Annotated in this window: 113 protein-coding genes, 1 tRNA gene and 1 other RNA gene (2 of these 115 cut by a window edge); 59 read left to right on the forward strand and 56 right to left on the reverse strand. The window is 68.8% G+C overall.

Annotated elements, in window-relative coordinates; translation table 11 throughout:
- The 3 genes in view from DOE79_RS19045 to DOE79_RS19055 are tightly spaced (each overlapping or abutting the next) and all read left to right on the forward strand, a layout consistent with a single transcriptional unit that may run on beyond the window.
- On the forward strand, positions 1–153 hold the 3' end of the coding sequence (locus DOE79_RS19045; RefSeq protein ID WP_120339847.1) for an alanine racemase. It extends 1,092 nt beyond the left edge of the window; only the last 153 of its 1,245 coding nucleotides appear in the window; the start codon falls outside the window, past its left edge; its stop codon occupies positions 151–153.
- Positions 150–1,460: a D-arabinono-1,4-lactone oxidase gene (locus DOE79_RS19050; protein WP_120339848.1), complete on the forward strand. Its 1,311-nt coding sequence runs from the start codon at positions 150–152 to the stop codon at positions 1,458–1,460. Before DOE79_RS19045 ends, DOE79_RS19050 begins: the two co-directional genes overlap by 4 nt.
- Positions 1,457–2,893, forward strand: a complete 1,437-nt coding sequence (locus tag DOE79_RS19055; protein ID WP_120339849.1) for a glycoside hydrolase family 1 protein — start codon at positions 1,457–1,459, stop codon at positions 2,891–2,893. The genes DOE79_RS19050 and DOE79_RS19055 overlap by 4 nt, the downstream gene beginning before the upstream one ends.
- 27 nt (positions 2,894–2,920) lie before the next feature.
- On the opposite strand, the gene DOE79_RS19060 is transcribed toward DOE79_RS19055, so the two are convergent.
- Positions 2,921–3,655 carry an ABC transporter permease gene (locus DOE79_RS19060; RefSeq protein ID WP_120339850.1) on the reverse strand — a complete coding sequence of 245 codons (735 nt, stop codon included), beginning with the start codon at positions 3,653–3,655 and terminating at the stop codon, positions 2,921–2,923.
- A complete protein-coding gene (locus DOE79_RS19065) occupies positions 3,652–4,383 on the reverse strand; it encodes an ABC transporter ATP-binding protein (RefSeq protein WP_120339851.1) in 732 nt (243 codons plus the stop codon). Before DOE79_RS19065 ends, DOE79_RS19060 begins: the two co-directional genes overlap by 4 nt.
- Positions 4,384–4,532: 149 nt before the next feature.
- On the opposite strand from DOE79_RS19065, the gene DOE79_RS19070 reads away from it, so the two are divergent.
- Complete coding sequence (locus DOE79_RS19070; RefSeq protein ID WP_066596588.1) at positions 4,533–5,099, forward strand: LemA family protein; 567 nt, start codon at positions 4,533–4,535, stop codon at positions 5,097–5,099.
- A 21-nt stretch (positions 5,100–5,120) separates the two neighbouring features.
- Entirely contained in the window at positions 5,121–6,005 is an 885-nt protein-coding gene (locus DOE79_RS19075) for a M48 family metalloprotease (protein WP_120339852.1), read from the forward strand.
- Between the two features lie 4 nt (positions 6,006–6,009).
- Here the strand turns inward: DOE79_RS19075 and DOE79_RS19080 are convergent, their stop codons facing one another.
- Positions 6,010–7,215 carry a winged helix-turn-helix domain-containing protein gene (locus tag DOE79_RS19080; protein ID WP_120339853.1) on the reverse strand — a complete coding sequence of 402 codons (1,206 nt, stop codon included), beginning with the start codon at positions 7,213–7,215 and terminating at the stop codon, positions 6,010–6,012.
- A gap of 131 nt (positions 7,216–7,346) precedes the next feature.
- On the opposite strand from DOE79_RS19080, the gene DOE79_RS19085 reads away from it, so the two are divergent.
- Genes DOE79_RS19085 through ilvA form a run of 6 tightly spaced genes read left to right on the forward strand, consistent with a single transcriptional unit; the run spans position 7,347 to position 13,862 of the window.
- On the forward strand, positions 7,347–8,486 hold the full coding sequence (locus DOE79_RS19085) for an ABC transporter substrate-binding protein (RefSeq protein ID WP_120339854.1): 1,140 nt from the start codon (positions 7,347–7,349) through the stop codon (positions 8,484–8,486).
- A complete protein-coding gene (locus DOE79_RS19090; protein WP_120340439.1) occupies positions 8,476–9,336 on the forward strand; it encodes an ABC transporter permease in 861 nt (286 codons plus the stop codon). Before DOE79_RS19085 ends, DOE79_RS19090 begins: the two co-directional genes overlap by 11 nt.
- Complete coding sequence (locus DOE79_RS19095; RefSeq protein WP_120339855.1) at positions 9,333–10,214, forward strand: ABC transporter permease; 882 nt, start codon at positions 9,333–9,335, stop codon at positions 10,212–10,214. The genes DOE79_RS19090 and DOE79_RS19095 overlap by 4 nt, the downstream gene beginning before the upstream one ends.
- Positions 10,192–11,304, forward strand: a complete 1,113-nt coding sequence (locus DOE79_RS19100; RefSeq protein WP_120339856.1) for an ABC transporter ATP-binding protein — start codon at positions 10,192–10,194, stop codon at positions 11,302–11,304. The genes DOE79_RS19095 and DOE79_RS19100 overlap by 23 nt, the downstream gene beginning before the upstream one ends.
- Before the next feature lie 9 nt (positions 11,305–11,313).
- Positions 11,314–12,621, forward strand: a complete 1,308-nt coding sequence (locus DOE79_RS19105) for an AI-2E family transporter (protein WP_245977018.1) — start codon at positions 11,314–11,316, stop codon at positions 12,619–12,621.
- On the forward strand, positions 12,618–13,862 hold the full coding sequence (gene ilvA / locus DOE79_RS19110) for a threonine ammonia-lyase (protein WP_120339857.1): 1,245 nt from the start codon (positions 12,618–12,620) through the stop codon (positions 13,860–13,862). Before DOE79_RS19105 ends, ilvA begins: the two co-directional genes overlap by 4 nt.
- A 63-nt stretch (positions 13,863–13,925) precedes the next feature.
- On the opposite strand, the gene greA is transcribed toward ilvA, so the two are convergent.
- The gene (gene greA, locus DOE79_RS19115; protein WP_120339858.1) at positions 13,926–14,414 is read right to left on the reverse strand and encodes a transcription elongation factor GreA; all 489 of its coding nucleotides are present in this window, start codon (positions 14,412–14,414) and stop codon (positions 13,926–13,928) included.
- A gap of 170 nt (positions 14,415–14,584) precedes the next feature.
- Entirely contained in the window at positions 14,585–14,980 is a 396-nt protein-coding gene (locus tag DOE79_RS19120; RefSeq protein ID WP_162942855.1) for a DUF4307 domain-containing protein, read from the reverse strand.
- Positions 14,981–15,056: 76 nt separating this feature from the next.
- Between DOE79_RS19120 and mca the strand changes: the two genes are divergently transcribed.
- Entirely contained in the window at positions 15,057–15,926 is an 870-nt protein-coding gene (gene mca, locus DOE79_RS19125) for a mycothiol conjugate amidase Mca (protein ID WP_181445837.1), read from the forward strand.
- Positions 15,923–16,198: a hypothetical protein gene (locus DOE79_RS19130; protein ID WP_120339860.1), complete on the forward strand. Its 276-nt coding sequence runs from the start codon at positions 15,923–15,925 to the stop codon at positions 16,196–16,198. The genes mca and DOE79_RS19130 overlap by 4 nt, the downstream gene beginning before the upstream one ends.
- A gap of 4 nt (positions 16,199–16,202) precedes the next feature.
- Here the strand turns inward: DOE79_RS19130 and trhA are convergent, their stop codons facing one another.
- The gene (trhA, locus tag DOE79_RS19135) at positions 16,203–16,919 is read right to left on the reverse strand and encodes a PAQR family membrane homeostasis protein TrhA (RefSeq protein ID WP_120339861.1); all 717 of its coding nucleotides are present in this window, start codon (positions 16,917–16,919) and stop codon (positions 16,203–16,205) included.
- A gap of 76 nt (positions 16,920–16,995) precedes the next feature.
- Here trhA and DOE79_RS19140 point away from each other — a divergent pair, with 76 nt between their 5' ends.
- The 3 genes from DOE79_RS19140 (at position 16,996) to phoH2 (ending at position 20,495) form a co-directional block, all read left to right on the forward strand.
- Positions 16,996–17,775, forward strand: a complete 780-nt coding sequence (locus DOE79_RS19140; RefSeq protein WP_120339862.1) for an isoprenyl transferase — start codon at positions 16,996–16,998, stop codon at positions 17,773–17,775.
- The gene (locus DOE79_RS19145) at positions 17,772–18,932 is read left to right on the forward strand and encodes an aminotransferase class V-fold PLP-dependent enzyme (RefSeq protein ID WP_120339863.1); all 1,161 of its coding nucleotides are present in this window, start codon (positions 17,772–17,774) and stop codon (positions 18,930–18,932) included. The genes DOE79_RS19140 and DOE79_RS19145 overlap by 4 nt, the downstream gene beginning before the upstream one ends.
- A gap of 222 nt (positions 18,933–19,154) precedes the next feature.
- Positions 19,155–20,495 carry an RNA 5'-3' helicase PhoH2 gene (gene phoH2, locus DOE79_RS19150; RefSeq protein ID WP_245977344.1) on the forward strand — a complete coding sequence of 447 codons (1,341 nt, stop codon included), beginning with the start codon at positions 19,155–19,157 and terminating at the stop codon, positions 20,493–20,495.
- Between the two features lie 63 nt (positions 20,496–20,558).
- Here phoH2 and DOE79_RS19155 read toward each other — a convergent pair whose 3' ends face one another.
- The 5 genes from DOE79_RS19155 to xseA all read right to left on the reverse strand — a co-directional run bounded on the left by DOE79_RS19155 (position 20,559) and on the right by xseA (position 24,834).
- Positions 20,559–21,920, reverse strand: coding sequence for a class II fumarate hydratase (locus DOE79_RS19155; protein ID WP_245977345.1), 1,362 nt, complete (start codon positions 21,918–21,920; stop codon positions 20,559–20,561).
- 98 nt (positions 21,921–22,018) lie between these two features.
- The gene (locus tag DOE79_RS19160) at positions 22,019–22,663 is read right to left on the reverse strand and encodes a carbonic anhydrase (protein WP_120339865.1); all 645 of its coding nucleotides are present in this window, start codon (positions 22,661–22,663) and stop codon (positions 22,019–22,021) included.
- The gene (locus DOE79_RS19165) at positions 22,660–23,352 is read right to left on the reverse strand and encodes a DUF4245 domain-containing protein (RefSeq protein WP_120339866.1); all 693 of its coding nucleotides are present in this window, start codon (positions 23,350–23,352) and stop codon (positions 22,660–22,662) included. Before DOE79_RS19165 ends, DOE79_RS19160 begins: the two co-directional genes overlap by 4 nt.
- On the reverse strand, positions 23,349–23,597 hold the full coding sequence (locus DOE79_RS19170) for an exodeoxyribonuclease VII small subunit (RefSeq protein ID WP_066596557.1): 249 nt from the start codon (positions 23,595–23,597) through the stop codon (positions 23,349–23,351). Before DOE79_RS19170 ends, DOE79_RS19165 begins: the two co-directional genes overlap by 4 nt.
- A gap of 10 nt (positions 23,598–23,607) precedes the next feature.
- Positions 23,608–24,834: an exodeoxyribonuclease VII large subunit gene (xseA, locus tag DOE79_RS19175; RefSeq protein WP_120339867.1), complete on the reverse strand. Its 1,227-nt coding sequence runs from the start codon at positions 24,832–24,834 to the stop codon at positions 23,608–23,610.
- 112 nt (positions 24,835–24,946) lie between these two features.
- On the opposite strand from xseA, the gene DOE79_RS19180 reads away from it, so the two are divergent.
- Positions 24,947–25,987 carry a 4-hydroxy-3-methylbut-2-enyl diphosphate reductase gene (locus DOE79_RS19180; protein WP_120340442.1) on the forward strand — a complete coding sequence of 347 codons (1,041 nt, stop codon included), beginning with the start codon at positions 24,947–24,949 and terminating at the stop codon, positions 25,985–25,987.
- A 22-nt stretch (positions 25,988–26,009) separates the two neighbouring features.
- Here the strand turns inward: DOE79_RS19180 and DOE79_RS19185 are convergent, their stop codons facing one another.
- Positions 26,010–26,597: a DUF6264 family protein gene (locus DOE79_RS19185; protein WP_162942856.1), complete on the reverse strand. Its 588-nt coding sequence runs from the start codon at positions 26,595–26,597 to the stop codon at positions 26,010–26,012.
- A 21-nt stretch (positions 26,598–26,618) separates the two neighbouring features.
- Complete coding sequence (gene fbaA, locus DOE79_RS19190; RefSeq protein WP_120339869.1) at positions 26,619–27,644, reverse strand: class II fructose-bisphosphate aldolase; 1,026 nt, start codon at positions 27,642–27,644, stop codon at positions 26,619–26,621.
- A gap of 234 nt (positions 27,645–27,878) precedes the next feature.
- Between fbaA and glpX the strand changes: the two genes are divergently transcribed.
- Positions 27,879–28,865 carry a class II fructose-bisphosphatase gene (gene glpX / locus DOE79_RS19195; RefSeq protein ID WP_120339870.1) on the forward strand — a complete coding sequence of 329 codons (987 nt, stop codon included), beginning with the start codon at positions 27,879–27,881 and terminating at the stop codon, positions 28,863–28,865.
- 4 nt (positions 28,866–28,869) lie between these two features.
- On the opposite strand, the gene DOE79_RS19200 is transcribed toward glpX, so the two are convergent.
- Genes DOE79_RS19200 through DOE79_RS19210 form a run of 3 tightly spaced genes read right to left on the reverse strand, consistent with a single transcriptional unit; the run spans position 28,870 to position 31,265 of the window.
- Positions 28,870–29,526, reverse strand: coding sequence for a pentapeptide repeat-containing protein (locus tag DOE79_RS19200; RefSeq protein WP_120339871.1), 657 nt, complete (start codon positions 29,524–29,526; stop codon positions 28,870–28,872).
- On the reverse strand, positions 29,526–29,963 hold the full coding sequence (locus tag DOE79_RS19205; protein WP_120339872.1) for a nitroreductase family deazaflavin-dependent oxidoreductase: 438 nt from the start codon (positions 29,961–29,963) through the stop codon (positions 29,526–29,528). Before DOE79_RS19205 ends, DOE79_RS19200 begins: the two co-directional genes overlap by 1 nt.
- A 27-nt stretch (positions 29,964–29,990) precedes the next feature.
- Complete coding sequence (locus tag DOE79_RS19210) at positions 29,991–31,265, reverse strand: MFS transporter (protein WP_120339873.1); 1,275 nt, start codon at positions 31,263–31,265, stop codon at positions 29,991–29,993.
- Between the two features lie 41 nt (positions 31,266–31,306).
- Between DOE79_RS19210 and prfB the strand changes: the two genes are divergently transcribed.
- From prfB to smpB, 4 genes are all read left to right on the forward strand, one after another.
- A complete protein-coding gene (gene prfB / locus DOE79_RS19215; RefSeq protein WP_120339874.1) occupies positions 31,307–32,413 on the forward strand; it encodes a peptide chain release factor 2 in 1,107 nt (368 codons plus the stop codon).
- Between the two features lie 83 nt (positions 32,414–32,496).
- On the forward strand, positions 32,497–33,705 hold the full coding sequence (ftsE, locus tag DOE79_RS19220) for a cell division ATP-binding protein FtsE (protein ID WP_120339875.1): 1,209 nt from the start codon (positions 32,497–32,499) through the stop codon (positions 33,703–33,705).
- Positions 33,702–34,616 carry a permease-like cell division protein FtsX gene (ftsX, locus tag DOE79_RS19225; protein ID WP_120339876.1) on the forward strand — a complete coding sequence of 305 codons (915 nt, stop codon included), beginning with the start codon at positions 33,702–33,704 and terminating at the stop codon, positions 34,614–34,616. Before ftsE ends, ftsX begins: the two co-directional genes overlap by 4 nt.
- A 67-nt stretch (positions 34,617–34,683) precedes the next feature.
- Positions 34,684–35,160, forward strand: coding sequence for an SsrA-binding protein SmpB (smpB, locus tag DOE79_RS19230; RefSeq protein ID WP_066599783.1), 477 nt, complete (start codon positions 34,684–34,686; stop codon positions 35,158–35,160).
- A 76-nt stretch (positions 35,161–35,236) separates the two neighbouring features.
- On the opposite strand, the gene DOE79_RS19235 is transcribed toward smpB, so the two are convergent.
- Both DOE79_RS19235 and DOE79_RS19240 read right to left on the reverse strand, forming a co-directional pair.
- Positions 35,237–36,652 (reverse strand): HNH endonuclease signature motif containing protein, encoded by a 1,416-nt coding sequence (locus DOE79_RS19235; protein WP_162942857.1) that lies wholly within the window; start codon positions 36,650–36,652, stop codon positions 35,237–35,239.
- Positions 36,653–37,119: 467 nt separating this feature from the next.
- Positions 37,120–38,187 (reverse strand): IS110 family RNA-guided transposase, encoded by a 1,068-nt coding sequence (locus DOE79_RS19240; protein WP_120339878.1) that lies wholly within the window; start codon positions 38,185–38,187, stop codon positions 37,120–37,122.
- Between the two features lie 441 nt (positions 38,188–38,628).
- On the opposite strand from DOE79_RS19240, the gene ssrA reads away from it, so the two are divergent.
- Positions 38,629–39,014: a transfer-messenger RNA gene (gene ssrA, locus DOE79_RS19245) on the forward strand.
- 98 nt (positions 39,015–39,112) lie between these two features.
- Here ssrA and DOE79_RS19250 read toward each other — a convergent pair.
- The 8 genes from DOE79_RS19250 to DOE79_RS19285 form a co-directional block, all read right to left on the reverse strand.
- Positions 39,113–39,949: a class II glutamine amidotransferase gene (locus DOE79_RS19250; protein ID WP_120339879.1), complete on the reverse strand. Its 837-nt coding sequence runs from the start codon at positions 39,947–39,949 to the stop codon at positions 39,113–39,115.
- A gap of 66 nt (positions 39,950–40,015) precedes the next feature.
- Positions 40,016–40,876, reverse strand: coding sequence for an ABC transporter ATP-binding protein (locus DOE79_RS19255; RefSeq protein WP_120339880.1), 861 nt, complete (start codon positions 40,874–40,876; stop codon positions 40,016–40,018).
- Positions 40,873–41,868, reverse strand: a complete 996-nt coding sequence (locus DOE79_RS19260) for a FecCD family ABC transporter permease (RefSeq protein WP_120339881.1) — start codon at positions 41,866–41,868, stop codon at positions 40,873–40,875. The genes DOE79_RS19255 and DOE79_RS19260 overlap by 4 nt, the downstream gene beginning before the upstream one ends.
- Before the next feature lie 20 nt (positions 41,869–41,888).
- Positions 41,889–42,923, reverse strand: coding sequence for an iron chelate uptake ABC transporter family permease subunit (locus tag DOE79_RS19265; protein WP_245977019.1), 1,035 nt, complete (start codon positions 42,921–42,923; stop codon positions 41,889–41,891).
- Between the two features lie 11 nt (positions 42,924–42,934).
- Positions 42,935–43,894: an ABC transporter substrate-binding protein gene (locus DOE79_RS19270; protein WP_120339882.1), complete on the reverse strand. Its 960-nt coding sequence runs from the start codon at positions 43,892–43,894 to the stop codon at positions 42,935–42,937.
- Positions 43,895–43,968: 74 nt separating this feature from the next.
- A complete protein-coding gene (locus DOE79_RS19275) occupies positions 43,969–44,817 on the reverse strand; it encodes a siderophore-interacting protein (RefSeq protein ID WP_120339883.1) in 849 nt (282 codons plus the stop codon).
- On the reverse strand, positions 44,817–45,566 hold the full coding sequence (locus DOE79_RS19280; protein ID WP_245977020.1) for a PIG-L family deacetylase: 750 nt from the start codon (positions 45,564–45,566) through the stop codon (positions 44,817–44,819). Before DOE79_RS19280 ends, DOE79_RS19275 begins: the two co-directional genes overlap by 1 nt.
- On the reverse strand, positions 45,563–46,786 hold the full coding sequence (locus DOE79_RS19285; protein WP_245977021.1) for a glycosyltransferase: 1,224 nt from the start codon (positions 46,784–46,786) through the stop codon (positions 45,563–45,565). The genes DOE79_RS19280 and DOE79_RS19285 overlap by 4 nt, the downstream gene beginning before the upstream one ends.
- Positions 46,787–46,888: 102 nt before the next feature.
- On the opposite strand from DOE79_RS19285, the gene DOE79_RS19290 reads away from it, so the two are divergent.
- Positions 46,889–48,151: a GAF domain-containing protein gene (locus DOE79_RS19290; RefSeq protein WP_162942858.1), complete on the forward strand. Its 1,263-nt coding sequence runs from the start codon at positions 46,889–46,891 to the stop codon at positions 48,149–48,151.
- A 37-nt stretch (positions 48,152–48,188) separates the two neighbouring features.
- On the opposite strand, the gene DOE79_RS19295 is transcribed toward DOE79_RS19290, so the two are convergent.
- Both DOE79_RS19295 and DOE79_RS19300 read right to left on the reverse strand, forming a co-directional pair.
- Positions 48,189–48,719, reverse strand: coding sequence for a septum formation family protein (locus DOE79_RS19295; RefSeq protein ID WP_245977022.1), 531 nt, complete (start codon positions 48,717–48,719; stop codon positions 48,189–48,191).
- 47 nt (positions 48,720–48,766) lie between these two features.
- Entirely contained in the window at positions 48,767–49,582 is an 816-nt protein-coding gene (locus DOE79_RS19300; protein ID WP_245977023.1) for an inositol monophosphatase family protein, read from the reverse strand.
- 118 nt (positions 49,583–49,700) lie between these two features.
- On the opposite strand from DOE79_RS19300, the gene DOE79_RS19305 reads away from it, so the two are divergent.
- From DOE79_RS19305 to DOE79_RS19320, 4 genes are all read left to right on the forward strand, one after another.
- A tRNA-Lys gene (locus DOE79_RS19305) sits at positions 49,701–49,776 on the forward strand.
- 184 nt (positions 49,777–49,960) lie between these two features.
- Positions 49,961–50,479 (forward strand): peptide-methionine (S)-S-oxide reductase MsrA, encoded by a 519-nt coding sequence (gene msrA / locus DOE79_RS19310; protein WP_066596517.1) that lies wholly within the window; start codon positions 49,961–49,963, stop codon positions 50,477–50,479.
- Positions 50,480–50,545: 66 nt separating this feature from the next.
- Entirely contained in the window at positions 50,546–51,286 is a 741-nt protein-coding gene (locus DOE79_RS19315) for a M23 family metallopeptidase (RefSeq protein WP_120339886.1), read from the forward strand.
- A gap of 102 nt (positions 51,287–51,388) precedes the next feature.
- Positions 51,389–52,891 (forward strand): DUF2252 domain-containing protein, encoded by a 1,503-nt coding sequence (locus tag DOE79_RS19320; protein ID WP_120339887.1) that lies wholly within the window; start codon positions 51,389–51,391, stop codon positions 52,889–52,891.
- Between the two features lie 59 nt (positions 52,892–52,950).
- On the opposite strand, the gene DOE79_RS19325 is transcribed toward DOE79_RS19320, so the two are convergent.
- Positions 52,951–53,937, reverse strand: a complete 987-nt coding sequence (locus DOE79_RS19325) for a DDE-type integrase/transposase/recombinase (RefSeq protein ID WP_120337736.1) — start codon at positions 53,935–53,937, stop codon at positions 52,951–52,953.
- 35 nt (positions 53,938–53,972) lie between these two features.
- The gene (locus tag DOE79_RS19330; protein WP_120337737.1) at positions 53,973–54,422 is read right to left on the reverse strand and encodes a hypothetical protein; all 450 of its coding nucleotides are present in this window, start codon (positions 54,420–54,422) and stop codon (positions 53,973–53,975) included.
- A 197-nt stretch (positions 54,423–54,619) separates the two neighbouring features.
- Here DOE79_RS19330 and DOE79_RS19335 point away from each other — a divergent pair, with 197 nt between their 5' ends.
- From DOE79_RS19335 to DOE79_RS19365, 7 genes are all read left to right on the forward strand, one after another.
- The gene (locus DOE79_RS19335; protein WP_120339888.1) at positions 54,620–55,705 is read left to right on the forward strand and encodes a LacI family DNA-binding transcriptional regulator; all 1,086 of its coding nucleotides are present in this window, start codon (positions 54,620–54,622) and stop codon (positions 55,703–55,705) included.
- 128 nt (positions 55,706–55,833) lie between these two features.
- The gene (locus DOE79_RS19340) at positions 55,834–57,513 is read left to right on the forward strand and encodes an ABC transporter substrate-binding protein (protein WP_245977024.1); all 1,680 of its coding nucleotides are present in this window, start codon (positions 55,834–55,836) and stop codon (positions 57,511–57,513) included.
- A complete protein-coding gene (locus DOE79_RS19345) occupies positions 57,503–58,588 on the forward strand; it encodes an ABC transporter permease (RefSeq protein ID WP_245977025.1) in 1,086 nt (361 codons plus the stop codon). Before DOE79_RS19340 ends, DOE79_RS19345 begins: the two co-directional genes overlap by 11 nt.
- Positions 58,585–59,517 carry an ABC transporter permease gene (locus tag DOE79_RS19350; protein ID WP_120339890.1) on the forward strand — a complete coding sequence of 311 codons (933 nt, stop codon included), beginning with the start codon at positions 58,585–58,587 and terminating at the stop codon, positions 59,515–59,517. The genes DOE79_RS19345 and DOE79_RS19350 overlap by 4 nt, the downstream gene beginning before the upstream one ends.
- Complete coding sequence (locus DOE79_RS19355; RefSeq protein ID WP_120339891.1) at positions 59,514–61,244, forward strand: ABC transporter ATP-binding protein; 1,731 nt, start codon at positions 59,514–59,516, stop codon at positions 61,242–61,244. The genes DOE79_RS19350 and DOE79_RS19355 overlap by 4 nt, the downstream gene beginning before the upstream one ends.
- Positions 61,241–62,071, forward strand: coding sequence for an alpha/beta fold hydrolase (locus DOE79_RS19360; RefSeq protein ID WP_120339892.1), 831 nt, complete (start codon positions 61,241–61,243; stop codon positions 62,069–62,071). Before DOE79_RS19355 ends, DOE79_RS19360 begins: the two co-directional genes overlap by 4 nt.
- A 62-nt stretch (positions 62,072–62,133) precedes the next feature.
- On the forward strand, positions 62,134–63,330 hold the full coding sequence (locus DOE79_RS19365) for a glycoside hydrolase family 1 protein (RefSeq protein WP_120339893.1): 1,197 nt from the start codon (positions 62,134–62,136) through the stop codon (positions 63,328–63,330).
- Positions 63,331–63,411: 81 nt separating this feature from the next.
- Here the strand turns inward: DOE79_RS19365 and DOE79_RS19370 are convergent, their stop codons facing one another.
- Positions 63,412–64,074: a DUF7002 family protein gene (locus tag DOE79_RS19370; protein ID WP_120339894.1), complete on the reverse strand. Its 663-nt coding sequence runs from the start codon at positions 64,072–64,074 to the stop codon at positions 63,412–63,414.
- A gap of 17 nt (positions 64,075–64,091) precedes the next feature.
- Positions 64,092–64,910 carry a ferritin-like domain-containing protein gene (locus DOE79_RS19375; RefSeq protein ID WP_120339895.1) on the reverse strand — a complete coding sequence of 273 codons (819 nt, stop codon included), beginning with the start codon at positions 64,908–64,910 and terminating at the stop codon, positions 64,092–64,094.
- Between the two features lie 125 nt (positions 64,911–65,035).
- Between DOE79_RS19375 and DOE79_RS19380 the strand changes: the two genes are divergently transcribed.
- Both DOE79_RS19380 and DOE79_RS19385 read left to right on the forward strand, forming a co-directional pair.
- Entirely contained in the window at positions 65,036–65,506 is a 471-nt protein-coding gene (locus DOE79_RS19380; protein ID WP_162942859.1) for a DUF2975 domain-containing protein, read from the forward strand.
- Positions 65,506–65,763, forward strand: coding sequence for a helix-turn-helix domain-containing protein (locus tag DOE79_RS19385; RefSeq protein WP_120339897.1), 258 nt, complete (start codon positions 65,506–65,508; stop codon positions 65,761–65,763). The genes DOE79_RS19380 and DOE79_RS19385 overlap by 1 nt, the downstream gene beginning before the upstream one ends.
- Before the next feature lie 22 nt (positions 65,764–65,785).
- On the opposite strand, the gene DOE79_RS19390 is transcribed toward DOE79_RS19385, so the two are convergent.
- Complete coding sequence (locus tag DOE79_RS19390; RefSeq protein WP_120339898.1) at positions 65,786–66,415, reverse strand: LysE/ArgO family amino acid transporter; 630 nt, start codon at positions 66,413–66,415, stop codon at positions 65,786–65,788.
- A gap of 69 nt (positions 66,416–66,484) precedes the next feature.
- Between DOE79_RS19390 and DOE79_RS19395 the strand changes: the two genes are divergently transcribed.
- Positions 66,485–67,378: a LysR family transcriptional regulator ArgP gene (locus DOE79_RS19395; protein ID WP_120339899.1), complete on the forward strand. Its 894-nt coding sequence runs from the start codon at positions 66,485–66,487 to the stop codon at positions 67,376–67,378.
- 20 nt (positions 67,379–67,398) lie between these two features.
- Here DOE79_RS19395 and DOE79_RS19400 read toward each other — a convergent pair whose 3' ends face one another.
- The 6 genes from DOE79_RS19400 to DOE79_RS19425 all read right to left on the reverse strand — a co-directional run bounded on the left by DOE79_RS19400 (position 67,399) and on the right by DOE79_RS19425 (position 71,853).
- Complete coding sequence (locus DOE79_RS19400) at positions 67,399–68,253, reverse strand: NAD(P)H-binding protein (protein WP_120340448.1); 855 nt, start codon at positions 68,251–68,253, stop codon at positions 67,399–67,401.
- A gap of 23 nt (positions 68,254–68,276) precedes the next feature.
- The gene (locus DOE79_RS19405) at positions 68,277–69,065 is read right to left on the reverse strand and encodes an anti-sigma factor family protein (RefSeq protein WP_120339900.1); all 789 of its coding nucleotides are present in this window, start codon (positions 69,063–69,065) and stop codon (positions 68,277–68,279) included.
- Positions 69,062–69,568, reverse strand: a complete 507-nt coding sequence (locus DOE79_RS19410) for a sigma-70 family RNA polymerase sigma factor (protein WP_120339901.1) — start codon at positions 69,566–69,568, stop codon at positions 69,062–69,064. Before DOE79_RS19410 ends, DOE79_RS19405 begins: the two co-directional genes overlap by 4 nt.
- A gap of 45 nt (positions 69,569–69,613) precedes the next feature.
- Complete coding sequence (locus DOE79_RS19415; protein WP_120339902.1) at positions 69,614–70,321, reverse strand: YceI family protein; 708 nt, start codon at positions 70,319–70,321, stop codon at positions 69,614–69,616.
- A gap of 167 nt (positions 70,322–70,488) precedes the next feature.
- Positions 70,489–71,382 carry an IclR family transcriptional regulator gene (locus DOE79_RS19420; protein ID WP_120339903.1) on the reverse strand — a complete coding sequence of 298 codons (894 nt, stop codon included), beginning with the start codon at positions 71,380–71,382 and terminating at the stop codon, positions 70,489–70,491.
- Positions 71,383–71,418: 36 nt separating this feature from the next.
- A complete protein-coding gene (locus tag DOE79_RS19425; RefSeq protein ID WP_120339904.1) occupies positions 71,419–71,853 on the reverse strand; it encodes a MarR family winged helix-turn-helix transcriptional regulator in 435 nt (144 codons plus the stop codon).
- Positions 71,854–71,955: 102 nt separating this feature from the next.
- On the opposite strand from DOE79_RS19425, the gene DOE79_RS19430 reads away from it, so the two are divergent.
- Positions 71,956–72,642 carry a sigma-70 family RNA polymerase sigma factor gene (locus DOE79_RS19430; protein ID WP_120339905.1) on the forward strand — a complete coding sequence of 229 codons (687 nt, stop codon included), beginning with the start codon at positions 71,956–71,958 and terminating at the stop codon, positions 72,640–72,642.
- Here the strand turns inward: DOE79_RS19430 and DOE79_RS19435 are convergent.
- From DOE79_RS19435 to DOE79_RS19460, 6 genes are all read right to left on the reverse strand, one after another.
- Entirely contained in the window at positions 72,589–73,020 is a 432-nt protein-coding gene (locus DOE79_RS19435) for a GntR family transcriptional regulator (protein WP_120339906.1), read from the reverse strand. The genes DOE79_RS19430 and DOE79_RS19435 overlap by 54 nt on opposite strands.
- Positions 73,017–74,060, reverse strand: a complete 1,044-nt coding sequence (locus DOE79_RS19440) for a hypothetical protein (protein ID WP_120339907.1) — start codon at positions 74,058–74,060, stop codon at positions 73,017–73,019. The genes DOE79_RS19435 and DOE79_RS19440 overlap by 4 nt, the downstream gene beginning before the upstream one ends.
- An 82-nt stretch (positions 74,061–74,142) precedes the next feature.
- Entirely contained in the window at positions 74,143–74,544 is a 402-nt protein-coding gene (locus DOE79_RS19445) for a hypothetical protein (RefSeq protein ID WP_120339908.1), read from the reverse strand.
- Positions 74,528–74,725 (reverse strand): helix-turn-helix transcriptional regulator, encoded by a 198-nt coding sequence (locus DOE79_RS19450; RefSeq protein WP_120339909.1) that lies wholly within the window; start codon positions 74,723–74,725, stop codon positions 74,528–74,530. The genes DOE79_RS19445 and DOE79_RS19450 overlap by 17 nt, the downstream gene beginning before the upstream one ends.
- Positions 74,726–74,816: 91 nt before the next feature.
- On the reverse strand, positions 74,817–75,557 hold the full coding sequence (locus tag DOE79_RS19455) for a response regulator (protein ID WP_120339910.1): 741 nt from the start codon (positions 75,555–75,557) through the stop codon (positions 74,817–74,819).
- Complete coding sequence (locus DOE79_RS19460) at positions 75,550–77,247, reverse strand: sensor histidine kinase (protein WP_245977026.1); 1,698 nt, start codon at positions 77,245–77,247, stop codon at positions 75,550–75,552. The genes DOE79_RS19455 and DOE79_RS19460 overlap by 8 nt, the downstream gene beginning before the upstream one ends.
- A gap of 148 nt (positions 77,248–77,395) precedes the next feature.
- Here DOE79_RS19460 and DOE79_RS19465 point away from each other — a divergent pair, with 148 nt between their 5' ends.
- The 4 genes from DOE79_RS19465 (at position 77,396) to DOE79_RS19480 (ending at position 82,446) form a co-directional block, all read left to right on the forward strand.
- Complete coding sequence (locus DOE79_RS19465; protein WP_120339911.1) at positions 77,396–78,808, forward strand: cation:dicarboxylate symporter family transporter; 1,413 nt, start codon at positions 77,396–77,398, stop codon at positions 78,806–78,808.
- Between the two features lie 407 nt (positions 78,809–79,215).
- Positions 79,216–80,487 carry a quaternary amine ABC transporter ATP-binding protein gene (locus DOE79_RS19470; RefSeq protein ID WP_245977347.1) on the forward strand — a complete coding sequence of 424 codons (1,272 nt, stop codon included), beginning with the start codon at positions 79,216–79,218 and terminating at the stop codon, positions 80,485–80,487.
- The gene (locus DOE79_RS19475; RefSeq protein ID WP_120339913.1) at positions 80,484–81,479 is read left to right on the forward strand and encodes an ABC transporter permease; all 996 of its coding nucleotides are present in this window, start codon (positions 80,484–80,486) and stop codon (positions 81,477–81,479) included. Before DOE79_RS19470 ends, DOE79_RS19475 begins: the two co-directional genes overlap by 4 nt.
- A gap of 73 nt (positions 81,480–81,552) precedes the next feature.
- On the forward strand, positions 81,553–82,446 hold the full coding sequence (locus DOE79_RS19480; protein ID WP_120339914.1) for a glycine betaine ABC transporter substrate-binding protein: 894 nt from the start codon (positions 81,553–81,555) through the stop codon (positions 82,444–82,446).
- A gap of 111 nt (positions 82,447–82,557) precedes the next feature.
- On the opposite strand, the gene DOE79_RS19485 is transcribed toward DOE79_RS19480, so the two are convergent.
- From DOE79_RS19485 to DOE79_RS19505, 5 genes are all read right to left on the reverse strand, one after another.
- Entirely contained in the window at positions 82,558–83,007 is a 450-nt protein-coding gene (locus DOE79_RS19485; protein ID WP_120339915.1) for a flavodoxin family protein, read from the reverse strand.
- Positions 83,008–83,107: 100 nt separating this feature from the next.
- The gene (locus tag DOE79_RS19490) at positions 83,108–83,884 is read right to left on the reverse strand and encodes an alpha/beta hydrolase (RefSeq protein WP_245977027.1); all 777 of its coding nucleotides are present in this window, start codon (positions 83,882–83,884) and stop codon (positions 83,108–83,110) included.
- A gap of 1 nt (position 83,885) precedes the next feature.
- The gene (locus tag DOE79_RS19495) at positions 83,886–84,494 is read right to left on the reverse strand and encodes an energy-coupling factor transporter transmembrane component T family protein (RefSeq protein ID WP_120339916.1); all 609 of its coding nucleotides are present in this window, start codon (positions 84,492–84,494) and stop codon (positions 83,886–83,888) included.
- Positions 84,491–85,177: an energy-coupling factor ABC transporter ATP-binding protein gene (locus DOE79_RS19500; RefSeq protein WP_120339917.1), complete on the reverse strand. Its 687-nt coding sequence runs from the start codon at positions 85,175–85,177 to the stop codon at positions 84,491–84,493. The genes DOE79_RS19495 and DOE79_RS19500 overlap by 4 nt, the downstream gene beginning before the upstream one ends.
- Positions 85,174–85,785 (reverse strand): biotin transporter BioY, encoded by a 612-nt coding sequence (locus DOE79_RS19505; RefSeq protein WP_120339918.1) that lies wholly within the window; start codon positions 85,783–85,785, stop codon positions 85,174–85,176. Before DOE79_RS19505 ends, DOE79_RS19500 begins: the two co-directional genes overlap by 4 nt.
- Positions 85,786–85,973: 188 nt before the next feature.
- On the opposite strand from DOE79_RS19505, the gene DOE79_RS19510 reads away from it, so the two are divergent.
- A complete protein-coding gene (locus tag DOE79_RS19510) occupies positions 85,974–86,243 on the forward strand; it encodes a GlsB/YeaQ/YmgE family stress response membrane protein (protein WP_066596451.1) in 270 nt (89 codons plus the stop codon).
- A 43-nt stretch (positions 86,244–86,286) separates the two neighbouring features.
- On the opposite strand, the gene DOE79_RS19515 is transcribed toward DOE79_RS19510, so the two are convergent.
- From DOE79_RS19515 to DOE79_RS19525, 3 genes are all read right to left on the reverse strand, one after another.
- Positions 86,287–88,092, reverse strand: a complete 1,806-nt coding sequence (locus DOE79_RS19515; RefSeq protein WP_120339919.1) for a glycoside hydrolase family 15 protein — start codon at positions 88,090–88,092, stop codon at positions 86,287–86,289.
- Between the two features lie 55 nt (positions 88,093–88,147).
- Positions 88,148–88,606: a hypothetical protein gene (locus DOE79_RS19520; protein WP_120339920.1), complete on the reverse strand. Its 459-nt coding sequence runs from the start codon at positions 88,604–88,606 to the stop codon at positions 88,148–88,150.
- Between the two features lie 106 nt (positions 88,607–88,712).
- Positions 88,713–88,925, reverse strand: coding sequence for a hypothetical protein (locus DOE79_RS19525; protein WP_120339921.1), 213 nt, complete (start codon positions 88,923–88,925; stop codon positions 88,713–88,715).
- 97 nt (positions 88,926–89,022) lie between these two features.
- On the opposite strand from DOE79_RS19525, the gene DOE79_RS19530 reads away from it, so the two are divergent.
- The 4 genes from DOE79_RS19530 to DOE79_RS19545 all read left to right on the forward strand — a co-directional run bounded on the left by DOE79_RS19530 (position 89,023) and on the right by DOE79_RS19545 (position 95,827).
- Positions 89,023–90,192: an SLC13 family permease gene (locus DOE79_RS19530; RefSeq protein WP_120339922.1), complete on the forward strand. Its 1,170-nt coding sequence runs from the start codon at positions 89,023–89,025 to the stop codon at positions 90,190–90,192.
- Between the two features lie 106 nt (positions 90,193–90,298).
- The gene (locus tag DOE79_RS19535; RefSeq protein ID WP_245977028.1) at positions 90,299–90,934 is read left to right on the forward strand and encodes a TetR/AcrR family transcriptional regulator; all 636 of its coding nucleotides are present in this window, start codon (positions 90,299–90,301) and stop codon (positions 90,932–90,934) included.
- A 4-nt stretch (positions 90,935–90,938) separates the two neighbouring features.
- A complete protein-coding gene (locus DOE79_RS19540) occupies positions 90,939–93,875 on the forward strand; it encodes an MMPL family transporter (RefSeq protein ID WP_120339923.1) in 2,937 nt (978 codons plus the stop codon).
- Positions 93,872–95,827 carry a YhgE/Pip family protein gene (locus DOE79_RS19545; RefSeq protein WP_120339924.1) on the forward strand — a complete coding sequence of 652 codons (1,956 nt, stop codon included), beginning with the start codon at positions 93,872–93,874 and terminating at the stop codon, positions 95,825–95,827. Before DOE79_RS19540 ends, DOE79_RS19545 begins: the two co-directional genes overlap by 4 nt.
- 82 nt (positions 95,828–95,909) lie before the next feature.
- Here DOE79_RS19545 and DOE79_RS19550 read toward each other — a convergent pair whose 3' ends face one another.
- Positions 95,910–96,701 carry a sugar phosphate isomerase/epimerase family protein gene (locus DOE79_RS19550; protein ID WP_120340452.1) on the reverse strand — a complete coding sequence of 264 codons (792 nt, stop codon included), beginning with the start codon at positions 96,699–96,701 and terminating at the stop codon, positions 95,910–95,912.
- Positions 96,702–96,849: 148 nt separating this feature from the next.
- Here DOE79_RS19550 and DOE79_RS19555 point away from each other — a divergent pair, with 148 nt between their 5' ends.
- From DOE79_RS19555 to DOE79_RS19595, 9 genes are all read left to right on the forward strand, one after another.
- Positions 96,850–99,090, forward strand: coding sequence for a bifunctional alpha,alpha-trehalose-phosphate synthase (UDP-forming)/trehalose-phosphatase (locus tag DOE79_RS19555; RefSeq protein WP_120339925.1), 2,241 nt, complete (start codon positions 96,850–96,852; stop codon positions 99,088–99,090).
- A gap of 64 nt (positions 99,091–99,154) precedes the next feature.
- The gene (gene ilvD / locus DOE79_RS19560) at positions 99,155–100,849 is read left to right on the forward strand and encodes a dihydroxy-acid dehydratase (protein WP_120339926.1); all 1,695 of its coding nucleotides are present in this window, start codon (positions 99,155–99,157) and stop codon (positions 100,847–100,849) included.
- 38 nt (positions 100,850–100,887) lie between these two features.
- On the forward strand, positions 100,888–102,729 hold the full coding sequence (locus tag DOE79_RS19565) for an acetolactate synthase large subunit (RefSeq protein WP_120339927.1): 1,842 nt from the start codon (positions 100,888–100,890) through the stop codon (positions 102,727–102,729).
- A gap of 2 nt (positions 102,730–102,731) precedes the next feature.
- Positions 102,732–103,241, forward strand: coding sequence for an acetolactate synthase small subunit (gene ilvN, locus DOE79_RS19570; protein ID WP_066596435.1), 510 nt, complete (start codon positions 102,732–102,734; stop codon positions 103,239–103,241).
- Positions 103,242–103,282: 41 nt separating this feature from the next.
- Positions 103,283–104,311: a ketol-acid reductoisomerase gene (gene ilvC / locus DOE79_RS19575; RefSeq protein WP_120339928.1), complete on the forward strand. Its 1,029-nt coding sequence runs from the start codon at positions 103,283–103,285 to the stop codon at positions 104,309–104,311.
- A 314-nt stretch (positions 104,312–104,625) separates the two neighbouring features.
- Positions 104,626–105,351, forward strand: a complete 726-nt coding sequence (locus tag DOE79_RS19580) for a DUF998 domain-containing protein (RefSeq protein WP_120339929.1) — start codon at positions 104,626–104,628, stop codon at positions 105,349–105,351.
- A gap of 269 nt (positions 105,352–105,620) precedes the next feature.
- Positions 105,621–106,676, forward strand: a complete 1,056-nt coding sequence (locus DOE79_RS19585) for a zinc-dependent alcohol dehydrogenase family protein (RefSeq protein WP_120339930.1) — start codon at positions 105,621–105,623, stop codon at positions 106,674–106,676.
- Between the two features lie 101 nt (positions 106,677–106,777).
- Positions 106,778–107,314 carry a DNA polymerase III subunit gamma/tau gene (locus DOE79_RS19590; protein WP_120339931.1) on the forward strand — a complete coding sequence of 179 codons (537 nt, stop codon included), beginning with the start codon at positions 106,778–106,780 and terminating at the stop codon, positions 107,312–107,314.
- On the forward strand, positions 107,314–107,679 hold the full coding sequence (locus DOE79_RS19595; RefSeq protein WP_120339932.1) for a bacitracin resistance protein: 366 nt from the start codon (positions 107,314–107,316) through the stop codon (positions 107,677–107,679). Before DOE79_RS19590 ends, DOE79_RS19595 begins: the two co-directional genes overlap by 1 nt.
- 20 nt (positions 107,680–107,699) lie before the next feature.
- Here the strand turns inward: DOE79_RS19595 and DOE79_RS19600 are convergent, their stop codons facing one another.
- Positions 107,700–108,101: a DoxX family protein gene (locus DOE79_RS19600; RefSeq protein ID WP_245977029.1), complete on the reverse strand. Its 402-nt coding sequence runs from the start codon at positions 108,099–108,101 to the stop codon at positions 107,700–107,702.
- 97 nt (positions 108,102–108,198) lie between these two features.
- On the opposite strand from DOE79_RS19600, the gene serA reads away from it, so the two are divergent.
- Entirely contained in the window at positions 108,199–109,791 is a 1,593-nt protein-coding gene (gene serA, locus DOE79_RS19605) for a phosphoglycerate dehydrogenase (protein WP_120339934.1), read from the forward strand.
- Positions 109,792–109,880: 89 nt separating this feature from the next.
- Here serA and DOE79_RS19610 read toward each other — a convergent pair whose 3' ends face one another.
- Positions 109,881–110,132: a DUF6458 family protein gene (locus tag DOE79_RS19610; RefSeq protein ID WP_066596422.1), complete on the reverse strand. Its 252-nt coding sequence runs from the start codon at positions 110,130–110,132 to the stop codon at positions 109,881–109,883.
- Positions 110,133–110,304: 172 nt separating this feature from the next.
- On the opposite strand from DOE79_RS19610, the gene DOE79_RS19615 reads away from it, so the two are divergent.
- Positions 110,305–110,949 carry the 5' portion of a 3-isopropylmalate dehydrogenase gene (locus DOE79_RS19615; protein WP_120339935.1) on the forward strand. Its footprint extends 456 nt past the window's final position, so 645 of the gene's 1,101 nt are visible here — the first part of the coding sequence; its start codon is at positions 110,305–110,307; its stop codon lies off the right edge, out of view.

Genomic DNA, 110,949 nt, shown 5'->3' on the forward strand with positions numbered 1-110,949 from the left:
GCCGGCCGGCTGCGGGTGGGCGAGAGGGTCTGGCTGCGCCACACCAAGTCCGGCGAACTCAGTGAACACGTCAACGAGTTCGCGCTCGTCGACGACGGTATCGTGATCGACATGCTGCCCACCTACCGCGGCGAAGGCAAGGCCTTCCTATGACCGCCACGGGCGCCACCTGGCGCAACTGGTCGCGCAGTCAGGCCGTGGTGCCGGCCAGGGTCGAACGGCCCACCAGCACCGGCGCCGTGCAACGCGCCGTGCTCGCCGCCGCCCGGACGGGCACCCGGATCAAGGCCGTGGGCGCCGGGCACAGCTTCTCGGGCATCGCCGTGGCGCCCGGGGTGCAACTCGACCTGGCCTTCTCCGGGGTGCTGCACGTCGACGAGGCGGCCGGTCGGGTGACGCTGGCCGCCGGCACCCATCTGCACGAGCTGCCCGCCCTGCTGAAACCCTATGGACTCGCGTTGGAGAATATGGGCGACGTCGACCGGCAGACCCTCGCCGGCGCCACCTCCACAGGCACGCATGGCACCGGCGCCCGGTTTCGCGGCCTGACCGGCCAGATCGTGGCCGTGACCCTCGTCGTCGCCGACGGGTCGCTGCTGCACGTCAGCGAAACCGAGAACCCAGAGCTGCTCCCGGCGGTGCGGCTGGGCCTTGGCGCCCTCGGCATCCTCGTCGACCTCACCCTGCAGTGCGTTCCGGCCTACCTGCTGCACGCCGTCGAGACCCCCGAACCCTTCGAAGCGGTGGTGGATGCCTTCGCCGAACGCAGCGACGCAGCCGATCATTTCGAGTTCTACTGGTTTCCGCACACCGAGACCGTGCTCACCAAGACCAACACCCGGCTGCCGCTGTCCGCAGGCCGGGCACCGCTCGGCCGGGTGAGCCGCTGGATCGACGACGAACTGATCGCCAACGGCGTGTACCGCGCCACCTGCGCGGCGGGCGTCATCGTGCCGCCCCTGGTGCCCCGTGTCAACCGGCTCGCGGACCGGCTCACCGGTCGCCGGGATTTCACCGACCTCTCGCACCGGGTATTCATCACGCACCGGTCGGTGCGGTTCCACGAGATGGAGTACGCACTGCCGGTGGAGCAGGTGCCGGAGGCACTGCGTGAGGTGCGCGCTCTCATCCAGAAGCGGGGCTGGCGCATCTCGTTCCCCCTCGAGGTGCGCACCGCCGCGGCCGACGACATCTGGCTCTCCACCGCTCACGGCCGGGCCACCGGCTACATCGCGGTGCACCGGTACTTCCGGGAGAACCCCCGGAAATACTTCGCCGACGTCGAGGCGATTATGCAGGCGCACGGCGGGCGTCCACACTGGGGGAAGATGCACGACCTGGACGCGGACATCCTCCGCGCGGTCTATCCCCGCTTCGACGACTTCCTCGCCGTGCGGGACCGGCTCGATCCGGAGCGTCGATTCAGCAACCGCTACCTGGAAAGAGTCCTCGGCCGATGAGCAGCAACACCCCAGCGTCCCGCGCCTGGCAACACCGGGCGGGGGAGCTGGGAGACCGGCTGCCCACCGGATTCCAGATCGGCGCGTCGTCCTCCGCCTTCCAGATCGAGGGCGGCGCCCGCGCCGGTGGCCGGGGCGAGTCCAGCTGGGACGCCTTCACCAGGCAGGGCGGGCGCATCCTCGACGGTCAGAACGCGTCGGTGTCGGCCGACCACATCGGCACGCTCAGCGCCGACGTCACTCTGCTCAGCGAACTCGGCGCCGACCTGTACAGGTTCTCCTTCGCCTGGCCGCGCCTGCAGCCCGACGGCCGCGGTTCGCTGCACCGCGCCGGGGTGGCCTTCTACGACCGGCTGCTGGACGAGCTGCTCGGCACCGGCATCAGCCCGATGGCCGCACTGTCGCACTGGGACATCCCGGTGGCCCTGGCCGGCGGGTGGTTGAACCGGGACACCGCCTGGCGGTTCGGCGATTACGCCCACCAGATGGGCGAGCTGTTCGGCGATCGGATCGACGCCTGGGTCACCGTCACCGAGCCGGCGACAGTGATGTTCAACGGGTATGCGATCGGCGTGCACGCGCCGGGGGAGACTCTGCTCTTCGACGCACTGCCGGCCGCCCACCACCAGCTCCTCGGCCACGGCCTCGCCGTGCAGGGCCTGCGCGCCGCCGACGTGCGCGGCCGCATCGGCATTGTCAACGCGCACACCCCCGTGCAGAGCGCCACCGACCGGGAGGCCGACCGTACGGCAGCGACGCTCTATGACCTGCTGCAGAACCGGCTCGTCGCCGACCCCGTGCTACTCGGCCGCTACCCCGACCCGGCCGGCGAGTTCGAGACCGAACTGCGGATGCTGCACGAGATCGAACCGGACGACCTCCGCACCATCCACCAGCCGCTGGACTTCTACGGCGTGAGTTACTCCCAGCCCACCCGGATCGCCGCGGGAGCGCGCGGCCCCGTCGGCCCGGACGGCACCGGCCCCGCCCTGAACCGGCTCCCGTTCCACACCGAGGCCTTCCGCGAGCATCCGGTCACCGGTTTCGGCTGGCCGATCGCGCCGGAATACCTCGCGGTGGCCCTGGCGGAACTGCGGGACCGCTACACCGAGGCGCTGCCGCCTGTGTACGTCACCGCGGGCGCGGGCTTCCCCGACCGTACCGACGTGCGCGGCGGGGTCACCGACCTGGCCCGCGTCGACTACCTGGCCGAGCACCTGCTCGCGGCCGTGGAAGCCGTGGCGCCCGGGGGACCGGCAGAGGGCGTCGACCTGCGCGGCTTCCTGGTGCGGTCGCTGCTGGACGGCTTCGAATGGGAGGCCGGCTACACCCAGCGCTTCGGCCTGGTGTACGTGGACTTCACCGACCCCGCCCGCCCTCGCACCCCCAAGCTCTCCTACACCTGGCTGCAGCATGTCCTCAGCTCCCGCTAGGTCCCCGCTAGGTCCCCGCGGACGGGACTAAGGGGTGCGGCGGCGCAGGGTGACAGAGCCCAGCACCACCGCGCCGAGGATCCAGGCCAGGATGACGAGCAGTTCGCCGAGCACATAGCCCGTGTCCCGGTTGCCGGTGGCCACGGCCTCGAGGGCGTCGATGGCGTGCGAGAGCGGCAGGGCGTCGCCGATCGCCTGGAGTACATCCGGCAGTTGGTCGCGCGGCAGGAAGATGCCGCCGAGCAGGATCTGCGGGAACACCAGCACCGGCATGAACTGCACCACCTGGAACTCGGTGCGCGCGAACGCGCTGGCCAAGAGGCCCAGGGTGGTGCCCAGCACGGCATCCGCCACGGCGACGAGCAGCAGCAGCCAGATCGGGCCTGAGATGGTCAGCCCGCATACCAGCACGGCGTAGAGCCCCGCGATGCTCGACTGCAGCACGGCGAGGAGCCCGAAGGCGAGCGCGTACCCCACGATGAAGTCGCCGCGGCCGAGCGGCATCGACAGCAGCCGCTCCAGCGTGCCCGTGCGCCGCTCGCGCAGGGTGGTGATGCTGGTGACCAGGAACATGACGATGAACGGGAACAGCGCGATCATGGCCGGCCCGACGGACTCGAACACCGGGGTGTCCGAGAAGATCCAGGCCACCAGGCCGATCAGCAGGCTCGGCACCACCAGCAGTAGCACGATGGTGCGCGGGTCGTGCCGGATCTGGGTGAGCACCCGGCCGGCGGTCGCGAGGGTGCGGGACGGCGTCACGACCGTTCCCCGCGCTTGATCAGGGCCAGGAAGGCCGCCTCGATGTCGGTGGTCGCCGTGGCCGTGAGCAGCCCGGCCGGGGTGTCGTCGGCCAGGAGAGCGCCGTCCCGCATCAGCAGCAGCCGGTCGCACCGGGCGGCCTCGTCCATGACGTGGCTGGACACCAGCAGGCTCGTGCCCGCGGCGGCGAGCCGGTGGAACAGCTCCCACAGGTCGCGGCGGAGCACCGGGTCCAGGCCCACCGTGGGCTCGTCGAGCACCAGGAGTTCGGGCGAGCCGAGCAGCGCCACCGCGAGGGACACCCGGCTGCGCTGTCCGCCGGAGAGCGACCCGGCCAGTTGGCCGGAGTTCGCGCCCAGGTCCGTCGCTTCGATGACCCGGGCCACGTCGGTGCGGCCTGCGCCCAGCACGGCCCGGAAGTAGTCCAGGTTCTGCCGCACCGTGAGATCGTCGTAGACACTGGCGTCCTGGGTGACGTAGCCCACCCGGCGGCGCAGGGTCGCGGTGCCGGCGGGCCGGCCGAGCACCGTCACGGTGCCGGACTGCACGATCTGCACCCCCACGATGGCCCGCATCAGCGTGGTCTTGCCCGACCCGCTCGGGCCGATCAGACCCACGACGAGGCCGGCCGGGATGGTGACATCCAGGCCCCGCAGAACCTGCTGCGAGCCCCGTCGGGTGCGAAGGTCGCGCACCTCGATCGCCGCTGGGCGTTCCGACTGCTCCATACCTGGATTATTCGCCGGTCAGGGCATTAAGTCACGTGCGGGCGGTGGGATTCCTTGGAGTGTCATGGGAAGCACATGGGAGCCCCAGGGAGCTTCGTTATGATTGTGCTGCATCGCACACGCACGTTCAATCGCAAGGAGACGCTGCCATGGAATGGCTCATTCCGGTCCTCATCGTTGTCGTACTCGTGGTCATCGCGGGTATCTACCTGTGGGCCACCTACAACTCGCTCATCACGCTCAAGGTGCGGGTGGACGAAGCGTGGAGCGACATCACCGTGCAGCTCAAGCGTCGTGCCGACCTGATCCCCAACCTGATCGAAACGGTCAAGGGCTACGCGGCGCACGAGAAGTCCGTCTTCGAGAACGTGACCAAGGCCCGCGCCGAGACTCTGTCCGCGCAGGGCCCTGTCGACGCCGCCGCAGCCGAGAACCACATGCAGACCGCCCTGAAGAGCATCTTCGCGGTCGCCGAGGCATACCCGCAGCTGCAGGCCAGCCAGAACTATCTGCAGCTGCAGGGCGAGCTGGTCGACACCGAGGACAAGATCCAGGCCTCCCGCCGGTTCTACAACGGCGGCGTGCGCGAGCTGAACACGAAGATCCAGGTCTTCCCGAACCACCTGTTCGCGAAGAACCTCGGCTTCACCCAGCGCGAGTTCTTCGAGGTCAGCGACTCGGCGGCCATCGCCGAGCCGCCCCGCGTGCAGTTCTGACCCTGAGCTCGAAGAGGATCCATGTATAGCGCGATCGCGCGGAACAAGCGCAACACCGTCTTCATCATCGTGCTCTTCCTGGTGATCATCTCGGGGCTCGGCTGGCTTGCCGGCGCTGCCTACGGGGTGCAGGGCCCCGGTGTGCTCATCCTGACTCTGGTCATCGCGGGCGGTTACGCGCTGATCCAGTACTTCGCGGCCGGGCGGCAGTCGATCGCCATGAGCGGCGGCATCCGGGTGAACAGCGTCACCGACCACCCCCGGCTCTGGCGCATCGTGGAGAACCTGTCGATCACCACCGGCACTCCGATGCCCGAGGTGTACATCATCAACGACCCGGCGCCCAACGCCTTCGCCACCGGGCGGGACCCCAAGCACGCCATCGTGGCCGCGACCACTGGCCTCCTCGACATCATGGACGACGCCGAACTCGAGGGCGTCATGGCCCACGAGATCGGGCACGTGCGCAACTACGACATCCGTGTGTCGATGATCGTGTTCGGCCTGGTCGTTGCGGTGGGATTCATCTCCGACATCTTCCTGCGGATGGCCTTCTTCGGCCGCGGCAACAACAACAACGGCAACCCGATCGTGCTGGTCTTCGGACTGGTCGCCATGATCGTGGCACCACTGATCGCCTCCGTGGTGCAGCTGGCGGTCTCCCGGCAGCGCGAGTACCTGGCGGATGCCACGGGAGCGCTCACCACCCGGCAGCCGGATGCGCTCGCCAGCGCCCTGGCCAAACTCGGCGAGTACGGCCGGCCGATGCGCAAGCAGAACACCTCGATGGCGCACTTGTGGATCGCGGACCCGCTCAAGCCCGGCGTGATGGACAAGCTCTTCGCCACCCACCCGCCGCTGAACGAGCGCATCGAGCGCCTGCACGCGATGGGCAGCAAGTTCTAAGGAACTAGGCCAGCTCGGCGGCCAGGCCGGCCGCCAGGGTGCCGCGCGGCACCACCTCGATGGCGGCCAGGCCCTGCCAGGCCGCGGTGCTCCGCAGCACCTCGGCCAGGCGGGCGGCGGTGTCGGCCGGAGCGCCCGGTTCGGCCCAGCTGGCCTGCACGCGCAGTACCCCGGCCTGCCGGTCGTTCTTGAGGTCCACCCGGCCCACCACGGTGTCGCCCAGCAGCACCGGCAGCACGTAGTAGCCGAACTTCCGCTGCTCCTTGGGCGTGTAGATCTCGATCCGGTAGTGGAAGCCGAACAGCCGCAGGGCCCTCGCGCGCTCCCACACCACGGGGTCGAACGGGCTCAGCACGGCCGCGGCGTCCATCCGGCGCGGCAGCCGGGCGTCCCGGTGCAGCCAGGCGGCGCCCGGGGCTCCGCCGCGGCCCCAGCCGGGCACCTGAACGGCAATCAGTTCTCCGGCGTCCTCGAGCTCGGCGATGGCCGCACGGGTGGGTTCGGTGCGCAGCCGGAAGTAGTCGGCCAGGTCGGTCACCGTACCGATGCCGTGCGCCCGGGCGGCCTGCGCCACGAGGGAGCGGTGCGCGTCGGCTGCGGAGACCTCACGGTCCAGCAGGGCCGTGCTGAAGACCTGCTCGGGCAGCGCGTAGACCCGCTCGAAGCGCTCCCGGCCGCCGCTGACGACGTCACCCCAGCGGAACAGCGTCTCGAGGCCGATCTTCACATCGGACCAGCCCCACCAGGGCCCTGTGCGGGTGTTGGCGTCGTGCTCGATGGCGCTCGCGCGCATGGGGCCGTTCGCCGCCAGCTCGCCCAGCAGCCAGGCCAGCATCGGGGCGTTGTCCCGCGACCAGTGCGCGTCGTCGGCGGCCGCCTTCTCCCGGTAGGCCTGCATCCGCCAACGGAACAGCGGCCAATCGTCGACCGGGATGAGTGACGCCTCGTGCACCCAGTACTCGGTGAGCCGCGGCGCGGCGCCGGCGCTCAGCCTGTCGAGCTGAGCCTTGTCGTACGGGCCGAGCCGGCTGAACGCGGGCACGTAATGGCTGCGCTCGAAGACGTTGACCGAGTCGATCTGCAGGAGGCCGAGGCGCTCAACGAGGGCGCCGAGCTGACGGATGCCGACGGAGGCGGGAGCCGGCTTGCCGAAGCCCTGGGCGGCGAGGGCCACACGGCGGGCGAGAGCGGGGGAGATCGTCGGGAGCACGCCTCGACACTACCGGCGGCCGCCGACATCCGACGTTCACGCTGTGTTCAGCACCAGGGGGCCGGAGCGCCATGCACCGGTTCTAGCCTCACAGCGACCGGTTATCCGGCACCCACGACTACGGAGGACACGTGCTTACCACCCGAACCCTGGCCGCCACCATCGCGGCGACCGCCATCGTCGCCCTCACCCTCACCGGCTGTGCGAGCGGCACGGCGGATGCGACCGGCACCGCCGGCTCCGTCGACGCGGCCACCGCGACGAGCGTGTCCGCCTTCGGCGACCTGGCCGCCCTCGAGGCCGCCGCCAATGCCGAGGGCGCGCTGAACGTCATCGCCCTGCCGCGGGACTGGGCCAACTACGGCGCGGTCCTCGACCTCTTCGCCGAGAAGTACCCCGACATCACCATCACCGAGTCCGCCCCCGACGGCTCCAGCGCCGAAGAGATCCAGGCGGCCCAGAACCTGGCCGGCCAGGACACCGCCCCCGACGTCTTCGACCTGGGCCTGGCCGTGGCCCTGGCGAACACCGACCAGTTCGCGCCGTACCAGGTGGCCACCTGGTCCGACATCCCCGACGCCCTCAAGGAGGAAAGCGGCCTGTACGTGGGCGACTACGGCGGATACATGGCCGTCGGCTACGACCCCGACTCCGTTCCGGCGCCCACCACGCTCAGCGACCTGCTCGGCGCGGACTACAAGGGCAAGGTCGCCATCAACGGCGACCCCACCCAGGCCGGTGCTGCCTTCGCCGCCGTCGGCATGGCCGCTGTGCAGAACAAGGGCTCGGTGGATGACTTCCAGGCCGGCATCGACTTCTTCGGCGACCTCAACGCGGCCGGCAACCTCGTGAAGATCGACCCGACCCCCGCCACCATCGCGTCGGGCGAAACCCCCGTCGTCTTCGACTGGGACTACCTCAACGTGGGCTACGGGACCCAGCTGGCCGGTGAGCGCAACTGGGAGGTCGTGGTCTTCCCCGGCACCGGTTACGCCGGCTACTACAACCAGGCCATCAACAAGGATGCACCGCACCCGGCGGCCGCGCGTCTCTGGCAGGAGTTCCTCTACAGCGACGACGCCCAGAACCTCTGGCTCGCCGGCGGCGCCCGACCGGCCCGCGCCGATGCGATGGCCGACGCCGGGACCATCGACACGAAGCTCTTCGACGCGCTCCCGACCGTTCCGGACACCACCGTGGTGCCCACGGCCGCCCAGAGCGAGGCCGCGGCCACGCTGCTCGGCGAGAAGTGGGCAGCGGCTGTCCAGTAGGTTCCGTGCACCGGCAGCAGCCCTCGGGCTGCTGCCGTTCGCGGTGTATGTGCTGCTCTTCCTCGCGCTGCCGACCCTGATCGCGGTCGGCACCGGATTCATCGGCGCCGACGGCGGCTTCACGCTCGAGACCCTCGCGGCGCTCGGCAACCCCGTCGTGCTCAACGCCTTCGGCAGCTCGGTCTGGTTGTCCGCGCTCACCGCCGTGATCGGGGCCGTCCTGGGCGCGCTGGTCTGTTACGCGCTGCTCGGCGCCCGCCCGGACGGCGCGCTGCGCTCCACCGTCGATTCGCTCAGCAGCGTGATAGCCCAGTTCGGTGGCGCGATGCTGGCCTTCGCGTTCACCGCGACCATCGGCATCCAGGGAATGGTCACCGTGCTGCTGCGCGACACGGTCGGCGTCGACATCTTCGCGGATGGCGTGTGGCTCTACGAGCTGCCCGGCCTGGTGCTGCCCTACATCTACTTCCAGGTGCCCCTCATGGTGATCACGTTCATGCCCGCGCTCGCGTCGCTCAAGGTGACCTGGGCGGAGGCCAACGCCACGCTCGGCGGGACGGCCCGCAGCTACTGGCTGCGGATCGCACTGCCGGTGCTTGCACCGTCGTTCCTGGGCAGCCTGTTGCTCCTGTTCGCCAACGCGTTCTCGTCGTACGCGACGGCGGCCACCCTGATCAGCCAGGGCGCCCAGATCGTGCCGCTGCAGATCCGCTCGGCGTTGACGAGCGAAACGATGCTCGGCAGGGAGAACCTGGCGGGGGCCCTCGCCCTCGGAATGATCATCGTCATGAGCGTCGTCATGACCGGCTACGCGCGGCTGGCGTCCCGCGCCGCCCGGTGGCAGCGATGAGCGGCCAGGTGGCGCACGCGCCCACCCGGCTCGTGCGCACCGTGATCCTCGTCGCCGTCGGCCTGGTCTTCGTGATTCCCATCCTCGCCATGATCGAGTTCACGCTCCGCCGCGGCCTGGCGGGCGGTTATGACCTGCACCGCTGGACGGACCTGCTCCAGGGGGGCCTGACCGGCGCGTACCGTCCCGTGCTGGCCGGGCTCGGCAACTCCCTCGGCCTGGCCCTTGGCACCGTGGCGATCGTGCTCGTGTTGCTGGTGCCGACCATGCTGCTCGTGCACATCCGGTTCCCGCAGCTGCGCAGGGTGCTGGAGATCATCTGCATCCTGCCGATCTCCATCCCGGCCATCGTGCTCGTCGTGGGCCTCGCCCCGGTCTTCTCGGTCGTGGCCCGGCTCGCCGGCAGCGGCGTCTGGACGCTGGCGTTCGCCTACGGCATCACGGTGCTGCCGTTCGCGTACCGGGCCATCCAGGCCAACCTCGACGGCGTCGACGTGCGCACGCTCAGCGAAGCGGCGCGCACCCTCGGCGCCGGCTGGGGCAGCGTGCTGCTGCGGGTCCTCGTGCCCAACCTGCGCCGCGGCATCCTGGCCGGGTCGTTCATCGCCGTGGCCGTGGTGCTGGGCGAGTTCACCATCGCGTCGCTGCTCAGCCGGGTGAACCTGCAGACCGCCCTCGTGGTGGTGGGCAAGAACGATCCGTACAGCGCCGTGATCCTCTCACTCCTGGCGCTGCTGGCGGCGTTCGTGTTGCTGCTGGCAATCGGCCGGCTCGGCAGCGAGCGACGCCGCGCCACCACGGCGGCCGCCCCGACAACACCGACCCGACAACACCGACCCGAAGCGGAGACACCCCATGACCACATCGAGCTTGAGTAGAGGGCAGACCCGCACCGGTTCGGTCGTCGAGTTCGCCGGGGTGACCAAACGCTACGGCACCCACCTCGCCCTGACTGATTTCGACCTCACCCTGGCGGCCGGCGAACTCGTCGCGCTGCTCGGCCCCAGCGGCAGCGGCAAGACGACGGCCCTGCGCGTGCTGGCCGGGCTGGAGTCGACCGACGCCGGACGCATCCTGATCAACGGCGGCGACGTCTCCGGCGTGGCCACCAGCCGGCGCGACATGGGCATGGTGTTCCAGTCCTACTCGCTGTTCCCGCACCTGAGCGCGGGCGAGAACGTCGAGTTCGGCCTGCGGATGCGCCGTGTGCCGGCCGCCGAGCGCCGCGAGCGAGCCCGCGCCGCGCTTGCTCTGGTGGGCCTGGACGCCCACTACGACAGGTTCGCCCACCAGCTCTCCGGCGGCCAGCAGCAGCGGGTCGCCCTGGCCAGGGCCCTCGTGACGCAGCCCCGGGTGCTGCTGCTGGACGAACCGCTGTCGGCCCTGGACGCCAAGGTGCGGGTGGGGCTGCGCGAGCAGATCCGCCGGATCCAGACCGAGCTGGGCATCACGACGCTCTTCGTGACCCACGACCAGGATGAGGCCCTCGCTGTGGCCGACCGGGTCGCGGTCATGCGCGATGGACGGCTGGAGCAGGTGGGCACGCCGGAGGAGCTCTACACCCGGCCCGCGACGCCGTTCATCGCCGACTTCGTGGGTCTGAGCAATCGGCTGCCCGGCGTGGTGCGCCACGGTTTCGCCGAGGTGCACGGCATCACCCTGCCTCTGCTCGACCCGTCCCACGCGGACGGCCCTGTGCAGGTCTTCGTGCGGCCGGAAGACCTCACTCTGGCCGCGGCCGGGCTGCCCGGCGACAGCCTCGCCGGCACCGTGCTGCTCTCCAGCTTCCTCGGGTCGTTGCGCCGCACGAGCGTGCTGTTGGAGCAGGGCGGCACCGTCGTCGTGCAGCATGACGTGCGGGAGCGCCCGGAGCCTGGAGAGCGGGTGGTCGTGCGCTTCTCCGGGGCCCCGGTGCCGATCGAGCCGGACCGTGCCGACACGACCAGCGCAGTGCCGACACCGTCTTAGACTGTTTCGGTGAACACATCCTCGGGAAAGACCGGCTGGTTCGGGCGTCGGAGCCGACGCCCACAAGGGGCCGAACGGGGAGTCGTTCCCGCCGTTCTGGCACCCGTGCGCGAGGCGCAGCTCCACCCAGCTCCCAACGGGGTCGACGAGAACATCCCCACGGGCCTCCGCCTCGCGGGCGCCTGGTCCTGGCGGTTGCTCGTGATCGCCGGGGCGATCGCGGTGCTGCTCTTTCTGGTGGTGCAGCTGCGCTTCATCGTGATCCCGCTCCTGGTGGCCGTACTGGTCTCGGCCCTGCTCGTTCCCCTGGTGTCCTTCCTCACCCGGCACCGTTGGCCCAAGGGAATCGCCGTGGCCGTCGCCCTGGTCGGCACCCTCGCCGTGATCGCGGGTCTGGTCACCCTGGCCGTGACGCAGATCGCCTCGGGGTCGGCGGGCCTGAGCGACCGTTTCGCCGCCTCCTACGCGAACCTCACCCAGGCGCTGGCGACGTCGCCGCTGCAGCTCAGCAACGCCGAGATCACCGGGTATCTCAACCAGGCCGTCACCGCCCTCCAGGCGGACAGCCAGATCTTCATCAGTGGCGCCCTCTCGCTCGGTTCCTCGCTGGGGCACCTGGCCACCGGCCTGCTGTTGACCCTGTTCAGCCTGCTCTTCATCCTCATCGACGGTGCCGGCATCTGGAACTGGATCGTGCGGATCTTCCCGCGCCGGGCGCGGGCCGCCGTGGCCGGCGCCGGCGCCGCCGGCTGGACGACGCTGGGCAACTTCGCCCGGGTGCAGATCCTGGTGGCCACGATCGACGCCATCGGCATCGGCGCGGGCGCCGCGATCCTCGGTGTGCCCATGGCCATCCCGATCGGCGTGCTGGTCTTCCTCGGCTCGTTCATCCCGATCGTCGGCGCCGTCGCGACGGGCGCCGTCGCGGTGCTGATCGCGCTGGTGTTCAACGACTGGTTCGTCGCGCTGCTCATGCTCGGCGTGGTGCTGCTCGTGCAGCAGATCGAGGGGCATGTGCTGCAGCCGCTCATCATGGGCACGGCCGTGAAGGTGCATCCGCTGGGCGTCGTTCTCGTCGTCGCTGCCGGCGCGCTGCTGGCCGGCATCCCCGGCGCCCTGTTCGCGGTGCCCGTGGCGGCCGTGCTGAACGTTATGATCAGCTACATCCATAGCGGCGCCTGGCGCGGGGGAGTGCCCCAGGCTGGCGCACCAGCCGGGTCGGTGCTGTGGCAGACCGTTCCGCAGCGGCCGGGTTTCCGGCAGTCTCGGGCGCTGCCCGCCGCGTCGAACAACCGAGGACGAGAGACCCGTTCATGACAGACACCCCCACTGACCTGCTGATCGGTCCGACCCTGGCCGACTTCGAGGCCGCCCGCATCGTGGTGGCCCGCGTCGCCGACGTCACCCCGATGGAAAGCTCCCGGTACCTCTCCACGATTCTGGGCTCAGCGGTGTACCTCAAGTGCGAGAACCTGCAGCGCACCGGGTCGTACAAGATCCGCGGCGCCTACAACCGGCTCTCCAAGCTCACCGACGAGGAGAAGGCCCGCGGCGTCGTCGCCGCCTCCGCCGGCAACCACGCCCAGGGCGTGGCCTTCGCCGCCAGGGAACTCGGCATCGAGGCCACCATCTTCATGCCCGTCGGCGTGGCACTGCCCAAGCTGCAGGCCACCCGCGACTACGGCGCCCAGGTGATCCTGCGCGGCCACACCGTGACGGAACCGCTCCTGGCCGCCGCCGAATACGCCCGGGAGACCGGCGCGATCCTGATCCCGCCGTTCGACCACCCGGATGTCGTCGCCGGCGCCGGCACACTGGGCCTGGAGATCCTCGACCAGGTGCCAGACCTCGAGACCGTCATCGTGCCGATCGGTGGCGGTGGCCTGACGGCCGGGATGGCCAGCGTGCTCAAACAGTACGCGGCCCGGCACGGCCGCAAGATCCGCGTGATCGGGGTGCAGTCGGAGAACGCGGCCGCCTACCCGCCCTCCCTCGCCGCTGGTGAGGCCCTCGCGATCGACATCAGCCCCACCATGGCCGACGGCATCGCCGTGGCCAAGCCGGGGCTGCTGAACTTCGACATCATCCGCGACGCCGTCGACGAGATCGTCACCGTGAGCGAGGACGACATGGCCAGGGCGCTGCTGGTGCTGCTCGAGCGGGCCAAGCTCGTCGTCGAACCGGCCGGCGCGGTCTCGGTGGCCGCCATCCTGGCCGGCAAGATCACCGGCACAGGTCCGACCGTGGCGATGCTCTCCGGCGGCAACATCGACCCGCTGCTCATGCAGCGCGTGATCAGTCACGGGCTGAGCGCCTCCGGCCGGTACCTCACCCTGCGCATCATGCTGCCCGACCGTCCGGGGCAGCTCGCGCGCATCTCCGAGCTGCTGGCCGAAGCACGGGCCAATGTCATCGAGGTGCTGCACACCCGCCACGGCGTGGGCATCCAGATCAGCGAGGTCGAGATCGACATCAGCGTGGAGACCCGCGGTCCGGAGCACCGCCAGCACGTCGTCGACACGCTGCGCGCGGCCGGGTACGACCCGCGCACGGACTAGGAACGCACAAAGAACGGCCGGCTGCTCATGCAGCCGGCCGTTTCACGTTCGTGTGCGCAGGAGTTAGCCGGTGAAGGTCTCCACGAGGCGGATCTCGACGGCGATCTGCTTGCCGTTGGGGGTCTCGTAGCTCGTCTTCGCGCCGACCTTGAGGCCGATGATGGCCTCGCCCAGTGGACTCTTCTCGCTGTACACGTCGAGGTCGCTGTCTCCGGCGATCTCGCGGCTGCCGATGAGGAAGCGGCTCTCGTCACCGGCGATGGTGGCGGTGATGATGGTGCCGGGCTCGACGACGCCCTTGCTCTCGGGGGCGTGGCCCACCTCTGCGGTACGAAGCAGCAGCGTCAGCGTGCGGATGCGGGCCTCCATCTTGCCCTGCTCCTCCTTGGCCGCGTGATAGCCGGCGTTCTCCTTGAGGTCGCCCTCCGACCGGGCGGACTCGATCTTGTTGGCGATGTCCACCCGCGCGACGGTGCTGAGAGTATCCAGCTCCGCAGCGAGGCGGTCGTAGGCCTCCTGGGTCAGCCAGGTGACCGAAGTTTCGGTAGTCATGGTTCTCTCCTTCTCGTGCGGATCGGTGAAGCGCCGGCAGATAGTGCGCCGATGGTGCCGCCGCACAGCGACAGCAGTCGGTGTGGCGGCCCTGGGCTGTGGCGGCCGTTGGCCGGGTTCAGCTGGAATACAACTGACGCCCCGACTTCTGTCAGGGCGAATACATCAGTCTAGGTCAACCAGCAGCGGTAAATCAATCCGGTATTGCTCAGCTCCGTGGTGTGCAGCACCTCGGTTAACGACCGGTTGTACTGGTCCGACGGCGGCAGGTCGATGACCTTCCACCCCACCACGGTGAAGCTCTCGTTGAGGGCCTGTACGGCGCAGCTGGACGGCGTGCCGGTGGGCAGCGACACCTCGAAGGTGACACTGATGCTGTTCTCGTCGATGATGCTGTGCCGGGTGTCCCTGGCCTCGATCGAGGGCCCGGCGCCGTCCAGTCCGGCCCAGACCACCCAGGCCGTGAGGACCACCGCGAACGCGCCCGCGACGATCCAGAGCACCCGCCGCTCACGCAGTCGGGTGCCGGGGGTTCGCCCATAGCGTTTGTCGAGATTGCTGCTCACGGCCACTCAGACTCCACACTCACTCTTCAACGATTAGGCTTGTACCCAAGGTTAGCTGGCATTTCTGAGGAGTTTCATGACGCTGCGGCTCTTGGCAGTGCACGCCCATCCCGACGACGAGTCGAGCAAGGGCGCCGCAACATACGCGTACTACCGAAGCCTCGGAGCCGAGGTGCTCGTGGTGAGTTGCACCGGTGGCGAGCGGGGCAGCATCCTCAACGAGGACCTGACCCATCTGGCCATGGCCGAACGGGACCTGTCCGGTCTCCGACGCCTCGAGATGGCGGCCGCGCAGAAGGCGCTGGGCATCCAGCACAAATGGCTCGGCTACCAGGACTCCGGAATGCAAGACGACGGCGGCGTTCCCAAGAACTCCTTCGCCGACGTGCCGCTGGAGATCTCGGCTGAGCCGCTGGTGCGCATCATGCGCGAGTTCCGCCCGCAGGTGCTGATCACCTACGACGAGAACGGCGGCTACCCGCACCCCGACCACATCCGCACCCACGAGGTGTCGCTCGAGGCCTTCCGCGCCGCCGCGGACCCCGACCGGTACCCGGCCGCCGGTCCGGCCTGGCAGATCGAGAAGCTCTACTACGACCGCATCTTCAACCTCGAACGCATGGACGCCATGTACCTCGAGCTGAGCATCACCGAACCGGATTCCGACCTGCTCGAGCCGCTGGCCAGCGCCAGGGAGCGGATGAGCGAGTACCCGAACCTGGCGACCACGCACGTGCCCATCGGCGATTTCCTGGAGGTGCGCGACGAGGCCCTCAGAGCCCACGCCAGCCAGGTCTCGCCCACCAGCAGCTTCTTCTTCTGGCCCAACGACATGGTGCGCAAGGCCTGGCCGTACGAGGACTTCCAGCTCATCGAATCGAAAGTTGACACCGTCATGCCCGAATCCGATCTCTTCGCGGGCGTCACCGACACGGTCGACGCATGAGCCTCCTGCTCGCGCCCGCCCTGTCCCCGGTGGTCGGCTTCATCCTCTCGAACACCCCGCCGCCCGAGTTCAACCCCGACACCGTCACGCCGGGCCCGTGGGGCTTCTTCGCGATCTTCTTCGTCGCCGCCGTGACGCTGCTGCTGGGCATGGACCTGGCCCGGCGCATCCGCCGCACCAACTATCGTGCCGAGATGCAGGAGCGCTTGGCGGCCGAGGTGGCCGAGCGTGACGCCGCCGCGGGCGACGAGAACAAGGCCGACGACCGCTAGAGCCCTACGGGTAGAGCGGATGGGTCGCGATGATCAGGATCGCGACCCAGTGGCAGAGGAACGCCACGACGGTCAGTGCGTGGAAGATCTCGTGGAAACCGAAGACCCCGGGGATCGGGTTGGGCTTCTTGAGGCCGTAGACGACGGCGCCGACCGAGTAGCAGAGCCCGCCGATCATGATCAGCGTCATCATGAGGGCATCGGCCTGGAAGAAGTCGACGATGAACATGAGCGCGCCCCAGCCCAACGCCAGGTACAGCGGCACGTAGAGCCAGCGTGGAGCGTTGATCCAGAACACCCGGAAGGCGATGCCGAGCAGCGCGCCGCCCCACACCAGCGACAAGAGCAGCACGGCCTTGTCCGGCGGCAGCGCCAGCACCGTGATGGGCGTGTAGGAGCCGGCGATCAGCAGGAAGATGTTGGCGTGGTCGATGCGTTTGAGCAGCAGGCGGGTGCGCGGCTGCCAGGTGAACCGGTGGTACAGCGCCGAGTTGCCGAAGAGCAGCATCGAACTGGCGACGAAGACCGCCGAGCTCCACCTGGCCGCCGGGCCGTCGGCCGCCAGCAACAGAATGATGCCGGCCACGATGGTGACCGGGAACGTGCCCGCGTGGATCCAGCCACGCCAGGTGGGCTTCTCGGGGACCGGGTGCTCGATCTCGTCCTCGAGCAGGGGGAGATTCGGGATGTCGTCCGAGGAGGCCGAGCGGTCAGGAGCCATGCTGTCAGGATACGGCAGCACCGCGGGGTGCGCGGCGCGGACGTGGGCCGGATTGGGTTAGCGTAACTGTGTGCACATGCGGCAAATCACCCTCGGACGCGGACTCCTCTACCGGGTCTACCAGCGGCGGCTTCGCCGCGGGCTGACGTCGGCGGTCCTGCCCCGCCACGTCGCCATGATCATCGACGGCAACCGGCGCTGGGCCAAGCAGCTCGGCTACGACTCCGCCGCGCACGGGCACCGTGCCGGTGCCGCGAAGATGCGGGAATTCCTCGAGTGGTGCGACGACCTGGGCATCTCCGTGGTCACGCTGTACCTGCTCTCGGCCGACAACCTCACCCAGCGGCCCACCGAGGAGCTCGACGCCCTGTTCGAGATCATCGCCGACCTCGCCGAGGACCTCTCGCACTACCGGGACTGGCGGGTGCAGCAGGTCGGGTCCAAGAAATGCCTGCCCGGGCCGCTCGAGGCCGCCCTGAGCGCCGCTGAGGCCCGCACGAGCGCTCATCGGGGCCTGCACGTCAACCTGGCCGTGGGGTACGGCGGCCGCACCGAGATCACCGACGCCATGCGCAGCATCGTCGCGACCCACCATGCCCACGGTGGCACCCTCGAGGACCTCGCCGAGACCCTCACCCCCGAGCTGATCGGCCAACACCTGTACACGGGCGGCCAGCCCGACCCCGACCTGGTGATCCGCACCTCCGGCGAGCAGCGGCTGAGCGACTTCATGCTCTGGCAGAGCGCGCACAGCGAGTTCTACTTCGTCGAGGCGCTCGGCCCGGACCTGCGCCAGGTCGACTTCCTGCGCGCCCTGCGCGACTTCGCCAAACGGCACCGCAGGTTCGGAGGATGAGGCCGGTAGCGCCGGCCCTCACCGCCTATCTCGACGGCTTCACGGAAGACCCCGGCTACCTGGACTACGGGCGGATCGGACCGCTCTCCAGCGCCGTCCTGGCCGAGAGTCTTGGGCAGGGCGAGATCCTCGCGCGTGCCCGCTACGGGAGCCTCGACCACTTCGGCGAGCAGGACCGGCGGATGCGCTCGGCCGTCGCCGCGCTCACCAGGTTCCGCGCCGACCAGATCGTGGCGCAGCCGAACACCAGCATGGGCCTCATGCACGCCATGTTCGGACTGACCGGCGATGTGCTGCTCTCGCCGGCCGATTTCCCCAGTCTGCCGTTCGCCGCCATGCGCGCCGCGGAGGCCCTGCACGTCGCCACGCCGCTCTGGCTCGAGGCCGGGACCACGTCGGAGCGCGCCGGCCAGGTCACGCCAGGGCAGCTGCGCGACCAGCTCACGCCCGGCACCGTCGCGGTAGCCGTGAGCCTGGTCGACTCCCGCACGGGCTTCCGCACCGACCTCGAGGGCATCCGGCAGGTCATCGGCGACAGGCTGCTCATCGTCGACGCCATCCAGGGTTTCGGGGTGGTCGACGCCGCCTACGAGGTGGCGGATGTGGTCGCCTCCGGCGGACAGAAATGGGCCAGGGCCGGATGGGGCACCGGCTTCCTCGCTCTGAGCGACCGGGCCGTCGAGCGCCTCACCCCGGTGATGAGCGGCTTCACCGGAACCCGGCCGGCCGGCTCGGACGAGCTGCCCTGGGACGACGTGCCGCCGCCCGTGCGCGCCGCCGCGGCGTTCGGGGTGACCAACGCCGACGGGATCGCGCAGGCCCGGTTCGCGAGCGCGCTCGAGGAGATCCAGGCCGTGGGCGTCACCGTCATCGAGCGCGCCGTCGCGGAGAACACCGAACGCCTGATCGACCTGGCCGATGAATTCGGCATCGGCGTGTCCAGCTCCCGCGATGCGCGGGAACGCGCCGGCATGGTCGTGCTGCAGCCGCCCGCCGAACGCCTGACCGCGCTGGGCGCCGCCCTGCACAACCACGGCCTCACGACCACGGTGCGGTCCGGCAGCGTGCGGCTGAGCGCCCACGCCCGACTCACCGAGGCGACAGTGGACATGCTGCGCGCGGCCTTCGTCGCGTACACCGCTGCCGCCCGGTACTGAGCAGACCCACCGGTTCCACCCGGATTAACGTCTGATGTCGTTGGGCGTGTCGCCTTCCCAAATACGGACGAGTCGACGTAGCTTCGACTCATCAGGTACGGCACCTGATCGAGACGGCCACATAAGTACGGCTCGAGAAAAAAGCTTGTGGTCGCTCGCCAACAAATCCGCACCTCACGGTGCGGGGTGGGAGTGGTTGTGACCGCTAATCGAACCGACTACCTGAACGCAGATCTCCGGAATGCGGAGCAGACGCCGTCAGGGGTCGACCAAACCGAGCGCACCTTCGTGCTGGACACCTCGGTTCTCCTGTCCGATCCCAAGGCCATCTTCCGTTTCGCCGAGCATGCCGTGGTGCTGCCCGTCGTGGTCATCACGGAGCTGGAGTCCAAGCGCAACGACCCGGAGATCGGGTACTTCGCCCGGCAGGCACTGCGGTACCTCGACGAACTCCGGGTGAAACACGAACGCCTCGACTTCGCCATCCCGGTCGGGGACGGCGGCAGCCTCAGGGTCGAACTCAACCACTCGAACATGTCGGTGCTGCCCAGCGGCCTGCAACTGGGCGACAACGACTCGCGTATCCTCGCCGTGGCCATGAACCTGGCCAACGACGGTCTTGCCGTCACGGTGGTGTCCAAGGACCTGCCGCTGCGGGTGAAGGCCGCGTCGATCGGCCTGGCCGCGGATGAGTACCGGCACGAGCTGGCCGTGGACTCCGGCTGGACCGGCATGGACGAGATCACCCTGAGCGCCGAGCAGGTGAACGACCTCTATGACACCGAGTCGCTGCAGACCCGGCTGGTGCAGGACATGCCGGTCAACACGGGCCTGGTCATCCACTCCGACCGCGGCTCGGCGCTCGGCCGGGTCACCGGGAGGGGCGAGCTGCGGCTGGTGCGCGGCGACCGCGACCTGTTCGGCCTGCACGGCCGCTCGGCCGAGCAGCGTCTGGCGATCGACCTGCTGCTCGACCCGGAGATCGGCATCCTGTCGTTGGGAGGGCGAGCGGGAACGGGGAAGTCCGCGCTGGCCCTCTGCGCCGGCCTCGAGGCGGTGCTGGAGCGCCAGCAGCACCGCAAGATCATGGTGTTCCGGCCGCTCTACGCCGTGGGCGGCCAGGAGCTCGGCTACCTGCCCGGCGACGCGCAGGAGAAGATGGGCCCGTGGGGCCAGGCCGTGTTCGACACCCTCGGCGCCCTGGTGAGCGAGAACGTGCTCGAGGAGGTCGTCGAACGCGGCATCCTCGAGGTGCTGCCGCTCACCCACATCCGCGGTCGCAGCCTGCACGACGCCTTCGTGATCGTCGACGAGGCCCAGTCCCTGGAGCGGAACGTCTTGCTGACGGTGCTCAGCCGCATCGGGCAGAACTCCCGGGTGGTGCTCACCCACGATGTGGCGCAGCGCGACAACCTGCGGGTGGGCCGCTTCGACGGTGTCGCGAGTGTGATCGAGACGCTCAAGGGCCACCCGTTGTTCGCCCACATGACCCTCACCCGGTCGGAGCGGAGCGCGATCGCCGCCCTGGTCACGGAAATGCTGGAGGGCAACGAGCTGGCCTGAATGGCGAAAGGGGCGAACCGGATGCGTCAGCATCCGTTTCGCCCCTTTCCCCAGCGACTGCTACTACCGCGGCGGCCGCGTCATGCTCAGCACGTCGAGAGCCACATCGAGCTGCTCGAGGGTGACCTCGCCGCGCTCGACGAACCCGAGGTCGATCACGGACTCCCGCACGGTGAGGCCCTGGGCCACGGAGTGCTTGGCCACCTTGGCCGCGGCCTCGTAGCCGATCACCCGGTTGAGCGGCGTCACGATCGACGGCGACGACTCGGCCAGCGCGCGGGCCCGCTCCAGGTTGGCCTCGAGGCCGTCGACGGTCTTGTCGGCGAGCACCCGGGCGCCGTTGGCGAGCAGCCGGATCGACTCGAGCAGCGCCGTGCCCATCACGGGGATGGCGACGTTGAGCTCGAAGGCGCCCGAGGCACCCGACCAGGCGATGGTGGCGTCGTTGCCGATCACGCGGGAGCAGACCATGAGCACGGCCTCGGGGATGACCGGGTTGACCTTGCCCGGCATGATCGAGGAGCCCGGCTGCAGGTCGGGGATGCTCAGCTCGCCGATGCCGGTGTTGGGGCCGGAGCCCATCCAGCGCAGGTCGTTGCAGATCTTGGTCAGGCCCACCGCGATCGTGCGGAGCGCGCCGGAGGCGTCGACGAGGCCGTCGCGGTTGGCCTGCGCCTCGAAGTGGTCGATCGCCTCGGTGATCGGCAGCTCGGTCTCGAGGGTGAGCAGCTCGATCACGAGCTGCGGGAAGCCGGCCGGGGTGTTGATGCCGGTGCCGACGGCGGTGCCGCCCAGCGGCACCTCGGCGACGCGGGGGAGCGCGGTGCGCACCCGCTCGATGCCGAGGCGCATCTGGCGGGCGTAGCCGCCGAATTCCTGGCCGAGCGTCACGGGCGTCGCATCCATCAGGTGGGTGCGACCGGCCTTGACGGCCGTGGCCCACAGCTCGGCCTTGGTCTCGAACGCCACGGCGAGGTGGTCGAGCGCCGGGATCAGGTCGTCGATGAGCGCGCTCGTGACGGCGATGTGCACCGAGGTGGGGAACACGTCGTTCGAGGACTGCGACGCGTTGACGTGGTCGTTGGGGTGCACCGGGCTGCCGAGACTGCGGGTGGCGAGGGTCGCGAGGACCTCGTTCATGTTCATGTTCGAGGAGGTGCCGCTACCGGTCTGGTACACGTCGATCGGGAACTCGGAGTCGTACCGGCCGCTGATGACCTCGTCGGCGGCCTGGGCGATGGCATCGGCGATGGCCGCGTCGAGCACACCCAGACGGGCGTTGGCCAGGGCCGCGGACTTCTTGATGCGCGCAAGGGCCGCGATTTGGGCCGACTCGAGCACGGAGCCCGAGATCGGGAAGTTCTCCACCGCGCGCTGGGTCTGCGCGCCGTAGAGCGCTGCGGCCGGCACCCGCACCTCGCCCATCGTGTCGTGTTCGATCCGGTAGCTGGATGTCCCGGCCTGAGTTGAAGTGTCCACCACGGTGTGTCTTACCTTTCGATTGGAGAAGAAGCTCGCAGCGCCTAGACGACGCCGACGACGATGTCGGGTTCGGCGCGGCCCTCGAGGAGCCGGTAGTTCGCGCCGACGATAGCCAATGTACCTTCCGCGATGGCGGCGCTGATCATCTCGGAGCGCTGCACCAGCTCGGCGACGGTGTCGCGCAGGTGCTCACGGCCCACCAGTGACGCGTCGACGCTCTCCGGGTCGAGCGGCCCGGTCGTGGGCCCGCCCACCCGGCGCACGGCCGGCACGATCTTCTGGATGATGCCGTCGATGTGCGGGGGAAGCGGATCGGCGTCAGGGCCCTGCGAGTCGATGGCGGCCAGCACGGCGCCGCAGCGGTCGTGGCCGAGAACCAGGATGAGGGGAACCTTGAGCACGGCCACGGCGTATTCCAGCGAGCCGAGCACGGAATCGGAGATGACCTGACCGGCGTTCCGGACGACGAACAGGTCGCCCAGGCCCTTGTCGAAGATGATCTCGGCGGCCAAGCGGGAGTCGCTGCAGCCGAACAGGGCGGCCATCGGGGTCTGGGCGAAGGCGGTCTCCGCGCGCCGGTCGACGTCCTGGCGCGGATGCTGCGGGTCGCCGTTCACGAACCGCTCGTTTCCGCTGGCGAGATCGTTCCAGACGGTGGCCGGGCTGAGGGCGGGAGGAGTGGTCATTGGCTGGCCCCTGACTGGTCGGCGGTTTGGTTGGCGGTGATCTGCCCGGACAGTGCCCCGGCGACGACGGCGAGTTCCTCGTCGTCGGCGGTGCCGATGAGCAGGTAGGTGCTGTCGCCGGCCTCGGTGACGAGGGCCGACTCGAAGTTGCCCTGGTCGGCGGCCGGAGCGGGGTTGCGGTACACGTCCCACTGCACGCCGTCGACGGTGATGGTGTCGGAGGAGCTGACCTTCTTGAGCTGCTCGGCGAGCCAGGTGGAGTTCGCGTTGACGGCCTGGGTGAGCCCGATGAACTCGTTCCGGGGAGTGATCAGGCCGATGTACCAGCTGGACACGCCGTCGCTGCCGCCGGCGCGCCACTCGGCGGCGTTGGCGCTCCAGCCCGGCGGCAGGGCGGGGGAGACGAGTGGCTCGTCGACACCCCGTTGCACCTGCTCGGCCACCGCGGTGTAGTCCACCGCGCGGTCGAGCGGGGTGTCGCTGCGCGGCACGATGAGCACGAGCACAATGACGGCGCCCACGGTCGCCAGCAGTGAGAAGACCAGGTTGTTGATGGTCTTCCGTGACCGGTAGTTGCGGGAATTCGTGGCGAGGCGCGTGGCGCGCTCCTCGGCGGTCTCCGGACGGCCAAGCTCCGCGACGACCCGCGGGGCGCGTGCCGGACGGGGGGTTCGGGGGGTGCGGCTCATTCCGCGGCGGCCGCTCCGCGGGCGGCGTCCAGGCGAGCCTTGGCCCCGATCAACCATTCCTCGCAGCGGGTGGCGAGGGCCTCTCCGCGTTCCCAGAGCGCGAGGGACTCCTCGAGGGTGGTTCCGCCCTGTTCGAGCACCGAGACCACCCGGATCAGCTCATCCCTGGCCTGCTCGTAGCTGAGCGAATCGACCGTGGGGATGTCGCCGGGGGCGGAGGTGGGGGTGGAAGCGGGCGAAGTCATGTCAGCCATTCTATTTCGCCACCGCGTCCACGGTTCCGACGCCCGCCGTGATGTGCAGATCGGTGCCGGTCGGCGCCTGGTCGCTCGTACGCAGCACCTGGCCGCCGGGAAGCTGCACGATGGCGTAGCCGCGGTCGAGGGTTCCCTGCGGAGAGAGAGCGCGCAACTGGGAGCGGAGCTCCACGACGCCGGCGCCGGCCCGCTCGAGGGTGCGGTGCATGAGCTCGGCTCCACGGGCGACATACCGGGTGAGGTCCTGTGACCGGGTGTCGACGATCCAGTCGGCGCCGGCGAGCACCGGGCGGCTGCGCAGCTGGCCGAGCCTGTCGACCTCGGTGGACAGGATGCCGGTGAGCCGGCTGCTCAGGCGCGCCCGGGCCTGCTGCACCCGGTTCAGCTCGTCGGAGACGTCCGGAACGACGCGCTTGGCAGCGTCGGTGGGGGTGGAGGCGCGGAGGTCCGCAACGTCGTCGAGCAGCGGCCGGTCGGCCTCGTGCCCGATGGCGCTCACCACGGGCGTGCTGCAGCCCGCGACGGCGCGAACGAGCCCCTCGTCGCTGAAACCGAGCAGGTTCTGGAAGTCGCCGCCGCCGCGCGCGACGATGATGACGTCGACCTCGGGGTCTGCGTCCAGCTGCAGGATGGCCGCCGTGACCTCGGCGACCATGCGGTCGCCCTGCACGGCGGCGTGCACGACCCTGAAGTCCACGGCCGGCCAGCGCAGCTGGGCGTTGCGCAGGACGTCCTTCTCTGCGTCGGAGTCCTTGCCGGTGACCAGGCCGATGCGGTGCGGCAGGAAGGGCAGCGGACGTTTGCGGGACAGGTCGAAGAGGCCCTCGGACTTCAGCTGGGCGCGCAGCCGCTCGAGGCGTTCGAGCAGGTCGCCCAGGCCCACGTGGCGTAGCTCGTAGACCTGCATGGTGAGGGTGCCGCCCTTGACCCAATAGTTGGGCTTGACGAGGGCGATCACGCGGTCACCCTGTTTGAAGTCGTTGGTCAGCCGCGCCTTCACCGACGACCAGACCGTGAAACTCACGGTGGCGTCGATAGTGAGGTCCTTGAGCTTGCCGTAGACGTTGCCGCCGCTGGCGCCCCACTGCACGATCTCGCCCTCCACCCAGGCGGTGCCGAGACGTTCGATATAGCCGCGGATCTTGTTGGAGAGCACGGCCACAGGCCACGGAGCGTCGACGGTGGGCGGCTGGTCGCCCACGGCGGGCATCGTCACGGCGTTCATCGGCTCTCGTTCTCTCGGGCGGTGGGGTTTCGCTCTCACGGACTGCGCAGACGCTCTCGCGTAGACTGTGCGAGTGAGCATCAGTACAGAAAAGCCCGTGATCGGCCTTGGCATGCCCAGAATTCCGAGCCTGCGCAACAGGCTCAAGGATACCCCGGTGGATGGGCTGAAACGGGTGCTGTTGGCAGCCCCGCGCGGCTACTGCGCCGGCGTGGACCGCGCCGTCATCGCCGTGGAGAAGGCCCTCGAGCTGTACGGCGCCCCCGTCTACGTGCGGAAGCAGATCGTGCACAACACCCATGTGGTGAGCGAGCTCGAGAAGAAGGGCGCCATCTTCGTCGAAGAAGTCGATGAGGTTCCCACCGGATCGCACATCGTCTTCAGCGCCCACGGCGTGTCCCCGGCCGTGGTGAACGCCGCCGCCGAGCGGGGACTTGCCGCCATCGACGCCACCTGCCCGCTGGTCACCAAGGTGCACCGCGAGGCCGTGCGCTTCGCCAGGGACGACTTCGAGATCTTGCTGATCGGCCACGAAGGCCACGAAGAGGTCGAGGGCACCGCCGGAGAGGCGCCGGAGCACACGACCCTAGTCGGCAGCCCCGATGAAGCCGACACCATCACGGTGCGCGACCCGAACAAGGTCGTCTGGCTCTCCCAGACCACGCTCAGCGTGGACGAGACTATGGAGACGGTGCGCCGCCTGCGGGCCCGGTTCCCCAACCTGCAGGATCCGCCCAGCGACGACATCTGCTACGCCACTCAGAACCGTCAGGTGGCCATCAAGAAGGTCGCCCGCGACTCCGACCTGGTGATCGTGGTGGGCTCGGCGAACTCGTCGAACTCTGTGCGTCTGGTGGAGGTCGCCCTGGAGTATGGGGCCAAGGCCGCCTACCGGGTGGACTACGCCAGCGAAGTGAAGCAGGAATGGCTCGACGGCGTGAACACCGTGGGCGTGACCAGCGGCGCCTCGGTGCCGGAGGAGCTCGTGGACGAGCTGCTGCGCGACCTGGCCGGTGCCGGCTATGGCGACGTGGAGCAGATCAAGACGGCGGAGGAGGACCTCTTGTTCTCGCTGCCCAAGGAGCTGCGCAAGGACCTCGCCGGCAACACCGACGCCCGCGCCCTTGGCGGCCGCGTGGACCGCACCGAGTAGCAGGACCGCTTCTGCAGCCGCCTTACGGGCGGCTGTAGAAGTCGATCAGGGTGGAATCGCTGCCGACGATGATCGTCATGAACACGAAGATGAGCACGAAGGCCACGACTCCGCCGATCAGCGGCACGTAGAAGGCCCGCCGGGAGCGCACCAGCAGCAGGATACTCACCGCCGCGGTGACCAGCCAGACAATGGCCTGGCTGATGCTGCCCGCGGTGATCAGCGTCGCCACGATCGGGGCCGGTGAGTAGTCGCCCAGACCCTCTTGCGTGTACAGCATCTGCACCGCCTGGGGCAGGGCGTCCAGCACCGCGATGGTGAGGAACGTCGCCAGCAGGCCCAGGATCAGCAACCCGAGGGTCACCGGCCGGTCCCACCCGGGTGGTGCGGGGACCGGCTTCTCAGCCGATCCCTGCGCCATCGGTGCAGCAGATGCAGACTCGGATTCAGAGGCGGCAGGGGCCGCAGGCGCCGAAGCGTCCTGCGGCGGGGACCAGGTCCAGCCCTCCGGAGCCAGCTCGCCGTAGCGGGGCCGGGGCCGGTAGTCGGCAGGCGGGGTCGCCGCCTGGTCGTGGGGAGCCGGGGTCCCGGTGTTCTCTGCCATCGTCATCCAGTTGGTCTGTCTATCGGTCTAGCTGTTGGAGTGGCCGGCGGAGCCGAGCTGACGCGTGGCCTGGGCGACGCGGGCGGCCATGGCCGTCTCGGCGACCTTGCCCCAGGCGCGCGGGTCGTAGAGCTTCTTGTTGCCCACTTCACCGTCGACCTTGAGCACGCCGTCGTAGTTCTTCAGCATGTAGTCGGCGATGGCGCGCGTGAACGCGTACTGGGTGTCGGTGTCGACGTTCATCTTCACGACGCCGTTGGCAACGGCTTCCGCGATCTCGGCGTCGGTCGAGCCGGAGCCGCCGTGGAAGACGAGGTCGAGGGGGAGTGCGCTGGTGCCGTACTTGGCGGCGACGCTCTCCTGGATCTCCTTGAGGAGCTCCGGGCGCAGCTTCACGTTGCCGGGCTTGTAGACGCCGTGCACGTTGCCGAAGGTGAGCGCGGCCATGTAACGGCCCTGCTCGCCGAGGCCGAGGGCCTCGATCATCTTGACGGTGTCGTCGAAGGTCGTGTACAGGTTGTCGTTGATGTCGCCCTCGACGCCGTCTTCTTCGCCGCCGACGGCGCCGATCTCGACCTCGAGGATGGCGTTGATCGCCTGGGTGCGCTTGATGATGCCCTTGGCGATCTCGAGGTTCTCGTCGAGAGCGATGGCGGAGCCGTCCCACATGTGCGACTGGAAGATCGGGTTGAAGCCGTCGGCGACTGCGGTCTCGGAGGCCGAGATCAGCGGCAGGACGAAGTCGTCCAGCGCGCCCTTGGGGCAGTGGTCGGTGTGCAGGGCCACGGTGACGGGGTAGTTGTCAGCGACGGCGTGCGCGAACTTGGCGAACGCGAGGGCGCCGGCGGCGCGGTTCTTGACGGTGTGGCCGGCGAAGTAGTCGGCGCCACCGGTGGTGACCTGGATGATGCCGTCGGAGCCGGCTTCGGTCAGGCCCTGGAGGACGGCGTTGATCGACTGCGAGGAGGAGACGTTGAATGCGGGGTACGCGAACCCCTTCGACTTGGCCTTGTTCAGCATCTCGGCGTATTGGTCTGGGGTTGCGATGGGCATTGCGTCTCCTCGAAAATGAGCGGGATTGTCCGTCAAGTCTAGCGAGGGCAGATGTGTGGCCGCTCTGGTCCCTGCGGGTATAAGGTCCCGCGTGGCCTGTGACCCGGATGGGGGTGGCTGGCGGGGTCGCCCGCGGGTCGGCTGGGTAAGCTGGGCCCTGTACCGGCTGCCTCGGCAGGCAGAGACCGGCGCGTCCCTCAGCAACCCACATACGATCTCGAAGGACAACCACCCATGGTGAATACCGAACACGCTTCGCTGTACCTGCACCCCGACCGCAACCTCGGCATGGAGCTGGTGCGGGCGACCGAGGCCGCCGCCATCCGCGCAGTGCCCTTCATCGGGCGCGGCGACAAGAACGCCGCCGACGGCGCGGCCGTCGACGCCATGCGCAAGTTCCTGGGCACTGTTGATTTCGACGGCGTTGTCGTGATCGGCGAGGGTGAGAAGGACGACGCGCCCATGCTCTACAACGGCGAGCACGTCGGCAGCGGCCGCGGGCCGTCCTGCGACATCGCCGTGGACCCCATCGACGGTACCTCCCTCACGGCCAACGGCCGCCAGAACGCGCTGAGCATGATCGCCGTCGCCGACCGCGGCAGTATGTACGACCCGAGTGCCGTGTTCTACATGGACAAGATCGTCACCGGATGGGAGGGCCACGGTGTTGTGGACCTGCGCCAGCCGATCGGCGAGAACATCCGTGCCCTGGCCAAGGCCAAGGGCAAGGAGGTCGGCGACATGACCATCGCGATCCTGGACCGGCCGCGACACGTCGGACTCATCGAGGAGGTACGGGCCGCTGGCGCCGGCACCCGCCTGATGCTCGACGGCGACGTGGCAGGGGGCATCAACGCCGCCCTGAGCGAGACCCGCATCGACATGTGCGTCGGCATCGGCGGCACGCCCGAGGGCATCATCACGGCCTGCGCGCTCAAGGCTCTCGGCGGTTTCATCCAGGCCAGGCTGCACCCCAAGGACGACGACGAGGCGCAGAAGGCCATCGACGCCGGCCACGACCTGGACCGGATCCTGGGCGTGGACGACCTCGTCACCAGCGACAACACCTATTTCGTCGCCACCGGCGTCACCGACGGCCAGCTGGTCGGCGGGGTGCGCAAGCTGGGGCCGACGATCCGCACCGAGTCGATCGTGCTGCGCGGCAAGAGCGGCACCATCCGCCGGGTCGTCGCCGAGCACCTCGCCGAGAAGTGGCTCTAGACCCCTAGTCCACCAGAATCCCGAGGTGAGCCGCCAGCAGCGGCGCCAGCAGGGACAGCTGGGCGTCGTCGATGGTGGCTCCCTTGAGGCCCTCCAGGCTGTGGATGGCCGAGAAATCGCTCGATCGCAGGTCAACGTCGGTGAGGCGGGCACCGGCGACGTCGAGCGTGCCGATCCGGCAATCCCGGAGCTCCAGCCGCTGCACGACGGCGCTCGAGATGTCGAGTTCGTCGATGATGCAGTTGCTGATCAGCACGTCCGTCATGGTGGCGTTGCGCAGGTTCACGAAGTCCAGCTTGGAGCCGTCGATCTGCACGCTGCGCAGGTTGGCCTCGTACATCTCGACGGAGCCGAGCCTGGAGTGTTCGATGCGAACGTCCCGCCAGCTGGAGCGGGGAGCGCTGAACACCGCGGCGTGCAGTTCGGTGGCGACGCACTCCGCCCAGCTGCTGCCGCGCAGAACCGTGGTGTTCAGGTCCACGGCGTGCAGTTCGCACTCGGTGAAGCCCGTGCCGGTGAAGTCGCGGCCGGAGAAGTCCACCCGGGTGTAGCGTTCGGCCTCGCGGTCGTCGCCGCGGCCCACCAGGGCGCCGTCGTTGTCCAGCAGGTTCTCCAGGACGATCCGGTCCAGCTGCGGGCCGCGCTTGGTGACGCGGGCCACTAGGAGACGGGCTCGAGCAGGAAGACCGGGATCACCCGGTCGGTCTTGGTCTGGTAGTCGGCGTAGGGCGGGTACGCCGCGACGGCCCGCTCCCACCAGAGCGCCTTCTCCTCGCCGGTGATCTCCCGCGCCCGCATGTCCTGCCGGATCGGGCCGTCCTGCACCTCTACGAGCGGATGCGCGACCACGTTGGCGTACCAGACCGGGTTCTTCGGGCTGCCGCCCAGGGACGCGACGGCGGCGTAGCGCCCGTCGTGCTCGACGCGCATGAGCGGTGCCTTGCGGACCTTGCCGGACTTGGCGCCGAGGGTGGTCAGCACGATCACGGGCATCCCGCGCAGGGTGGTGCCCTGGGTGCCGCCAGACGATTCGTACAGCTCGACCTGGTCGCGCACCCACTTCTCGGGGCTGGGCTCGTAGTCTCCGTGCAGCGGCATGACAGTCAACTCTCTCTTCGGTCTGGATTAAGTGTCTCGCAGGGGTACGCGGGGATGGCGGGGTGCGTACCGGGGAATGTAGCGCCAGAGCACCCCGGCGCCGAGGAGCCCCACGACGCCCATGACACCACTGGCCACCGACAGCGACAAAACCGCAGTCATGCCGGCGACGGCCAGGGGAGCGGCGGCGCTACCGAAATCGGCCGTGAATCGCCAGGCGCCCAGGAATGGCGCGGGGCCGGTGGGCGGTGCCAGGTCGGCGCCCAGGGTCATCAGCAGACCGCTGCCGATGCCGTTGGCCAGCGAGAGGAACATTGCCACGGCGATGAACCACTGAACGTTGTCGGGCAGGTCGTGGGTGAAGGAGAGGGCGAGCATGCCGAGGCCGAGCCCGATCATCGACGGGATCGCGGTCCACATGCGGCCGAACCGGTCCATGATCTGGCCGCTGGCGTAGAACAGGGCGAAATCGATGCCGCCGGCGATGCCGATGATCAGGGCCGTGTCCGGCTCGTTGATACCGATGCTGACCGCCCAGAGGGGCAGCATCACCGTGCGGGTGGCGCGCATGGCGCCGACGAGGCCCGCGCCGGTGCCGAGTCGCAGCAGCACGCCGCGGTACCGCCAGATGGTGGCGAACAGGCCGGTGGTCTCCGCCGCTGCCTCGTCCTCGCCGGCGGTGCGGACGGCGGTGCCGGCGGGCGCTCCGGGCGTGGCGCTGGCGAAGGTGCTCGAGGGATCCGGCAGCAGCACCAGCACCACGGCCGCCGCCAGGCAGCAGACGATGAATACCCAGAAGACCGCGGTGGTGCTGCCGGTGAGCTGGATGACTCCGGCCGCGATGAACGGGCCGACGAACCAGCCGGCGCGGAAGACGCCGCCGAGGGTGGAGAGGGCCCTGGCCCGGTAGGCCACGGGAACGTAGCTGGTCATGAAGGCGTGCCGCGCGAGCGCGAAGACCGCCGTGGCCAGGCCGATGAGGAAGATGCCTGCGGCCAGCACGAGGGGGTTGGGCGCGATGATGCAGACCAGCACGGCCATGATCGCCAGCAGCGACGCGCCGATCATGGAGTTCCGCTCGCCGAAGCGCGAGACGACGGCGCCGCTCGGGATATCTCCGGCCAGTTCGCCCACCATCACCATGGCCGCGATGAAGCCCGCGAAGGCGAGGGAGGCGCCGAGACTGTCGGCCACCAGCGGGATGAGGGGAATCATCGCGCCCTCACCGATCGAGAAGAGCATCGTGGGCAGGAACGCTGCGAGAGCCACCCCCCGCAGGCTGAAGGGGCGCTCGGTACTCATCCGTTCGATGCTACCTCTCGCCCGGTAGGCTGGATTCCACAATGATTGAGCTGGACTTCTCTGAGCAGATCGCCGCACTGCGGGCCACGTTCGACGACATCCGGTCGGTGATCGACATCGACCGGCTTCGTCTGGACATTGCCGAGCTGAACGACGAGGCGGGCGCGCCCGACCTCTGGAACGACTCCGAGCACGCCCAGAAAGTGACGAGTGATCTGAGCCACCGCCAGAGTGAGCTCAAGCGCATCGAGAGCATCGAATCCCGTCTGGACGACCTCGAGGTGCTCGTGGAACTCGCCAACGCCGAGGGTGACCAGGAGTCAGCCGATGAGGCCACGGCCGAGCTGGAGAGCGTCAAGAAGGTGCTCGGGGACCTCGAGGTACAGACCCTGCTGAACGGCGAGTTCGACCCGAACCCCGCCGTGATCACCATCCGCGCCGGCGCCGGCGGCGTCGATGCCGCCGACTTCGCCGAGATGCTGCTGCGCATGTACCTGCGCTGGGCCGAGCAGCACAACTACACCACCAACGTTCTCGACGTGAGCTACGCGGAAGAGGCCGGCATCAAGTCGGCAACCTTCGAGGTCAACGCCCCGTATGCCTTCGGTACCCTGAGCGTCGAGGCCGGCACGCACCGCCTGGTGCGGATGAGCCCGTTCAACTCCGCGGGCAAGCGCCAGACCTCTTTTGCCGCTGTCGAGGTCGTGCCGCTGATCGAGCAGGCCGAAGCCGTCGAGATTCCCGACAACGACATCCGGGTGGACGTGTTCCGCTCGAGCGGCCCCGGCGGCCAGTCGGTGAACACCACCGACTCCGCCGTGCGCATCACCCACCTGCCGACGGGACTGGTGGTGAGTTGCCAGAACGAGAAGAGCCAGATCCAGAACCGCGCCGCGGCCATGCGCGTGCTGGCCTCCCGGCTGCTGCTGCTGCAGCGCGAGCAGGAAGCGGCCACCAAGAAGGAATTCGCCGGCATCATCACCGCCAGCTGGGGCGACCAGATGCGCAGCTACGTGCTCGCGCCATACCAGATGGTCAAGGATCTGCGCACCGAGTACGAGGTCAACAACCCCTCGAACGTCTTCGACGGCGACCTCGACGGATTCATCGCCGCGGGCATCCGCTGGCGCAAGACCCCCACCGACTAGAGTGCGGCGAACCTATGGACTTGCTGCGTGGGGCATGTCGCAAGTAGGTAAATCGCGGATGCCTGCCTAGGCTCGAACACGCCATGATCCGATTTGATCACATCACCAAGAAATATCCCGGTACGAACCGACCGGCCCTGAACTCCATCGACGTCGAGATCCTTCGCGGCGAATTCGTGTTCCTGGTCGGTGCTTCGGGCTCGGGAAAGTCGAGCTGCCTTCGCCTGATGTTGAAGGAGGAGAAGCCGTCCAGCGGAAGCATTCACGTGCTCGGCCAGGACCTGCGCTCCATCTCCAACCGCAAGGTGCCCTACTTCCGTCGCAACCTCGGCGTGGTCTTCCAGGACTTCCGTCTGCTGCCGAACAAGAGCGTCTACGACAACGTCGCCTTCAGCCTGCAGGTGATCGGCAAGTCTCGTGGGTACATCCAGGAGGCCGTGCCTGACACACTGCAGATGGTAGGGCTGGCCGAGAAGGCCCAGCGCCTGCCGCACGAACTCTCCGGCGGTGAGCAGCAGCGTGTGGCCATCGCCAGGGCGATCGTGAACAAGCCACAGATCGTTCTGGCCGACGAGCCCACCGGAAACCTCGACCCCACCACGAGCGCCGAGATCATGTCGCTGCTGGCGCGCATCAACGCCGGCGGCACCACCGTGATCATGGCCACCCACGAGGCGGGCATCGTCGACAAGATGAAGCGCCGCGTGATCGAGCTGTCCGCCGGTCAGATCGTGCGCGACGAGCGCCAGGGCGGCTACGCCACCGCGGCCATCCCCATGGTGCTGCCCCCGGGTGAGCGTGCCCCGTCCCGGTCTTCACGGATGCCGTCCACAGGTGCGGCAACGGGAGCCACCACGGGCCCGACGCCCGCCGAGCCGCTGACCTACCCCGCTCCGGAGGTGCTGCCCCAGGAGGTGGCCTCGGCCGAGGTCGAAGCCGCCGCTGTTGCGGTGAACACATCCCCGCCACCCGTCGCCGAGCCGGTTGCTGAGCCCGTCGCCGTCCAGCCGGTGCAGCCCGTTCTGGTGCAGCCCGCTCCGGTGCAGCCCGTTCCGGTGGTCGAGAAGGCCACCCAGGCGGATGCCGTTCCGGTCGATGAGGAACCGGCAGCCGTGCAGGCCGAATCGGAACCCACGGTCGAGCCGCCGGCATCCACCATGAGCCGGCCGGTGATCCCGGTCACCCAGCATGACGAGCCGGAGCAGCTCACGCTGGCCGAGAAGCTCGGTCTGCGGGCGCCCGGTGAGAAGCCCGACCCCACTCTTGAGCAGAACGTAGGACCCACCCGATGAGACTCGGACTCGTACTTTCCGAAGCCTCCCACGGCTTGCGGCGCAACGCCTCGATGGTGGTCTCCGTTGTACTGGTGACCTTCATCTCGTTGACCTTCGTCGGTGCCGCCATCCTGATGCAGATGCAGATCGGCCAGATGAAGAACTTCTGGTACGACCGCGCACAGGTGGGGATCTACATGTGCACGGCGATCTCGCCGGGGGAGACCTGCACGGCGGGTGAGGCGACCCAGGAGCAGATCGACTCGGTGAAGGCCCAGCTGGAGTCCCCGACTCTGTCGACGTTCATCGACAAGTACTACTTCGAGACGCACGAGCAGGCATTCGAGAACTTCAAGACGCAGTTCGCGGGCAACCCGGTAGCCGACTATGTGACCCCCGAGCAGCTCAACCAGACATTCTGGGTCAACCTGAACAACCCGGAGGACTCCGACGTGCTCGTCGAGAGCCTCTCGGGCGTTGCGGGCGTCGAGAACGTCGCCGACCAGCGCAAGTACCTCGACCAGATCTTCTCCGTGCTCAACGTGGCCAGTTACACCGCCATCGGGATCGCATCGCTGATGCTCGTGGCGGCGGCGCTGCTGATCGCCACGACCATCCGTCTGTCGGCGTTCTCGCGGCGGAAGGAGCTGGGCATCATGAGGCTGGTGGGTGCGTCCAACCGGTTCATCCAAACTCCGTTCATCCTCGAGGGGGTGTTCGCGGCGCTGCTGGGTTCGTTGCTTGCCGGTGGCGCGGTCGTGGCGCTGGTGAAGTTCTTCGTGCAGGACTTCCTCGGGGCGCGGCTCAGCGGCTTCGCTCTCGTCGACCTGCAGGATGCGTTGACCGTGGTGCCCATTCTGTTGGTGCTCGGTGCCGCCCTGGCTGCGGCGTCGGCCAACTTCGCCATCACCCGGTACCTGAAGGTCTGATCCGCCGCTAGACTGATGGGCTGCCCGGCGGATGCCGGTCGCACCACAACTGATCGAGGAGAATGCCGTGCCCAGGGAAAAAGGCGAGAAGGTCGTCGCGACCAATCGCAAGGCGCGCCACGACTACCTCATCGAGGACACGTACGAGGCCGGAATGGTCTTGAGTGGCACCGAGGTGAAGTCCCTTCGGGCCGGCCGGGCGTCGCTTGTCGACGGTTATGCCTTCATCGAGTCCGGTGAGGCGTGGCTGGATGCCGTGCACATTCCGGAGTACACAGCCGGAACCTGGACCAACCACCCGCCGCGCCGCAAGCGCAAGCTGCTCCTGCACAAGCAGGAGATCATCAAGATCAGCCATAAGACCAAGGAGGGTGGATACACCCTCATCCCGCTGAAGATCTACTTCAGCGATGGCAAGGCCAAGGTCGAGATCGCGGTGGCCAAGGGTAAGAAGGAATTCGACAAGCGGCAGACCCTGCGCGAACGCCAAGACAAGCGCGAGTCGGACCGCGCCATCTCCGCGCGTCGCAACCTCGGCGACTAGCAGCACCCGCGCTGCCCCTGGCCCGCTGGCCACTCAGGCCGAGCCCTGGTGGTCGAGCGTGTCGAGACTCGGTGGGTCATTCCGTGTTGGGTGGTTTTCGGGTGTTGGGGTCGTGGGCGCGGTGTTGGTTGGGTCGGCGCCATGTGCCGGTGGGGTCGAGCCAGTGCGGTGCCTTCACTTGGGGCAAGCCGTTGACCATGCGGATGTTCCACCCGGCGGTGTCGATGGTGTGGTGGTGGTACCAGCAGAGCAGTACCCCGTTGTCGATGTCGGTGCGGCCGCCGTTCTGCCAGGGGATGACGTGGTGGAGTTCGGTCCATTGGGCCGGGCTGGTGCAGTTCGGGACGATGCAGCCGCCGTCTCGGGCGGTGATGGCGCGGCGTTGGAGGGGGCTGAAGCAGCGGGCTTTGTTGCCCAGGGCGAGGACGGCGCCGTTGCCGCCGAAGAACACCGGGCGGATGCCGCCGTTGTCGACCATCTGGTTGATCGTTTTCATCGACAAGGGTGCGTCGACGCCGTCGATCCAGCCGACGCCGATGCCGGCGAGGAGGTCTGCGGCGCTGACGTGCACCATCACCGTTGGTGGCATCCCGCCCATCGTGGGGGTGCGGGGGTCTTGGGCGATCTGGGTGAGGATGCCGCGGAGGATGTCGGCTCGTTTCTCGCCGCCGCTGCGGTCGTCGAGGATCTCCCCGGGCACGAGTTCGCCGGCTTCGATGCGTTCCTGTTCCTCGGCGGAGGGGAACCGGGGTGCGGTGCGGGCGGACTGGTAGGTGTTGAACAGGGTTTGGATGATGCCTTTGAGCTCCGGCGTGACCCCGCCGCGGAGGGGGTAGAGGCCGTTGCGGATCCCGCCGAAGGAGAACGTGGACTTCGCCTCGAGGACCTCCTCGTTGGGCGCGAGGCCGTCCGGGTTCAGTGCCGCCTGCCACTGCAGGGCCATGTCGCGGAGAGCATCGGCGGGGTAGGCGAACCCGTCCGAGTCGCCCAGTCGGGTGATCGGGTCGCCGTCGGTGCTGCGGCCGTAGACGGAGCCGGTGGCCGATTCGACCAGCCCGGCCTCGGCCGCATCGACATCGGTGGGGTTCGCGTCGAACCGGCCGTGGACCTTGTAGTCGGCCAGGCCCTTCACGATCTCCTCCGCCGCGTCCAGCCCGAGTTCCCCGTCGGCCAGGGCTGCGGCGACGGTGGGGAAGACGGGGTCGAGGACGGTGCCGCCCATCATGCGTGGGGCGATCTTCTCACCCAACCGCACCCGGCGTTTCATCTCCTGCCCCGACGCCCCGGTCAACCGGGTCAACAAATCCGTGTGGTGCGACGCGCCCAACCGCCACGCCAACGAGTCCCGACCCAACCCCGTCCGAGCCCGATAGTCCACCACCGTCGCCGTGGTCACCCGGGCCAGATCCGCGGGCCGGCCGACCTGCTCCGTCATCTGCGTCAGCGCGACCAGTTCCGCATCGGTGAGACCGTCGACATCGATCGAACCCATCACCTCCTGCACCACCGCGGCGACCTCGGCCAGGACCCAGTTTCTGTCCGAACACCCCGGTATGCGCCTGCTGCACCGCGGGGAGCCGTGCGGGGTCCCGCCAGGTGGGCTGCGGGGCACCCCGGCGACCCGCGCGAGGCGGCGCGGGTTCCGACCGCTCGCCGTCGATGGGAGTGTCGGTGGCTGCGTTCACGCTCGAGTCAGCGGGGACGTCGCAGGCTGCGGGAACTGGTGCCGGACCGGCCAGGCTGGTGTTCCAGTCCGGCGGAGTACCGCCGCTGGGAGTGTCTCCCAGCGGTGCGGTGGAGCCGTGTACGAGCTCTTCGTCCATACCCTCATTCTCCCACGAATCAAAGAATATTGTGAGGAAATGTCACGTTATCCACAAGGGAATCTCGAGAATAGTTGCGACCGAGTCATTGCAGGTTCATAGGGACATCCAAAGGATCTCGATGCTCCTATTGATGTCAAGCGGCGATTTGGGTGGTTGCGTGGCGTTCTTGGACGGCGATGAGGATGGGGAAGATCTCTCGGGCGAGGTAGCGCTTGAGGAGGCGCATGGTGTCGCGTTTGGTCTTGCCGCGCGCCAGGGTCTTCTCGACGTAGGCGCGGGTCTCGGGGTGGCGTTTCATACGGACCAAGACAATGCGGTGGAACGCGGCGTTGCCTTGCCGGTTGCCGCCACGGTTGAGCCGGTGCCGGTTCGTTTTCCCTGACGACGCCGGGATCGGTGCGGTCCCGGCCAAGTGAGCGAGGGCGGATTCGGTGCCGATCCGGTCCACGTTCTCGCCCGCGACGGTCAGCAGCGTCGCGGCAACATCCGGTCCAACCCCATAAACGGCGAGCAGTTCCGGGGCGTAAGCGGTGACGAGGGCGCGGATGCTCTCCTCGAACCGGTCAGCCTCAAGGCTCAACTCAACGTGACGGCGGCCCAAAGACTTCGCGGCGTCCTTCGTCGCGGCGGTGACGACATCATCGCCGGCCAGCTCCCGCAAGCGCGCGCAGGCTTTCGCGAGGTCTTTGGCCTTGAGACCGGCGAACTTTGCGCGGAGAGTTTCCGGGGCGCTGACGAGCAGGCTGTGCAGCTGGTTCATGATCTCGGTGCGCTGCTTGACGACCAGGCGCCGAGACGTGCGGAGGATCCGGATCGCTTCGACCTCACCGTCCCGGATCTTCGGCACCGTCGTGGCCCGCTTGGACAAGACAGCACGGGCAGCAGAGTACGCGTCGATCTGGTCCGTCTTGCCCCGCAACCGGCGTTCCTGCTTATCCGGCGCCAACACATCAATCACCTCGATGCCTGCGCTGCGCAGTCGCGCCGTGAGGCCGGCACCGTAGGAGCCGGTGCCCTCGACACCGGCGCGGAGCACGTCGCCCTGGCCGGTGACCCATGCGATCAGGGCCGCGTATCCGTCCGGGGTGGCATCGAATTTACGGTCCGTGAGGGATTCGCCCAGTGCGCTGATCACCGCGACGTGGTGGAAATCCTTGTGCGTATCGACGCCGATGATGATCTTTTGGTGGTTGTCGGTCATTCTGGTTACAGCCCTTCTTCGTAAGGGTCAGCGTTCAGGGTGCCGGCAGACAGGTCAGTGAAGAGACTTTAGCCAGGCTCCTATCAGGTCATGATCGGCATCCTGAACGCGACATTAGATGTCAGGGCCAGGCCAGTCGACGCATCGAGACAAAGACAGCCAAGGCGTCGGACAGGCTCTGAGTCAGACCAACCCGACCCCACACCCATCATCACTGACAGGCTCGATCAGCGATCGGGCGCGGAGCCGACGGGGGTGCGCTGTCGGTGGTGGACCGGCGGCCGGATGCGCGGCGGGGGGAAAGTGTTGTATCCTGAAAGGCCGTAGTGGCGGGCTGCAATGTTCGTCACTGCGGTCTTGGCAACAAGATTGGTAACTCAACAGCGTGTGACAACAACCGCGTCCCGTGCGACTCCTAGAGAGCCGTCGGCACGTGAACATGGGGATGATCGGTTTCGACATTGCCTGCGTAACTGTGAGAAGCGGGTCGAGGATGCAGGGTTATCTCGTTAACGATCTCTGCAAAACAATAAGTGCCAATTCAAACCGCACTGTCTCGCGTTCCGCTTTCGCCCTCGCGGCCTAAGTAGAACCACATTGAGACCGTCAGACCGGGAATGCTCTCTACTCGGACCCTGACGTCATTTAGAGAGATTGCTCCTATCCTGAGCCTCGGGGTATAGGGGGACTTAAACGAGGGCTGGGCTCGTCGGATCAGCTGACAGTGGCAAGTTCCGGAGCCGAGTAGAACGATTTCACTGGATACACCCGTAGAAGAAACATGACCACAGCAATGGACCGGGGTTCAATTCCCCGCATCTCCACCATTGGGTTGTTGCCACACGCTGTTGATTTGCTCGTCGATCTCCTCGCACGAACGCCATCCTTCGGGGTGGCTTTTTTGCGTGCTGAGCCATTCGTGCGCTCAGTCGCCCAGGAACGACTCGTGCCGGTAGCCGTCGACGTCGAGCACAACCGCCGTCGACTCCGGCACCTCCACGAAGACGCCCGGCAGGTCGTTGAGCGGCTCTGAGACCACAACCCGCGCATGGTCCCCGAACGCCGCCAGCCGCTCCTGGTCTGGGTACATCTCACGCAACGTCGGGATGTCGGTGGAGTGGAACAGGGAGCGCGTGCGACCCTGCGACGAATAGCGGAACGCCCACAGCGTGCTGCCGTCCGACACGGCGACCGTGCCCTGCCAGGGGAAGCGCACATCGTGCTCGTGGCCCACGGACTCGACCATGCGGATCGCGCGTCCGACGGCTGCGATGGGATCGTCCCGCAGCCCGAGGGTGAGCGCGAGATGGAATAACACCTCAGAGTCCGTCGTACCGAGAACGTTGGGATACAGGCCAGGGTCGATGGCCAGGGTGAGGTCACGTTTCAGGTCCCGCCAGCCCGAGATGGCCCCGTTGTGCATGAACATCCAGTTCTCGTAGCGAAACGGATGGCAGTTGGTCTGCTGGATCGGCGGCCCCGCGGCGGCGCGAACATGCGTGAAGAACAGTGGGCTCTCGATCGCCCGCGTCAGTTCGCGCAGATTCTGGTCGTTCCAGGCCGGCTCGATGCTGTGGAAGAGTGCCGGTTCGGCGGTCGCGGCCGCCCCAGAGGCGTACCAGCCGAAGCCGAAGCCGTCACCGTTCACCGTCTCGGCGCCGAGCGGGGAGTCCAGCGATTGCGCGACGATCGAGTGGGTGGCGTCGAGCACGATCGTGGAGGGACGCAACGGTTCCCCGATATAGGCCAGCCATCTGCACATCGCCCGTCTCCCATCCGGCGCGACTGCGACGACGCGCACGCGCCCATTGTGCACCTCTCCGGTGGATCATGCCCTCCCGGCGGGTTCGTGCTGCACCCGGGTGTCCGCGGGGATCACGAGTGGGGTACCGGTCACCGGGTCGGTGATCACCACGTTGGGCAACCCGAAGACCTCGGCGACCAGTTCGGCCGTGATCGTGCTCTGCGGAGCTCCGTTGGCGACGATCCGGCCTTCCTGCATCGCGACGATGTTGGAGGCGTACCGTGCCGCGTGGTTGAGGTCGTGCAGCACGGCCACGATGGTGCGGCCCTGGGCGTTGAGGTCGTGCAGCAGATTGAGCACCTCGATCTGATGCGCGATATCCAGGTAGGTGGTGGGCTCGTCGAGCAGGATCAGGGCAGTCTGCTGGGCCAGCACCATGGCGATCCACACGCGCTGCCGCTGCCCTCCCGAGAGCTCGTCCACGGGCCGGTTCGCCAGGTCCGTGACACGGGTCGCGGCCAACGCATCCGTGACTGCCGCTTCGTCGGCAACCGACCACTGCCGCAGCAGGCGCTGGTGAGCGTAGCGGCCGCGCGCGACGAGCTCGGCCACGGTGATCCCCTCCGGCGATACGGCGCCTTGCGGCAGCAGGCCGAGCCGGCGGGCCGTGTCCTTGGCCGAATACGAGGCGATATCCCGGCCGTCCAGCAAGACGGATCCCGACGACGCCGGCAACAATCCGGCCAGCGCCCGCAGCAGCGTGGACTTTCCGCACGCATTGGGGCCGATGATCGCGGTGAACGATCCGGGCGGCACGATGAGGTCGAGGCCGTCGATGACGCTCCGGCGGTCGTACCGCACGGCCAGGCCGCTGGCCGCCAGCACGGAATCGTCCAGCGCGGAATCGTCCAGCGCGGAATGGTGGGGTCCTGTGGGTGAGATCATGCTCTCCTCCTGGATTCGTGGATGAGGAGCCAGACGAGGTAGCCGCCGCCGAGGACAACGGTCACCACCCCCACGGGCACGGTCAGGGGAATGAGGTGTTGGGCGATCAGGTCGGAGCAGAGCAGCAGCGCGCCGCCCACCAGGCCGGACAGGGCGAAGGGGATGCCGGGGGAGCCGGTGAGCCGGCGGGTGATCTGGGGCGCGGCAAGGGCCACGAACGCGATCGGGCCGGCGACGGCCGTCACGACGCTCACCAGGCACACCGCAAGGGCGATGGCGGTGAGCCGGGTGCGACCGACGGCGACCCCGGTGGCGGATGCGCTGTCGTCGCCCAGGTCGAGCTGTCGAACGGCCGGGACGATGGGTGGCAGCAGCACGAGCAGCACCACGATGCAGATTCCAGCCGGCACCGCCGTGGCTGCGGTGACGGCATTCAGTGTGCCCGCGCCCCACGCCGACGCGAAGAGGGCGGTCTCCAACTCGGCCCGCAAGAGCATCCAGGTATTGACCGACGCGAGCATGGCCGAGATGCCGATGCCGACAACGATGAAGCGGAAACCGTGCAGGCCGCCGCGGTAGGCGAGCAGGTAGATGGCCACGGCGGCCAGCAGCCCGCCGACCAGGGAACCGGCGGTCAGCAGCGGCCAGCTGCCGCCCAAGGCCAGAAGCGCCACCAGCATTCCCGTGAACGAGCCGTTGGCGAGGCCGATGATGTCCGGGCTGGCCAGCGGGTTACGGGTCACGGTCTGGAAGATGGCGCCAGCCACGGCCAGGGCGGCGCCGAACAACACGGCCGCCGCCGCCCGCGGCAGTCGCCACTCGAGAACAACGATGCGGGGCAGTCCGTCCAGGCGACCGGTGACGGCACCGATGACCTCGGCCGGCGTGACGGGGAAGTCGCCGAGGGTGAGAGCGAGAAGGAGCAGGACGACGATGATCGCCGCCACGCCCAGGCCGACCAGACCCGAACGTGCACTGATGGCCGGACTCATCCGGTTGAGAGCGTTCCGGGTCACAGTGCTGTCGCCGATCGGCGACGGGCCAGCGCGATCAGCACGGGCGCGCCCACGAAGGCCGTCACGATGCCGACCGGCATCTCGCTCGGAAGCACCGCGACCCGCCCCAGCACATCGGACAGCAGGACGAGCGACGGGCCCAGCAGCAGTGACCCCAACACGATCCCGCGCTGGTCTGTGCCGAGCGTCCATCGCACGACGTGCGGCACCACCAGGCCCACGAACACGAGCGGACCTGCCACGGCCGTGGCGCTGCCGGCCAGGAGCGTCACAGCGGCCAGCACGACCAGCTGGATGCGCCGTACGCTGACGCCTTGCGACCGGGCCACATCGGGTCCGAGCGCTATCGAGTTGAGCCCGCGCGCGGCACCCAGCGCAAGCACCAGGCCCACCAGCACGAGAGGGAGGACGGGTAGCACGACGTCCATCCCGCGTTCGAGGAGGCTTCCGGCGCTCCAGCCGCGCATCCGGTCGAACGTGTCGGGGTGGGTGAGGGCGAGCCCCGTGGTGAGCCCCGCGAACACGGCGCCGATGGCGACGCCGGTGACGGTGAGTCGCACCGGGCCGGCCGCCGGGCCGCCGGCCGACCCGATCACGTACACCGCGACGGTGAGAACGAGGGCACCGGCGCAGGCCAGCCAGACATACCCCGACGGGCTGGTCACGCCCAGGAAGGTGATTCCCACGGCCACGAAGAAGGCGGCTCCCGCGTTGACTCCCAGGATTCCGGGGTCCGCGAGCGGGTTGCGGGTGAAGGCCTGGATGAGCGCCCCGGCCACGCCGAGGGCGGCTCCCACCGTGAGTCCGGCCGCCGTGCGGGGCAGGCGCTGGTCCCAGACAACGAAGCGGGACTCCGCGGTGCCGCCGCCGAGCAGGGTGTCGAGCACGGTGCCCGGGTGCACCGGGTTGGCCCCGACGACGATGGAGAGTCCGACGGCCGCGACCAGCACGACCACGCCGATGCCGAACCACGCGGTGCGGAACCACGCCGTGCCGACCCAGGCCGTGCCGACCCAGGCCGTGTAAGGCACGTCGAGCCCCGCTACTTGGTACCGGCCAGGATGCGCTCGATGTCGTCCAGCACGGTCATACCGCCCAGTGGCCCGACGCCGGTGATCCAGAACGACTGGTCCACGACGTTGAGTCCGGGGAAGGAGGCCGCGTTGGTGCGGATCGACTCGGGAATGAGCGTCGGGTCGGTCACGTCGGTCGCCGAGACCAGGACCAGATCGGCCTGGGCGTCGAGTACGCGCTCGGGGGAGATGTCGACCGAGATCGAGCCCTCCCAGTCCCGCTCGGGGATGGTGAACCCGGCGCATTCGAGGGTGCTGCCGGCGAAGGAGGTGGGGCCGTACAGGGTGAGGATGCCGTCACGGGGACGCACGAACTGCGCCGTCATGCCGGCCACATCGTGCGTCTCGGCGATCTCGGCGCAACGGTCCGTGTAGGCGGTGAGGAGCGCGTCGGCGCCGGCCTCGTCACCGAGGGCCCGGGCCACCAGGGCCACGTTGTCGGTCCACGGGTCGGCTTGGCTCGCCATGAACACGGTGGGGGCGATCGACGAGAGCTGGTCGTAAAGCGCGGAGTGCCGCGACTCGGTGCCCAGGATCAGGTCGGGCTTGAGGGCCGCGATCTTCTCGATCGACGGCTCTGGCACGGTGCCCACTGTGGCGATCCCGGCCGCGGCTGCCCCGAGATAGGCCGGCACCCCTGTCGCTTCGTTCAGCACGGCCGCGCCGACCGGGATCAGGCCGAGCGCCACGGTGGTGTCCAGCTGGACGGGCTCGAGCACCACGACACGCTGCACGTCGTTGGGAACCTCGGTCTCACCGCGGGCATGCTCGACGAGGTGCGTGCCGGTGTCCGGCGTCGAGGTGGCGCCCGACGCGCCGGCAGTGGTGCCGGTGGAAGCCGTGGCGGAGCATCCGCTGACGGCGACTGCCAGGACGATGGGCAGGGCGAGCGCGGCGAGCAGGCGCGACGGGTGACGGGAGGGGCGCATCGAGGATGTCCTTTCGACGGGGAGCTGGCGATGGGCATCGCGAATGGTTAGCTTAGCCTGTCCTAACCTCGCACTCAGTCCACCGTGGTGCGTGCCCGGTCGTTCCAGTAGCCCTGCGAGTGAACCCGGTCCGGTGCGATGCCGGCTCCCTGCAGCACCGCGCGCAGCTGCGAGACCAGGCCGCTCTCCGTGGCCAACCAGGCGTAGAAGTCGTCGCCCCTGGCGGCCGCCGCTGCTCCCGAGCGCACGCTCCAGGCCTCCAGCGCCCGGAGCAGCGTGGGCCCGCCTCCGACGGGCTCGCGCCGCAGCTCGGTCACGGTGTGGCCCTCGATCTCGGCGGTGAGCCAGGCCGCGTCCCTGGGGTCGCCGGTTTCGAGGATGACCGTGGCCCTGCTCGTGGGGTGCAGGGCCGAGACGATGCCGCGAATGGCGGGGAATGCGGTTTCGTCACCCGCCAGCAGCAGGTGGGTGGCCATGCCCGGCGACCACTGGATGCCGTGGCGGCGATTACTGAGCCTGCTGCTCGGCCCCGACACCAGCAGCCGCTGGCCCGCCCGGGCGCCGACGGCCCAGCTGCTCGCCGGGCCGGGCCGGGCGTGCACGTAGAAGTCGAGGTCGATCTCGCGCAGGTCCGGACGCACCGCGCTGGTCGTGTAGCTGCGGAGGGCCGGTCGGTCGGCGGCGGGGAGTTCCCGCCACCGTCGGCGCCATTCCGACTCGTGCAGCAGGTCGTCGTCGAACGTGGCCGGATACGCGCCGCTCGGCACCAGGATCTTGATGCGCTGGTCGAGGCCGTGTGCGGCGAACCGGTGCAGGTGGGCGCCCGTCAAGGTGATTCGCAGGAAGCCCGGTGAGAGCGGGCTGACCTGCCGCACCTCGGTGTCGAAGAGCGCGTTGGGGGAGGACTGGAAGAGCGCCGGCATCACGCGGGGGAGGTGCGCGGGTGCAGCCTGAGGCCGGCCGAGGTGACGATCGGCTCCCGCTGGCCCCCGGAGTGTACGATCTCGGTGCCGTGCACCGTGAGTTGGCTCGCATGCGCGCGCAGGGCATCCGTCACGACGCCCAGATGCCCGGGCAGGTCGAACCATTCGCCGTCCGCGCCCGGCGTCTCCAGCACCTCGGCGAACGGCGTGCCGGTCGCCTCGCTCGCGGACAGGGTCGCGTCGTGGGCGCGCACGTGATCCGGATGTCCGTAGCCGCCGCCGTCGTCGTAACTGACCACCAGGTCCGGTCGTAGCCGCACGATGAGGGCGGCGATGTCCGCGGCCACCTCGGCGAGCGGCGCCACCGACAGGGCGTCGGAGGCGGCGTCGTCTGCCGGTCCGGCCAGCCCCGGCCGCAGCCACACCATGCCCGAGTCGCGGTACCGGCGCGACCCGAGTCCGTCGACCCGCGCGGGCGCCTCGCCCAGCCAGAAGCGCTCGGTGATACCCAGGATGCCCGTGGCGCGTTCCAGCTCCCGGTCGCGTTCCCGGGCGAGCTCGTTCGTTCCCGCCAGGGCGGTCAGCGGCCCGGCGACGACCTCGCCGCGTTCGCCGCGCGAGCAGGTGAGCAGGAAGACTCGGCTGCCCCTGGCCACGTACTCGGCGATCAGCGCGCCCGTGGAGATGGTCTCGTCATCGGGATGGGCGTGCACGAAGAGAACCGAGCGCCGGCCGTCGAGCAGGCTCACGCGCAGACCGGAACCGGCAGCAGGGTGCAGTAGACCTCGAGCAGGTGCGCGGCAGAGCGCGGCCAGTCGAACTCCTCTGCCCGGCGTCGGGCCGCCAACGACAGGCGCCTGGCCAGCGCGGCATCCGACAGCACCGCGGTGAGCGCATCCGCCCAGTCCTGAGGGTCCCTGGACTCGACCAGGAGGCCGGTGTCGCCGTCGATCACGGCCTCGCGAAGTCCGCCGGTGCCCTGGGCGATGACGGGCACACCGCTCGCGGCGGCCTCCAGGGCCACCAAGCCGAAGGTCTCGGAGTGCGAGGGCACCAGCACGACCCTGGCGCCGCGCATCAGCCCGGCGAGCTTGACCCGGTTGCAGGGCCCCACGAACCGCACCTGTCTGGCGATGCCGTGCCGGGCGGCCAGGCGGGTGAGCTCGTCGATGTAGCCGTCATAGTCGGCCGAGGCGTCGCCCGCGATCACGAGCTCCGGCCGCAGCCCGGCGGGCACGGCCGCCAGCGCTTCGATGGCGAGGTCCAGGCCCTTGAGCGGTTGCAGGCGACCGGCGACAACGGCATAGCCGCGTGCGTTCGCCCCGGCGACCGGCGTGACGGCAGCACCGAGGGGGTGGAACATTGCGCCGTCCACACCCGGCGGCACCACGACGATGCGGTCCATCGAGCCGCCCAGACGCTGCACGACGGTGTCGGCCTCGGCTGCGCTGATGGCCACGATCAGGTCTGATTCGCGGGCCAGCCAGGCCTCGCCGGCCATCCGTCCGCCGGATTCGGGCCGTTCGCCGTCTGACAGCGGGGTGGCCTCGTCGGCCGCGATGGAGTGGAAGCTCTGCACGTGCGGCACGCCCAGCTCGCGGGCGAGGGGCAGCATCGCCATGCCGGAGAACCAGTGGTGCGAGTGGATCACGTCCCACGGTCCGAGGGAGCTCGCTCGCACACGGAACTCATCGATGAAACCCTCGTGGTCGCCCTTGGGCACCGAGCGGAGCGGGCCGGCATCGAGGTATCGCAGCGTGACGCCAGGGCTCAGGCGCCGCATGGTGGGCATCTCGGGGGAGGAGCGCCGGGTGAGGATCTCGACCTGATGGCCGAGCGCCGCCATGGCCTCGGCCTGGTGTCGAACCACCACATTCATGCCGCCGGCGTCACCCGATCCGGGCTCGGCACCGGGGGAGGTGTGCAGGGAAACCAGGGCGATGCGCAGGGAGGAGGTAACTGGGGACACTACAGAATCTTAGGACATGGGGCGGATGCGTAAGATGAGAGCCACTTGTATGCAATGTGCGCCCGGGGTGGGGTGCGCCGCCTCGTCCGGTGAGGGAGTCCCGTGCGCGAACTCAGTCGGTGGGCGATGGTCCCCGTACTCCGCGCCTGGGCGGCCGCCATCGAACGCCGCTTCGCCGGCATCCCGAGGCCCACTGACGCCCCCCAGGCCCATTCGCCCGGCATCGACAGCGACCGTATCCTCATCGTCGGTGGCGGCTCCGCCGTGGGCTGGGGCGTGCTCAGCCATTCGCTGGCCTTGCCGGGCGCCCTCGCGCGAGCTCTCACCGCCCGCACCGGCCGCGGAGCCGATGTCGATGTGAGCGCGAAGTCGAGCATGATGGTGCACTCGGCGGCGCATCACGTGGACTTCGCCAACCTCTGGCGCTACGACGCCGTTGTCCTCACCCTCGGCATCGGTGACGCGGCGCGCCTCACCTCGACGCGATCCTGGGTCATCGGGCTGGGCCGCTTGGTCGACCGCATCCAGGAATCCAGTTCCCTGGGCATCGAGATCTTCCTGGCCGGTATCGAGCCGATGTCCTCGGCTCCCGTGTTCGACACCACGTTCGGCCGCTGGGCGGGAACTCAGGTCCTGGTGCTGAACGCCGCCAGCGCCGACTTCTGCGCGGGCCGCGAGCGGGTCACCTTCGTGTCGCTGCCGGCGACGCCCGTCTCGACGGCCGGCCGGTTCCGGTCGGCATCCGACTACGACCTCTGGGCGGATGCCCTCGCCGGCAGCATGGCCCTGCCACTGGACCCGCGCGGCCGCAATGCGCATGCCCTGCCGCCGGCCGAGGCACAGGGACGCACCCCCGACCAGATCGAGGAGGCCAGGCACCGGGCGCTGATGTCCCTCAACCTGCTCGACACCGCGCCTGAGGCACGGTTCGACCGCATCGTCGAGCTGGCCAGCCGGTCGCTGGGCACCAGCGCTGCCGCCTTCACGGTGCTCGACGGCGACCGCCAATGGCACAAGTCCGTCGTCGGGCTGGGCACCACCGAGATTCCTCGCAGCAGTTCCTTCTGCACCGTCACGGTGCTCGAGCCGGCCGCCTTGATCGTGCCCGATGCCCTCCTCGACGACAGGTTCCGCGACAACCCCCTCGTCGTCGCTGGCCCCCGCCTGCGCTTCTACGCCGGGTTTCCGATCGAGGCACCGTCCGGCGAACGCATCGGCGCTCTGTGCGTGTACGACCAGGAGCCGCGCACCGAGGAGGCCGTGGACGTGGTGCTCCTGCGCGAACTCGCGCTGTTGCTGCAGAACGAACTCTGGCAGTCGGCAGGTGCGGCGGCCGGCGACGAGCCCGCCGGCCTGGGGGCCTGACGCTCGGGGTTGGACGCGACCCCTCGGCTCGGTGCGGCTAGCGCGCGGCGCCGGCGAGCGTTCCGGCCACGGGGCCTGCCATGTCGCCGATGAGGCACACGATCGTGCGGTGACCGCCCTCGGCCCAGTCGCCCTCGGTGGGCGTGACGTAGGTGTAGCCCAGGTCAGAGCTGGTGGCCTCGGCCTCCGGCAGCCCCACGAAGGGGCCGAAGGCGGCCCCGCAGCGTTCTTCAGCCTCGGCCACGATGACGTCGGTGCCGGGAAACTCGTCACCGGGAAACTCGGTGCTGTCCAGGGCGGTGAGGGAGTAGACCTCCCAATCGTGACCGGCGCTGCAGGGCACCGTCGCCACGCCCGCGTGCAGGTCGCCGTCCAGGCCGTCGAGGCAGTCGCCCACGGCGAGGCTGAAAACGTCGGTGCCGGCATCCGGGATGAGCCCGGTCGTGCCGTCGTCGAGGTCGTCAGCGCCCGGAATCAGGCCGCCCAGTCCGTTGCAGCCGCTCAGGCCGGTGAGCGCACCGAGCACCAGCAGGGTGACGCCGATGCGGCGGATGGCGGCTGTCGTCACGGATCGATCCCGGTGCTCGTCGCGGTGATGGGGTGTCGGTCGGGCGGTTAGGCGCTCGGGCCGGAGATGGCCTCGAGGGCGAGGGCGTGCAGGTGGCCGTTGGTGGCCAGGGCGCTGCCGTGGAACGGCCCGTCCTGCCCGTCGGCCGAGGTGAAGCGCCCGCCTGCTTCCTGCACGATGGCCACGAGAGCGGCCATGTCGTACGGCTGCAGGTCGTATTCGGCGGCGATGTCGAGGTGCCCCTCGGCGAGCAGCATGTACGACCACATGTCGCCGTAGGCGCGGGTGCGCCACACCTGGCGGGTGAGCGAGACCAGCTCGTCGAGCTTGCCGGCCTGATCCCACTGCTGGATGCTGCCGTAGCTGAGCGAGGCATCTGCCAGGTCCTGCACGCCGGACACCGCCAGGCGGGCGGGCGGAGCATCGGGGAAACGGGCATCCGTCGACCAGGCGCCGCCACCCGTGGCGGCCCACCAGCGCTTGCCGAGGGCGGGGGAGCTGACCACGCCGAGCACCGGTACGCCGTCGATCGCGAGCGCGATGAGGGTGCCCCAGATGCTGATGCCGCGCAGGAACCCCGCGGTGCCGTCGATCGGGTCGATGATCCACTGCCGGGTCGTGGATCCCGCGGTGCCGAACTCCTCGCCGAGGATGCCGTCGGCGGGGCGCCGCTCGGCCAGGAGGGCGCGGATGGCGCGCTCGACGGCCTGGTCGGCATCCGTCACCGGGGTGCGGTCGGGCTTGGTTGTGACGACCAGGTCGAGCGCTTCGAAGCGGGCCATCGAGATCGCGTCGGCGGCGTCGGCCAGCTCGAGCGCGAGGGTGAGGTCATCGGACAGGGTGGGCTGCGGGGTCTCGATCACGCTCCCCAGAATAGTGACTCGAGCGCGACACGCCGGGCGGCAACCCTCGATTGGCGCCGGGCGCGAATCTGGTGGTAATGTCTCATGTCGGCGGGGGAAGTCCTGCCGCCTGAAATACGCACCTCTAGCTCAATTGGCAGAGCAGCTGACTCTTAATCAGCGGGTTCCCGGTTCAAGTCCGGGGGGGTGCACCACACAAGAAAAAGCCCGGTCGCAGTCATGCGGCCGGGCTTTTTCGTACCCGGTCGCGATCTCTGCGCAGGCCAATAAACTGAGAGCACGCTGTGTGTGGCGGAAGCCAGGAACAGGCCGGGGCGCCGGCACGTTGTGTCGAGGGAACGTCCACGATCACGGCGTCCACGATCAAGGAGAGACACTATGAGCGGAACCACTGAGACGGCGACACTGGCAGGCGGCTGCTTCTGGGGCGTCGAGGAGCTCGTGCGCAAGCGCGAGGGCGTTATCTCGACCCGCGTGGGCTACACGGGTGGCGACACCCCGAACGCGACCTACCGCAACCACGGCGACCACGCCGAGGCCATCGAGATCACCTTCGACCCCGAGCGCACCAGCTTCCGCGAGTTGCTGGAGTTCTTCTTCCAGATCCACGACCCGTCCACCAAGGACCGGCAGGGCAACGACCGCGGCCGCAGCTACCGTTCGGCGATCTTCTTCGCGGATGCCGAGCAAGAGCGCGTCGCACGCGACACTATCGCGGATGTCGACGCATCCGGCATCTGGCCCGGCCCGGTGGTGACCGAGGTCGAGCCCCTCGGCGACTTCTGGCTCGCCGAGCCCGAGCACCAGGACTACCTGCAGAACTACCCGAACGGCTACACCTGCCACTTCGTGCGGCCGGGTTGGGTGCTGCCGCGTCGCGAGCAGGTCGCGAACTAGCTTCACTGCGCCACCTCTGTCGGCCCGGTCGTGTTCATCACGACCGGGCCGGTCTATTCTGGGCGGATGACCGGGGCTGAGTGGCGCGACCCGGCCCATCGGCCGGTTGTGCTCGCGCTGCCGTTCGCCGGGCGGTGGCTGGCACGCAACAGCCCCGCCCGGCGCATCCCCAGCCACGGCACCGATCTGCTGGGGGAGCGCTATGCCATCGATTTCATCGGCGTCGACGAGCGCGGCCGTAGCGCCGCAGTGAGGGACTGGGGCACCCTCTTCGGCACCGAACCGGCCGAACGCTTCGTCGGCTTCGGCCGGCCGATCCTCGCGCCGGCGGACGGAATCGTCGTCGCGGCGCACGACGGTGAGCCCGATCACGAGGCCCGTCGCTCGCAACTCAGCCTGGTGCCCTACGCGCTCGGGCAGGCGAGCCGGCTCCGTGCGGGCGTGCCGGCCATCGCCGGAAACCACGTGGTCATCGCCCTGGCCGACGGCGCCGGCTTCGTGGCGCTCGTGCACCTGAGGAGCGGTTCGGTGCGGGTCGTCGCAGGCGACGGTGTGCGGGTGGGCCAGCCGCTGGCCCAGTGCGGCAATTCGGGGAATTCCACCCAGCCGCATGTGCACCTGCAGGTGATGGACAGCGCGGACCTCACGGTCGCGCGGGGCGTGCCCGTGGCGTTCCGGGGCTACCGGGAATGGCGGCGTGGCTCCGCGCAGCCCCGCTCGTACGACGTCGGCATCCCCGGTGAGGGCGCCCTCGTCGAGGCACGTCCGGTCGACCCGCCACCCGACTCCACCGCGCGAGAGCGTTGACAGCCTCCGCAACCCGGGCAATCGTGGCGTGAAGCATGGGTCTCCGCGCGCCGGTGGGTTCCGCCGCGGGTGCAGGCTCCGACGCCGAGGAGGAGAGCCGAGATGACCGAACAGGCGCAGTCCGAACAGTCGCAGTCCGAACAGTCGCAGTCCGAACAGGCGCAGTCCGACGAAGAATCCCGCGTGGACCATCCGAGCGTGGCCGAGCGGACCGCCCGCGGCAAGTCCGCACGCAAGGCCACGCCGGTGTCCAGCCATCGAGGCTGGCAGCCGGCGGACGACCGCCCCGACCCGGTCGCGCTCCTCGAGGAGCAGAACCTCACCCGGGTGCCCGACCTGGTGCCTGTGCGGCACGGTCGCATGATGGTCTCACCGTTCACCTTCTACCGGGGCGCCGCCAAGATCATGGCCGCCGACCTGAAGGACACCCCGCGGGCCGGGCTCATCGTGCAGCTTTGCGGGGACGCCCACCTGTCCAACTTCGGGATCTTCGCCTCCCCGGAACGCCACCTCCTGTTCGATCTCAATGACTTCGACGAGACGCTGCCGGGCCCGTTCGAATATGACGTGCTGCGCATGACGGCGAGCTTCACGATCGCCGCTCGCAACAACGGCTTCTCCTCGTCGGACATTCGCGAGGTGACGCTGCAGGCGGTGCGCTCCTACCGGGAGGCGATGACCCAGTTCTCCGGCATGGGCACCCTGGACATCTGGTACGCCCGGATGTCCGAGCAGGAGCTGATGGACGCCATGGACATGGCCAGGGCCAACCAGAAGGGCAAGGTGGCCAAAAAAGCCTCGAAGACGCTCGAGAAGAACGCCCTGAAGAACGCGGCGAAAGCGCGCTCACGGGACAGCCTGCAGGCGCTGGCCAAACTCGCCGAGTTCGTCGACGGTCGCTACCGGATCATCAGCCAGCCGCCGATCGTGATCCCGGTGCGGGACCTTGCCGAAACCTTCGGCTTGAGCGCGGAGGAAGCCGAGGCCGCCGTCCGGGAGCAACTGGTGTCGTACCGTCAGACCCTGCAGGACGACCGGCGCCAGCTGCTGGAGCGATTCGAGGTGGTCGATGTGGCCCACAAAGTGGTGGGTGTGGGCAGCGTCGGCAACCGGGCCTTCATCGCCCTGCTCCAGGGGCGCGACGAGCAGGATCCGCTGTTCCTGCAGGTGAAGGAGGCGACCGCATCCGTTCTCGAAGACCACCTACCCCGCAGCGTGTACGACCAGCCCGGTGAACGGGTGGTGCAGGGGCAGCGGATGATGCAGGCCGCCAGCGATATCTTCCTGGGCTGGACGAAGGGGATGCAGGCCGACCGGTACCTGTACTGGCGTCAGCTGCGGGACATGAAGTGGTCAGTGGTCGTGGAGGCGATGGTTCCCATGGGGATGACGTTCTATGCGCATGCCTGCGGCTGGACCCTGGCCAGGGCGCACGCCCGCTCTGGCGATCCGGTGGCCATCGCCGCCTATCTGGGCGGCAGTGACAAGTTCGATCGAGCCGTCACCGATTTCGCCTACAGGTATGCCGACCAGAACGATCTGGACTACCAGCTGTTCCTCGACGCCGTGCGCACGGGCCGGCTGGTCGCCCGCAGCGGCGTCTGAGCTGCTCCCGGCCACGAATGTTGCCCGAGCGGACACTTGCGGCCGGTGCGCGGTATTTGTCAACCTGTTTGAGACAGGTTGGGTTTGGGTTTTTGGCGGGGGTCGTTGATGCATACCCGGCCCGGTAGGGCCGGGGGCTTGGGGTGTTGGGCGTAGCGTTCCGGATGCGTTCTGAATGCGGTGTTGAGGACCTGGCTTCGGCGACGGGTCACTCGGTCGGTGCGGCCGTAGTGAACGTCGTTGGGGGTGTTCCAGGCGATGCCGGAGTGGCGGTGGTTCTGGTTGTATTCGTGGAAGAACCAGCCGAAGTAGGCGCGGGCGTCATCGGTCGTGGCGAAGATCTCGGGGAATGCGAGATCGTATTTCGCGGTCTTAAATAACGCTTCGCTGTAGGGGTTATCGTTGGAGACTTTGGGCCGTGAGAAGGACTTATCGACGCCGAGTTTCTCCAGCAGCAAGGACACCGGTGTGCTCACCATCGCCGCACCGTTATCCGAGTGCAGATAGTTCGGCGCGACGCCGTGGTTCGCGGTGACCGCTTCTTGGATCAGTTCTTCGGCGAGGTCACCATCCTCGTAGGCCTCCAGCCGCCAGCCCACGACGCGGCGGGAGTAGATGTCCATGATCACGTAGAGGTGGAAGTAGCGGCCCCGGATCGTGGTCTTGAGCTTGGTGATGTCCCAGGACCACACCTGTGACGGGGCGGTCGCGACCAGCTCGGGGATCTTCTTCGGCGACCCCTCAGCCTGCCGGCGGCGCTCGTGGACCTGCCCGGCCGCGCGGGCGACGCGGTACCAGGAAGACTTCGACGCCAGGTAAACACCCGCATCCCAGGCCCGGTAAAACGCTTGGCAGATCGAGAAGCCCTCATACTCAGGGGTGTTGATCAGCGCCAGGATCTGCGCGCTCTCCGCAGTGGAGAGCGTGGCTGGCTGGTGCCGGTCCTTCTGCGGGATCGGCGCGGCCAGGCGGGCGCGGGGGCTGCGGTGCCGATAGAACGATGCCCGCGAGTAGCCGACCAACGCGCAGGCCCGCACCACCGGCATCCCCACAGCAGTCAGGTCGACGACTGTTTCGAACGCTACTCGGTGGGTTTCGGCTTCCGAAACGCGGCCGGGATCGCTGGCTCGTCCGGCAGCGGCGGGGTGCGGATTTGTGAGCTCTTGGCCAGCGCGGACAAGAGCTCTGAGGCTTTTCCCAACACCTCCACCGCGCTCTCGGACTGCTCCAACTGGGCTTTGAGGATCGCGTTTTCCTTCTGCAGCCGCAGAAATTCGATCCGCTCCTGTTTCGTCAACACGTACTTAGTCTGCCGCTGTTCCGTCTCGACCAGCAGGCCCTGCCGCTTCTCCTGACTCCACCGCGACAGCGACCTAACGTCGATCCCGACTCGGCGACAGAACGCGGACTTCGCGCCGACCTCCGCGCCCGTCGACGCGTACTGCTCCCACTGCGCAAGAATCGCGAGGCGCTCAGCAGACGTGAAATGATGCTTCCGAGTAAGCCGGGTTTGGACTTCTGACATTTCCATTTGGATGTCCTCTTCCCCGCCCTCTGCCGGCCCGTGATGAAACGATGATTTGTCTCACCACAGGCTGACACTCAGGGTGCGCCGGACGCAAATGTCCGGAACGGGAACGGTAGCGGCCGTACGATGGCAGGACACCCCGCAGCGGCGGCGGCTCCGCGACAACTTCAGCGGCAATCCCGAGGCGACGAGGAGACAACGTGGCGAAGGTACCCACGGTCTACGACGTCGCCGAGCGTTCCGGCGTCTCCATCGCCACGGTCTCCCGCGTCTTTCGGTCGCCCGACACCGTACGCGAGCCCACCCGGCAACGCGTACTCGCGGCCGTGAACGACCTCGGTTACGTGCCCAGCGCCGCGGCCCGCGGGCTCGCCGCGCGCCGTACGAATGTGATCGGCCTGTTCTTCCCCGGCCACGACGACACGGTGCCGGACCAGCCGGTCGATTCGGCGCGCGGCGACACCGTGCCCATCGTCGACGACGATCCGGCCGGGGCGCCGGACGCCGAGAACCTCTACTTCGACGAGGTCCTGCGCGGTGCCGAGATCGAGGCCTGGCGCCGGGGGTTCGCCCTCATGGTGGCTGCCGGGCGCGGCAATACCCGCGAGGCCCTGGTCACCGACATCGCCGGCCGGGTCGACGGGCTGGCGGTGCTGGCCCGCACGGTACCGGACGAACTGCTCGCCTACGTGGCCCGGCGCATCCCGGTCGTGATCCTGGCCGGTGCCCAACGCGCCGACGAGTTCGACCACGTCAGCGCCAGCAACGGGCCCGGAATGCGCACCCTGGCCAACTACGTGCTGCAGTCCCACGGTGTGCACGATGTGGTCTACATCGCCGGACCCACCGACTCGCCCGACGACGCCGAACGCCTCGCCGGCTTCCGCGACGCCCTGGCCGACTCCGGCGTGGCCGAGAGCAGCGTGCGGATCCTCCGCAGCGACTTCACCCGCGACGGCGGCCGGGCCACGGCCGCGCGCATCCTCGCCGGGCCGCACCCGCGTGGCATCCTCTGCTCCAACGACGAGACCGCACTGGGTGTGCTCGATGTGCTCGAGCAGCGTGGCATCCGGGTGCCTGACGACATTCTGGTGACCGGGTTCGACGGCATCACCGCCGGCCGGCATTCCCGCCCCAGCCTCACCACGGTGCACCAGCCGATGGTGGAGCTCGGCCGCGCCGCCGTGCACGCCATCACCGCCCGGCTCGACGACCCCAGCCTCGAACCGCAGGCGTTCACTCTGCCCGTCGAGGTCGTGCTGCGGCAGAGCTGCCCGCGCGTCTGAGTCCCAGGCGCCACCGGTTCCCCAGAGATTCTGCTTGCATTCCACGAATGTATGCGCATACACTCGAATCAGATCACGCGTCCCCCCGACGCGATCAGCTCAACGACGACTGAGGAATACCGGTAGTAATGATGCAACCCACTCGATCTCGGCGCAGGTCCCGGCCGCTGGCCCGCACCCTCGCCGCCGTGGCGATGGCCGTCGCCGCCTCCACGCTCGCCGCGTGCAGTATCCAGATCCAGAGCGCGCCCGACCCGTCCATCCCCGACGACACCATGCTCGTCGCCGCCGACAACGGCTCCCCGCTGTTCGAGAAGAACTTCAACCCGTTCATGATCAACAAGCGGGTCGCGGCGTTCTACATGTACGAGCCGCTCATCGTGCTCGACAACCTCACTGGCGAAGAACACCCGTGGCTCTCCACCGGGTACACCCAGCCCGACCCGTCCACGATCGTGTTCACGATCCGCGACGGCGTCACCTGGTCAGACGGTGAAGACTTCACCGCGGCCGACGTGGGATTCACGTTCCAGCTCCTCAAGGACAACCCGTCGCTCGACCTTCAGGGCATCTGGAGCTACATCGACACCTTCGAGGTCGGCGACGACACCGTCACGGTGCGCCTCACCGCACCGGACGTGCCCGCCGCGCAGCTCATCGCCTCCACCACCCTCATCGTGCCCGAGCACATCTGGGCGGATGTCGACGACCCCACCACCTGGCGGAACCCCGACCCTGTCGGTACCGGCCCGTACACGCTGGGCAACTTCGCCCCGCAGCAGTACACCGTCGACAAGAACCAGGACTATTGGCAGGCCGACACCGTCGCCGCCGAGCACCTGATCCTGCCGGCCACCAACACCCAGCTCGACGTGGCCACCAAGGGCTACGACTGGGCATACTCGTTCATCAGCGACGTCGAGGGCGCCTGGGTGGATGCGGGCAACCAGAACACCTACTGGTTCCCGCCGGGCGGCACCATCGCCCTGTTCCCCAACCTCACCAAGGCGCCGTTCAACGACGTCAACGTGCGCCTGGGCCTGTCCACGGCGCTGGACCGCGGCATGGTCGGCGATGCCGCCGCCGAGGGGTACATGGACCCGGCCGGCCAGACCAACATCCTGCTGCCCAACCAGGCGGATGTGCTCAACCCCGATATCCCGGACTCCGGCCTGATCACCCAGGACACCCAGAAGGCGCTGGACTACTTCGCCGCGGCGGGGTACACGCAACAGGGCGGCAAGCTGGTGGACGCGTCCGGCGCCCAGCTCAGCCTCACCATCACTACCGCCGCCGGATACAACGACTGGCTCAAGGGTGTGCAGGAGGTGCAGAAGCAGTGGGGCGCGATCGGCGTCGACGTCAAGGTCGCCTCGCCGCAGCCCGCCGCGTACACCCTGGCGCTCCGCAACGGCGAGTACGACCTCGCCATGGGCGCTACTGGAGGCACCGGCAACACCTTCCGTGACTTCAACAACCTGCTCTCCAGCGAATGGGTCAAGCCCGTGGGCGAGGAGGCGAGCAACAACTTCGAACGCTTCAGCGACCCGGCCGTCGACGAGATCCTCGCCGAGTACAAGGTTGCCCTCGACCCCGCGGTGCAGGCCGACCTGGCCAACCAGCTGCAGGAAGTCGTCTACGACCAGATCCCGTCGATCAGCCTGTACTACGGCGGCTCCTGGGGCCTGTTCAGCGACGCGAAGTTCACCGGTTGGCCCAGCGCCGACGACCCGTATGCGTCGCCCAAGACCTACGAATCCACCCCCCTCCTCGTTCTCACCCACCTGAAGAAGGTCAATGATGACTAGCACCACGGCGGCGCCACGCGGCGCCGAGAGCCTCGCCCCGGCGGGTCTGAGTCCGACGGATGCGGCGCGCGCGCCCAGCCCGCTGCTGCGCGGCAGCGTGTTCGTCGCCCGCAAGCTCGGCCTGTTCGCCCTCACCCTGTGGGCGGCCGTCACGGTCAACTTCCTGCTGCCGCGACTGATGCCCGGCACCCCCGCGGATGCCGCACTGGCCAAGCTCGCCCAGAACGGACCCGTCACCGAGGCCACCAAGGCCGCCATCGAAGCCCAGCTCGGCGTGCCCACCGGCAACATCCTGGAGCAGTACGTCGCCTACCTGCACCAGGTGGTGACGCTGGACTTCGGCATCTCGTACACCTTCTACCCGCAGAGCGTCGGCGAGCTGGTCTCGGCCGCACTGCCGTACACTCTCGTGCTCGTGGGCCTGGTCACCGTGGTCGCCTTCATCCTGGGCACCCTGCTCGGCGTGCTCGCGGCCTGGAAGCGCGGCACCTGGCTGGACAGCGTGCCCACCCTGGTGGGCTCGTTCATGAGCGCCTTCCCGTACTTCTGGACGGCCCTGCTGCTGCTCTTCTTCGCCGGCTACGTACTGCGGCTCTTCCCCACCTCCGGTGCCTACGGGCCCACGTCGTCGCCGAACCTCTCGTTCGAATTCCTCGGCGACGCGCTCTACCACGGGGTGCTGCCGGCACTGACGATCCTGATCACCTCGCTCGGCGGCTGGATCCTGGGCATGCGCAACACCATGATCTCCACCCTCGGCGACGACTACGTGACCTTCGCCGAGGCGAACGGCCTCAAGCCCCGCACCATCGCCCTACGCTACGCCGCCCGCAACGCCATCCTGCCCAACCTCACCTCGTTCGGCCTGGCGTTAGGCGGTGTGGTGGGCGGCTCGATCCTGGTGGAACAGGTCTTCGGCTACCCGGGCATCGGCTACCTGCTCTTCAATGCCGTCACCAACCAGGACTACCCGTTGATGCAGGCACTCTTCCTGATGATCACCGTGAGCGTGCTCATCGCCAACTTCCTCGTCGACATTTTGTACGGCGTGCTGGACCCGAGGACCCGACGATGACCACCTCACTGCCTCCCACCACCGCCGCCATCCGCGCGCCCCGCACCCCGATCGACGCGGCGCCGTCGCCCTGGAAGGTCGTTCTCCGCGTTGCTTCCACGGTGTGGAGCAACGGCAAGGCCCGCATCGGCCTCGTCATGCTCGCCGTGTTCATCCTGCTGGCCATCTTCGCGCCGCTGATCGCCCCGTACGGCGCCAGGGAGACCGGCTTCGAGCGGAGCGCCGACGGCAGCGCAGCCCACTGGTTGGGCACCACAGCCGCCGGCGAAGACGTGCTCAGCCAGCTGCTCTACGGCGCCCAGATCAGCATCTTCGTCGGCCTCGTGGCGGGCCTGCTCTCCACGATCATCGCCGTGCTGATCGGCCTGAGCTGGGGCTACGTGCGCGGGTTCGGCGCCGACGTGATCAACTTCATCGTCAACCTGTTCCTCGTCATCCCCGGCCTGCCGCTCATGATCGTGATCGCCGCGTACCTCTCCGGCGGCGGCATCGGCATGATCATCGTGGTCGTCGTGATCACCGGCTGGGCCTGGGGCGCCCGGGTGCTGCGCAGCCAGACCCAGTCCCTGCGCTCCCGCGACTTCGTCACGGCTGCCGTCTTCAGCGGCGAACGGCCCTTCCGCATCGTTTTCCGCGAGATCCTGCCGCACATGACCTCGCTCATCGTGGGGAACTTCTTCGGCGCCGCCACCGCGGCGATCCTCGCCGAAGCCGGCCTGGAGTTCCTCGGCCTCGGTGACTCCACCGTGGTGAGCTGGGGCACCATGCTCTTCTGGGCGCAGAACTCCAACGCCCTGCTCACCGGGCAGTGGGCGCTCCTGTTCGCTCCCGGCCTCTGCATCGCGCTGCTGGCCACCTCCCTCACCCTGATCAACTTCGGCGTCGACGGCATCAGCAATCCCCGCCTCCGGGAAGGAACCAAGAAATGACCCCGACACCGTTCAGCCAGACCCCTCCCGCCGGCAATACCATTCTGCTCGAGGTGCACGACCTCTCGGTGCACTACGGCTACGGCGAGAACGCCACCAAGGCCGTGCAGAACGTCTCCTTCCGGCTGGCCCACGGCGAGTTCGTCGGCCTGGTGGGGGAATCCGGCTCGGGCAAGTCCACCCTCGGCTTCGCCCTCACCGGCCTCTCCAAGCCGCCGGCGCACATCGAGAAGGGCCGTATCCTCTTCGGCGGCAAGGACATCGCCAGCCTCGACGCCGAGCAGCTGCGCGAGCAACGTCACGGCGGCATCGCCATGGTGCTGCAGTCGGGCATGAACGCGCTGAACCCGGTGCGCAGCATCCGCAATCACTTCGTCGACATCTTCCGCGCCCACGGACACGTCGAGAGAAGCCGCTGGACGGAACGGGCCACCGAGCTGATCGGCAAGGTCGAACTGACCCCGCAGGTGCTCGACAGGTTCCCCGGCGAGCTGTCCGGCGGCATGCGGCAGCGGGTCTCCATCGCCCTCGCCCTCTCGCTCGAACCCGAGCTGATGGTCTTCGACGAGCCCACCACGGCCCTGGACGTGTTGGTGCAGCACGCCGTGATGAACACCATCATCGAGCTGCAGAAGAGCGAGAACTTCACCGCCATCCTGATCAGCCACGACCTGGGGATCGTGCTCGAATCCGCCCAGCGGGTGATGGTCATGCACGAGGGCCGCATCGTCGAAGATGCGCCGGCCCGGCAGATCCTGGAGAACCCGCAGGCGGAGTACACCCGGATGCTGCTCTCGCACTACGCCGACCCGCGGGCCGAGATCGTGGAGCTGCCCGGTTTCGCCGACCGGCAGCAGCGCAAGGCCGACGGTGCTGAGCGGGCAGAGGGCGCGACCCACACGCCCACGGTCTCGCCGCGCACCCGGCGCACCGACCAGCACGCCATGGTCGTCGAGAACGTCTCGAAGATCTACCCCGCGCCGCGCCGCGGCGAGGCGCCCGTGCGCGCCGTGGACAACGTGTCGTTCACCCTCGAACCCGGCGCCGCACTGGCCCTGGTTGGGGCCTCCGGCTCGGGCAAGTCCACCATCGCCAAGCTCATCACGGCGGTGGAGAAGCCCACCAGCGGAAGCATCCGCTTCGGCGACCTCGACGTGGGAAAGCTGAACCGCCGGCACTTCCGCCGGCTGCACCGCGACGTGCAGATGGTCTTCCAGGACCCGTACTCTGCGCTCAACCCGCTGCACACCGTGGAGTACGCGCTGACCCGCCCTGTGATCAACTTCACCGGCCTGACCGGCACCGACGCCCGTCGCCGGGTGCTCGAACTGCTCGACATCGTCGGACTGAACCCGGTGGAGGAATTCGCGGCCAAGCTGCCGCACCAGCTCTCCGGCGGGCAGCGCCAGCGCGTGGTCATCGCCCGAGCGCTGGCCAGCGACCCGCAGGTCATCATCGCCGATGAGCCCGTCTCGATGCTCGACGTGTCGCTGCGCGCCGGCGTGCTGGCCCTGCTCGAAGACCTGCGCGAGCAGTGGGGGGTGAGCCTGCTCTACATCACCCACGACCTGCTCTCGGCCCGGGTGGTCACCGACAACATCATGGTGCTCAACGGGGGAGCGGTGGTGGAGCGCGGCGTCACCGCCGACGTACTGCAGAATCCGCAGGACGACTACACGATCCGGCTGCTCGACGCGATCCCCAACCCGCGCAAGGTCGTCGCGTGACGGCCCCGTTCGGGGCCCTGGACCTGGCCCCTGAGCTCGAGCACTTCGCCGTCGACACCGCGGCCGGCCCGCTGACGGCTTTCCGGGTGCGGCCGCAGGGCCCTCGCCGTGGCGTGGCCCTGCTGGTGCCCGGGTTCACCGGCTCCAAGGAGGACTTCAGACTGCTCCTCCCGCTCATCGCCGCGCACGGCTGGGAAGTCGTGAGTTACAGCCAGCGTGGCCAGGCCGACTCCGCCGCCCCCGTGGGCATCGAGAACTACCTGCTCGATGACTTCGCGGCGGATGCCGTCACTGTCGCACACGAGGTCGGCCAGGGCGGCCCCGTGCATCTGGTGGGCCACAGCCTGGGCGGCCTCGTCGCGCGGGCGGCACTGCTGCGGAGCCCGGCGGTATTCACCGACCTCACCATGCTCTGCTCCGGCCCCGGCGGCCGGGCGGGTGCGCACGAGAGCGAGTCCGCCCTGGTGGCCGAACACGGCACCCTGGCCGTCTGGGCGCTCGATCACCCGGCGGGCAGCCCGCTCACCGCCGACGACGAGTTCGTGCGCGACCGCCTGATCGCCTCCTCGGTCGACAGCATCCTCGGCGGCATCCGCATCCTGCAGTCCACCCCGGACTCCACCGATGCCGCGCGGGCCACCCGGGTGCCGACCCTCGTCGCCCACGGCGACACCGACGACGCCTGGCCCATCCCGGCGCAGAAGCTCATGGCCGAGCAGCTCGGCGCCCGGTACCGGGTGATCCCCGACGCCGGCCACCTGCCCAACCTCGACAACCCCGGCTTCACGGCCGCGCTTCTCGACGAGTTCTGGGCATCCACCAGCTGATTTTTCCGCCTGTACACCGCGTTTACGAACACAGCACGACCGCAACCCAAGGAGATCCTTCCATGCTCACTTTCCCCCAAGGCTTCCTGTGGGGCGCCGCCACGGCCGCCCACCAGATCGAGGGCAACAACGTCAACAGCAACTGGTGGCCCAAGGAACACGCCGAGGGCACGACCATGGTCGAACCCTCCGGTGACGCCGCCGACAGCTTCCACCGCTACCGCGAAGACATCAAACTGCTCGCCGACCTGGGCCTGGACTCCTACCGGTTCAGCATCGAGTGGGCCCGCATCGAGCCCGAGCGCGGCTTCACCTCCCGGTCGGCCGTGGACCACTACCGCCGTATGGTCGACACCTGCCACGAATTCGGCATCCAGCCGATCGTGACCCTGATGCACTTCACGGTGCCGCGCTGGTTCGAGAACGACGGGTTCTGGCGCGCGAAGGACGCCGCCGACCTGTTCGCCCGCTACACCGAGCTCGCCCTGCCCGTCGTGGCCGAGGGCGTCAACTACGTGTGCACCATCAACGAGCCCAACATCGCCGCCATGCTCGCCGGCGGAGAAGACGCCGCCAACCTGGTGGCGCACGGGCTGCCCGATCCCGACCTGCAGGTGGCGGACGCGTTGTTGCTCTCACACCAGCGCTCCCGCGAGGTGCTCTCGCAGGTGAGCGGGCTCAAGACCGGCTGGACCGTCGCCACCCAGGCCTTCGTGGCCGTGGACGAGGAAGGCGCGGCCGAGAAGCTCGTCGAGTACGGGCACCCGCGCGAGGACTGGTACCTCGAGAACGTGAAGGGTGACGACTTCGTGGGCGTGCAGGCGTACACACGCACCTTCATCGGTCCGGAGGGCCCCCGCCCGGTCGCCAAGAACGTGGAGACCACCCTCACCGGGTGGGAGTTCTTCCCGCCGGCCGCCGGCATCGGCGTGCGTGCCGCGTGGGAACTCACCGACCACGTGCCCGTCATGGTCACCGAGAACGGAATCGCCACCGCGGACGACAGCCGCCGGATCGCCTACACCCAGGGTGCCCTCGAGGGCCTGCACGCCTGCATCGAGGACGGCATCGACCTGCTCGGCTACCTGCACTGGTCGGCGCTGGACAATTACGAGTGGGCCTCGGGTTTCACGCCCACCTTCGGCCTGATCGCCTGGGACAAGCAGACGTTCGCGCGCACCCCCAAGCCCAGCGCGAGCTGGCTCGGCGAGGTCGCTCGCCGCAACGGCCTGGAGTCCTCGGTCGTCCCCGCGGCCTAGCCGTCTGCGCCGGCCACGCGTTGGTCGAGCGTGTCGAGACCGGGTGCGGGGTCGCGACAGGCTCGACCAGCGTGGGTGCGGCTAGACGAAGCGTTCGAGCACCGTGCCGTCGCGCATCCGCTCGACCCGCTTCACGTGCTCCCGGATGTCCCGCACCCCGCGGTACACCGCCAGCTCGGCCACATCCACCACCTTCGTGGACGCGTGCGCCCGGGTGGGATGCACGAAGTCCTCGATCGACCGGAAGCTGTCCCGCCCGCGTGACTCGGCGCTGAAGCGCTGCGCAAAACCCGTGTTCACCGTCGTGAGCTCGATGTCGTCCTCATGGGCGTTCACCAGGCTGCGGGTGTCGACGGTGAGCACGGTGTGGGCGTCATCCCGGTAGGACCGCGCGGCCAGGAGTTCCTCGAGCCGCCGCTTCTGCAGGAAGAAGAACACCCGGTCGTTGAGAATCGTGTACCACTCGCTCGGCGTGAGGTCCTCGAGCGCCGAAGCGAGCGACGATTCGTGGATCGCCTTCTGGTGCCGGATGACCGCGGTGCCGTAGTCCGGATGCTCCAGCTCGATCGACTCGCCGCGCCGCTTGGCGAGAATGGCGGCCTGCGGTGCCCCCTGCCGCACGCCCCAGCGGGTGACCAGCGCGCTGGTGCTCAGCAGTCCGTGCCGCTCGATGGACGGCCACGCCCCATCCGCTGCCACGTGGTACAGCTCGGGGTAGAGGCGGATCAGGTCCTTGGAGAGCACGGGGCAAGCGTACCCGCCTACGCCCGCGCCGGCACCCGTCCCACCCGGCCCAGACGCTCGGCACTGGGCTGCATGCTCGGGCCGAAGGGCGTCTGATCGCGGTTCAGCCGGAACGCGAGCGGCAGTGCCCGCCCGAAGTGCCGCAGGGCCCGATGCCAGAATGTCACCGGGTGGAGGCCGCAGACGCGCATGGCGGGGCCGTGGTCGATAGCCAGCGCCGTCGCGGTGCCGACCGCGAGCACCCAGGCCAGCGACGCGGCCAACACCCGCGCCGGGCGCGGAACGGACGCGAAGCCCAGCCGAAGCTGATCGATCTGAAACCGCACGTGCTCCACCTCGTCGGTGAGGATGCGCCGCGCCACCCCCTGCACCACCGGGTCGGCACAGTGCTTCAGCGCGACGAAGTACTCCATCGCCACGGTCTCGACGATGAGGAACAGAGCAATCTCGGTGCGCAGGCCCATCATGCGGCGGAGCACGACGAAGATGCCGTCGGACCAGTGCGCCGTCAGTCGTTCGGCGCCGAACCGCGACAGGGTGGCCCCGAAGAGGGCCGAGTGCTTCTGCTCCTCGGCCACGAAGAGTCGCAGCGCCGCGTCGTACTCGCGATCGTGGCGTCGGCGCGCCTTCGACAGCAGGCCGGTTCCATCGCCGCTCTCGCCCAGCTCGAAGCGTTGCAGGGACCGGGCGATCGCGGCGATGTGCGGCGCGGGGAGGGTGGAGACCGAATCCCACGGGATCAGCGCGTCGAGCCGGTCATGCCGGGCGAGATTGGCCTCGAAGTAGCGGATCCAGGCGTCGAAACCCTGGCTGGACGGTGTCTCGTTCTGATTCATGTGAACTCCTCGGGGAGGCGATTCCACCGGCTCAGTGGCCGTGGGAACGCGATTGCTGTAACCTGACGTGGGTTAACGTATCGAATAACGATACGAAATGCACGTTATTCGATATGGAGGGGCATATGTCTCGGTGGGTACTCGGCGCGCTCCGCGCACTCTTGATCGTGTTGTTCGCCGGCGCGCTGGCCGCCCAGGCCGCCTCGGGACTCATCGCAGGCACCATGGCAGATGCTGCTCTGGTGGTCAGTGTCGTCACCCTCATCGTTGCGGGCGCCCTCTGCGTCGAGGCGGTTCTGGTCAGTGTCTGGATGCTCGTGGCGATGATCCGCCAGGAAACGCTCTTCGACGACCGCGGGCCCGCCGACCGGTGGGTCGACATCGCCATCGGCGCTCTGCTGGTGGCAGCGGTGGTCTCGGCCGGGGGAGCGGTCGCCCTGGTCGTGCAGGCCGCCGTGCCCGGCGCCTGGGGACTGGCACTCCTGGCCGCCGCCGCCTGCGGGGTGAGTGCCGCCCTCGCCTTGCTCGTCGTGGTGATGCGGCGACTGTTGCACGCTGCCATCGGCTTGCGCAGCGAGCTCGCCGAGGTCATTTGATGGGTATCGTGATCAACCTCGATGTGGAGCTGGCGAAGAAGAAAATGTCGGTGACCGACCTCGCGGCGGCCATCGGGCTCGCGGTGGCCAACGTGTCGATCCTCAAGAACGGTCGGGCCAAGGCCGTGCGGTTCTCCACCCTCGACGCCATCTGTTCGGTGCTGGGCTGCCAGCCCGGAGACATTCTGACCTACGTCCCCGACTCGGCTGTGCTTGAATCGGACGAGCCGGCGGACGACAAGATCGGCGAGGACTGACCCACCGCAGGCCGAGTGCCGCTCAGAGATCCAGGGCCAACCGCATGCCGAGGGCGAGCATGACCACCGCGATGGCGCCGTCGAGCACCCGCCACGCGCCGGGCCGGGCGAAGATCGGCCGCAGAAGCCGCGCCCCGAAGCCCAGCGCGGTGAACCACAGCACGCTCGCCAGCATGGCGCCGCCCACCCACCACCAGCGCTCGGCCGGGCCCTGCTGGGATGCGACGGAGCCGAGGAACAGCACCGTGTCGAGGTACACGTGCGGGTTGAGCCAGGTCAGGGCGAGCACCGTGCCGACGGCCACCCGCATCCCGGTGCCGCCCGAGGCGCCCGTCACCACCAGGGTGCCGGGGCGGAGGGCCCGTCGCGCGGCCCACAGGCCGTAGACCACCAGGAAGGCCGCCCCGAGCATCCGCACCACAACCATGGCCACCGGTGCCGCCTGCACGAGAGCGCCCATGCCGAGCACTCCGGCCAGAATGAGCGCCGCGTCGGACAGGGCGCAGATGATGACGACCGGGGCGATGACCCGGTTGCGCCCCTCAATGCCGAGCCGCAGCACGAACGCGTTCTGGGCGCCGATCGCGATGATGAGGGAGAGTCCCGTCACCAGGCCCAGCAGAGCAGGCAGGAGCGTGGTGGAGGGGGTCATGGGATCTAGGCTACGAACATCACGGGATTCAGTCCAGCTACTGTTTCTCATGATGCATAAGCTCAACTTATGCAACGTTTCTCCCTCGACCAGCTCGGCACCCTCCTGGCCCTCATCGAAGAGGGCACCTTCGACAAGGCGGCACGGAGCCTGCACATCACCGCATCGGCAGTGTCGCAACGGGTCAAGGCCATGGAGCAGTCCTGCGGCCGGGTCCTCGTGCAGCGCACGACCCCGGTGGCGCTCACCGATGCCGGTGCCCTTGTGCTGCGCTACGCCCGCCAGGTGGAGCTGCTCGAGGCCGATACCGTGCGGGCGCTGCGGGACGCCGGGCCGGCCGGGCAGGCCGTGCGGGTGTCACTCGCCGTGAACGCCGACAGCCTGGCGACCTGGTTCCTCGGAGCCCTCGCCGGGGTCGCCGACGACCTCGACGTGGCCTTCGACCTGCATCGGGAGGATCAGGAGCACACGCTGTCGCTGCTCCGCTCCGGCGCGGTCATGGCCGCGGTCACCTCCAGCCGCGAGACCATCCAGGGCTGCGTCACCGAACCGCTCGGCCGGATGCGGTACCGCGCCGTGGCCACACCGGTCTTCATCGCCCGCCGGCTCCCGGACGGCCTGGCCGGGCTCTCGGTGGCGCCCGTGGTCACCTTCGACCGCAACGACGACCTGCAGGATGCCTTCCTCCGCGCCCGCGCGGGCCGGCCCGGCCAGGCGCCCCGGCATGTCATCCCCGCCTCCAACGACTTCGCGCGGGCGGTTCTCCTGGGCCTGGGCTGGGGCGTGCTCCCCGAGCAGCAGTGCCTGGCGGAGATCGCCGACGGATCGCTCGTGGAACTCGCGGCGGAGCATCCGGTGGACGTGCCGCTGTACTGGCAGCGCTGGAACCTCTCCTCACCCCTGCTCGACGCCGTGTCGGCGGCGGTGCAGGCGGCGGCGCGCCGGGACTTGTTCGCTCTCTGAGCCCCGCGGCCGTGACCGGTTCAGCCGGCGAGCAGTCGGGTGAGGCTCATCGGTGCGACGCCGGTGATCGTTTCGATGGCGCCGCTGACCTCGCTCATCTCCCCGGTGGCGATGGCGGTGTAGGTCGACACCCAGGCGTCCACCTGCCAGTCCGGAGCGCCCCACGGCCGACGGGACTCGTAGGCCTCCGGCACGGTCTCGTCGTGGTACCGCACGGTTGCTGACGACGACGGGCCTGCCGCGGAGAGGATCGCCGCCACCTCTGCCATGGTCAGCGCCTCCGGCCCGGTGAGGTCGTAGGTGGCAGTGCGGTGCGCGGTGACGTCGTTCAGTACCGTCACGGCCGTGCGGGCCACGTCGGCGCGTGCGACGGCGGCCACCCGACCGGCTCCGGCCGGCCCGCGGATGACGCCGTCCGCGCCGACCAGCGCGGGCATGAAGTCGAGGTAGAGGCTGTCGCGCAGGAATGTGTAGTCGATCCCCGACGACCGGATGTACTCCTCGGTGGCGTAGTGGTCCCTGGCCAGCGTGAACGTGGCATCCGGAGCCGCGGCGACGAACGAGGTGTAGACGATGTGGCGCACCCCTGCGGCCCGGGCGGAGTCGATGAAGGCCAGGTGCTGGGCCAGGCGCTCGGCGTTTTCGGCGGCCGACACCATGAAGAGCGTGTGCACTCCCTCGAGCGCTCGCTCGGAAGCGGCACGGTCGGAGTAGGAGAACGGCAGGGCGACGCTGCGGGGAAGGTGCGGGGCCCGCTCCACAGTGCGGGCGAGCAGTCGTTGCGGCACTTCGGCGGCGGCCAGGGCGTGGGCCACCATGCCGCCGAGCACTCCAGTGGAACCGGTCACGGCGAGCGTGGGGAGGGGTTCTGGCATGGTGGTGTTCACGGGAGATGTCCTCACAGGTCGGTGTGCGCGAGCGGAGTGCCGCTGCGGCTGGCGCGAATCTCGATGCTCTGGATCTGGTCGCTGGGCAGGTCGGTCGACGCCGCCAGGTTCTCGGTGCTCGGACTGGTCGCCGTCCAGGTGGCCAGCACTCTGGATGCCCCGCTCAGGTCGGTCATGACCATGTCGTAGTCCTGCGGTCCGTTGTCTTTCCAGAGCTGGTTGAGGTACACGCACGACCAGTCGAACCGGGTACCCCACTCCGTGTCGGTGATGGTGACGGCGGCCGTGAGCGCGTTGGGCTCAAGCGGCTCCATGGCCACGACCTGGGTCGCCGGGGCGCTGACCGTGGGGACGGCGGATCCCGCTTCCGGCGCCGGCGGGGTGGCCAGGGTGGCCCCGAGCACGCCGCCGCCCAGCGCGATGACCGCGGCGGCAGCGGTGAGGGTGAGGGCGAGGCGGATGCGGTTGCGCCGGCGACGCCGCACTGCCGCGCCGGCGAGGCGCCGCACGAGCCCCGGCTGGTGCAGCGCGGTGCGCAGACGCTCGTCGGAGGCCTCGACCGACGCCGTTGCGCTCGCCGCGTCGGCCCCGTCGGCAGGGTCGGCCTCGGCGATGGCCACGGCCTCGGCCGCCGGCAGGGCGCTGAGGATCCCGGGCAGGCCGGCCAGCTCGGCGACGGCTGCGGAGCAAGCCGGGCAGGTGGGCAGGTGGCGCTCGAAGTCGTGCCGGTCCTCGGCGCTCAGCGCGCCGAGCACGTAGGCCGCGTCCCACTCGCGAAAGCGGTCGGGGGTGGAGGTCATTCGGTGACCCCTCTTTCCTGTAGGGCGAGCCGCATCGCTCGCAGGGCGTAGTGCAGCCGGGACTTGACGGTGCCCTCCGGCACGTCTTCGCGGCGGGCGATCTCGGCGATGGGCCGGCCGAGGTAGTAGGCGCTCACGAGCACCGTGCGGTGTTCGGGGGAGAGCGCCGTGAGGGCATCCGTCAGCAGCCAGCGATCGAGGATCGCCTCGGTGCCGTCGGCGGAGGCCGTCTCTGGCAGGGCGTCGGAGCTGATCTCGCGGGAGTGCCGGGCGCTCCGCCTGTCGTCGATGACGAGGTTGCGGGCGACGGTGAACAGCCACGCGCGAGCCGCCTCATCGTCCCGGTCGAGCAGGGCCGGTCGCTTCCACGCCCGGAGCAGCGCCTCCTGCACCACGTCCTGGGCGAAGCCGTAGTCGCCGGTCAAGCGCACCACGTACCGGAACAGCGCCGGACCGTGGGCATCGTGCAGCGCCCGGAGCAGGGCCGCCTGCGGTTCGGTCACGGTCGCCTCCCGGTCTGCACGATGCTCACGATGAACTCGGCTGGACTAATTCTGCGTGACGTTGAGGGAGAACTCGATCGATCCGGTGTCCTCCACCGACACGAAGCCCAGGTCGGGTGCCTCGACGCCGTAGTCGCTGAACGTGATCGGGATGGTGCCCACGACCTGTCCGCCGGTGTCGGTGAGTGCGGCCTGCAGCTCGACGGTGACCGACGTCGTCACGCCGTGCAGGGTGAGATCCCCGGTGGCGCTGACGGTCTGAGGGACGCCGGCCACGGGGGCTTGGAGGGTGACCGGCGCGGTCAGTGTGAACGTGGCGGTCGGGAATTCGCCGACCTCCATGGCGGTATCGCGGAAATAAGCATCCCTGGCGCTCTCGTCGGTGGCGATGCTCGCCACATCCACGGTGATCGTGGCGGCGGTGAGCGAGAGCGCGTCGACCGTGAGGTCGCCGGTCACGTCGGCCGAGCGTCCGGTCACGGTCACGTCCTTGCCCTGCAGCACCTCGTCGACGCGGTAGCCGGCGAAGGAGTCGGCGCCGATGCTCCAGGTTCCGCTGAGGTCGTCGGCGTTCACCGCGGCGGAGGTGGCCGCGTCCGTCGAGTTCGGGGTCGCGGCGGCGATGGTGGGTGCGGCGTCGGCGTTGCTGTTGGCGTAGTCGGCGTACACGGCAGGCCCGAATGCCAGGGCGGCACCGCCGACAACGACGACTCCGCCCGCAATCCACAGCCCGATCTTCGTCTTCTTCTGCATGTCACCCTCGTTCGTTTCCGTTGCGGATGATGGTCATCCACTCTGAACAACGAGGTGACGGACCGAAAGGTTCACCGGAATCCATAATTTGCTGCCGCAAGTGACGAACGGTTATGAGGACATAGTTCGATAATGAGGATCCAGCGAGCGATTCCGTCCTCGTAATCTCACTTTTTCCTCTCTGCAGGATCACGGATGGTGCCGGCTCGCCCATTGATGCGCCGGCCCAGCTCTGCGGCTGAGCGCTCCACCTCGGCCGCGAGCGCGGGCCACCGCTCCGGCGGCACGCTCGACCGGGAGAACGTCACGGCGATGCCCGCGGCCGGCCAGCCACTGTGGTCACGCACTGCCACGGCGACGGAAGCGATGCCCGCCGTGACATCACCGTCCTCGGCGGCATAACCCTGGGCGCGCACCTGGCTGAGCAGCCGGCTCAACTCGCGGTAGCTGCCCACGGAGCCGGAGGGCCGAGTACCGGGCGCACCGTCGGATCCCGCGGCGCTCGCCGGATGCTCGACACCGTCGCCGGAACGCTGCACGAAGGCCGACGGATCGGGGAAGAGCGCCCGGAGCTGGGGGAGGGGCAGCGTGGCCAGCAAAGCGCGCCCGCTGGCGGTGAGATGACTCGGCAGCCGCACGCCCACATCCGTCACCAGGGCGGGCCGCCTCGGCGCGCGCTCCTCGACCAGGTAGATCACGTCACGCCCGTGCAGCACGGCCAGGTGGGCGCTCTCGCCGATCTTGTCGACCAGGGCCGCGAGGATCGGCCGGCCCAGCCGGGCCAGGGGCTCCTGGCGGGAGAACCCGCTGCTGAGCTCGAAGGCAGCCAGCCCGATGCCGTACCGCCTGGCCTCGGGAAAGTGCAGGACAAAACCGAGCTCGCTGAGCACGCCGAGCAGCCGGTACACCGTGGACCGGGGCAGCCCGAGCACCTGGGCGATGCTGGAGGCCGGCACTGGACCGCGTTGGGCGGCCAGGTGGGTGAGGATGGCCAGCGTGTGGCGCGCGGCGGGCACATCGTTCTGCGCGGGCGCCACACCGTGTTCGCGCGGCACAACCATTGGCGCACCCTTCCCTGTCATGGTGACTGGTTCCGACTACGCGCTCACCCTTTCGGTGAGAGTGCGCAGTGTGGCCTGCAGCGCGCTGAATTCTGCGGGATTCAGGCCCAGGGCTGCGGTCATGTCGCAGTGGATCTTGGTGGCGTGGCTGCGCAGATCGTCACCGGCAGGCGTCAGGGCGATCTCGACGAAGCGCTCATCGGAACGGTTGCGCTGCCGGGTGAGCAGCCCGTTGCCTTCCATCCGGCGCAGGAGCGGGGTGAGCGTGCCGTGGTCCAACCTCAGGGTGTCGGCGAGCTCGCGCACGGTGCGTGTTCCTTCGTCCCAGAGGACGACCAACACCAGGTACTGCGGATAGGTCAGACCCAAGTCGGCCAGCACGGGCCGGTACGCATTGGTGACGGCGCGGGACGCCGCGTACAGGTCGAAGCAGAGTTGGTCGGAAAGTGGTGGGGTCCGGAGGTCGGCCATGGCTCACATCCTGTCACCTTTCCCAGCAACTTGTGCGCTAGTAGCTTGTACACAAGATGTGTAGGGTGTTGATATCGACGGTGTGCTGACTGAAAGAGGACTATGGCCACTCCCGCCCCCGAGCTGCCCGCGAACAAGGCCCGGGTCTCCGTCGAACACCGCACGGACGTGTCCGGGGAACAGGATGCCACTGCCCCCGTCGAGGCCAGTGGCCTACAGCAGCGGGAGCGGTGGCTGCTCGCTGCGAGTCAGGGTGATGCCGGGGCGTTCGCTCGGTTGTATGAGGACGTGGCACCGCACATCCTTGGCCTTGTGGTGCGGATCCTGCGTGACGTTCAGGAGGCAGAGGTGCTCACCGAGCGAATCTTTCTCGAGATCTGGCATTCTGCGGCCCGTTTCGACTCCGGTCGGGGCGCGGCGCTCTCCTGGATGATCGCCACGGCGCACCGAATGTGCGTGGAGAATCTCAGGAGCGACGTGGAGCACGGTCTCCGAAGCGCGCCGGGCAGGCACGCCATCGCCGGAGGAGGGACCAACCACCCTCAGATCGCGCCGGGAGCCCCGTCCCATGCTGCGCAGCACGCCGCTGCTTTGCACGCCGCTGCTCTGAGCGGCGCTCTCGCAGACCTCGAACCAACGCAGCGTCACGCGCTCAAGCTGGCGTACTACAACGGTCATAGCCACGGTGAGGTGGGCCAGCTCCTGCGGATTCCCGCAGCTACGGCGAAGACCTCGCTAACCCGGGGACTGCACGGTCTCAGGCTCGGTCTCTCCGCGGCCACGAGCTGAGCGCTCACTGGTCTCTCGTGCCAGCCAGACGAGACGTATGACGTCGATCACTTCGTCCGGGGTCGAGCCTGCCGACTCGGCTTCGGTTACGAGGTCGCGGATGCGCCGCACGACGGACGCGGGCAGCACCGCGGCCTGCTCGGCGACTCGTGTGCCTGCTGCCGTGCGGCTTACCACCAGCCCGTCGCGTTCAAGTAGTTTGTAGGCCTTGGCCGCGGTGCCCGGGGCCACGCCCAAATCGCTGGCGGTCTGACGCACAGTGGGCAGTCGTTCCCCTGCGCCGAGTTGCCCGGAGGCGATCAGGCCGCGGAACTGGCGATAGATGTCGAGAGTCGGACTAGCGTCGTCGTGCGACGGGAGGACAGGGCGGCCGCTCACCGAACAGTCTCCGCCTGCAGTTCGGGTGCGCTGGCCGTGGGCCGACCCGAGGAATTCCCGATGAGGAGCCGTCCGGCGACGACGAGCAGCAGCGTGAAGGCCACGACCTCGAGCAGAGGAGCCAGCAGTCCTGTGGCCAACGCGATGCCGCCGTACTGCCAGACAACGTCATACGTCTCGCTGCCGCCGTCGCCCGACACGGTGACTTGTGACATCGAACCGTATCGCCCGATGAACCGGAACGCACCGCCGAGGGCGAGGAGCGCGCCGGCGATGGCGATTCGCGCCACGCCGGATGCGATCTCGGTCCGGGCGCGACCCTCCGCGCCCACGGTGTCGGGACGCAGGAAGGGGCGATGGGCGTTGGCTCGCAGGATGGCTCCGGTCACGACGACCAGCACGGTCAGGCAGACCAGGACCGGAACGCCGAAGGACCAGCCGTAGAACCAGGGGTGGAGCGCCTCGACCTGGGTATTGGGCACCGGGAGCTCCAGGTAGACGTATCGACCTCGGTCATCCGCCGACGAGGCCAGGCCTGCCGCGATGGTTGTACCGAGCAGGGCGACAATCGCGCTGCCGGCGCCGATGAGAGCCGCCCGGGAACTGAAAGACGACCAGACCCGGCGTTCGGTCGGGACCACGGGGACCTCTGAGCGGGTCGTGCCGCGGACGGCGATAAGAACCAGCACAACGAGAAGGCCTACGGCCGCGGTGAACACCGGCGTTGCGTACTGCCACCACTCGACGACATCGGCGAGATTCAGCAGGTGTCCCCGCACCACGTTCTCGGTGGCGTAGACGGCGATGACCAGGACGGACGCCCCGCCGAGGGCCTGCAGTTCGAGCCGGTAACGCGTCGGGGTCGTGTGGTGGCGCGGCCCGGTCGGGGACGTGCGGCTCCCAGTCGTTCCACGCAGCCTCGTCACAATCAGGGCGCCGGATACCAGCACCGCGGCGAGGACGAGCGAGAAGAGCGGCAGGCTCAGCGCGGCCGCGACCAACTCCACTGGGCCGAACGAGGACAGAATGCTCGATGCCATGTGCGTCTCATTTCACTTAGTTGTGCCACATGTTTAGCACAACTTGTGACAAGACGGGAGTACAAGTCGCAGACCGGGTGGATCAGATCTTCTCCGCGGAGTTCGCGACCCCGATCGACCAGACCGCAGCGAGGACCATGAATCGCACCATGGTTACCCCGTCGTTGTCGCCCAACACCACCCGGACGAGCATCTCGCCTCCGGTCAGTATCAGTGCCGCGGCACCGACGAGCGCGAATCCATTCCTGCCGATCGTGCGGTCACGTTCGTCGCGTGGGTCGAAATTGCCCACCCGGCTGCGGTCGTCCGCGTGGCGGCTCCGGGCGTAGACCGCGATCCCAGCCCATCCGATCGCCACGGCGGCCAGGATGATGGCACCCACCCCATTGGACCGCAGTCCGGCGAGGGCGGCGCCAACGAGGAGGGCGCCGACCACCGCGGCGTTGGGGACCGAGACAGGCAGGCGTTCAGCGATCTTCGACATGGAATACCTCCTCGACGGGGCGACTGAAGTACTGCGCCAACCGGATGGTCAACCCCAGCGACGGGTCGTAGCGCCCGGTTTCGATCGCGTTGATCGTCTGCCGGGAGACCCCCATCACCGACGCCAGCGACGCCTCCGACAGATTCGCGGCGAGTCTCAACTCCCGTACATCGCTCCGCACGATGTCGAGTCAACGCGGGTCGGTCGCCGGGTGTCAAGCATCCTTGTCACATGGACCCGAACTGGGGCCGAGCTGTCACCCCGGAGGGCGATCAGTCGCGTCGCCAGGTGTATTCGTTCTCGGGCCGCCCCGGGGTGCCGTACCGGGGGGAGCGCAGAGCGGACCCGTCGTCGGCCAGGTGTTCGAGGTAGCGGCGTGCGGTCACCCGGGAGATGCCGAGCGCGTCGGTGAGTTCCGTCGCGGATACCGGCGTGGAGCGGGACTTGAGAAGCTCGGTCACGCTCGCCAGGGTGCCCTCGGCCAGTCCCTTGGGCAGCGTGACGGGAGTGGGGGTGCGCAGGCTGTTGAACGCCTGGTCGACATCCGCCTGGCTGGTGACCCGCGAGCGCTCGCCGAGTTGGCGGCGGAACTCACGGTAGGTGGTGAGTTTCTGCGCGAAGGTGGCGTAGGTGAACGGCTTGATCAGGTACTGCACCACCCCCGCGGAGATCGCACCGCGCACCACCTGCAGGTCGCGCATCGCTGTGATGGCGATGATGTCGCAGTCCAGCTTGGCCGCGCGAAGCCGCCGCGACACATCGAGGCCGTGCAGGTCGGGCAGGTTCATGTCCATCAGCACCAGTTCCACCGGGGTGCCGGCCGCCGCTGCCACGGTGAGCTGCCGGAGGGCGGACTGTCCGGTTCCCGCGGTGCCGGCCAGCTCGAATCCGGGCAGCCGCAGCAGATACGCCGCGTGCGCCTCGGCGGTGAGAGGTTCGTCCTCCACGATGAGCACCCGGATCGGCCTGGGCTCACCAGTGCTCCCGGTGGGTGCGGTGGGGTCGTCAGGCATTCGGCACGGCCTCCGTCGTACCGGCGGGCACCTGCAGCGGGATGGTGACGGTGAAGACCGCCCCGACCCGCCGGGTCACGGTGAGGGTTCCGCCGAGCCGGTTCACCGCCTGCCGGACGAGGGCGAGACCTAGGCCTCGACCGTAGGTGCCCGGTTCTTTAGTGCTGTAGCCGAGCTTGAAGACGTCGTCCAGCTCATCGGCGTCGACGCCGTGTCCGGTGTCGGCGACCTCGATCACGAGAGCCGATGGTCCTGTCTCCGCCGGTGCGCTGCGGATGGCGACGTCCACGCGGCGTGGAACCTGCCCACTGGCCGCGGCGTCGAGGGCGTTGTCCACCAGATTGCCCAGCACGGTGACGAGATCGTGCACCGATAACCCGGAATCCGCGAGGGTGCCGGCGGCATCCACGCTCAGGTGCACGCCCAGCTCGCCGGCCTGGGCGAATTTGCCCACGAGCAGAGCTCCGATCACGGGCTCGTCGACCGAGCTGATCATCTCGTCGGTGAGGTGCTGGCTCACGGCCATGTCCCGGGTGGCGAAGGCCAGGGCCTCGTCGGCGCGGCCGAGTTCCATCAGCGACACGATGGTGTGCAGCCTGTTGGCGTGCTCGTGGGTCTGTGCCCGCAGGGCGTCCGAGAGGGTGCGCATCGAGGCCAGTTCGGTGCCCAGCGACTCCAGATCGGTGTGGTCGCGGATGGTGGTGACGGTGCCCATGGGTGCCGCGCGCGCGCGTGCCCGACTCGGCGTGGGCACGGCCGGTTCCTGGCTCACCACGAGCACGCGGGTCTCGGTGAGATGGATCTCGTCCTGCACGGTGCGCCCGCTCCGCAGCAGGTCCGCCAGGCTCGGCGGCAAGGGCAGGTCGCCGATGGCCGGCGCCGGCGCGGTGCGCGAGGTGGGGCGCGGCGGGATGCCGAGCAGCTCGGCGGCCTGGTCGTTGTAGAGCACCAGGTCGCCCTTGCGGTCGACCAGCACGAGGCCCTCCCGCACCGAGTGCAGCACAGAGTCGTTGTAGACGAAGAGCTGGGCGAGTTCCTCCGGGCCCCAGCCGAGCGTGACCCGGCGCAGGTACCGGCCGAGCAGCCAGGTGGCCAGGGAGCCGGCCGCCAGGAGCGCGAGCGCCAGGGCCAGAATGGCCGGCAGGCGGGCGTTGAGGGCGATCTGCAGGTTGCTGGTCTTGACCCCGGCGGCCACCATGCCCACCACCCGGCCGTCCGGTTCGATGATCGGCACGACGGAGCGCACCGACGGCCCGAGGGTGCCGCTCGTCACCTCCGTGAACGGCGTCCCCGCCGCGGCCGGCGCGGTCTCACCGATGTACGGCCGACCGATCTCGGCGGCGTCCGGATGCGTCCAGCGGATACCCGCCGGGCTCATGATGGTGATGAAGTCCACCGAGGCGTCCTCGCTGACCTCGAGGGTGTACGCCTGCAGGGCTGCGGTCGGATCCGGGGACTGCGCCGCGGTGACCACCAGGGGGCTGTCCGCGATGGCCGCCGCCACGGCCAGCATCCGGTCAGCCGTCTCGGTGTACCCGCGGTCGCGCGCGTCCACGAACGACGCTGTCCCCACGAACACCGCGAGCACCACGATGAAGACGAAATGGGCCAGGAAGAGACGGCGCGCAATGCTCCAACCGTGCATCAGTGCACTCGTCCCTTCGCCGGTGAAACCCATCGTGCGCGTCATCGTGACCAATATGACCGCAAGAGTGACGGTACGCCCCCGGTCCCGCAGTGTGTATTCACCACCGCGTGACCACCAGCGCTGTCGGGGCCGCCCGCCGGATCCTGTACAGCCTAGACACACCGGTACCACCTAGACAAAGGAGTCTGACATGGCACTCTCTCTACCCCGCGTTCCGCGCGGCGGCCGACCGGCCGGCACACCGCGCAAGCGACTGGACAAGTCGCACTACCTCTACATCGCGGTCATCGTCGCGGTCGGCCTGGGCATCCTCGTCGGCCTGCTGTTCGGCGGACCCGACGGCTTCGCCGTGGCACTCAAGCCGCTCGGTGACGTCTTCGTGCTGCTGATCAAGATGATGATCGCGCCGATCATCTTCTGCACCATCGTGCTGGGCATCGGATCCATCGCCAAGGCGGCCACCGTCGGCAAGATCGGCGGGCTGGCGCTGGGCTACTTCCTGGTGATGTCCACCTTCGCCCTGGGCATCGGCCTGATCGTCGGCAACCTCATCCATCCCGGTGAAGGGCTCAATCTGCAGGATGCGACCTACACGGCCCCCGAAGCGGCCGACACGCACGACTTCCTGCTCGGTATCGTGCCCACCACGCTGCTGTCCTCGCTCACGTCGGGCAACATCCTGCAGACCCTGATGGTGGCCCTCGTCGTGGGCTTCGCCCTGCAGAAGATGGGACCAGCGGGCACGCCCATCCTCACCGGCATCGCGCACCTGCAGGCCCTCATTTTCCGCATCCTGGTGATGGTGATGTGGCTGGCCCCGATCGGTGCGTTCGGTGCCATCGCCGCCGTGGTCGGTGCCACCGGCATTCAGGCCGTGATCAGCCTGTTCACTCTGATGGCCGCGTTCTACCTCACCTGCATCATCTTCATAGTGGTGATCCTCGGCGGCCTGCTCAAGCTCGTCACCGGGGTCAACATCTTCAAGCTGATGCGATACCTCGGCCGCGAATACCTGCTCATCTTCTCGACCTCCTCCTCGGAGGCCGCGCTGCCCCGCCTCATCGCCAAGATGGAGCACCTCGGGGTGTCCAAGCCCGTCGTGGGCGTCACGGTGCCCACCGGCTACTCGTTCAACCTCGACGGCACGGCCATCTACCTGACCATGGCGTCGCTGTTCATCGCCACGGCCCTCGGCCAGCCGCTGATGCTGGGGGAGCAGATCGGCCTCCTGGTCTTCATGATCATCGCCTCCAAGGGCGCGGCCGGCGTCACCGGAGCGGGCCTGGCCACCCTGGCCGGCGGGCTGCAGGCGCACGCTCCGCAACTCGTCGGCGGCGTGGCCTTCATCGTCGGCATCGACCGGTTCATGTCCGAGGCCCGTGCCCTGACCAACTTCACCGGCAACGCCGTCGCAACGGTGCTGATCGGCACCTGGACCAAGGAGATCGACAGGGCTCAGGTGGACCTCGTTCTCGACCGGCACGCGCCGTTCGACGAGGCGACGATGATGTCGGCGCACGGTGTGGCCGCGCCCACGGAAGCAGCCACGGCCGTGCCTGACGAGGAGGCCGCCGCGCCGCGGCCCGAGCTGGCCAGACGCTGACGCCAGGCCTGCTGGTTTAGCGGGCCTGACCTGCACTTAGGTGCCCCGGACGATCGCCGAAACTGCCCTCGTCCGGGGCCCTTGCATGCGTTCGCATGCTAGGCTCTCACACGGTCTTCCGACCCTTCACCAGGACGCGAACGCGTAGCCCCCAGCCCGACTGGGACGGCCGTGTGCGTACGGTGAGGCCCAGACGGACGCGATCCCATGGTCGCTCCAGCCCATGCCGCTATCGGCATCGAGGCCGGTCTCGGCCTACCCGTCCGACACAGCGAGCCCCGTACAGTTTGACCGCGCAGGCGGTCCATTCGGCGTGCTCCGGAGAATCCGTGACCGAAATCATCGCCGTCAAGGCACCAGAATCCGCCAGCGAGGCGGAGCACACAGCAGCAGATGTAACACCGGGAATCGCCGTCAAGGCGTCCAAGCTCTACAAGGCCTTCGGCCGCAAGCCCCAGGAGATCGTCAAAAAGCTCCAGGGCGGCGCCGGCCGCGACGAGTTGGCCCACCTGGGCACCGCCGCCGTCATCGACGCCTCCTTCGAGGTGCGCCGCGGCGAGATCTTTGTCGTGATGGGCCTGTCGGGCTCGGGCAAATCCACTCTCATCCGGATGCTCAACGGTCTCCTCGAGGCCAGCAGCGGAACCGTCACCGTCGGTGACACGAACATCACCGGTATCCCCGCGGCCCAGCTGCGCGACGTGCGCCGGCAGAGCGTCTCCATGGTCTTCCAGCACTTCGCCCTGCTCCCGCACCGCACGGTGATCGACAACGTGGCGTACGGCCTCGAGATCCAGGGCATGCCCCGGGCCGAACGCCTCGCCAAGGCGCGCACCATCATCCGCCTGGTGGGCCTGGACGGCTGGGCCGACAGCCTGCCCTCCGAGCTGTCCGGCGGCATGCAGCAGCGCGTCGGCCTCGGCCGTGCCCTGGCCGCGGACACCGACGTGCTTCTGATGGACGAGGCGTTCTCCGCCCTCGACCCGCTGATCCGCCGCGAGATGCAGGAACAGCTCATCGAGCTGCAGGCCGAACTCGGCAAGACCATCATCTTCATCACGCACGACCTCAACGAAGCCATGTTCCTCGGCGACCGCATCGCGGTCATGCGCGACGGGCGCATCGTGCAGATAGGCACCCCGGAGGAGATCCTCACCGACCCGGCGAACGACTACGTCGCCCAGTTCGTGCAGGACGTCGACCGGGCCCGTGTGCTCACCGCCGGAAGCGTGATGGAACCCGCCCGTTCCGTGATCACGGCCACCGCCGGTCCCCGGGCCGCTCTGCGCACCATGCGCGACCTGCAGACCTCCGCCATCTTCGTGCTGCGCCGCGACCGCACCTTCGCCGGTGTCGTGCGCGACCGCGACGTGCTCGGCCAGGTCAAGCGCGGCGACACCGACATGCGTGAGATCATCACCGACGCCACCACGGTGTCCTCGGACACCGCGCTGGTCGACCTCGTCGAGCTGGCCGTGGAGAGCGACCTGCCCATCGCGGTCGTCGACGAGCGTAAGCGCCTGATCGGCGTCATCCCGCGGGTCACCCTGCTGGCCGCGCTCGGCAACGTCACCACGGCAACGGGCGAGGTGCCGGTGGCCGGTCCTCCGCCCACCGTGCCGCTCAGCGTCATCACCGACACCCTGCGCGAGACCGCGCCGGAAGGAGTGCAGCCATGAGCAGCACAGCAGCAGCGATCAACACCGCGCTCGTGAACACCGCGACCGCCGACTTCCGCATTCCTCTGGGCAGCTGGGCGAAGGCCTTCATCGACTTCGTCACCGACACCTTCGGGTTCTTCTTCGACCTGGTGCGCGCCGTCTTCAACGGCGCCTATGACCTCGTCGACTTCGCCCTGGCCTCCCCGCCGTTCTGGGTGATCATCCTCGTCGCCGCCGCGCTGGGCCTCATGGTGCGCGGCTGGAAGTTCGCCGTCGGCACCATCGTGGGCCTCGTGCTCATCGTGGGCGTCGACCAGTGGGAGAACGCCATGGACTCGCTCGCCCTGGTGCTGGTCGCCAGCATCCTGGCGATCCTGTTCAGTGTGCCCCTCGGCATCCTGTCCGCGAAATCCAGTCTGGCCTCCGGCATCATCCGGCCGGTCCTCGACTTCATGCAGACGATGCCCGCCTTCGTCTACCTCATCCCCGCCCTGATCCTGTTCCGCGTCGGCGTGGTGCCCGGGATCGTCGCCACCATCATCTTCGCGATGGCTCCCGGTGTGCGCCTGACCGAGCTCGGCATCCGCAGCGTCGACCGCGAGGTCGTCGAAGCGGGCGAGGCGTTCGGTGCGTCGCCGTGGCGGATCCTCCGTCAGATTCAGCTGCCGCTGGCGATGCCCACCATCATGGCCGGTATCAACCAGGTCATCATGCTCTCGCTCTCGATGGTCGTCATCTCCGGCATGGTGGGAGCGGGCGGACTCGGCCAGCAGGTTGTCGCCAGCCTGAACCGGATCGATGTGTCGCTCGGCTTCGAAGCCGGCCTGTCCGTCGTGATCCTCGCGATCTTCCTCGACCGCATCACTGCGGCCCTGGGCACCGGCAACACCCCGATCGGGCGGTTCCGCTCCGCCCGCAAGCACCGCACGACGCCCGTCCAAACGGGGCCCACGAACGACGAGGTCGCGCACGAGTCCGCCAAGCGGCCCGGCGTACTCGTCCCCTCCTAACGGGCCAGCCTCACCGGGCTCTCGCCCCCATGACCCTGCACCAGCCGCTGTTCACGCGGCACGAAAGGAACACATGAAGAACCGTTCACTCAAGCTCCTCGCGACCGGAGCCATCGGCATGCTCGCCCTCACCGGCTGCGCTGCCGCCGAAGCCGAATCCGTGTCGGAGGACAACTCCGACAACAAGGACCTCACCATCGCCGTGTTCAACGGCTGGGACGAGGGCATCGCAGCCTCCGAGCTGTGGAAGGCCATTCTCGACGAGAAGGGCTACAACGTCGAACTCGAGTACGCCGACGTCGCCGTGGTCTACTCCGGCCTGGCCTCGGGCGACTACGACCTCAACCTCGACGTCTGGCTGCCGAACACGCACGCCGAGTACCTCGACGAGTACGGCGACGACATCACCGAGATCGCAGCCTGGAACGACGAGGCCAAGAACACCATCGCCGTGAACGCGGATGCCCCGATCGACACGATCGCTGAACTGGCCGAGAACGCCGACCTGTTCAACAACACCATCGTGGGGATCGAGCCCGGCGCCGGCCTCACCCTCGCTGTCACCGACAAGACGATTCCGGCCTATGGCCTCGAGGGTATGAACTACCAGACCTCGTCGACCGCCGCCATGCTCACGGAGCTGACCGCCGCGCAGAAGTCCGGCGAGAACATCGCCGTCACCCTGTGGGAACCGCACTGGGCCTACGGTACCTTCGACCTGAAGAACCTCGAAGACCCCGAGGGCACCCTCGGCGTCGCAGAGTCCATTCACGCCTACGGCAAGAAGGACTTCAGCACCGACTTCCCGCAGGCCGAGAAGTGGCTCGCGGGCTACAAGATGGATCTCGACCGGCTCCAGTCTCTCGAAGCCGCCATGTTCGTCGACTACGACGGCCAGGACTACGGCCCCATCGTCGAGAAGTGGATCGAAGAGAACCAGGACTACGTGGACTCGCTCACCGCGTAGTCGACAGGCCCCTGTGTGAACGGCCCGTGCTTCGGCACGGGCCTTTTACGTGCAGCGGCTCAATCCCTTGCCTGCAACGGCTCAGTCCCTTGCCTGCAGCGGCTCAGGCCCTCAGGCCGTTGCGCGCAGTTCGGCGCCGATGAACGCGGCCCACGCGCCGGCCTTCCCGGTTTCGCCCGGGGCCAGAGGACCCTCGGTTCCCTGCACGATGAAGCCGTGCGGTTTGGCCACGATGGTGGCGCCGGCATCCTGCAGCGCGTGCGAGATCTTGCCCGCGGCATCCCCGTGGATGAAGAGCTTGACCCTGGTGTCGAACGCGGCTGCGCGCACGCCGGTCAGGGAACCGGGGGTGAGGTTGCGCAGGAACTCCTGCATCCGCTCCGTGGGCCTCCAGCCGTTGATCGGGCAGCCGACGACGAGCACGTCGACGCCGTCGAGACTGGCGTCGGTGAGGTCCCCGAGACTGAGGCTTGTGGTGCCCTGGCCCAACTCGGCGGCGATCACCTCCGCGATAGTGCGGGTGTTGCCGAACGTGGTGTCATAGACGACGCGGGCGTGCATGAATGGATCCTCCTTGACCGTCGGACAGCACTGTCCGGCTGCGGCCATAGTGGACCCGCCCGACGGGCCGGGCAACCGTGGGCGCTGGGCCCGGGTCCGGTCAGTTCGTTGTCACGAACTCCGAGAGGGCCTCGGTGATGGCACGCGCAGAATCGGCCGCCGACAGGGTCGGCACGCCGTCACCGGGCTGGGCGCCGTAGGCGCCGAACGAGGCGTGGCTGGCGCCCTCGATGCGCACGAAGGTGGTGTCCGCGGGCAGCAGGCTCGCGGTGTCGTCGATCTTCTCGGGTGTGCTCAGCCCGTCTTCGCTGCCGGAGAGGCTGAGCACGGGCAGGTCGGGGTCGGTGACGACGGACGCGCAGTAACTGCCGAACAGCACCAGTCCGGCGACATCGTCGTCTGCCGCATACATGCACGCGCGCACCCCGCCGAGCGAATGGCCCCCGACGAACCAGGTGTCCACCTCCGGTGCGACGGCGGTGAAGGTCTCGAGCGACCGCTGGTCGAAGAAGGCGAGGTTCAGCACGGGCTTGGTGATGACCACCGTCATCCCGGTCTCCTCGACGGTGCCGGACAGCGTCGCGAGATAAGCGTACGGATCGACCTTGGCGCCGGGGATGAAGACCAGGCCCTCCTGCGAGCCGCCATCGGTCGGGGCGATGACCACGGAGTCTGGGGTGTCGGTGACCGTCACGGCTGGGTTGTCGAAGACCGCCTGGGCGGCGGCCCGGTCGGCCGGCATCACGAGTTGGGTCCAGATCAGGAAAACGACCACGCCGAGGACCAGTGCGGTCAACGCCGCCCAGCCGCCGAACCGGATGCGCCGCCGGAGCGAGGTCGTGGCCTTGTCAGTCGGGGACATGTCAGTCGGGGCCATGTCAGTCGTCCAATCCGCGTGCGGCGAGCGCCTCCCCGATGGCATCGGCGGCGTACAACGAGCGTACGACGACGGGAACGGCCAGGGCCGTAACCGAGGCTTGCGCGCCGCGGGCCCGCCGGGCCTCCAGCACCTCGCGTACGATCTCAGCCACCAGCGGGATACAGCGGATGGTCAGGGCGACGAGCAGACCCACCCGGTCGGCGTCCACCCAGCGACGGAACGGACGCAGCATGAGCTGGAACGCCTCCAACACGGCCGTGACGGTCGTGCTCAGCGTGAACAGGGCTGCCAGCGCAACGGCCACCAGCAGACGGCCGGCCATCAGGCCCGCCGTGGTCCAGCCTGCCGCCGAGCCTCCAGCCACGAGAACCTGTACGGGCACCGCGAAGGCCAGGATCCAGAGGATCGGTCCGATCTGCGGCCAGGCCGCCAGCGGCGGGATTCCGGCCAGGGCGTAGAGGGCAAGCACCAGGGCGAACTCCCCGGCCAAGACCACAGGGTCGGCGACCACGCCCACCAGCACCATGAGCACCGCGAGCACGACCAGTTTGAGCAGGGCGGGAGCGCAGTGCACGAGCGAGGTGCCCGGCCGGTAGAGGCCGATCATGCCAACAGGCTCAGGTAGGCCGACAGGGCCACCGGGGGAATGTCATCGGCGACGACCCGGCCCTGGTCGATCACGATCACCCGGTCGAAGCCGTCGAGCACCTCCAGGTCGTGGGTGACCACGATCACCTGCTGGGTCAGCGAGACCAGCAGGCCGGTGATGAGGCGGGTGTTGCGCGCATCCAGCAGGGTGGTGGGTTCGTCGGCGACGACGATGCTCGGCCCGGCCACGAGCACGGCGGCCAGCGCAAGCAGTTGCTTCTGGCCGCCCGACAGCCGGTGGGCGGGGCGGTCGGCCAGTGCGGTGAGACCGAACCGGTCCAGCGCCTCCGCAGTGCGGGCGGCGATCTCGGCGGCGTCCAGGCCCCGGCGGCGCAGGGTGAACGCCACATCCTCCTGCACGGTGGGCATGACGATCTGGTTGTCGGGATTGGTGAAGATGAAGCCCACCTCGCGCCGCACCAGCTTGGCCTGGCGCTTCACGTCGAGACCGTTCACGGTGACGGTGCCCCGCTCGGGTGTGACCAGGCCGTTGATCATGCGGGCCAGCGTGGACTTGCCGCTGCCGTTGGCACCGACGATGCCGATACGCCGTTCGGTCAGCTGCAGGTCGATGCCGCGCAGCACCGGGTTCTCGTCGAAGCCGTGCGACACTCCCTCGAAACGGATGCCCGCCGTCGTCACGCCTGGACCCGGCTGCCGTCCACAGGTTCGGTGCTGACGGTCTTCCTGCGCAGCGGGATGAGCCCGGGGTAGGCGCGGTGCACCTGCTTGGCCACGAGCACCGTGACCACGACCTTCACCAGGTCGCCCGGCAGGAACTTGGCGGCGTCGACGAGGGCGGCCCAGAGCGGCAGGCCCAGGTTGATGGCCGTGACGGGCACGCCGATCAGGTAGACGGCCACGATCCCGCCGAGCACGGTCGCGCCGAGTGCGGGCCAGAAGGGGTAGCGCGGCAGCAGCAGTGAGGTGAGGAGGCCGATCACGACGACGCCCAGCAGCCAGCCGTAGAGGTACCCGGCAGAGGGGGAGGTGGTGAACCAGACCAGTCCGCCGCGCCCGCCTGAGAGCAGTGGCAGCCCGGCCGCGGCCAGGACGAGCAGCAGCAGCACGGACAGGAAGCCCTTGCGGGCGCCGAGGATGGCGCCGGCGAGCATCACGCCGAGGGTCTGGAAGGTGATCGGTACCGTGCTGGCGCCGAGGGCGATGGCGCCGGGGAATCCGAGGGCGGCGATGAGGGCGGCGAAGATGGCGATCTGCGCGAGATCGCGCACGCTGAGGCGGGCTGTCATGGTTTTCAATCTAGGATTCGGCACCGGGGCGCCGCAGTGGAATACCTACAAAGAATCCCGGGAGATTCTGATCGGGCTCCGGCCTTCGCGTCCGACGAGGCTCGTCGGCGGGCCTATCCGGGCCGCCCCGGCGGATTTATGATCAACGCAGCCGGGCTCTCGATGCCGGTCAGAGCAAAGGAGTCGTCATGGGTTTCTTCGGTTTTCTCCTCCTGGGCCTGCTGGCCGGTGCTATCGCCAAACTCATCCTCCCCGGCGCCCAGGGCGGCGGCTGGTTCGTGACGTTGCTGCTCGGCGTGGTCGGCGCGCTTCTGGGCGGCTGGCTCGCCGGGTTGATCTTCGGCGTCGACATGGGCGGGTTCTTCGATCTGCGCACCTGGGTCATCGCGATCCTCGGATCGATCATCGTGCTGCTCATCTATGGGCTGGCGACGCGCAACCGCAATACGTCCACCTGACCCGTCTTACGCATCAGACCCGCCGTTCCCGCTCGGACCCCGCTCAGACCGGCCGGCCGGCCTCCTCCGAGCGCCGCCCGCCGGCGGCGACCAGAGCGTCGGCCGCGCGCACCAGCGCCAGATGGGTGAGCGCCTGGGGTGTGTTGCCGGCGTGGTGCCCCGTTGTCACGTCGTACTCCTCCGAGAGCAGCCCCACGTCGTTGGCCAGGCCCACCAGCCTGGTCATCAGGGTGCTGGCGTCGTCGACTCGGCCGGACGCCGCGTACTGCTCGACCAACCAGAACGAGCAGGCCAGGAACGGATGCTCGCCGGGGTCGAGCCCGTCCAGCGACGGATGCGTGGTGTACCGGAGCACCAGGCCCTCGCGCAGCAGGCTCGTCTCAATGGCGCGCACGGTGCCGAGCATCCGTTCGTCGTCGGCGGCGCAGAAGCCCACCTGGGGGAGCAGGAGGAGGGACGCATCGACCTCTTCGCTGCCGAAGTACTGCGTGAAGGAGCCCAGGGCCGTGTTGTAGCCGCGCTCCTCGATGTCGTGGCGCACCTCGTCGCGGATGCGGCGCCAGCGGTCCACTGGTCCGGGTAGCCCGTATTCGGTCACCCCGCGCACGGCCCGGTCGAACGCGGCCCAGACCATCACCCGGGAGTGGGTGAACTCCCGCGCTGGTCCACGTACCTCCCAGATTCCCTGGTCGGGCCGGCGCCAGTTCGCTTCGAGGTAGGTCATCAGGGACACCTGCAACGGCCAGGAGAACTCGGTCTCCTCGACGCCGGCGCCCCGGGCCTCGTGCAGGGCCATCATGACCTCGCCCACGGCGTCGGACTGGAACTGGCAGACGGCGCCGTTGCCCACCCGCACGGGAGCGGAGCCGTGGTGCCCGGGCAGGCTGGTCAGCTCACGCTCGGGCAGGTAGCGTTCGCCGGACAGGCCGTACATGATCTGCAGGTCGTTCGGGTCGCCGGCGATGGCCCGCAGCAGCCAGCCCCGCCAGGCCTCGGCCTCGCTCTCGTACCCGTGCGAGAGGAGCACCTCGAGCGTCAGGGAGGCGTCACGCAGCCACACGTAGCGGTAGTCCCAGTTGCGGCTGCCGCCCGCGTGTTCGGGCAGCGAGGTGGTGGCCGCGGCCACGATGCCGCCGGTGCTCTCGTGGGTGAGGGCGCGCAGCACCAGCAGGGAACGCACCACGGCGTCCCGGAACTCTCCCTCGTGGGTGCAGCTGTCGGCCCACCCGGCCCACCGGTCCAGGGTCTGGCGGCGTGACAGGGCCACGTCCAGCGCCGGCGGCAGGTCGAGGTGTGAGGGGTACCAGGTGAGCTGTACGCTGTGCTGCTCGGTGGCGTGCACGGTGAACCGGGCCTCGTGCCGGTGGTCGGCGGCGTGCAGGGCCGGGCCACGCACGACCACGGCATCCGGCCCGGCGATGGCGATGAGTCCGGGGGTCTTCTCGCGTCGCAGCTGCCGTACCCAGGGCACCGTGGTGGCGTAGCCGAACCTCAAGCGCAGGTCCTGGAGCATCTCGACGCTTCCGGAGATTCCGCGCACGGTACGCACGACGTCGGCGCGACCGTCGCCGTGCGGCATGAAGTCGGTCACCTCGACGCTGCCGGTCTTGGTCGTCCAGATCGTGGAGAGAACGAAACTCTCGCCCTCGTAGGAGCGGGTGCTGGTGGCCGCAGGGTCGGCGGGAGCCAGCAGCCAGCGGCCGTGGTCCTCCGTGCCGAGAAGTGCGCCGAACATCGAGGCCGAGTCGTAGCGGGGCAGACACAGCCAGTCGATGCTGCCGTCGCGGCCCACGAGGGCGGCCGAATGGCAGTCGCTGATCAGTGCATAGTCCTCGATGTGCAGCGCCATTCAGACATCCTCACACAGGTCGAATGTGCGGTGGCGGTGATGTCTCTCGGGCTGATCAGGCGACGCGACGCACGACGGCGCCGGTACGGGCACCGGTGTCGGGTTCGGCCCAGACCGAGATCGGGGCCGGGTTCCAGGGCAGTGCGGTCGGTTCCGCTCCGGAGGAGACCAGGAGCGCGCCGGTGTTGACGGCGGTGATGCCATCGACGGGAGTGTCGGTGCGGGGTTCGGCGATGTTCGCGGGAGCCGTCGGGGTATCGGTACGCAGTCGAACTGTCTCGGTGGCGAGGATCTCCGTGAGAGCGGCCGCGATCTGGTGGGCCTTGAGGCCGTGGAAGATCACGTCGGTGTCGGACTCGACGCGGGGCACCAGGGTCCAGGCGCCGCCCGCACCGACGAGGTCGGACAAGGCCGCGTGGAGGTGTTCGAAGACCTGGTCGCGGCTGAGCTCGGCCGGGGCGGGCGCGGCGAGAACGGGAATGGTGGGTGCGATGCGACGTCGACGACCGAACATCGAGAGCCCCTTCCTTCTGCAACAACTGAGAAGTCCAGTTTCCCCGCCATCACTAGGAAAGACGGGGGTGACACGCCGCAGCCGGGGTACTCAGAGGAGTATGCGGCTATTTCTTGCCGCGCTTGCCCTCGCCGCTGGTGAGCTTCTTCTCCTCGGCGTCCTTGGTGACGTTGCCGATGGCGACGGCGACGCTCAAAGCCCAGCCGATCCAGGTGAGCACGAGGCGCCAGTCCCTCGGTCCGTGCCGGGTCGCCTGAAGGATATTCCAGCCGCCGGCCACGACGCCGATCATGGCCCCGTTGAACAAAAATTTCCGCATGTCTGCCTCCTTCGTTCTACGCTACCGGGGTGGTCATCGATCACGCGAGTCGGCCCGACTGAGAAACCGGGCGGATGCCCGAGGTCGAAGGGGAGCCATGCGTACGGGGATCGTCGGAGCGGTGCTGCTCTGTGCAGGGATCATAGCCGTGATCACCGGGGTCCTGCCGTGGCCGGCGACGGTGGAGCTGATCGACCGGGTGCTGCCCATCCTGGTCTTCGTTGTGGCGATCACCGTCGTGGCCGAGCTGGCTGCGGCGGCCGGCCTGTTCACCTTCGTGGCCGAACGGCTCACCCGGTGGGCCCGCGGACGCACCTGGCTGTTGTGGCTGCTGGTGGTGGCCCTGGCCGTGCTCAGCACGGTGTTCCTCTCGCTGGACACGACGGCGGTGCTCCTCACGCCGGTTGTGGTCGTGATGGCCAGGCATGTGGGCCTGAGCCCGCTCCCGTTCGCCCTCACCACGGTGTGGCTGGCCAACACTGCGTCGCTGCTCCTGCCGGTGTCGAACCTGACCAATCTGCTCGCCCAGGGTCGCATCGGCGAGCTGGTCGGGCATCCGGTGAGCCCGGTGCAATTCGCGCTGCTGACCGGCGCCCCCGCCCTGGCCGCGATTCTCGTGACCGTGGGCGCGATCTACCTGGTCTGCCGGCGCACGCTCCGAGAGCCCTACGAGATGACGCCGGGCACCCGTGTGAAGAACCCCGTGCTGTTCGGCACGAGCGCCGTGACCGTGGTGGCCCTCATTCCGGCCCTGGTGTCCGGCATCCCGGTCTGGATCCCCGCCCTGCAGGCCGCGGTGCTCCTCTCGGTGATCTTCTTCATCCTCGACCGCAAGACGCTGCGCCCTGGGCTCGTGCCGTGGCCCCTGGTATTGCTGGCGTCAGGACTCTTCCTGGTGATGGCGGCCCTGCACGAACTGGGCCTGGGGGAGGTGCTCGATGCCGTGGCGGGCGCCGGGGACGATCCGCTGAGCCTGGTCCGCCTGGCCGGGGCCGGGCTGCTCGGCGCCAACGCGATCGACAACCTGCCGGCCTACCTGGCCCTCGAACCCGTGGCGACGACGCCCGCGCGCATGGTGGCGCTCCTGATCGGCGTGAACGCCGGACCGCTGATCACACCGTGGGCGTCGCTGGCCACCCTGCTCTGGCACCAGCAACTGAGCGGCATGGGCGTCTCGATCTCTTGGCGGCGCTACATGCTGCTGGGCCTGGCGGTGGCGCCGGTCACGGTGGTCGTGGCCACCCTCGTGCTCGCCTTCACGGTCTAGCGCCCGGGGCACGGATCGGGGCACGTAGTGGGGCGCAGTCTGGACGTTTCCCGATAATCTGACCGATCGTGCAGGAACTGACCGATCGGTCAACTAGCGTGATCGGGTGATCACAGACACCTCCGCGCGCCAGACGACAAGCGACGAATTACGCCTGACCGCGCTCGAGCAGTTCGCCTCTGTCGGCTTCGCCGGCGCATCCCTGCAGCACATCGCGGATGTGGCGGGCTACTCGAAGTCCAGCGTCCTGTACCACTTCGCGTCGAAGGAAGCCCTGCTCGAGGCCGTGCTGACGCCGGCCATCGACCGGCTGGAAGAGATCCTTGAACGTTTCCTCGCCACCGAGGAGACCGAGACAACCCGGCTGCGCTTCGTGGACGACTTCATCGACTTCATCCTCGAGTTCCGGCTGGAGCTGCACACCTTCATCAACCAGGCCCAGTCGCTCACCGGAATCGCCGTCATCGACCGCGCCGGCGTGCTGATCGGGAGACTGTCCAACGCGATCTGCGACCACAATGCAAGCACCGAGGACCAGATCCGCTTCGGTATCGCCCTCGGAGGCGCCGCCTACGCCCTGGTGGCCGGCATGAACTTCGGAGGCACCCCCCTGGAGCGCTCACCCTCCTCACCCGAGGAGATCCGCCGGGCCCTGCGTGTCGTCATCGTCGAGCTCCTGGCGCCCGTCTCCGTGCGCTCCGCGCCGGTTCAGCCCTCCGTTCAGCACGAGTCCAGGAAGTAGCACCATGGCAACGTTCCTCTACCGCATCGGTCATTTCGCCTACCGGCGCGCGTGGCTCGTCATCGGCGTCTGGGTGATCGTCCTCGGCGGCATCCTCGGGGCCAACGCCGCCCTCGGCGGAACGACACAGGAATCGTTCGCGATCCCTGGCACCGAATCGCAGGAGGCCATCGACAAGCTGGCCGAGGTGTTCCCGCAGGCCGCGGGCGCCGCCGTGCAGGTGGTCTACCAGGCGCCGGACGGAGCATCGGTGGACGACCCCGCCTATCAGGCCGCGATCACCGCGATGGGCACAGAACTGGCCGACCTGACCGGGGTCACCAGCGTCGTCGACCCGTTCTCCGAATACGCCTCAGGAGCCATCTCCGACGACGAGACCACGGCGATCACCAAGGTGCAGCTGACCGGCGAATCGTCCGATGTCTCGGACGCCACCATTGCCGCCGTCGTCGCGACAGCGGGCACGGCCGAAGACGCCGGGCTCACCGTGGCCTTCGGCGGCCAGGTCTTCCAGGACAACACCTTCGGCATCACCGTCACGGAGATCTTCGGAGTGCTTTTCGCCGGAGTGGTCCTGGTGATCACCTTCGGCTCGCTCATGTCCGCCGGTATGCCGCTGCTGATGGCCCTGGTGGGCGTCGGGGTCGCGATCGGCGGTATCGGGGCCGTGTCGGCCTTCGTGTCGGTCTCGAGCACGGCGCCCATGCTGGCCATGATGCTCGGCCTGGCCGTCGGCATCGACTACTCGCTGTTCATCCTCTCCCGGCACCGAACCCAGCTGGCCAACGGCGTCGATCCCCACGAGTCGGCGTCCACGAGCGTGGCCACCGCCGGAAGCGCCGTGGTCTTCGCCGGGATCACCGTGATCATCGCCCTGCTCGGTCTGCTCGTGGTGGGCATCCCGTTCCTCAGCGTGATGGGCCTCGGAGCGGCTTTCGCCGTGCTCATCTCCATCGCCGTGGCGATCACCCTGCTGCCGGCCATCCTCGGCCTGGCCAAGGGACGCCTGGCCCCCAAGCCCGGCAGCCGGGCGCACCGCCGGGCCACCACACCCGACACCGGGCGTCCCACCCTGGGGCACCGCTGGGTCGCGATCGTGCTCAAGGCCCCCGTCGTGGCGGTCCTCGCCGTCGTCGGCATCCTGGGCGTCATGGCGATCCCCGCGCTCAGCCTCGACCTCAACCTGCCCGACAGCGCGTCGGAGCCTGTGGAGTCCACCCAGTACCAGGCGTACCGCATGATCGAGAAGGGCTTCGGCCCCGGCTACAACGGGCCCCTGATCGTGGTGGTCGACATCACCCAGACCACCGACATCGTGGCCGACCTCGACACGATTTCCGCCGAGCTGCGCGACCTGCCCGACGTGGCCTTCGTGAGCGCCGGCCAGCCCAACGCCACTGTCGACACCGCGATCATCCAGGTGATGCCCGACAGCGCCCCGAACTCCCCGAAGACCAAGGACCTTGTGCAGTCGATCCGCGACATCGCGCCCTCGATCAACGACGACCTCGGCACCCCGGTGACCGTCACGGGCGCGACCGCGGTCTCCATCGACATCTCCAACCGGCTCACCAACGCGCTCATCCCGTTCGCGCTCATCGTGGTCGGACTCTCGATCGTGCTGCTCACCATGGTGTTCCGCTCGATCTTCGTACCGGTCAAGGCGGCGCTGGGCTTCCTGCTGTCCGTGTTCGCGTCGCTCGGCGCCACCGTCGCGATCTTCCAGTGGGGCTGGTTGGCCGACCTGATCGGGGTGTCCAACCCCGGTCCGATCCTCAGCTTCCTGCCGATCCTGCTCATGGCCGTGCTCTTCGGCCTGGCCATGGACTACGAGGTGTTCCTGGTGTCGGGCATGCGGGAGGAGTTCGTCAAGACGCGGAACGCCCGCCGCGCTGTCGTGCACGGCTTCTCGCACGCCGCCCGGGTGGTCACCGCGGCCGCCCTGATCATGTTCTTCGTCTTCTTCGCCTTCGTCCCCGAGGGCTCCGGCGCCATCAAGGGCATCGCCTTCGCCCTGGCCGTCGGCGTCTTCCTCGACGCCTTCCTGGTGCGGATGACGCTGGTTCCGGCCGCCATGGCGCTGGCCGGAAATGCGGCGTGGTGGCTGCCGCGCTGGCTCGCCCGCGTGCTGCCCAACGTGGACATCGAGGGTGAGGGACTGCGTCAACACCTCGACGACAGCGCCTGGGCCCTGGCCCAGAACGACGACATCACCGCGGACGCCCTCTACGTGGGCCTGCCAGAGTCCCGGCTCGGCCCCATCGACCTGGCCGTCGACGCGGGTTCGGTGCTCGTGCTGACCGGTCCGGATGCCGCCCGTCGGGTTCTGGCAGCCACCCTCGCCGGCCGGCTCGACCCGGTCGCCGGACGGCTCCAGGTACGTGGCGCGGCCCTGCCGTCCGACCGTGCGGTCGCGATGCGCACCGTTGCGCTGGCGGAGGTCTCGGACACCCGCGACAACGGCCTCACCGTGGGCGAACTCATCGCCGAACGCCTCGACCTCGTGCAGCCGCTGTTCCGTGCGGCGAATCGGCCGGCGCAGCTGCGGCTGTGGGTGGACCGGCTGAACGTCGCACTGGGTGAGTCCGAACGGCGCCCGCTCACCGCGGATACCACCGTGGCATCGCTGTCCGCCCTCGCCCGCGCGGCCACGCTCGCCGCCGCCGCCCTCGCGGAACGCCCGGGCGTGCTCGTGGTCGATCTCGGCGACGGTCTGCCGGCCGACGCCGGCGGACGCGGACCGGCCGCCGTCTTCGCGGCGCTCGCCCCGCTGGGCACGACGCTCATCCTGAGCGTGACGGCCCTCGACCTGGTCGACCCGGCTATCACCCAGGAGCGCGGCATCCAACGATTCGACCTCGGTTCCGTGGATCAGAACAGCACCGACACGAACAGCACCGACACGAAGAGCTCCGACACCGGAAAGGCCCTGCAGCGATGAGCACCAGGCTCGACAGACTATTCAGCCGCACGCCCGGCCAACGCCGCGGCGCGGCAGTGGCCGGCCTGGCCGCACTCATCGTGGTGCCGCTGGCCGTCGCCGGACTGTTCGCCGGCGCCCTCAACAGCGCCGACGACAGGGTCGACACCCTGCCCGCGCTCGTGGTGAACAACGACGAGTTCGTCACGACCACGCTGCCGGACGGCAGCGATCAGATGGTGCTGGCCGGTCGCCAGCTGGTGACCGAGCTCACCAAGCCCGCCACGGAGGGCTCGGACTCCACAGGGTTCGCCTGGGTGATCTCCAACGACGCCGACGCCTCGAAGGCCCTCGCCGACGGCAGCGCGTACGCCGTGCTGACCATTCCGAGCGACTTCTCGAAGTCGGTCACGTCCCTGTCGGGGTCTACGCCCACCCAGGCCGACCTCGCCATCCGCACCGATGACGCGCACTCGTTCCTGGCCGGTTCGGTCGCACAGTCCGTCGGTGGCGCCCTCACCGGGGCGTTCGGTACCGAGATCACCAAGCAGTACCTCGGCGGGTTGTACACCAACCTGGGCACGCTCGGCGAGTCCCTGGTGGCTGCCGCCGACGGGTCGGCTCAGCTGGCCACGGGCGTGACCGGCGTCGCATCCGGGCTCGACACCCTGGCTGCCGGCACCCAGGCCACCGCCGACGGCACCGCCGCGGCGGCCGACGGCGCCGCCACGTTCGCCTCCGGCGTCGATTCGTACACCACTGGAGTGGACGCGCTCAGCAGCGGGCTCGGCACCCTCAGCTCCGGGGCGGCGGGGCTCGGCTCCCTCAGCGCCGGGGTCACCCAGTACACCGAGGGCGTGCAGTCCGCGGCCGCCGGTGTCTCCCAGCTGGGGGCCGTCGCCGCGCAGATCCCCGCCGCCTCTCTTGAACCGCTCGACCCGCAGACCAAGGCCGCCGTGCAGGGCGTGCTCGGCGGACTCGTTCAGGCGCAGGGCGGCCTCGACACGCTGGTGTCCTCCGGAGACACCCTGAGCCGGCAGACCAGTGCGGCGCTCTCCGGGGTGCAGGGCGGGATCAGCCAGAGCGCCGCAGGGGCGGCGCAACTCGCCGCAGGCTCCGAGAGCGTGCGTGGGGGAGCTTCGGGGCTCGCCTCCGGGCTCGGCGACCTCTCCGACGGCGTGGCCCAGCTGGCCACCGGAACAGCCGCGGCCGCGTCGGGCGCCCACCAGCTCGAGACCGGTGCCGGCGACCTCGCCACGGGCCTTGCCACGGGGGCGGAGAGTGCCTCGGCGCTCACCGACCTCGACCCGACCGAGACGGCGAAGGTCATCGCGGCGCCCGTCACCCTCGACGCCGCGCGGGACAACCCACTCGACTCGATCGGCCCGATCATCGGGATGCTCTTCGTCCCCGTGGGCCTCTGGATCGGCGCCCTGGCGATCTTCCTGGTGATGAAGCCTCTGTCGGCCACCGCCCTGGCCTCGACCGCCACCACCGGTCGTCTGGTCTGGCGCAGCCTCGGCCGCGGATTCGCGATCGCGGCCGCTCAGGCCCTGGCCGTGGTGTTGCTGCTGCACAGCACCCTCGGCGTGTCCTGGACTCTCGCCCCGGCGACGTTCGGGTTCTCGGTGCTGCTCGCGTTCGTCTTCGTCGCGGTGAACCACTTCCTCACGGCGGCGCTCGGCCGCATCGGCGTGGTGATCTCGCTGGTGCTGCTCAGCCTGCAGCTCGTGTCGGTCGGCGGGCTCTACCCGCTCGAACTGGTCTCGGAACCGTTCCGGTTGATCAGTCCGTTCCTGCCGCTCACCTGGGCCGTGCAGGGCATCCAGGCGATCGTGTCCGGCGGCAGCGGGGCGGATGTGGCCGCGGCGGTGTTCGCGCTGCTCCTCTTCGCGATCGTGGCCGTGCTGCTCTCCACGGCCGTCGTGGCCCGCCGCCGCGGCGCCCGGTCCTTCGCCCTCGCCGCCGCCTGACCCGCCCTCCCATCCCGCGAACTGTGACTCAAGCACCCAAAACCCGAGGTATTGCGTGCTCAACCCACCGGTCGCGGTGGGGTTAAGCGGGGGTGTGGGTCCGGGCGAAGGCCAGGGTGTCGGCAAGCATGGCGAGGCGCTCCCGCTCGGAGCGCGCGGACCGGGTGTTCACCTCGGCCACGATCTGGCCGGTCCAGTCGCCCGCGGCGAGCAGCCGGAGCACCTCGGCGACGGGCTCCGAGCCCTGTCCGGGCAGCAGATGCTCGTCGAAGACCCGGCCCTCGTCGAGGGAACCTGACCCGTCGCACAGGTGCACGTGCCGCAGCCTGTCGCCGAGGGCCGTGGCCATGGCCAGGCTGTCGTGCCCGCTCAGCGCGCAGTGCGAGAAGTCCAGCGTGACCGCGTCGCAGTCCATCCGGGTGGTGTCCCAGCCGGGGGAGTAGGCCTTCACTCCGCGGCCGCCGATCTTCCAGGGGAACATGTTCTCCACGGCGATCTCGATACCGGTCTGGTGCCCGAGAGCCCGCACGATGTCGAGGAAATCCTCTGCATAGCCGGCCTGCCAGCGAAACGGCGGATGCACGACGACGGTCGACGCACCCACCTCTGCGGCGAGGGCCGCGGACCGCTCCAGCTTCACCCGGGGGTCCCTGCCCCAGACGAAGTGGGTCAGCAACAGCACCGGAGCGTGCACGGAAAAGATCGGGAGCGAGTACCGGGCGGAGAGCGCCCGGAGCGTCGCCGCATCCTGGGTGGCTTCGTCGCGCGTGACCATCACCTCGACGCCGTCGAAACCGGCCTGATGGGCGAGCCTGAAGGCGTCCTCCAGGGGGAGCGGATAGACACAGGTGGTGCTCATGCCGATGCGAATCACGGCGTCAGCATAGCCTTCGCTGGTAACCTCGAAGTGCACCCAGGTGTTCCGCATGGGCGGGCACCGGAATGGATGAGTCATCGAAACCGCACCCGACACCACCGCAGCCACACCCGCAGCCGACGGCACCGAAGCCGACGGAACAGTCGTGCCCGAGACCGGCCCCGACGCCGTCGCCCCCGGACACTTCGACCTGGTGGTGGTCTCCAACCGGCTTCCCGTCGACTATGAAGTCGCCGAAGACGGCACCGAGAGCTGGCGCACCTCGCCCGGCGGTCTGGTCACGGCGCTCGAGCCGCTGATGCGGGCGTCCGACGGCGCCTGGGTGGGGTGGCCTGGAGTGGCCGACCGCGAGTTCGAGCCATTCGAGAACGACGGCATCTCCATCGTGCCCGTGCGGCTGAGCACCGACGACCTCGAGCTGTACTACGAGGGATTCTCCAACGACACCCTCTGGCCGCTCTACCACGACGTCATCGCCTCGCCCAGCTACCACCGTGAGTGGTGGGAGGCCTACGTGAAGGTCAACCGTCGCTTCGCGACCGCTGCTGCGGCCGCTGCGGCCCCCGGCGCCACGGTGTGGGTGCACGACTACCAGCTGCAGCTCGTGCCGCGGATGCTGCGCGACGCGCGCCCCGACCTCGTGATCGGCTTCTTCAACCACATCCCGTTCCCGCCGTACGGCATCTTCGCCCAGCTGCCCTGGCGCAAGCAGATCCTCGACGGCCTGCTCGGCGCCGACCTGATCGGCTTCCAGCGGCTGGCCGACGCGGGCAACTTCTCCCGCGCGGTGCGCCGCCTGTTCGGCTACGCCACCCGCGGCGTCGCGGTTGACGTGCCCAGCCAGAACGGCCAGCACCGCCGGGTCATCGCCAAGCACTTCCCCATCTCGATCGACGCCGCGGCGTACGAGGAAATGGCCAGGCGCCCCGAGATCCAGGAACGCGCCCGGCAGATCCGTGAGGACCTCGGCAACCCGAAGACGATCATGCTCGGCGTCGACCGCCTCGACTACACCAAGGGCATCGGCCACCGCATCAAGGCCTTCGGCGAACTCCTCGAAGACGGCCAGCTGAGCGTGGAAGACGTCACCCTGGTGCAGGTCGCCAGCCCGTCCCGTGAGCGGGTGGCCACCTACATGCAGCTGCGCGACGAGATCGAACTCGCCGTCGGCCGCGTCAACGGCGACTACTCCACCATCAGCCACACGGCCATCAGCTATCACCACCACGGCTACCCCCGCGAGGAGATGGTGGCGCTCTACCTGGCCGCCGACGTCATGCTCGTCACCGCCCTCCGCGACGGCATGAACCTCGTGGCCAAGGAGTACGTGGCCGTGCGGCACGACGGCGACGGCGTTCTGGTGCTCAGCGAGTTCGCCGGCGCCGCCGACGAACTCAAGCAGGCGGTGCTGATCAACCCGCACGACATCGACGGCATGAAGGCGTCGATCATGAAGGCCATCACCATGCCCAAGCGCGAGCGCACGAGGCGGATGCGGGCCCTCCGCCGCAAGGTTTTCGACAACGACGTGGCCGCCTGGAGCGCGTCGTTCCTGCAGACCCTCACCGGCGGGGCCGCCGTGCCCAGCGGCGTGCCGGAGAACCTGGTGAGCGCGCTGCGCGACATCAGCTCGGCCGAGACCATCCTGGTGGCCCTCGACTTCGACGGCACCCTGGCGCCGCACGTGGACGAGCCGGAGGACGCCCGCGCCGTGGACGGCACCCACGACGTCGTGCAGCGCCTGCTCGACCTCCCTGGCGTGCGCGTGGCGTTCGTGTCGGGCCGCGCCCTGGTGAGCCTCAAGCACGTGGCCGAGCCGCAGAGCGAGGTGCTCCTGACCGGCTCGCACGGCATCGAGGTGCAGCTGGACGCCAACGGCATCGAACTGGGCCTGGTGCCAGAGGAACTCGAGAAGCTCGACACCCTCACCCGGGTGCTCGAGCGCATCTCCGGACCCGTCTTCGGCACCTGGATCGAACAGAAGCCCGCCGGCCTGGCCCTGCACACCCGCCTGGCCACGGCTCAGGACGGTCAGGCCGTGCAGCGGGAGGCCCGCGACCAGCTGGCCGAACTGCTGCCGTCGCTCACCGTGCGCGAGGGCAAGAACGTGCTCGAATTCTCCGTGCGCTCCAGCACCAAGGGTGACGCCCTCGAGCGTCTGCGCGCGCACACCGGCGCCGACCGGGTGCTCTACGCCGGCGACGACGTCACCGACGAAGACGCCTTCACGGTTCTCGGCGACAACGACCTCGGTCTCAAGATCGGTCCGGGCGCCACCCTGGCCGGGTACCGGGTTCGCGGCCCCAAGGAGGTCACGCAGGTGCTCGCGCTGCTGGCCGACTTCCGTGCCGCATCCGCTGAGCAGGAGACCAAGCCGGAGAACTAGCCACACGCGTCGCGGGCCGGTTCGGGTGCCACCCGGCCCGCCCGCGACGTTCTAGACTCGCTTCATGCCTGAGTTCGACATGAAGCCCCGTAGCCGCGACGTCACCGACGGAATCGAAGCCACCACCTCCCGCGGCATGCTCCGCGCGGTGGGAATGGGCGACGCCGACTGGGACAAGCCCCAGATCGGGATCGCCAGCTCGTGGAACGAGATCACCCCGTGCAACCTCTCGCTGGACCGCCTGGCGCAGGCGTCCAAGGAGGGCGTGCACTCCGGCGGCGGTTACCCGCTGCAGTTCGGCACCATCTCCGTCTCCGACGGCATCTCGATGGGCCACGAGGGCATGCACTTCTCGCTGGTCTCCCGTGAGGTCATCGCCGACTCCGTCGAGGTCGTCATGCAGGCCGAGCGCCTCGACGGCTCCGTGCTGCTGGCCGGTTGCGACAAGTCACTGCCCGGGATGCTCATGGCCGCGGCCAGGCTCGACCTCGCGAGCGTCTTCCTCTACGCCGGGTCCATCGCACCCGGCTGGGTGAAGCTCTCCGACGGCACCGAAAAAGACATCACCATCATCGACTCCTTCGAAGCCGTCGGCGCCGTCAAGGCCGGCCGTATGAGCGTCGAGGACGCCAAGCGCATCGAGTGCGCCTTCGCGCCCGGCGAGGGCGCCTGCGGCGGCATGTACACCGCCAACACCATGGCCAGCGTCGCCGAGGCCCTGGGCATGAGCCTGCCCGGCTCCGCCTCGCCCGCCTCCGCGGACCGCCGCCGCGACTACTACGCGCACCGCTCCGGTGAGGCCGTCGTCAACCTGCTGCGCCTGGGCATCACCACCAGGGACATCCTCACCAAGAAGGCGTTCGAGAACGCCATCGCCGTGGCAATGGCCTTCGGCGGCTCCACCAACGTGGTGCTGCACCTGCTTGCCATCGCCCAGGAGGCCGAGGTCGAGCTCACCCTCGACGACTTCAACCGCATCGGCGACAAGGTTCCGCACATCGGCGACCTCAAGCCCTTCGGCAAGTTCGTGATGAACGACGTCGACCGTCACGGCGGCGTGCCCGTCGTCATGCGCGCGTTGCTCGAGGCCGGCCTGCTCCACGGCGACGCGCTCACCGTGACCGGCAAGACCGTCGCCGAGAACCTCGCCGAGATCGACCCGCCCGCACTGGACGGCACGGTGCTGCGCACCCTCGACAACCCCATCCACGCCTCCGGCGGCATCACCATCCTCAAGGGCTCGATGGCCCCTGAGGGCGCCGTCGTGAAGACCGCCGGCTTCGACAGCGACATCTTCGAGGGCCCCGCCCGGGTGTTCGAGCGTGAGCGCTCGGCCATGGACGCGCTCACCAACGGCGAGATCCTCAAGGGCGACGTCGTCATCATCCGCTACGAAGGACCCAAGGGCGGCCCGGGCATGCGCGAGATGCTCTCGATCACCGCGGCCATCAAGGGCGCCGGGCTCGGAGCCGATGTACTACTATTGACTGATGGTCGATTCTCAGGCGGCACAACCGGACTGTGTATCGGCCATATAGCACCCGAAGCGGTGGACGCAGGTCCGATCGCCTTCGTGCGCGATGGTGATCTGATACGGGTCGATATCGCAGCTCGCTCGCTCGACCTACTTGTCGACGCTGAAGAGCTCGCCGCCCGCCGAGAAGGCTGGGCCCCGCTTCCTCCCCGTTACACCCGTGGCGTCCTCGCCAAGTACTCCAAGCTCGTGCAGTCGGCGGCCCTCGGAGCGACCACGGGCTGATCGACACCATCCGTCACCGACTTAGGGATTTGCCTCTCATGACCACGGAACCTTCGCCCGTGCCGACACCCTCCTTTCCGACGCCATCCGGTCCTGCGTCCGGCGCCACGACGGCGCCGGACGGCGTGACCGAGCCCGAGATCCTCACCGGATCCGGCGCGATCCTGCGCACCCTCAAGCTGCTCGGCGTCACCGACGTCTTCGGCCTGCCGGGCGGCGCCGTCATCCCGCTCTACGACGAGCTGATGAACCAGGACGACATCCGTCACATCCTGGTACGCCACGAACAGGGCGCCGGTCATGCCGCCGAGGGCTACGCGTCCTCGAGCAACCGGGTCGGGGTGGCCATCGCCACCTCGGGCCCCGGCGCGACCAACCTGGTCACGGCCATCGCCGACGCCTACATGGACTCGGTGCCGCTCCTGGCCATCACCGGCCAGGTCTTCTCCACGCTGATGGGCACGGATGCCTTCCAGGAGGCCGACATCGTGGGCATCACGATGCCGATCACCAAGCACTCCTTCCTCGTGAAGCGGCCCGAAGACATCCCCGCCGCCATCGCCTCTGCGTTCCTGATCTGCAACACGGGACGCCCCGGCCCGGTGCTGGTGGACATCACCAAGGACGCCCAGCAGCTGAGCGCCCCGTTCATCTGGCCGCCCAAGCTCGACCTGCCCGGCTACCGGCCGATCACCAAGGCGCACGGCAAGCAGGTGCAGGCCGCTGCGGCGCTCCTGGCCGGTGCCGAGAAGCCCGTGTTCTACGTGGGCGGCGGTGTCATCCGCGCCAAGGCCTCGCCCGAACTGCTCGAGTTGGCCGAACTCACCGGCACGCCCGTCGTCACCACCCTGATGGCCCGTGGCGCGTTCCCGGATTCACACAAGCAGCACCTGGGCATGCCCGGAATGCACGGCACCGTCGCGGCGGTCCTCGCCCTGCAGGAATCCGACCTGATCATCGCCCTCGGTGCCCGCTTCGACGACCGGGTGACCGGTAAGGCCAGCGAGTTCGCGCCGAACGCCACCATCGTGCACGTCGACGTCGACCCGGCGGAGATCGGCAAGATCCGCGCCGCCGACGTGCCCATCGTGGGTGACGCCAAGGACGTGATCGCTGACCTCACGGTGGCCTACCGCGATGCGATCACGACGACCACGCCCGACATCACCGAGTGGTGGACGTACCTCAACGGTCTCCGCGAGAAGTTCCCGCTCGGCTACAGCGAACCCGCCGACGGCCTGCTCGCCCCGCAGTACGTGATCAAGCGCATCGGCGAACTGACCGGACCGGAGGGCGTCTACGCCGCCGGCGTCGGCCAGCACCAGATGTGGGCCGCACAGTTCATCAAGTACGAACGCCCCAACTCCTGGCTCAACTCCGGCGGCGCCGGCACCATGGGCTACTCGGTTCCCGCCGCCATGGGCGCCAAGGTCGCCGAACCCGACCGCGTGGTCTGGTCGATCGACGGTGACGGCTGCTTCCAGATGACCAATCAGGAGCTCGCCACCTGCACGATCAACAACATCCCGATCAAGGTGGCGATCATCAACAACTCGTCCCTCGGCATGGTGCGCCAGTGGCAGTCGCTGTTCTACGACGGCAGGCACTCGTTCACCGACCTCAACACCGGTCACGGCACCGCGATGGTGCCGGACTTTGTGAAGATGGCCGACGCGTACGGCGCCCTGGGCATCCGGGTCACCAGCGCCGACCAGGTCGACGACGCCATCAAGCTCGCCCTGGCCACCAACGACCGCCCGGTCGTGATCGACTTCATCGTCAGCCGGGACGCCATGGTCTGGCCGATGGTGCCGCAGGGTGTCAGCAACAGCTTTGTGCAGTACGCCAAGGACCACGCACCCACCTGGGAAGAGGAGTAACAATGAGCACCCACGTTCTCAGCCTCCTCGTCGAGGACAAGCCCGGCCTGCTCACGCGCGTCGCCGGCCTGTTCGCCCGGCGCGGCTTCAACATCGAGAGCCTCGCCGTCGGCCACAGCGAGATCCCCGGCCTGTCGCGCATCACGATCCTCGTCGACGTCGAAGACGCCCCGCTCGAGCAGGTGACCAAGCAGCTCAACAAGCTGATCAACGTCATCAAGATCGTCGAGCTCGACCCGACGCAGTCCGTGCAGCGCGAGCACCTGCTCGTCAAGGTGCGGGCGGACAACACCACCCGCTCCCAGGTGCTGGAGGCCGTCACCCTGTTCCGGGCCCGCGTCGTCGACGTGTCGACGGATGCCGTCGTCATCGAGGTGACCGGAGACTCCGGCAAGACCCAGGCGTTCCTGCGGGTGCTCGAGCCCTACGGCATCAAGGAGATCGCCCAGTCGGGTCTGCTCGCCATCGGTCGGGGATCCAAGTCGATCACCGAACGCGTCTTCAAGAACTAACCAGCTTCAATTACTGACCAACAACCAAGGAGAACACCACATTGTCTGAAATCTTCTACGACAAAGACGCCGACCTGTCCATCATCCAGGGCAAGAAGGTCGCCGTCATCGGCTACGGCTCGCAGGGCCACGCCCACGCGCAGAACCTCCGCGACTCCGGCGTCGAGGTCGTCATCGGACTCAAGGAGGGCTCGAAGTCGCGTGCCAAGGCCGAAGAGGTCGGCTTCACCGTGAAGACCGCCGCCGAGGCATCCGCCTGGGCTGACGTCATCGTGGTCCTCGCTCCCGACCAGGTGCAGCGTCACCTGTACAAGGACGACATCCTCCCCAACCTTGCCGAGGGCAAGGCCCTCGTCTTCGGACACGGCTTCAACATCCGTTTCGGCTACATCGAGGCGCCCGCGGGCGTCGACGTGGTCATGGTCGCCCCCAAGGGCCCCGGACACACCGTGCGTCGCGAATTCGAGGCCGGCCGTGGCGTTCCCGTCATCGTCGCCGTCGAGAAGGATGCTTCGGGCAACGCCTGGCCGCTCACCCTCAGCTACGCCAAGGCGATCGGTGGCCTGCGTGCCGCCGGCATCAAGACCACCTTCACCGAAGAGACCGAGACCGACCTGTTCGGCGAGCAGGCCGTTCTCTGCGGTGGCGCGTCGCAGCTGATCCAGTACGGCTTTGAGGTTCTCACCGAGGCCGGCTACCAGCCGCAGGTCGCCTACTTCGAGGTGCTGCACGAGCTCAAGCTCATCGTCGACCTGATGTGGGAGGGCGGCATCGCCAAGCAGCGTTGGAGCGTCTCCGACACCGCTGAGTACGGCGACTACGTCTCCGGCCCGCGCGTCATCGACCCGAGCGTCAAGGAGAACATGAAGGCCGTTCTCGCCGACATCCAGAACGGTGCATTCGCCGAGCGTTTCATCAACGACCAGGACGCCGGAGCTCCCGAGTTCCTGGCCCTGCGCAAGAAGGGCGAAGAGCACCCGATCGAGGCCACCGGCCGCGAGCTGCGCAAGCTCTTCGCGTGGAACGCCTCGAACGACGACGACTACGTCGACGGCGAAGCCGCCCGCTAGTCAGAACCCGTTTCACCGAAGGGGCCGGTCATTCGACCGGCCCCTTCGGCGTACCAGGGCTCGGCCAGGCTGCGGATGCGGGCGACGTGCCGCGTGCTGCCCTACGGACGCTCCGAAAGGGCATCAACCGGCAACTCAGCGAGGGGCCCGTTCGTGACTTGCCGCTTCCTGCCCTCTCGGGAGCGTCGAGGGGGCATCAACTGGCAACTGGGCGCGGGACTCTGCAGCGTCTCGCCGCCGGGTGTGGATCCGCAACGCGGAGACGCCTGGGCGGCACATCGAGAGCCGCCCAGGCGGCCCGTTAGGCTTCCGGAGTGAGTACGCACAACCCTGAGGTCGACCAGGTGCGGGACGGACCCGCCGACAGACCCGCCGACGGCCCCGCCGAGAGACCCGCCGGCCGCCCCGCGCGGGCCTCCCGCTCCACCCGGATCCTGGCGACACTCGCCCTCGCCGGCGCTGTGCTCTATGTGCTGGTCGACATCGTCCTGCAGTCGCTCCCGCCGCACTACAGCGTCGTCTCGGAGGCCGAGAGCAACCTCGCCGTCGGCCCGTACGGCTGGGTGATGAACCTGAACTTCCTGGCCAGGGGCGTGGTCACGGTCTGCGCCGTCGCCGCGCTGGCCAGGTTCGCACCGCGCAGCCGGCTGCAGCGGTGCGGCCTGGTGCTGATGCTCATCGCCGGCGCCTGCTCTGCCGCTCTGGCCTTCCTCCCCACCGACATCCCGAGCATCGATGCGCCCGGGCTTGCGCCGACCACCGCCCTCGGCGCGGCGCATCTCGCCGTGGCGGTTGTGGGTTTTGTCACTGCTCTGGTCGGCTTCGTCCTTCTCACCGTCTGGCTGCGGGGGAGTGACCGGCTGAGAGCGGCGTATCCGGCTGCCGCCATCCTCACGGGTGTGGCCCTCAGCGGACTGCTCTGGCTGGGTGCCGCGGCCACGCTCGCGCCCGGTCTGATCGGCCTGGCCGAGCGGCTGTGCCTGGCCGGCGTGCTCGGCTGGGTGATCGCGGTCGCCGCGGTCATCCGCCGCCGCAGCTGACCAGCCCCGACTCGCCCGATTCCGCTCCTGCGGAGGGCCCAGCGACTGGCGAAACCGGGCCACCGAGGACGCGCGCAGACGAGACTGGCCCGAATTTGCTAGTGCAAGGATGGTTCCGACTAGCGAAACCGGGCCACCCATCACACTGCGAGTTGAGGCTGGCCCGAATCCGCTAGTGCGAAGGGGCTGTCGACTAGCGAAACCGGGCAAGTCAAGACGCCGGGGCGGGGGTACCATGGCGCGCATCCGTGAGGCAAAGGAGCGTCATCGTGAAAGCACTCGTCTACGACGGCCCCGGTCAGAAGACCTGGACCGACCGGCCCGACCCGCGCATCCTGCGGCCCACCGACGCCATCGTGCGCATCGACACCACCACCATCTGCGGCACCGACCTGCACATCCTCAAGGGCGACGTGCCCGCGGTCGAGCCCGGACGCATCCTGGGCCACGAGGGCGTGGGAACTGTCGTGGAGACCGGCGACTCGGTGGAGTCCATCTCGGTGGGCCAGCGGGTGCTGATCTCCTGCATCAAGTCCTGCGGCCACTGTGCCAACTGCAAGATCGGCCTGTACTCGCACTGCCTGGGCGACGAGGGCCGGTCGGGAATCGGCTGGGTCTTCGGCCACCTCATCGACGGCACCCAGGCCGAGTTCGTGCGGGTGCCCTACGCCGACAATTCGCTCTACCCGCTGCCGGACTCTGTGACCGATGCCGAGGCCGTGATGCTCTCCGACATCCTCCCCACCGGATTCGAGATCGGCGTGCAGTACGGTCAGGTGGCCCCCGGTGACGTCGTCGCCGTGATCGGTGCCGGCCCGGTGGGTCTGGCTGCCATCGCAACCGCCGGGCTCTACGGCGCCGGTGCCATCGTGGCCATCGACCTCGACGAGAACCGGCTCGAGCAGGCCCGGCACTTCGGCGCCACCCATACCGTGCGTTCCGGGCGGCCCGAGTGGCGTGACGAGGTGCTCGCCGTCACCGACGGAGCGGGCGTCGACGTGGCCATCGAGGCCGTCGGGGTGCCGGACACGTTCACCATGGCGACCGAGATCGTGCGGCCCGGCGGTCACGTGGCCAACGTGGGGGTGCATGGCAAGCCGGTGCCGCTGCACGTGGAAAACCTCTGGATCCAGAACATCAGCATCAGCATGGGGCTCGTGAACACCAACACCACGCCGATGCTGCTCAAGCTCGTTGCCCAGCACAAGATCCCCGCCGATCGCCTCGCCACCCACCGGTTCACCTTCGACCAGGTCTTGGATGCCTACGACACCTTCTCCCGGGCCGCCGAGACGCATGCGCTCAAGGTGCTGATCAGCCGCTGAGCGGCCGGAGACATTTCGGAGATATTCCGGAGATATTACGGGCCGTAAGGACGGCACGATTTCTGCCTCGGCCCGCCGGTCCGGCTCTATAGGCTGGACACATGACTTCTTCACGGGATGACGATGCACTCGGCTGGGCCGGCGACGACGATCCCACGCTCGTCTCCGGAGGCGCCGCCGCGGCCGAGCGCACTCCTGCCTCGACAGCCGATACGACTGCAGCGGATGTGCCCGCCGACCGCGACTCTGCCACCCTGGACACCGCCATCCCGGACACCGACCTGCCCGAGGGGTGGGCGGTCACCGGCTCGCCCGGCGGCTACGTCGACGTTCCGGAGGAGCCCGCCTCCCTGTCGTCCCCGGCCCTGATCGGCCTGGGCATCCTCGCCGGCATCTACCTGCTGTACACGATCGGCTGGTTCATCGGTGTCGGACGCCTGACCAGCGGACTGACCGATCCGCTCGGCCAGTTCATGTTCTCGCTCGGCACCTGGCTGGCCATCGCGGCGCCGGCCGTGTGGTTCGCCTCCTCGTACTGGCTCACCCGCGGCAAGCCGAGGCTGCGCTGGACCTGGCTCATCCTGGGCGCCGTACTACTGGCCCCGTTGCCCTTCATCGCCGGAACCGGGGGACTCTGATGAGCACCGACAAGACACTCGACAACGCATCCGGCACCCGGGTGCGGCGCACGCCGGCCTGGCTCTCGGCCACTATCGCCATCGTGTTCGGCCTCTTCTACGCCTACAGCGCGTGGTCCGGGCTCGGCAACCTGCTCGGCCTCAACAACGCCGCGCAGCTGCTGGACACCAGCCTGAGCGGATTCGGCTGGGGTCTGCTGCTCACGGGTGTCCTCGCGCCGGTCGTGGTGTTCGGCATCGCCTTCTGGCTCGGTCGCCGCCGGGAGGCCGGTCCGCAGGCCCTCATGCTGCTGGCCGGGCTGTGCCTGGTCTCTGCGCTCTCCCTGGACATCTTCGTGTTCGGGCTCGGCAGCCTGATCGTCTAACACGCCGCAGAGCGGCGCCGTCAGCCGACGAGGCTCACGGCGAGCACCAGAGCGATCAGCACCAGCTGGCCGAGCAGCCGCGGAACGAACGGGATGGCCACGGCGCCGAAGCGTTCCTTGTACCGTGCCGCGTAGGCGTTCGCCGGGAACACGGCGACCAGGAACACGGCCAGGGCGACACCTGACGTAACACGGGTGGCCTCCAGGAGAAGTCCGACGCCGCCGAGAATTTCGCACACACCGGTGATCAGCACGAGGTTGCGTGGGGACCACAGGCCCCGCCAGCGCAGTCGTGGCGGGATCATGGCGGTCATCGTGCGTTGCACCGAGGGCACAAAATGGCTGATCCCCGCCACGACGAAGACCACCGCCAGGATGACCCTCAGCACGGTTAGGACGTTGGTCATGGACTCGGGGCTCATCGCTCTATTCTGCAGCCAGTAAAGTGTTGTGGTATCTGGCGCCCCAAGATCGTGGCGCGAGCTTCCCTCGCCTGACGCTTTCTAAGGATCTGTTTTCGTGTCGAAGCCCGTTGTACTAATCGCCGAAGAACTCTCGCCCGCCACCGTCGATGCCCTCGGGCCCGACTTCGACGTTGTCAACGTCGATGGCACCGACCGTGCCGCCCTGCTCTCCGCGCTGGCCTCCGCCAACGCCATCCTGGTGCGCTCCGCCACCAAGGTCGACGCCGAGGCTCTCGCCGCCGCGCCGCACCTGCAGGTCATCGCTCGCGCCGGCGTCGGACTCGACAACGTCGACATCAAGGCCGCCACCGCGGCCGGCGTCATGGTGGTCAATGCGCCCACCTCCAACATCATCTCGGCCGCCGAACTGACCGTCGGCCACATCCTCAGCCTGGCCCGCCACATCCCGCCGGCTCACGGCGCCCTCGCCCAGGGGCAGTGGAAGCGCTCCAAGTACACCGGCATCGAGCTCTACGAGAAGACCGTCGGCATCATCGGCCTGGGCCGTATCGGCGCCCTCGTCGCGGCTCGCCTGCAGGCCTTCGGTGTGAACATCATCGCCTTCGACCCGTACATCACCTCGGCTCGCGCCCAGCAGCTCGGCGTGCACCCGGTGACCCTGGACGAACTGCTCGAGCAGTCCGACTTCGTCACCATCCACATGCCCAAGACGCCGGAGACCACGGGCATGATCAGCGCTGCGCAGCTGAAGCTCATGAAGCCCACCGCCTACGTCGTCAACGTCGCCCGCGGTGGACTCATCGACGAAGCCGACCTGTACACGGCGCTCGTCGACGGCACCATCGCCGGAGCCGGCCTGGACGTCTTCGTCAATGAGCCGCCGACCGGCTCGCCGCTGCTCGGACTCGACAACCTGATCAGCACCCCGCACCTGGGCGCGTCCACCGACGAGGCCCAGGAGAAGGCCGGCGTCTCCGTCGCCAAGTCCGTGCGCCTCGCGCTGTCCGGCGAGCTGGTGCCCGACGCGGTCAACGTCGCCGGCGGCGTCATCGACCCCACCGTGCGTCCCGGTATCCCGCTGGTCGAGAAGCTCGGCCAGGTCTTCTCGGGACTGGCCGCCCACAGCCCGCTCACCAGCGTGGACATCGAGGTGCGCGGCGAGATCGTCGAATTCGACGTCTCGGTGCTCAAGCTTGCCGCACTCAAGGGCATCTTCACCAACGTGGTCAGCGAGACGGTCTCTTACGTCAACGCGCCGCTGCTCGCCGAGCAGCGCGGAGTGAGCGTGCGCCTCATCACCGACGCCGAGTCGCCCGAATACCGCAACCTCATCACGCTGCGCGGCGCCCTCGCCGACGGCTCGCAGGTCTCGGTCTCCGGCACCCTGGTGGGCACCAAGCAGATCGAGAAGATCGTCGAGGTCAACGGTTACGACGTCGAGGTGCCGTTCGCCGAGCACCTCATCGTCATGCTCTACACCGACCGCCCCGGAATCGTCGCCGTGTACGGCCGCGAATTCGGCGAGGCCGAGATCAACATCGCGGGCATGCAGATCGCCCGTCACGAGGCCGGCGGCGAGGCGCTCAGCGTTCTGACGGTCGACTCGCCCGTCCCCGCCGCGTTGATCGCGTCGCTCCGCGAGGCGATCGCGGCTGACGTCATGGTCGCGATCGACATCACCGAGTAACCAGCCCGTCGCCTCACGAGGCGCAGCACGTACGAAAAAAGCCCCGGATGCGCATCCGGGGCTTTTTTCACGTGCTGTAACGAAACGGGTCAGACGTCGTCGATCGACCGTTCCTGCTGCACGGTGCGTTCCCCGCTGACGGGGTCGACGGCGCTGCGGGTGGTGCTGATGCTGCTGCGTCGGCGGGTGAGCAACACCAGGCCGAGCACGAAGATGAGCGCGCCCGCGCCCATCAGGATGTACCCGACGAGGTCGAGGTCGACCCAGTCGACCTGGATGTTGAGGGCCCACACCAGGATGGCGCCGACGACGAACAGGAAGATTCCCAATCCGATACTCATGGTGAACTGCTTTCTTCGGTGATGGCACATGCGCGTCGGCGACGCGCACGGTCAGGGTCCTCCAGCATAGACACCCGAAAGCGGGCAGTAGGGTTGATTTGCAGGGTATCTCTACGTCAAATTCGTGTCACTATCGCCAGCCCACCGGCTGCCTCACCGTAATCGGAGCCGCATGTCCCGCTCAGTCAAGCTCGCAGTCATCGCCGGAGACGGCATCGGCCCCGAGGTCGTCGCCGAAGCCCTCAAGGTGCTTGACGCCGTGACCCAGGCCGAGCCCGTGGACTTCGATCTCACGCACTTCTCGCTCGGCGCCACCCGCTTCCTCGAGACCGGCGACGTGCTGACCGACGACGATCTGGCCGCGATCAGCGCGCACGACGCCATCCTGCTCGGCGCCGTCGGGGGAGTGCCCGGCGACCCCCGGCTCAAGAACGCCAACATCGAGCGCGGGCTCCTGCTCAAACTGCGCTTCTCGCTCGACCACTACGTCAACCTGCGCCCGAGCGTGCTCTTCCCCGGTGTGCCCAGCCCGCTGGGAGACCCCGGCGAGGTGGATTTCGTCGTCGTGCGTGAGGGCACCGAGGGCCCGTATGTGGGCAACGGCGGCGCCATCCGCCAGGGCACCCCGCACGAGGTGGCCAATGAGGTGTCCGTCAACACGGCCTTCGGCGTCGAGCGGGTCGTGCGATACGCGTTCGAGGTGGCCAAGAACCGGCCGCGCAAGCGCCTCACCCTGGTGCACAAGACCAACGTGCTGGTCTTCTCCGGCAGCCTCTGGCAGCGCATTGTCACCGAGGTCGGCGCCGAATACCCCGAC

It is taken from the genome of Cryobacterium soli (genome assembly GCF_003611035.1).
Taxonomy (GTDB): Bacteria; Actinomycetota; Actinomycetes; order Actinomycetales; family Microbacteriaceae; genus Cryobacterium; species Cryobacterium soli.

Excerpts from the sequence above, each read along its gene's own strand:
- DOE79_RS19315 (WP_120339886.1), top strand. The coding sequence starts at position 50,546 with ATGACCGGGGCTGAGTGGCGCGACCCGGCCCATCGGCCGGTTGTGCTC.
- DOE79_RS19075 (WP_120339852.1), top strand. The coding sequence starts at position 5,121 with ATGTATAGCGCGATCGCGCGGAACAAGCGCAACACCGTCTTCATCATC.
- DOE79_RS19235 (WP_162942857.1), bottom strand. The coding sequence starts at position 36,652 with ATGGGTTCGATCGATGTCGACGGTCTCACCGATGCGGAACTGGTCGCG.
- DOE79_RS19275 (WP_120339883.1), bottom strand. The coding sequence starts at position 44,817 with ATGCCGGCGCTCTTCCAGTCCTCCCCCAACGCGCTCTTCGACACCGAG.
- DOE79_RS19095 (WP_120339855.1), top strand. The coding sequence starts at position 9,333 with ATGAGCGGCCAGGTGGCGCACGCGCCCACCCGGCTCGTGCGCACCGTG.
- DOE79_RS19340 (WP_245977024.1), top strand. The coding sequence starts at position 55,834 with ATGATGCAACCCACTCGATCTCGGCGCAGGTCCCGGCCGCTGGCCCGC.
- ilvA (WP_120339857.1), top strand. The coding sequence starts at position 12,618 with ATGACAGACACCCCCACTGACCTGCTGATCGGTCCGACCCTGGCCGAC.
- DOE79_RS19380 (WP_162942859.1), top strand. The coding sequence starts at position 65,036 with ATGTCTCGGTGGGTACTCGGCGCGCTCCGCGCACTCTTGATCGTGTTG.
- glpX (WP_120339870.1), top strand. The coding sequence starts at position 27,879 with ATGGTGAATACCGAACACGCTTCGCTGTACCTGCACCCCGACCGCAAC.
- msrA (WP_066596517.1), top strand. The coding sequence starts at position 49,961 with ATGAGCGGAACCACTGAGACGGCGACACTGGCAGGCGGCTGCTTCTGG.
- DOE79_RS19065 (WP_120339851.1), bottom strand. The coding sequence starts at position 4,383 with ATGGAGCAGTCGGAACGCCCAGCGGCGATCGAGGTGCGCGACCTTCGC.
- DOE79_RS19155 (WP_245977345.1), bottom strand. The coding sequence starts at position 21,920 with ATGGGCGAGGTGCGGGTGCCGGCCGCAGCGCTCTACGGCGCGCAGACC.
- trhA (WP_120339861.1), bottom strand. The coding sequence starts at position 16,919 with ATGGCTCCTGACCGCTCGGCCTCCTCGGACGACATCCCGAATCTCCCC.
- DOE79_RS19545 (WP_120339924.1), top strand. The coding sequence starts at position 93,872 with ATGAGCACCAGGCTCGACAGACTATTCAGCCGCACGCCCGGCCAACGC.
- DOE79_RS19355 (WP_120339891.1), top strand. The coding sequence starts at position 59,514 with ATGACCCCGACACCGTTCAGCCAGACCCCTCCCGCCGGCAATACCATT.
- ftsX (WP_120339876.1), top strand. The coding sequence starts at position 33,702 with ATGAGACTCGGACTCGTACTTTCCGAAGCCTCCCACGGCTTGCGGCGC.
- DOE79_RS19485 (WP_120339915.1), bottom strand. The coding sequence starts at position 83,007 with ATGCACGCCCGCGTCGTCTATGACACCACGTTCGGCAACACCCGCACT.
- DOE79_RS19590 (WP_120339931.1), top strand. The coding sequence starts at position 106,778 with ATGACTTCTTCACGGGATGACGATGCACTCGGCTGGGCCGGCGACGAC.
- DOE79_RS19050 (WP_120339848.1), top strand. The coding sequence starts at position 150 with ATGACCGCCACGGGCGCCACCTGGCGCAACTGGTCGCGCAGTCAGGCC.
- DOE79_RS19430 (WP_120339905.1), top strand. The coding sequence starts at position 71,956 with ATGGCCACTCCCGCCCCCGAGCTGCCCGCGAACAAGGCCCGGGTCTCC.
- DOE79_RS19405 (WP_120339900.1), bottom strand. The coding sequence starts at position 69,065 with ATGACCTCCACCCCCGACCGCTTTCGCGAGTGGGACGCGGCCTACGTG.
- DOE79_RS19205 (WP_120339872.1), bottom strand. The coding sequence starts at position 29,963 with ATGCCGCTGCACGGAGACTACGAGCCCAGCCCCGAGAAGTGGGTGCGC.
- DOE79_RS19250 (WP_120339879.1), bottom strand. The coding sequence starts at position 39,949 with ATGTGCAGATGGCTGGCCTATATCGGGGAACCGTTGCGTCCCTCCACG.
- greA (WP_120339858.1), bottom strand. The coding sequence starts at position 14,414 with ATGACTACCGAAACTTCGGTCACCTGGCTGACCCAGGAGGCCTACGAC.
- DOE79_RS19330 (WP_120337737.1), bottom strand. The coding sequence starts at position 54,422 with ATGGAAATGTCAGAAGTCCAAACCCGGCTTACTCGGAAGCATCATTTC.
- ilvN (WP_066596435.1), top strand. The coding sequence starts at position 102,732 with ATGAGCACCCACGTTCTCAGCCTCCTCGTCGAGGACAAGCCCGGCCTG.
- DOE79_RS19185 (WP_162942856.1), bottom strand. The coding sequence starts at position 26,597 with ATGACGATGGCAGAGAACACCGGGACCCCGGCTCCCCACGACCAGGCG.
- DOE79_RS19520 (WP_120339920.1), bottom strand. The coding sequence starts at position 88,606 with ATGTTCGGTCGTCGACGTCGCATCGCACCCACCATTCCCGTTCTCGCC.
- DOE79_RS19395 (WP_120339899.1), top strand. The coding sequence starts at position 66,485 with ATGCAACGTTTCTCCCTCGACCAGCTCGGCACCCTCCTGGCCCTCATC.
- DOE79_RS19510 (WP_066596451.1), top strand. The coding sequence starts at position 85,974 with ATGGGTTTCTTCGGTTTTCTCCTCCTGGGCCTGCTGGCCGGTGCTATC.
- DOE79_RS19240 (WP_120339878.1), bottom strand. The coding sequence starts at position 38,187 with ATGACCGACAACCACCAAAAGATCATCATCGGCGTCGATACGCACAAG.
- DOE79_RS19345 (WP_245977025.1), top strand. The coding sequence starts at position 57,503 with ATGATGACTAGCACCACGGCGGCGCCACGCGGCGCCGAGAGCCTCGCC.
- fbaA (WP_120339869.1), bottom strand. The coding sequence starts at position 27,644 with ATGCCCATCGCAACCCCAGACCAATACGCCGAGATGCTGAACAAGGCC.
- DOE79_RS19445 (WP_120339908.1), bottom strand. The coding sequence starts at position 74,544 with ATGTCGAAGATCGCTGAACGCCTGCCTGTCTCGGTCCCCAACGCCGCG.
- DOE79_RS19350 (WP_120339890.1), top strand. The coding sequence starts at position 58,585 with ATGACCACCTCACTGCCTCCCACCACCGCCGCCATCCGCGCGCCCCGC.
- DOE79_RS19400 (WP_120340448.1), bottom strand. The coding sequence starts at position 68,253 with ATGCCAGAACCCCTCCCCACGCTCGCCGTGACCGGTTCCACTGGAGTG.
- DOE79_RS19210 (WP_120339873.1), bottom strand. The coding sequence starts at position 31,265 with ATGAGTACCGAGCGCCCCTTCAGCCTGCGGGGGGTGGCTCTCGCAGCG.
- DOE79_RS19070 (WP_066596588.1), top strand. The coding sequence starts at position 4,533 with ATGGAATGGCTCATTCCGGTCCTCATCGTTGTCGTACTCGTGGTCATC.
- DOE79_RS19475 (WP_120339913.1), top strand. The coding sequence starts at position 80,484 with ATGAGCAGCACAGCAGCAGCGATCAACACCGCGCTCGTGAACACCGCG.
- DOE79_RS19145 (WP_120339863.1), top strand. The coding sequence starts at position 17,772 with ATGAGGCCGGTAGCGCCGGCCCTCACCGCCTATCTCGACGGCTTCACG.
- DOE79_RS19440 (WP_120339907.1), bottom strand. The coding sequence starts at position 74,060 with ATGGCATCGAGCATTCTGTCCTCGTTCGGCCCAGTGGAGTTGGTCGCG.
- DOE79_RS19505 (WP_120339918.1), bottom strand. The coding sequence starts at position 85,785 with ATGACAGCCCGCCTCAGCGTGCGCGATCTCGCGCAGATCGCCATCTTC.
- DOE79_RS19170 (WP_066596557.1), bottom strand. The coding sequence starts at position 23,597 with ATGACTTCGCCCGCTTCCACCCCCACCTCCGCCCCCGGCGACATCCCC.
- DOE79_RS19375 (WP_120339895.1), bottom strand. The coding sequence starts at position 64,910 with ATGAATCAGAACGAGACACCGTCCAGCCAGGGTTTCGACGCCTGGATC.
- ftsE (WP_120339875.1), top strand. The coding sequence starts at position 32,497 with ATGATCCGATTTGATCACATCACCAAGAAATATCCCGGTACGAACCGA.
- DOE79_RS19515 (WP_120339919.1), bottom strand. The coding sequence starts at position 88,092 with ATGGCGCTGCACATCGAGGACTATGCACTGATCAGCGACTGCCATTCG.
- DOE79_RS19460 (WP_245977026.1), bottom strand. The coding sequence starts at position 77,247 with ATGACGCGCACGATGGGTTTCACCGGCGAAGGGACGAGTGCACTGATG.
- DOE79_RS19165 (WP_120339866.1), bottom strand. The coding sequence starts at position 23,352 with ATGAGCCGCACCCCCCGAACCCCCCGTCCGGCACGCGCCCCGCGGGTC.
- DOE79_RS19565 (WP_120339927.1), top strand. The coding sequence starts at position 100,888 with ATGACCACGGAACCTTCGCCCGTGCCGACACCCTCCTTTCCGACGCCA.
- DOE79_RS19255 (WP_120339880.1), bottom strand. The coding sequence starts at position 40,876 with ATGATCTCACCCACAGGACCCCACCATTCCGCGCTGGACGATTCCGCG.
- DOE79_RS19140 (WP_120339862.1), top strand. The coding sequence starts at position 16,996 with ATGCGGCAAATCACCCTCGGACGCGGACTCCTCTACCGGGTCTACCAG.
- DOE79_RS19415 (WP_120339902.1), bottom strand. The coding sequence starts at position 70,321 with ATGCAGAAGAAGACGAAGATCGGGCTGTGGATTGCGGGCGGAGTCGTC.
- DOE79_RS19325 (WP_120337736.1), bottom strand. The coding sequence starts at position 53,937 with ATGCCGGTGGTGCGGGCCTGCGCGTTGGTCGGCTACTCGCGGGCATCG.
- DOE79_RS19270 (WP_120339882.1), bottom strand. The coding sequence starts at position 43,894 with ATGCGCCCCTCCCGTCACCCGTCGCGCCTGCTCGCCGCGCTCGCCCTG.
- DOE79_RS19540 (WP_120339923.1), top strand. The coding sequence starts at position 90,939 with ATGGCAACGTTCCTCTACCGCATCGGTCATTTCGCCTACCGGCGCGCG.
- DOE79_RS19425 (WP_120339904.1), bottom strand. The coding sequence starts at position 71,853 with ATGGCCGACCTCCGGACCCCACCACTTTCCGACCAACTCTGCTTCGAC.
- DOE79_RS19055 (WP_120339849.1), top strand. The coding sequence starts at position 1,457 with ATGAGCAGCAACACCCCAGCGTCCCGCGCCTGGCAACACCGGGCGGGG.
- DOE79_RS19595 (WP_120339932.1), top strand. The coding sequence starts at position 107,314 with ATGAGCACCGACAAGACACTCGACAACGCATCCGGCACCCGGGTGCGG.
- mca (WP_181445837.1), top strand. The coding sequence starts at position 15,057 with ATGACGCTGCGGCTCTTGGCAGTGCACGCCCATCCCGACGACGAGTCG.
- DOE79_RS19480 (WP_120339914.1), top strand. The coding sequence starts at position 81,553 with ATGAAGAACCGTTCACTCAAGCTCCTCGCGACCGGAGCCATCGGCATG.
- DOE79_RS19385 (WP_120339897.1), top strand. The coding sequence starts at position 65,506 with ATGGGTATCGTGATCAACCTCGATGTGGAGCTGGCGAAGAAGAAAATG.
- DOE79_RS19365 (WP_120339893.1), top strand. The coding sequence starts at position 62,134 with ATGCTCACTTTCCCCCAAGGCTTCCTGTGGGGCGCCGCCACGGCCGCC.
- DOE79_RS19600 (WP_245977029.1), bottom strand. The coding sequence starts at position 108,101 with ATGAGCCCCGAGTCCATGACCAACGTCCTAACCGTGCTGAGGGTCATC.
- DOE79_RS19490 (WP_245977027.1), bottom strand. The coding sequence starts at position 83,884 with ATGGCCCCGACTGACATGTCCCCGACTGACAAGGCCACGACCTCGCTC.
- DOE79_RS19420 (WP_120339903.1), bottom strand. The coding sequence starts at position 71,382 with ATGGTTGTGCCGCGCGAACACGGTGTGGCGCCCGCGCAGAACGATGTG.
- DOE79_RS19180 (WP_120340442.1), top strand. The coding sequence starts at position 24,947 with ATGCCCAGAATTCCGAGCCTGCGCAACAGGCTCAAGGATACCCCGGTG.
- prfB (WP_120339874.1), top strand. The coding sequence starts at position 31,307 with ATGATTGAGCTGGACTTCTCTGAGCAGATCGCCGCACTGCGGGCCACG.
- DOE79_RS19320 (WP_120339887.1), top strand. The coding sequence starts at position 51,389 with ATGACCGAACAGGCGCAGTCCGAACAGTCGCAGTCCGAACAGTCGCAG.
- DOE79_RS19260 (WP_120339881.1), bottom strand. The coding sequence starts at position 41,868 with ATGAGTCCGGCCATCAGTGCACGTTCGGGTCTGGTCGGCCTGGGCGTG.
- ilvD (WP_120339926.1), top strand. The coding sequence starts at position 99,155 with ATGCCTGAGTTCGACATGAAGCCCCGTAGCCGCGACGTCACCGACGGA.
- DOE79_RS19455 (WP_120339910.1), bottom strand. The coding sequence starts at position 75,557 with ATGCCTGACGACCCCACCGCACCCACCGGGAGCACTGGTGAGCCCAGG.
- DOE79_RS19495 (WP_120339916.1), bottom strand. The coding sequence starts at position 84,494 with ATGATCGGCCTCTACCGGCCGGGCACCTCGCTCGTGCACTGCGCTCCC.
- DOE79_RS19525 (WP_120339921.1), bottom strand. The coding sequence starts at position 88,925 with ATGCGGAAATTTTTGTTCAACGGGGCCATGATCGGCGTCGTGGCCGGC.
- DOE79_RS19390 (WP_120339898.1), bottom strand. The coding sequence starts at position 66,415 with ATGACCCCCTCCACCACGCTCCTGCCTGCTCTGCTGGGCCTGGTGACG.
- DOE79_RS19130 (WP_120339860.1), top strand. The coding sequence starts at position 15,923 with ATGAGCCTCCTGCTCGCGCCCGCCCTGTCCCCGGTGGTCGGCTTCATC.
- DOE79_RS19610 (WP_066596422.1), bottom strand. The coding sequence starts at position 110,132 with ATGAGTATCGGATTGGGAATCTTCCTGTTCGTCGTCGGCGCCATCCTG.
- DOE79_RS19530 (WP_120339922.1), top strand. The coding sequence starts at position 89,023 with ATGCGTACGGGGATCGTCGGAGCGGTGCTGCTCTGTGCAGGGATCATA.
- xseA (WP_120339867.1), bottom strand. The coding sequence starts at position 24,834 with ATGAACGCCGTGACGATGCCCGCCGTGGGCGACCAGCCGCCCACCGTC.
- DOE79_RS19160 (WP_120339865.1), bottom strand. The coding sequence starts at position 22,663 with ATGACCACTCCTCCCGCCCTCAGCCCGGCCACCGTCTGGAACGATCTC.
- DOE79_RS19100 (WP_120339856.1), top strand. The coding sequence starts at position 10,192 with ATGACCACATCGAGCTTGAGTAGAGGGCAGACCCGCACCGGTTCGGTC.
- DOE79_RS19465 (WP_120339911.1), top strand. The coding sequence starts at position 77,396 with ATGGCACTCTCTCTACCCCGCGTTCCGCGCGGCGGCCGACCGGCCGGC.